Source organism: Variovorax sp. SG517, assembly GCF_013376045.1.
Taxonomy (GTDB): domain Bacteria; phylum Pseudomonadota; class Gammaproteobacteria; order Burkholderiales; family Burkholderiaceae_C; genus Variovorax.
The window spans coordinates 70,080-184,210 of record NZ_JABMJG010000005.1; the positions used below are offsets into that span (position 1 = coordinate 70,080).

Sequence of the window (114,131 nt, forward strand, 5' to 3'; positions counted from 1 at the left end):
GCGCAACTCGCCGAGGTCGGACGACAACCAGGAGTACCTGGCGGTGTCGGTGTCGTACGCGCTGCGAGAAGGCGGGTATGCCACGGGCGCGGAGCCTGGCACCTACGACTTCAACTTCGTGGTGCAGCCCACGGCGCTGGCGTTCAGGGCGCCGCGGCAGACGCCGGTGCCGCGCACGAGCGGTCCGCAGACGGCCACGGTCGTGGGGCCTGAAGGCGAGGAGATCTGGACCGACCAGTACGGTCGGGTGAAGGTGCAGTTCCACTGGGACCGGTATGGGCAGCGCAACGAGAACAGCTCGCGCTTCGTGCGGGTGTCGCACATCTGGGCGGGCGAGAGGTTCGGGGGCGTGTTCACGCCGCGCATCGGTCAGGAGGTGATCGTCGACTTCATCGGGGGACGGGTGGACCGTCCGGTGATCGTGGGGCGTGTGTACAACGCCGACCAGATGCCGCCGTTCAGCCTGCCGGGAGAGGCGACCAAGAGCGGGATCGTCACGCGCTCGAGCAAGGGCGGCTCGGAGGCCACGGCCAATGCCTTCGTGTTCGAGGACAGGATGGGCGCGGAGCAGATCCTGGTGCACGCGGAGCGCAACCTCGATGTAGAGGTGGAAGGGGACGAGACACACACGACCGAGAAGACGCGCACGACGCTGATCAAGGGGCACGAGTCGGCGACGTACGAGTCGGGCGAGGAGCGTCACATCACGCAGGGTGCGGTGGAGACGATCGACGGAGGGGAAGAGCGCACGGTGACGGGGGGTGCGACGGAGACGGTGACCGACGGGGAGCTGCGCACGATCACGGGCGGGGCGACGGAGACGATCAGCGGGGGCGAGACGCGTGTGGTCACCGGGGGCATCGTCGAGACGGACAACGGCGACGTGCTGCTCGTGGTCAACGGAAGCACGATGCGCCTCGTGACGGGGGCGGACATCCGCATCACCGCGGCGGGCCGACTGGAGATCATCAACGCCCTCGACGGCAAGCTCGTGATCGGTCCGCAGTCGACCACCGTGACGGGAACGAAGACCGTGTCGGCGCCGACCATGGTCTACAACAGCGACAACTACACGGTCAACACCACCAACTACACGCTCAACGCGGACGTGGCGATCCTCAACACGCCCGGCTACACCGGCAACGCGGCCGACCAGGGGTGGATCGACCAGCAGAAGGACATCGTGTCGAACAGGCACGTCCGGCTCTTCATCGGGTCCACCGATCTCTTCGGCATCAAGGCGCAGGTCTCAGTGATGAACACCATGCTCAACGGCGTTTTCGCGAACTGGTCGTACCTGTTCCTGCTCGACGCGCCACTCGCCATCAAGTACGGCATCAAGAACCGCAACTTCCTGGGGACGCGATGGACCATGGTGCCGCTGGTGTTCAGCGCCAATCTGAAGAGCAACGTGAAATGAATGTCATGGATGCAAGGGGGACCCCGGCATGACGAGAGTCGTTCGCGCGCATACGCCGCTCGGTGAAGATCAGTTGCTCTTCAGGGCCATGCACGGCAGCGAGACGCTGTCGGAACTGTTCGAGTTCGAGGTCGAGCTGCTCAGCCCCAACCCGTCCATCGATGCCAAGTCTCTTCTGGGCAAATCGATGGCGCTGGAGATGAAGACCGCGGCCGATGCGCGCTTCCTCCATGGCGAGGTCACGCGTTTTGCCCGCACGGGCCGCGAAGGCGGCACTGTGCGCCACACGGTCTACAGGGCCACCGTGCGTCCCTGGCTGTGGTACCTCACGCGCTCGAGCCACAGCCGCACCTTCCAGGGCTGCACCGCGGTCGAGATGATCGAGGAAGTGCTCGGCGCCTACGGCTATGCCTACGAGAAGAAGCTCAGCGGCAGCTACAGGGCCTGGGACTTCTGCGCCCAGTACGAGGAATCGGACTTCGCCTTCGTGAGCCGGCTGATGGAACTCGAAGGCATCTACTACTGGTTCAGGCACGACAGGAACCAGCACACGCTGGTGCTGGCCGACGATGCCTCGGCCCATGACGAGCTTCCCGGCTACGCGTGCATCGACTACTTCGCCAGCGATCGCGCCATCACGGACGACATCGAGGTGATCGACGACTGGCAGGTAACGGCAGAAGTGCGATCGGGCAGCTACACGGTCAACGACTTCAACTTCACCACGCCCAGGGCCGACCTGTCGAGCACGCGCGCGCAGCCCCTGGCCACCGACAACGCCGACTACGACATGTACGAGTGGATCGGCGACTACGGCGCGGCCGGAGATGGCGAGCACTATGCGCGCGTGCGGCTCGAGGAAGCGCAGTCGCTCGCGGATCGCAGCGTCGGCCACTCCACCGTGCGCGGCATCGCGCCGGGATACCGCTTCACCATGCGCGGCTCCCCGCGCGACGACGACAACCGCGAATACCTGCTGGTGTCGGTGCGCTACGAATGGCGCGAAGGCGGCTACGCCACCGCGGCGGATGCGCGGGGCGGCTCCTTGTTCGGCGCCGGGTTCGTCGTGCAGCCAGCCGACAGGCCGTTTCGCGCACCCCGGCGCACGCCGATGCCGCGCACCAGCGGCCCGCAGACCGCCACGGTCGTCGGCCCCGAGGGCGAGGAGATCTGGACCGACGAGTACGGCCGCGTGAAGGTGCAGTTCCACTGGGACCGCGTCGGACAGAACAACCAGGACAGCTCGTTCTGGGTGCGCGTCTCGCAGGCATGGGCGGGAGACTCCTTCGGCACGGTGCACGTGCCGCGCATAGGCCAGGAGGTGATCGTCGACTTCATCTCCGGGCGCATCGACCGTCCCATCGTGATCGGCCGCGTCTACAACGCCGACCAGATGCCTCCCTTCGACCTGCCGGCCGAAGATACCAAGAGCGGCATCGTCTCGCGCTCGACCAAGGGCGGTTCGGTGGCGAACGCCAATGCGATCGTCTTCGAGGACCGCACCGGCGCCGAGCAGATCCTGCTGCACGCCGAGCGCAACCTCGACACCGAGGTGGAGGGCGACGAGACCCACACCACCGAGAAGACGCGCACCACGCTCATCAAGGGCCACGAGTCCTCCACCTTCGAGTCGGGCGAGGAGCGCCACATCACCGCCGGCGCGGTGGAGACCATCGACGGCGGCGAGACCCGCACCGTGCACGACGGAGCGACAGAGACGGTGTCTGGCGGAGAAATCCGCACCATCACCGGCGGCGCGACCGAGATCATCAGCGGCGGCGAGAAACGCCTCGTCAACGGCGGCATCTTCGAGACCGTGAACGGCGACGTGGTCGTCACCGTCAACGGCTCGGTACTGCGGCTGGTTGCCGGTGCCGACATCCGGATCACCTGCAGCGGCCGCGTCGAGATCGTCAATGCCTTCGAGGGCAAGCTGGTGCTGGGGCCGGACAACACCGTGGTCACCGGCCCCAAGACCGTCACGGCGCCCGACATCACCTACACGAGCACTGATCACACGGTCAACACCACCAATTTCACAATCAACACGAAGGTGACGACCTACAACACGCCCAGGCAGGAAGTGAATGCAGACAGCCAGACCTGGTATCAGCGCAACGTGAAGGAAGGCACCGGCTACCAGGCCACGGCGACGGGCGCCGCCGCCGACGTCTACGGCGTGAAGATCCAGACCTCGGGCGTGAACTCGATCAATTCGACGGTGTTCGTCAACCTCTCCGCGGTGAACTGGGTCGAGTGGATCTGGCGCAAGGAAAACGCAATCATCAAGCTGAAGAAAGCCGCCGTGCAGGTCGAAGCGGCAGCGACCGAAACGGAGACCAACGGCTTGAGCAACACCCAATGAAGCATCGCGTCGCATCAGGAGGCATCCCGGCATGACGTGGTCTGACATCCTGCTCGGCACCATCGGTGCGATCGTGCTGATCGCGGCGCTGTTGTTCTCCGTCGCGCTGGTCTGGTCCGCGGTGCTCACCAATTCGGAGTACAAGCAGGAGGAGCGCCACTGGCTCGAGCTGCGCGGCAATGCCCGGCGGGGCGAAGCCGAAGTGCTCGGGCTCGCGCGCCCCCCGGGGCGTCTCACCAAGCGCGGCCGCCACGCCGCGGACATGGCCGCTGCCGAGCTTCGGCTGGCTTATCGGGACGACCAGGGTGCGCTGCAGGAAGCCACGCTGAAGACCTTCATCGACGAAGAACTGCTCTACGGATTCGTCAGGGGCAGCAAGGTACACGTCCTGTATTCGAACGCGACACCACCCGTGGTGGCGATCGATCGCGATCGCACCCAGGTCGAGATCCCGAGCACAACAACTGCATGAAGATCATCAAGCCGCTGCGCATGAGCATGCTCACCCGTCCCTTCATCAAGGACCGCCGCCATTGGCTCGGAATGACTGCGATCGTCATGACCGACGGGTTCGGACCGGATGCGCAGCTCGTGCCCGAACCCGATTGCTGGAAGACCTTCGCGGAAGAACTCGGCAGCGAGTTAGCCTTCGACCTGGGCATGCCCAAGGCGACCCCGGAGTTCCTGGTGACGGGCCATGCCTACACCTGCCACCAGCAGGACCGCACGCAGACCGCAGTCTCTGTACGGGTGGGTTCGCGCACCAAGGCGTTGCACGTATCCGGCGACCGTTTCTGGATCAATGGCCATCCGAGCGCGCCGCAGCCTTTCGAGAAACTGAAGCTCGACTGGCGGCATGCCTTCGGCGGCCCCGGCTTCGCCGAAAACCCGGCGGGTATCGGGCACGAGGACGAGAGCGTGAACGGCCTGCGCACGCGCCGCCTGCCCAACATCGAAATGCCGAATGCGATGCTGCACCGCCAGGATCAGCAGGCTGTCCCGGCGGGCTTCGGCCCCGTGGACATCGAGCGGCCTTCGCGCGCGCAGCGCCTCGGCCGGCAATACGACGAGCCCTGGAAGCAGAACCTCTTTCCGGGCTATGCGCTCGACATGGACTGGCACTATTTCAACGCCGCGCCGCCGGACCAGTGGCTCGCGCCGGAGGAGGGCGAATTGGCCGGCGCCGACTTCGAGATCGTCAACATGCATCCGGCGCATGCCCTGCTGCGAGGGCGTATTCCCGACTGGCGAGCGCGGGGCTTCGTGATGCGCGGCGTGCATCATCCGCGCAAGCTCGACGACGCGGTGCTGGAAGACCTGCCGCTTCGCCTGACCACGGCCTGGTTCTTTCCGCATCTGGAGCGCCTGGGCCTGGTCTATCACGGCGTGACCCCCGTCACGCAGGACGATGCCGCCGACATCAGCCACGCGATGATGGCGATGGAGGAGAGCGCGGCGGCGCCACTGCCGCTCTCCGGCTATCGCGAGGTGCTGGTGACCCGCTGCGAGGCGGAGGACCGCGCGCTCTACTTCATGCGCGACGAGCAGCTCATGCCCGAAAGTATCCTCGGGCCATGGCCCGAACTGGATGCCGCGGCGCCACCGCCTTCACCGCTGCGGAAGAACCTCCAGGCGCGCGCCGATCGCATGCGTTCCGAGGCCAGGGAAAAGGCCTTGAACGACGGCGTCGACCTGGGCCGCTACGACGCGGCCGATAGCGAGATGCCGCCGATACGCCCCCCCGCCTCGATGCGCGAATTGCCTGCCTACATCGACAAGACGCGCGCCCTGATCGCCAATCAGCGCGCCAGGCTCGAAGACGTGCGAAAGGAAATGGCTGCGGCCGCAGAAGCCAATGCGGTCGAGTCGCGCAAGGCGGGTTTCGATACCTCGAAGCTCATGGCGCTGAGCACCACGGCCAAGCAGAAGGGCCCCCCGAAGCTCGATGCCTGGGCCAACATCGAGCGATTGCAGCAGCGTTCCGCCGCGCAGGGCACGCGGCCGATGTCGCAGGATGCGGTCGAGCAGATGAAGAGACTGTCCGGTGCCGCAAGCGAGCGGCTCACGGCAAGCTACCGACGCATGGCCCAGCATCAGGATGCAGCGGATGCGATGCCGCCCGAGCAGGCCGAGCGCGTGCGCGCTGAGGCGCAGCGCATTCTGGAAGGCAGCCGCGACTTCTCCGATCTCGACCTCACCGGAGCGAACTTTTCGGGCATGGATCTGCGCGCCACGAGGTGGCAGCGCGCGCTCCTGGAAAGCGCCGACTTCAGCGGCTGCATCCTCGATGACACCGATTTCAGCGAGGCACTGCTGGTGCGGGCCCGCTTTGCCGGCTCTTCGCTGCGCAGTTCCAATTTCTCCAAGGCCAACATGACGATGGCCGTGTGCGTGAACACCGATTTCTCGAACGCCCGCTTCGACGCCACCCAGCTCGACCAGCTGCGGGCCGAAGGCTGCGACTTCTCCGATGCGAGCCTGGCCAACCTGACGCTGGACAAGGCGCATCTGAGCAACTGCAGCTTCGAGCGTGCGGGGCTTTTCTCCGTGGACTTCCTCGATGGAAGCGAGCTGCACGGCATCCGCTTCGATCACGCCCGGCTGCGCAAGGTCTCGTGGTACGAGTGCGTGGTGTCGGGACTGTCGTTCGCTGGCGCCGGGCTCGACACCTGCGACTGGACCGACAGCGAATCCCGTGGCGGCATCGATTTCTCGGACGCCCGTGTGGAGAGCACCTGTTTCGTCGGTGCGAGCAAGCTGGGCGGTGCGGGCTTCCGGCGGGCGGTGCTGATCGACTGCAACCTGCGTGATGCCGTTCTAGATGCGGCGGATTTCACCGGCGCGCGAATGGACAACACCGACTTCTCCAATGCCTCGATGCGCAATTCGGTGCTGGAGAACGCCGATGCGCGGAACTCGAGCTTCGTGCGCACCGATCTCACGGGGGCATCGCTGTCCGGTGCAAATCTGATCGGCGCCAATCTCCAGAAAGCCCTGCTCTCATCGGCCAACTTCCATCGGGCAAACCTGTTCCAGGCCGACCTGGGTCAATGCCTGATCGACCCCTACACGCGCTTCGACGAAGCCTATGTCGTGCAGGTCAAGACGCTGCCCAAGCGCACGCCGGAACCGGACGCGCCATGACGCCCACAAGAATCCAGTCGATGGTCAAGCGCGGTGACGAAGTGCGCGAGAAGCAGTTGCGCGGGATCGACTTTCGCGGCTTCGATCTCGCGGGCGGGATGTTCTCGGAGTGTGATTTCAGCGGTGCCGACTTCTCCGGTGCGAATCTCGGAGGCAGTGTCTTCGACCGATGCGTTCTTGCCGGCTCGAACCTGAGCTCCGCGGCCGTCGGCGAGTGCGTTTTCACCCGATGCGAAGCACCGGCGGTGCGCATGCCGGGCGCGAAGCTCGATGGCGTCATGTTCGAGACATGCAACCTCTCCGGCGCGGATTTCTCGGGCGCCGATCTGGGGCGCGCCATCTTCGACAGCTGCATGCTCGACGACGCATCGTTCGCCGGCATGAGCGTCGAGAAAATCAGCTTCAGCAGCTGCAAGCTGCGCCGGGCGGACTTCTCTCGCGTTCGGGTTAGCGCGACCTTCTATCAGACGGACCTGCGTTCGGCCGTCTTCAGCGGCTGCAGCTACGACAAGACGATCTTCGTGGAGTCCAACCTGTCAGGGCAGGTCTTTCGCGGACAGTCCTTCCAGAATTGCCAGTTCGCCGACGCCGACCTGCGCGACTGCGACTTCGAAGGCGCGACGCTGGCTGCCTGCAACTTCAAGGGCGCACAGCTCGAAGGCGGCAACCTGCGGCGCGTGCAGGCGCCGCAATGCCTGTTCCCGCAGGCGCACATGAAAGGCGTGCCCTGTGCCGGTGGCGTGTTCACGCAGAGCATCTGGATCGATGCCGAGCTGGAGGGCGCGGACTTCTCCGGCGCCAATCTTGAGCAGTGCGTGTTCCATCGCGCGCGCTGCGGCGCGGCCAGCTTCGCGGACACGGGCCTGACCTATGCCGACTTCTCGTATGCAGACCTGCACGATGCCGATTTCCGGCGTGCCGCGTTCATGCGCACGAAGATGCACCGCGCGCAGACCGAGGGCGTGCGTTTTTCGGACCGCGTCGGGCTGCTGCCGAACGATCCCGACCTGTTCGCTGCCGAGGAGTTCTCGGCGCATCGATCCAGCAGCTGAAAAGGACATCGAGGTACCCCATGAATGCCACGTCCCTGAGATCACCGCCAACCGGGCAGTCCGGCTCTTCAGCGCCCCGGACAGGAACAGGTGCGAGTGCGGAGGGCGTCGTCAATGCGCTGGGAACCGTCACCTCGGTGCTGCCCGGCGGCCTCTACAGCGTCGACAGCGACGGCCGCCTGCTGCGCTGCCAGCGCGCCGCGAGCTGCCTGCTGCGTCCCGAGATCGGCGACCTCGTGCTCGTGAGCGGTCCTGACGCGAACCGCCTCTACCTCACGGCAGTCGCCGAGCAGGCCGACGCAAACACCTCGCGCCTGGATGTGAACGGCGATCTCACGCTGGCCTCGGAGCGCGGCTCGGTGCGCGTCGAGAGCGCGGCGGAGCTGTCGCTCAAGGGCGGCACGAGCCTGCGCATGGCTTCCGAAAAACTCGAGATCGACGCCGCCGCGGCCGATTGCAGCGTGAGCCAGCTCGCGTACCGGGGCGAAGAAGTCCAGGTCACGGCACTCGGTATCCGCGTGATCGGAAGGGTGTACGAGGCGATCGTCGACCGCCTCGTGCACCTGAGCAAGACCGCATTCCGCATGACCGACGGCATCGACCAGGTGCGTGCCGGCCACATCGACTATCACGCCGAGGAAATGGCGCGCCTGCACGGAAAGAATACGGTCGTCACGGCGCAAGACCTGATCAAGACCGACGCCAGCCAGATTCACATGGGCTGAATCGGGCTGAATCGCCGATGTGAAATTCTCGATATACGAAGGAGACATCGAATGTTTGCCAATTGCCAGCTCATGGGCGTGGATCTCGCCTTTCCGGACGTCTGCAAATCGCCGGCCATCCCGATCCCCTACCCGAACTTCGCGCTCGGCCCCACCGCGATCCCCAAGGCCTGGAACATCCTCTATCTGTGCACGCCTGCGCACAACCTGGCGACGCGCACGCCCATCACCAACGGCGACAACGCGGGTATCGGCCTCGGGGTGGCGGTTCAGAGCGTGATGGGCGAATCGCAGCACACGCTGGGCGCGTTCACGATGCTCGTCAAGGGATCGCCGCAGACGCGCCTGACGAGCATGACACGGCAGAACCGCGGCAACACGATGGGCATGCGGATTGTGCCGAGCCAGCCCAAGATCCTCGTGCTGATGGCCTGAGAGCGAGAGAAGAAAAGAGAAGAAAAAGAGAAGAAGCACGAAGGGCGGGCGAAGCTCACGCCGCCCTGGGAGCACCCGCCAGCGTCACCTGCTGCGGAAACCCCACCCACACCGCCAGCGCCGAGTAGTTGTCCTGCGAATCATCGGCCTTGGCTTCAGCCGCGCGCCGGATCAGCGCCAGCCACTCCTCCGCGCTGTCGGCCAACTGCAGCGAACGTTCCATCACCTGCTGCGAGATCAGCTGCCACAACCCGTCGGTGCAAAGCAGGAAGGCATCGCCATCGGCCAGGCGCTGCGGCGCGGTGATCGTGGCCTCGGCCGTCGCACGCGCACCGAGTGCGCGGTACAGCAGGTTGGTCTTCACGAGCCGCTCGCCGCCGTTCTGATGGCTCGCAGCCGCATCGCCGGATCGCTCCGACAGGCTGTGATCCTCCGTGCGCTGCATCAGCGCACCGCGTCGGAACCAGTAGAGGCGGCTGTCGCCCACATGCGCCCAGCAGGCCTGGTTGGTGATGCGGTCGACGAAGAGCGACACGAAGGTCGCGCTCATGCGGCTTTGTTCGGTCAGCTCGCGCTGCTTCGCGAGGATGGCGTCGTTGGCCGCCTTCACGCAGCGCTGGATGTTGTCGGCGGCCAGCGAAGGAGCATCCACGAAGGCATCGAGGGCAGTGTCGACCGCGATGCGCGAAGCCAGTTCGCCGCCTGCGTTGCCGCCCACGCCGTCGCTCACCACGAAGCAGCCGTTGCGCTCGTCGAGGTGGTAGCCGATGGCGTCCTGGTTGCCGCTGCGCTCGCCGACGCAGGAGAACTGCGAGGTGGAGATCGGTACTGCGAATGAAGAGGAAGAGCGTGTGGCTTCAAGCACGGCGCGCCTCCTTCAGCCGTTCCATCTCCTTGTCGTAGGCCTGCTGGAACGCGCGGCCGAAGACGGCCTGGAAGTCGTCCTCGACCGCCGCCGTGGTCTCGGTGTGCAGCTGCTGCAGCTGGCGCCACAGGCGGGCTTCGCGGCCGCCGGGCAGCAGCTTCTCGCCCAGGCTTCCATCGTGCGGAGTCTCGCGGCTGAGCGCGGCGGGGTCGAAGCGCTTGAGCAGCGTGAGCAGCGCGGCGCGCATGCCGGCGACCATGCCGAGCTGGTGCGACTGCAGGTCGCCGAGCGCGTCGTGCACGGCGGCCTCGGGCGGCAGGAAGCCGGGCATGCGCGCGCCGAACATCTGCATCAGCACGGCGCGGCCATTGGGCAGGATCTTGAACGGGTTGTTCTCCTCGTCCACGATCATCGTGATCTCGGCGCGCACCTCGCGCTTGAGCATGGCGCGCGAGGACAGCAGCTCGATCGTGCCGTCGGTGAAGGCGCGCATGATGCGGCCGAGCCGCTGCATGGCCTCGATGTCCATCGGCTGCTGGCCGGCGACCTCGGGCACGCCGGCGCCTTCGAGGAAGGCCCTGAAGAGGGCTTCCGCTGACGACGATGAGGGTGCGATTGCCGCTGTGTCGGGCTGCGTCGCGGTCGGTGCTGCTGCTGCCGTCGTCGGTGCGGTCGATGCGACGGGCGCTGCTGCAACGGGGGGCGGCTCGGGCGCGGGCGGCGGCGCAGGAGGAGGGGGTGGCGGGGGAGGCGGCGGAGGAACCGGTGCGGGCGGAGGTGGTGCCTCCGCTCTCGGCGGCTCGACGACAGGCGCAGATGCGGGCGCAGGTGCAGGCACCGCGACCGGAGTCGGGGGACGGAACTGCGCCGCCACTTCGCGCGCATGGTTCGAGTGGCTGTACCCCTGCACCGCCGGCCTGTTGTTCTGCAGCAGTTCGACCGCCGGATGCGTGTCGCCAGGCAGCAGCGGATCGGTGTGCGCCAGCGCCGTGGGGCGCGGGTCGGAAAGAGGCGAATGCGCGCTCTCGTCGGAGGCGAAGAAGGACAGCGGGTCGACACCGCGCTTCAGCGCCATGTCCGACATGTCGTTGGCGGCGCCGGGGTTCAGTTCGGCGAGCGGGTCGACCGGGTTGCGGCGCGCCTGCGAGGGCAGCTCGAAGGGCTCGTGCGCCATCGGATCGGGCATCGGCTCGGGCGTGGTGTCGACGCGGCGCGGCGCGTTGGCGAGGATGGCGTCCCAGTCCGCGGCGGAAGGCATCTGCGACGAGGCCGTGCCCGGCCTCGGCTTCTGCGGCGGCTGCACCGCAGGAGGTGCTGGCGGCTGTTGGTACTGCTGCTGGAGGGGGAAGGGCGAGCCGAAGGCTTCGTTCGGTCCCGGCGTCGGTGTCGATGCCGGCGATGGTGCCGGCGCGAAAGCCGTCGGCGGCGGCATCGGCGGCGTTGCCTGCCGCGGCGATGGCATCGCGACCGTGGGTTGGGTGTCGCCGATGGGTAGCGCGCCTTCGCCGAACAGGTCGGAGAACACGTCGGACGAGCCGGAGGAAGGCAGCAGCGCATCGATGGGGCTGGCCGACATCGGCGCGGCCATTGGCGGCGGTGCGAACTGCGCGGGCGCTGGCGAAGGTACGGGTTCGGGTGCAAAGGCAGGAGGAGGCGCGTGCACGGGCATCGCGGCCATCGGCGGTGCGGCCGTCGGCGCGGCGCGCAATGCGCTCGAAGCTTCCAGCACATAGCTGCCGATCGCCACGCGGTCGCCATCGGCCACGCGCGCTTCCTGCTCGTGCGCGAGCGGGCGTCCGTTCACGCTGATCGGCAGCACGGCGCTCATGTTGCGCAGCACCGCCACGCCGTCGTCGTCATAGCGCACGGTGGCCTGCAGGCGCGAGATCTGGCGCTGCTCGTCGGGCAGCACGAGGTTGTTGTCGGGGCTGCGTCCGATCGTTCCTCCGGGGGCGGCAAGCAATGCCGAAGGGCCCGTGGCCACCGGCCTGCCCGCGTGTTCGATCACTGTCCAACGCATGGCTTCTCCGTGTTGGTCTTCCCGCGCCGCGGCGCCCGTGCGGCCGCGATGCTCTTCATCAACGCTTCATTCGCTTGGCGGCCTCGAACGCGGGGCCCCACACCGGATGCTTGCGCTCCGCCACGTTGAGCTCGAAGGTCGGGAACGCGTCGAGGATCTTGCGGAATTGCAGGCGGCACTCGGGGATCTGGTTGGCCACGCAGTAGCTGAAGGCCTCGAGCTTCATCGCGTCGAGGCGCGTGGAAGGCTCCGCGGCCTCGAACACCGACACGCCGCCGCTCTTGAGCGTGCTGAGTGCCTTGGCATAGTCGCCTTCGTCATACGCCTGTTGCGCCTTCTCGAGCGTGGTGCGCGCCACTTGCTGGCTCAGTCGTTCGGGTTGGGGCGCTGGCTCCGGCGGCGGGGTGGTCGTGCAACCGGCGACGACCAAAAGAGCGAACGCCAGAGCAGGCAGACATGACTTCAATCTTCTCTCCTACCTTGCAGAAGCAATGAAAAGGCAATGCTTGGAATGGTGTGCCGCTTGATCGCGACACGGCATGCACGCGATGCGCCATCGTAAGGGCGCATGACTTCGATAATATAAGCCGCGAACCCCGGGAGATTCCAATGCATCGACGAAGCTTGCTACAAGGCGCACTCGCAACCACACCGTTGTGGGCGGGCCTCATCAGCGGATGCGCATCGACGGCCAAGTCCATGCCCACGCCCTACGCCGTCACCATCAGGATCGACGAAGGCGTCAATCCCGACGGCCGGGGGCAGGCCGCTCCCATCCTCGTCAAGGTCTTCGAATTGAAATCTTCCGGCAACTTCGAGACGGCAGACTACTTTGCATTACAGGACCGTGACAGAGAGACGCTGAGCACCGAACTGGTCAATGCCGACCAGGCCATCATGCGCAGCGGCGAGGAGCGCGTGTTCAAGCGCGAGGCCGGTCTCGACTCGCGCGCCATCGGCATCATCGCGGGCTATCGCAAGCTGGAGGCCGCTCGCTGGCGCATCGTGCTGCCGCTGAAGGAGCCCAAGCAGACGAACCTGTACAAGGTGTGGCAGTTCTCGCCGAGCGAGCAGGCCGTGCAGGTCGTCGTGCGCAAGGCGGGCATAGAGCTGCTACCAAGTCGTTAACTTTGCACTGAAGGTACTCAATGACTAGTACCAAAGTGCGAAAAATTCATAAGCGAAATGCGGTGCAAAACGTAAGACGCGACGTGTAGCATCGAGAGCAAAACAAGTGGACCGGGAGGCCGCTAATCAGCGCATCTCCCGCTTCGGCGTGAGCACTCCCCAGGAGGTCTTTTTGGTGACAGTTCGCAATTCGGGCGCTGCAAAGAACGGCGCCCATCCGCAGGCATTGGCGAATCGCGTTGTGTGGTCCGAGGGCATGTACCTGCGCCCCCAGCACTTCCAGCAAATGGAACGCTATGTCGAGCAGTACGTGACCCGGCGCACCGCGGGTCTGCAAGGCGCCTACTGGGGCTGGCTGCACCTGGACATCGACCGCGACGCGTATGCCCTGGGCCGTGTGTCGCTGCTCGGCGGCGCGGGCGTGATGCCCGACGGCACGCCCTTCTCGTTCGGCGCGGAAGACGCACCGCTTCCTTATGAAGTACCGAGCGATCTCACCGACGAACTCATCGTTCTCGCGCTCCCGTTGCGCAGGCCCGGCAGCGAGGAAGTCATCTTCTCGGAAGACGAGGGCTCCGCTGCGCGCTTCGGCGTGATCGAGCGCGAAGTGAACGACGGCAATGCCGTCGCGCTCGGCCCGGCAGTGCTGCAGCTCGCCGCGCCGCGCCTGCGGCTCGCGCGCGCTTCTTCCCTTACCGCCGAATGGCAGGCGATTGGCGCGGTTCGCGTGATCGAGCGGCGCACCGACCACAAGCTGGTGGTGGACGCCAACTACATTCCGCCGGTGCTCGATGCTTCCGCGCACGCCATGCTGCGCAGCATGATCGCGGAGCTGCACGGCCTGCTCACGCAGCGCTCCGAAGCTCTGGCCTCGCGCCTCTCGCAACCGGGGCGCGGCGGCGTGAGCGAAGTCTCCGACTTCCTGCTGCTCGAACTGGTCAACCGCTATCTCGCGCTCACCTGGCATGCGCAGCAGGCGGTGCAGGTGCACCCGGAAGAGCTCTTCGTCGACTGGCTCAAGCTGGCCTGCCACCTGGCCACGCACACCTCGCCCACGCGCCGTCCGGTGCTGTGGCCGATCTACGACCACGACAACCTCAACGAGTGCATCCGCCCGCTGCTCGAAGAGCTTCGGCGATCGCTGTCGGCCGTGCTCGAGCAGAGCGCGATCGCCATCGAACTGGAGGAGCGCAGCCACGGCGTGCGCGTGGGCCGCATGCCCGACCCGGTGCTGGTGCGCAACGCCGGCTTCGTGCTCGCGGTGCATGCCGACCTGCCGGCCGACGCCATTCAGCAGCGCTTCCCCACGCAGGTGAAGATCGGCTCGGTCGAGCGCATCCGCGACCTCGTGCAGCTGCAGCTGCCGGGCGTGGTGGTGCGTCCGCTGCCGGTTGCGCCGCGGCAGATTCCGTACAACGCGGGCTATCACTACTTCGAACTCGACAAAAGCGGCGACATGTGGCGCCAGCTCGAGAAATCGGGCGGCGTGGCAATGCACCTGGCCGGTGACTTTCCCGGTCTGGCCATGGAGTTCTGGGCCATCCGTCCGTGAGGGACTCTATGAACGGTGTCAACGACATGGCCGTCGGCCCGGGAGGCTTCGTGCCGCCGAATCCGGGTGGCGGCAACGCCGATGCGGGCGGCATGCCCGCGGCACAGCGCGGACTCGGTGCGCAACCCGACTCCTTCACCGCCTGGCATGACGCGCGGCGTCCGCATGCGGGCGACACGGCGCTGGCCGGCAACAACCCGCTGGTGGCCGCGGCCAATCCGCTGCTCGACCTGATTCCGCAGATCCGCGCCACCGGCCACCATCCCGCGCCTTCTCAGTTGCGCGAGCACCTCGTCGACGAGGTCCGCCGTTTCGAGACGCGCGCGCAGCAGGCGGGCATTGCGCCCGAGGTGATCATCGGTGCGCGCTACTGCCTGTGCACCGCGGTCGACGAGGCCGCGGCGCTCACGCCCTGGGGCGGCAGCATCTGGTCGTCGCAGAGCCTGCTGGTGATGTTCCACAACGAGACCTGGGGCGGGGAGAAGTTCTTCCAGCTCCTGTCGCGCCTGGTGCAGAACCCGCAGCAGCACCTGCACCTGATCGAGCTCATCTACTTCTGCCTGGCGATGGGCTTCGAAGGGCGCTTCCGCGTCATCGACAACGGCCGTTCGCAGCTGGAGACGCTCAAGCAGCGGCTGCTGCAGATCATCCGGCAGGCACGCGGCGAGATCCCGGTGCCGCTGTCGCCGCACTGGCAGGACGGCAGCGCACCGGTGCGCCGCGCGCGCAACTGGCTGCCCGTGTGGGCGGTGGGTGCGGTGGCGGCGGTGCTGCTCGTGGCCGTGTTCGCGTTCCTCACCTTCAATCTCGCGGGCCATTCCGACGGCGCCTTCGCGGCCGTCAACGCGGTGCGCCTGCCGCAGGCCGAACGCGCGGTCGTCATGCCGGCGCCGGTGCCGCGCCTGCAGCGTTTCCTCGAGCCCGAGATCCGCGAAGGCCTGCTGACCGTGCGCGACGAGGCTGATCGCAGTGTCGTGGTGCTGCGCGGCGACGGCCTCTTCGCCTCGGGCTCCGACCGCGTGCTCGACCGCTATGCGCCGGTGCTGGTGCGCGTGGCCGACGCGCTCAATTCCGTCGAAGGCAACGTGCTGGTCAGCGGCTTCAGCGACGACCAGCCGATCCGCAGCGTGCGCTTTCCCTCCAATTGGCAACTCTCCCAGGCCCGCGCCGACGCGGTGAAGAAGATGATCGCAGCGCGCATTGCGCGGCCGGAGCGCCTGCGCGCCGAAGGCCGCGGTGACGCCGACCCGCTCGTGCCCAACGACTCCCCGGCCAATCGCGCGCGCAACCGGCGCGTCGAAGTGACGCTGCTGGTGGCGCCGGGCGCAACCGCGCCCGTGGCCGCCGCTGCGCCCGTCGCACCCGCTCCCGCACGTCAGCCCGGAGGCAACCGCTGATGCTGCGCGCCATCTTCCGTTTTCTCATCAGCCGCGACCTCTGGGTCTTCCTGGGCCTGGTCGCGCTCGCCTTCCTGATCTGGGTGATCGGTCCGGCCATCGCCGTGGGCCGCTATCGCCCGCTCGAGGACGAGATCGTGCGCATCGTGGTCATCGTGCTGATGTTCGCGATCTGGATCGTGCGCGTCATCTACCGCAAGTGGCGCGAGCGCCGGCTCAACGCGCAGCTGCTCAACCAGCTGCGCACGCCTTCCAAGAGCGAGAAGGAGGCCAAGCCCGAGGACGCGCCCGAGATCAAGGAGCTGCAAAGCGGCTTCACCGACGCCACGAACATCCTGAAGAACATGCGCTTCGGCGCTGATGCCGACGGCAAGCCCGCAAGCCGCTTCTCGCTGTTCGACCGCCAGTACCTCTACCAGCTGCCCTGGTACATCTTCATCGGCGCGCCGGGCTCGGGCAAGACCACCGCGCTGGTCAACTCCGATCTCGACTTCCCGCTGGCCGACCAGCTCGGCAAGGCCGCAGTGCGCGGCATTGGCGGCACGCGCAACTGCGACTGGTGGTTCACCAACGAGGCAGTGCTGATCGACACGGCCGGGCGCTACACCACGCACGAGAGCAACCGCGAAACCGACGAGAGCGAGTGGAAAGGCTTCATCGAGCTCCTGAAGAAGTTCCGCCCTCGCCAGCCGATCAACGGCGCGATCCTCACCATCAGCATTGCCGACCTGCCGCTGGCCGACGACGCCCAGCGCGCGCGCCACGCGATGGCGCTGCGCAAGCGGCTGCTGGAGCTGCGCAACGACCTGGGCATCGACTTCCCGGTGTACGTGCTCGTCACCAAGACCGACCTGCTGGCCGGCTTCAACGAGTACTTCGGCTCGCTGGGCCGCACCGAGCGGCAGCAGGTGTGGGGCTTCACCTTCCCGATCCAGGGCAACCCGGCGAACAAGAAGGCCGGCAAGGGCGCGGCTGCGCCCGTGGGCGGCGACCTGCGCGAGCGCTTCCACCAGGAATACAAGCTGCTGCACCAGCGCCTGGACGAGCGCCTGCCCGAGCTGCTGGCGGCCGAGTCTGACCCGATGCGCCGCGCGCAGGCCTACCTGCTGCCGCAGCAGTTCGCGAGCTTCGAGGACATCCTCGGCACCTTCCTGGCCGACGTGTTCAACCCGTCGAAGTTCGAGGCCGCATCGATGCTGCGCGGCGTGTACTTCACCAGCGGCACGCAGGAAGGCACGGCCTTCGACCGCGTGATGGGCGCCATCAAGCGCTACCTGCAGGTCAACGCGCCGCCGGCGCCGCCGCCGGGCCCGGGCAAGAGCTACTTCCTGAAGGAGCTGCTGCAGCAGGTGATCTTCCGCGACGCGGGCGTGGCCGGCACCAACCTGCGCTGGTACCGCCGCAAGCGGGCCATCGACATCGCGGGCTACAGCGTGATCGGCGTGTTGCTGGTGCTGTTCCTCGGCGCCTGCGTGAACAGCTGGCGCAACAACAAGGACTACGTGGCCGAGGTCGACGCCAACGCCAAGGCCTTCAACAAGGCCGCGGCGCGCGGCGAGCTGCCCACGGTGGTCGACACCAGCGGCGACATCGCCAGCTCGCTGCTCGTGCTCGACAAGCTGCGCGACCTGCCGAAGTCCAGCCACTTCGACATTGCCGATCCGCCCACCTCCTACCGCTTCGGCCTCTACCAGGGCGAGAAGCTGCAGGCGGCCACCGACGGCGTCTACCAGCGCGCGCTCGAAACCGTGCTGCTGCCGCAGGCCGCGCAGCGCGTGGAGCAGTCGCTGCGCGAAGCCGCGAAGAACGACGCCGAATACAGCTACGAGGCGCTCAAGGCCTACCTCATGCTGTACGACGCCGAGCGCTACGACGCCGACTTCCTGCAGGCGTGGCTCCTCACCGACGTCGATCGCAAGATCGGCGCCTCGCTCACCCGCGAGCAGCGTGCCAACCTCGAGTCGCACCTGAAGGCGCTGTTCGCCGGCCGCGTGGTGGCCTCGCCCTTCGCCAAGGACGACAGGCTCATCACGCAGACGCGCGAGCGCCTGGCCGGCGTGCCGCTGGCGCAGCGCTCGTACGCGCGGCTGCGCCGCATCCTGCTGCAGACCAGTCCGCCCAACGCCTTCACCATCGCAGAGGCGGGCGGCGCCGAGTCGGCGCTGGTCATCCGGCGCGCGAGCGGCAGGCCGCTGACCGACGGAATTCCCACGCTCTTCACCTACCGCGGCTACTGGGACATCTTCGACAAGCGCATGGCCGAGACCGCGCTCTCGCTCGAGCAGGAAGACCGCTGGGTGTTGCAGATCCGCGCGCCCGGCATCGCCGACATCACCTCGCGCGAGCTGCTGCTGCGCGAGGTGCGCCGGCTCTACCTCACCGACTACATCAAGGTGTGGGACGACTACCTCGTCGACATCCGCCTGGCCGACAGCCGCTCGCTGCTGCAGAGCATCCAGATGACGCGCGTGCTTTCCACCGCCGAGTCGCCGATGTCGCGCATCATCCGCGGCGCCGCGCGCGAGACCGACCTGCTGCGCAACCACGACGAGGCCGCGCGCAGCCTGCTCGACCAGGCGCAGAACCGCGTGCAGAGCACGCGAGAGCGCATCGAGCAGCTCATCGGACAGCCCGACGGCAGCCAGCGCCGCAACACGCGCCTGGACCGCCCCGAGTCGCTGGTGGACAACCACTTCGAGCCGCTGCGCCGCATGGTCACCGCGCCCAAGCAGGGCGGGCAGGCGCCCATCGACGCGACGGCCGCGCTCATCAACGAGCTCTACAACTTCCTCACCGCCACCGACACCGCGCTGCGCAGCGGCAACATCCCGCCGACCAGCGACGCCGTCACCAAGGTGCAGGCCGAGGCGGGGCGCCTGCCGGTGCCGTTCCAGGGCATGCTGAACGACCTGTCCGCCACCGCGTCGTCGAAGGCGGCGGCGGTGACGCGGCAGAACATCGGGCAGAGCGCGGCGGCGAGCATCGGCTCGTTCTGCAACCAGGCGATCGCGGGGCGCTACCCGTTCACGCGCGGCTCCAACCGCGACGTGGCCTCGGGCGACTTCGCGCAGCTGTTCGCGCCGGGCGGGATGATGGACGACTTCTTCCAGAAGAACCTCATCACGCAGGTCGACACTTCGGTCAACCCCTGGGCCTTCAAGCGCGGCGTGGACGGCAGCGCCGCCGGGCGCTCGGCGTATCTCGATTCGTTCCAGAAGGCGCAGGCCATCCGCGACGTGTTCTTCTCGGGCATGGCGGGCGGGCGCACGCCCTCGTTCACCATCGACATCCGGCCGGAGGACATGGACGCGCAGCTCACGCAGTTCACGCTCGACGTCGACGGCCAGACGGTGCGCTACGCGCATGGCCCGCAGGCGCCCAGCACCATCAAGTGGCCGGGCCCGCGCAACAGCAACCAGGTGCGCCTGCAGGTGACCACCGCCAATGGCACGCCGGCCGGCGGCATCGTGACCGAAGGTCCGTGGGCGCTGCACCGGCTGTTCGACAAGGCTTCCATCTCCGCCGGCAGCTCGCCCGAATCCTTCAACGCCAGCTTCGACCTGCAGGGCAAGAAGGTGGTGCTCGCGGTCACGGCCAACAGCGTCTACAACCCGCTGCGCCTGTCGCAGATGAACAGCTTCTCGTGCCCCGGGAAGTCCTGAAATGAACAGCAGCATTCCCTCGCAGGCCTGGGTGCCCGTCGACGAGCAGATCGGCTGGTACGGCAAGCTGCCGGCCGCCGGCGACTTCCTCTACCGCCGAATGCCGCGCGAGCTGCAGGCCTGGTGGGACCGCTGGATGCAGAACGGCCTGGGCAGCTTCAAGCGCTGGCCCGACGCCATGACGCGCCACTACGCGGTGGCACCGGTGTGGAACTTCGCGATTCCCGCCACGCAGGGCGTCGACGCCGTGCAGTTCGGCTGCATCGCGCCGAGCTGCGACCGCGTGGGCCGCTACTACCCGGTGTGCATCACGCTGCAGGTGGCCGCGCGCAACTACCGTCCGTCGGTGCTGGAGGGCTCGGCCGCGTGGTACTGGCAGTGCGGCACCGCGATGCTGCAGGCCATCCGCCACGGTGTGGCGCCCGACCAGTTCGACAGCCAGGTGCTGGCCGCGGGCCGTGCCGGCTTCCAGACCGCCAGCGGCGGCTCGGACGACATCCTTTCGATCCTCGGGCCTACGGCCGGAGGCGCCAGCGCCAGGCAGCAACTGGGCTGGCCGGAGCTTCCACTGTGCTTCGACCCCTTCGGCAGCACCAGCTACTGGTGGACCAACCAGGCCGACGGATCGCCGTTGCGCACGGCAGCCCATGGCGGCGGGCTCAACACGCCGCTGTTTTCCAAGTTGTTTTCGCAGGGACATGTGCCATGGGCATGAACAAGAAGAGCCAGGTCGGCCGATTGACCCGGGGGCGCCATGAGGGCCATGGGCGCGCTCGTCCCGCAGGAGGAAAAGAAGCATGACGACGACGCACGGCATCGGGAGCCCGCCGGCCGATACGCAGGAGGAGCGCCCGCATCCGCTGGGCGTGAACCACCGGCTCGACGAGTTCGAGCTTCTCGAGGTGATCGGCGAGGGCGGCTTCGGCATCGTCTACCGCGCCTACGACCACTCGCTTCAGCGCGAGGTGGCCATCAAGGAATACATGCCCTCGATGCTCGCGCGCCGCGTGGGCGACAACAGCGTGCACGTGCGTTCCGAGCGCCTCACGGCCACCTTCCAGGCGGGCCTGCGCAGCTTCATCAACGAGGCGCGCACGCTCGCGCAGTTCAGCCACCCGGCGCTGGTGCGGGTGCATCGCTTCTGGGAGGCGAATTCGACCGCCTACATGGCGATCCAGCTCTACAAGGGCCGCACGCTGCGCCGCCTCGCGGAAGACGAGCCCGGCAGGATCACCGAGCAATGGCTGCTGGGCATGCTGGGGCCGCTGCTCGGCGCACTGGAGACGCTGCACCGCAGCCAGTGCTTCCACCGCGACATCGCGCCCGACAACATCTTCATCCAGCAGGACGACCTGCCGGTGCTGCTCGACTTCGGCGCGGCGCGCAAGTCGATCGCCGACCTCGTCGACGAGGTGGCGGTGATGGTGAAGTCGGGCTACTCGCCCATCGAGCAGTACGCCGACGACAACACCCTGCTGCAGGGCGCGTGGACCGACCTGTACGCGCTGGGCGCGGTGCTGTACCGTGCCGTCACCGGCCACCCGCCGCCTTCGGCCGTGGTGCGCAGCGTGCAGGACGCCTACGTGCCGCTGTCGTCCATGGGTCGCGACGACCTGAGCCCTGCCTTCTGCGCCGCCATCGACCACACGCTGGCCGTGCACAGCAAGGACCGCACGCAGACCGTGGCGGCCTTCGCCGCCGAGTTGGGGCTGGTGAAGCTGGGCGACATCTACGTGAGCGGCATGGGCGTGCCGGCGGTGATCATTCCCGCCGCGCCCGTGTCGGCGACGCCGCCGCCTCCGCAGCTGACGCCGCAGCAGTTCTCGCCGGTTTCTGCGCCGGCGCCGCTGGAGCCGGTGCCTGTGGCCACGCCCGAACCCGTGCGTGCGCAGGCCCCCGCGCCCGCGCCGCGTGCCGCTCAGGAAGAGGAAGGGCAGGGCAGCCGTGCCAAGACCCAGGCGCAGCCCCAGGCTCGCAAGGCAGCGCCCGCGCAGAAGGCCAAGCCCAAGCGCCCGCCATGGGGCATGGTGGGCGTGCTGCTGATCGCGCTGGTCGCCGTCGGCGCCTGGATCGGCCTGCGCCTGACCTCGGGCATGCAGCCGCAGGAGCCCACCAAGATCGCGACGGTGCCGGTACCGCCCCCGGCCGAGCCGATGTCGAGCAACACCGCGCCGCCGGCGGCGATGCCCCCGACGCCTCCCGCTGCCGATGGCGTGCCGCCCGCCGTCGCGGGCGGTGCCGCACAGCCGCCTGCCGCGGCCGCCAGCGCACCCGCCGCCACCGGCACCACCGCCGGGCCCCTGACGCCGCTGGAAACCGTTCCGGTCAATCCGCCGGCCACCCCCACAACGCCCGCTACCCCAGCCACACCGCCCGAGTCCGCGCTGGCCACCGCCGAAGCGGAAGACTGGAACCTCGCGCAGAGCGAGAACACGCGCGAAGGCTACGAGGCCTACCTGCGCCGCTACCGTCGCGGGCTGCATGCCCGCGAGGCCCGGGCCGCCATCGCGGAGATCAATCGCGTCTCGCCGCCCTCGGTGCCCGTCGCCCCCGGAACGCAGCCGCCCGGCACCACGACCGTGGCGGGCGCGACGCCGGGCACCCCCGGCGCCACGGCACCCGCTTCCACGCCCACGGCGTCGCCGGGCATGGGCCGCATCGTGTTCAACGTCCGGCCCTGGGGCCAGGTGTTCGTCGACGGTGCCGATCGCGGCGTGAGCCCGCCGCTGAAATCGCTGTCGCTGCGCCCGGGCATCTACAACATCGAGGTGCGCAACGGCGACCTCGAGGTTTACCGGCAGCGTGTGACGGTGCAGGACAGCAAGTCGGCGCCTGTGGTGAGCCACGAGTTCAAGTAGCCGGAGTTCTCAAGTAGCCGGGTCAGGCAGCCCGGCAGGGCTTTGGCCATAGTCCGCATCCTGCTTTTGCGGGATGGCGCGGCGCATGTCCGCGCGCGAAGAATGCGTCTCTCCCGCGCGAAGCCGGCTTGATCTTTTCCTTCTCTCTCCAGCCAGTCCGCCTTCCGTGGGTGTCACCGCAGCCGGCCATCGGCGCGCAGGAGGACGACCATGAGCGCGACAGCAAGCAGCAAAGAGAAAGAGCGGCCCGAGCCCGGCGCCGCGCGCCGTTCGGAGCGGGTGGCCGTGATCGCCATCCATGGCGTCGCGGACCAGAAGTCCGGGGACACCGCGCGCGCCATCGCCTCGCTGATGGTGAATGCCGGCACGCCGCAGGCCCGCTACAGCCATGGCGACTGCGACAGCTTCATCGTGGCGGTGCCGCCGCTGAAGGCGATGGCGGGCAACCGCTCGTCGAAGCCGCTGCCTCCTGGCTCGACGCGGCGCGTCCAGCCATCGGCGCAGGCACCCGATTCGATAGGGAAGGCCTTCGAGCAATCGCTGCGCTCGGACTTCCTGCGCGATGAATGGATCGTCGGCAATGGCCGGCCGGATGCGCCCGCCGGCGCCGGGAAGCAGGGCCCCACGCCAAGGGCCATGGTCTCGGCCGACGCTGGCATCGCCTTCAGCGACTACCTGCTCTCGAAGTGGAAGGGCGCCGACAACGAGGCCTACGAAGCCACCCGCATCCGCATGACCCGCATCGCGTCCGCCGCGGGCGCATCGCCGCAGCAGGTGGACGTGCACGAGATGTACTGGGCCGACCTGTCGCGGCTGTCGGGCGTGCTGCCGCGCATCGTCACCGAGCTCTTCACCGTGGTGTTCCGCCTCTCGCTGCTGGGACGCGACGCCGTGGACCGCGCGAGCGCCGGGGCCGGCCTGCGGCAGCCGGACGGCAAGCCGCCGCGCCGCTGGCTATGGCTGGCGAACCTGCAGCGAGGGCTGGACTGGGCCTTCTCCAACCTGCTGGCCAACCTGTTCTCGCAGCTGCTGCTGATCGGACTGCTGATCGCCGCCTGGGGCGTGGCGCAGCCGCACGCCGCCGTGCTGCGCACGGTGCTGGCCGTGGCGGTGCCGGCGCTCGCGGTGTGGTGGTACTGCTACCGGCATGGCGCGCGGCCCGCGAACCGCTTCGCTGCGGCAGCCTGCGCGATAGCCGCGACGGCGCTGCTGCATTGGGTGCCGGCGCACTGGGTGGTTGGCGTGGGCTGCCTGGCGCTGCTCGGGCTGCTGTTCGACTACGTCTTGCGAGTGGCGGCTGCGCGCTTCCCGGCGGTGCGCGCGGTGGGGCTCGTCTTCCTCGCGGCCACCGCGCTGCTGTTGCTGGGTCACCTGATCGCGAAGTCGTTGGTGCCCGCAACGCAGCCGCTCGACCTGCACGACTGGGTGCGCGCCGGCATGCGCGCGTTCGAATTCATGCTGCTGGGCATCGTGGTCTGGTGGGCCGCGGCAGTCGTGCCCTTCCTGCTGTGGTTCGTCTTCGGCCAGATCGCGGCTCGCGACGGCGATGCCGCGCGCGGCAGCGTGGCGACCGGGCGGCTGGGGCTGATGGTGTCCATGGCCTCCTTCGTCGCGCTCTCGATGGCCATCTGGGCCCTGCTCACCACGCTGGTGGAGTTCGGGGCAGCAGGCACTTCGTATTGCCCGCTCATCTTCGACGCGGCCTCGGGCTGCTTCGACAAGGGCTCCACCTTCCTGCACCTGCGCTATCTCCGCAGCACCGAGACCTTCGTGCTCGCCGCGGGCCTGACGCTGGCGCTGCTGCTCTACATGATCGTGGTGCTCGTGCCCAGCGTGCTCGCCGAAATCAGGAACGGCGTAGGCACGGCGCAGAACCTGGGGCGCTGGCTCAGCGGCGGCTACCGCCGGCTCGAAGCCGTCGTCACCGGGCTCGCGGCAACCAGCGTGGTGGTCGCCGCCATCGTCGGCGTGCTGCTGCTGCTGGCGCGCTGCGGCATCCTGCCGAAGGACCTGATCGGCGGCGCGTACATCGAATGGTTCGGGCCGTTGTCGGAAAGCGTGCTCAAGCCGCTGGTGCTCAGTGCCGCCACCGCGGCCGCGGCGCTCTCGGCCTTCGGCGGCGTGCTATCCCGCTACGTGCCCTGGCTGCGGCTGCCGCTCGACGTGGCGCTGGACGTGGACAACCATTTCCGCGAGTTCCCGCGCCACGCCATTCCGCGCGCGCGGATCTTCTCGCGCTACGTGGCTCTGCTCGAACACGTCGTGGCGCAGCAGTACGACCGCATCGTGATCGTGGCGCACAGCCAGGGCACGGTGATTTCCACGGAACTGCTGCGCTACCTGCAGCACCGCGCGCAATGGCAGGCCGATGCCGGCATCGACGATCGCGTCACGCGGCTGTGGCCGCAACTGCAGGGCAAGGTCCACCTGCTGACGGCGGGCTGCCCGCTGCGGCAGCTGTACGCGGCGCGCTTTCCTCTTCTCTACGAATGGGTGGGCCGGACCACGACGCCTGGCAACAGCGGCCCGCTCGCCTCCGACGTCGGCGCCAGCCGCTGGATCAACCTGTACACCACCGGCGACTACGTCGGCCGCTGGCTGTGGTGCGATCCGCCCCCGGCGATCGACACGGTGGGCGGCCACGCGACGCTGTGGAACCCGGCGCCGGCCTTCACGGCGGCGCCGGGCGGAGCGGAGCACGACGTGTGCATGGGCATCGGCGCGCACACGCACTACTTCGAGCAGGGCGGGACCTATGCGGCGCGGTGGATCGATTCGCTGGTGAGCTGAAGGCCGGGCCGGTGAGCCTTTCCTTCTTCTTCCTTTTTCCTTCTTCTAGGCGTCTAGGCGGCCCCGCGCAACGCCCGCCGGTACTGCACCGCCTCAGCCAGATGCCCGATCTGCACCGCCTCCGACGCAGCCAGGTCCGCAATCGTCCGCGCCACCTTCAGCGCCCGGTGCGTGCTGCGCGCGGACCAGCCCAGCTTGGCCGCCGCGTTGAACATGAATGCGCGCGCCGCGTCGTCGAGTGCCGCGTGCCGGTCGATGGCCGCGCCGTGCAGCGACTGGTTGGCATGGCCCTGGCGCTGCACTGCTCGCTCGCGCGCGGCGACGACGCGCTCGCGGATGCTGTCAGTCGGCTCGCCCGCGGGCGCTTCGAGCAGCAGTTGGGCCGAGACCGGCGGCACTTCGATGTGCAGGTCGATGCGGTCGAGCAGCGGGCCGCTGAGCTTGCCCTGGTAGCGCGACACCTGCTGTGGGGAATCAAAATAAATGCGCCATCTTTCCCAAGAAGATCAACAACTTACACGAAAACCTTGGCTCAGGCATCGTGTTCGACGAAGCTCAATTGTTGAGCGAGAGGGTCGTTTGAATCAAAGTTGATGAACTCCTAGGCGGATCAGTCACGGAAGAGCGATCTGCTATACATGAGGCAACAGGAGGACGAGTGCGATGGAGAACGTAACGCCCAACGTTGATGCAGAGCTTGATGCTGCTGTCCAGGAGTTCATATGCATCAAGCGGTCGATGAACGATAGGCGCCCGAAGTCGCACGGCTTCTTGGCTTGGATGCACTCACTTCCTCGAGAAATATTCATTGATCGGCGTGGCGATGGCGACTATGCGTGCTGGCCGTCTTGTACATTGACCGCTGTCCTGCCTTTTTTTATCGATGAACCCGCACTGGACGCGTTACCTCGGCCGGCCCGCGTTGCGGTGAAGACCACGCTCGGCTCGAGCTTCAAACGCGCAGAAGACATGCGGCCACAATCCTCGCTGAGCGTCGAGGAGAACATCAAGTTCTTCACGGATGACGAACGCGCAACTACGTCTACCGAAAAAGCGCAGGTCCGCATGATCCGCCAACTGGGCCTTTGCTACGTTGCAGGTGAGGGAAAAAACAGAGTAGCGTTTCTGGCTCACCATGGCGAAGAGTGGATGCCTTGTGAACTTCAAGACGTGGACTACCCGTCGGCAGAGCGCCTCCAACTGATAGAAATTCGTGAGGGGCCTCAACGCAGTTGGGTGTGCGTGAAGGATGGCAAGGAGGTCGAGTTGATTGCATATCCTGAGCTCACGCTTGTGCTCCTCAATGCCTATGGCGTGCGTGTTTCTAAATGGTCTGCGGTTTGGCCGATGCAAACGACCGTCATGAATTCCTTTCGGATGCAGACGATCGATTACCAGCGCCTTGACGGGTTAAGGTCCGTGCCAAGTTACCCAGTGGATCTCCAAGAGTTGGTCCGGCGTGAGAACGAACTGCGAAAGTCGCAGCCAGAAACCTCATTTATGGCTTTTCTGCATCCTCGCTTGGAGATGCGCCGCGGGCCATTCCTCGGTGCCGCTGCGGGTTTGCTGGGACTCTCGATTCTCGCCAGCTATTTTCCTCTCTCCAACCCGATCGCTTTGGCCGTGGTCTGCGGATCTGCTTGTGCGTTCCTGGGGGTTGCCATCGGCCTGTGCGTTGCTGTTCGGATTAAGCCAGAGCCACTTGCATCATCGGCCCTAGCTGCATTGGCAGCAGATCCTTGCCTCAAGATGGATACAGGTACGCCATGCCGCCCGGTCGGGATTCGTCGGGGTTATACGACTCGTCGGCTAGGGTAGGTTCTCCTGCTCGGATATTTTGGTCGCATCCTAGCCGGAGGTGAGAACTGAGGCATCCCACTAACTAGGGAGGTGGTGTCCGCGCTCTAGCCACCGTCAAAAAGTACCGAGAGCGGGCGAAGAAGCGCCCCCTACGCCAAGCGGACGAGCTCGAGCAAGCTCGATCCCTACGCCGACAAGCTCGCGACCTGACTCGCGATCGAGGCAACCAAATCGCGGAAACAACGGCGCAATCTGCGACAGATTCACACAGGTGTGGACTATGCGCTGGCGTCGATGGGCCTGGAGGGGGCCAACTCAGCGAAGCCGATGAGCGGCACGCGCAGCGCTTTATCAATGGTGAAATCGATCTGGCCGACTTCGTGAGAGTACGTGATGCCTGAGGCCAGTGTCGGGAATTCACTCGCAGCAGAGAAGATGCGCCGCAAGAAGGCATACGACTCAGCGATCGCCTCGGTCGGCCTCGAAGGTTTCAAGGTGCCGAAGGAATACGCTGACCAGGCACAACGCTTCGTCAACGGTGAAATCGATTTCGATGTGCTTGGTGAATTCCTACACAAGCGTTTCGGCCTCGACGAATCGCAGAGGTAGGTGGCCTCGGGCGTACCTAGTACCGAGCGGAGTCAAGGGCGACACCGCAGGCCGCACGCGGAGCGCAGCCCGGAACGGGCGAGCACCGAACGGGCGAGGATGGCGGGCGCTAGCCTTTACCCTTGACGCCTCAGTCATTACATAGCCTATCGGCCAGGGGAAGGAGCAAGGCGAAGCCGCCGAGCCTATCCCCTGAGCCTGTCGGCGGCGAGACGCGGGATGCAACCGGAGGGGTTGCCCAAGCGAAGCGCGGAGGATTCCGATTGGTGGCCGGGCTCTGTGTCCCGCGCCGTCTTAGGTTCGTTTCGCACGCCCGCCCGTCACGACGAATGCGACACCACACATGACTAGCGCAATGCCGACCAGGGTCAGCCACGCAGGTACTTCCTTGAGGACGACCATGCCGATCAGGACGGCCAGCGCTGGCGCGAGTGCGCCGAAGATCGCCGCCCGAGGGGCACCTAAGCGGCGCACCGCTTCCGTGTAGAAGAACATGCCCAGGATCGCGACAGCGATACCTTGCGCCACAACCTGGAAAGCCACCTCCGCAGGCGGTGCGGTGAAGATGTTTGGCTTCAGCCAAAGGAAGTATATCGGCGCAAACACCAGAGCAGAGAGGCAATTCACCAGTGCCGTCGCGTGCCACGGGCTAACGCCCGAGCGCCGCTGTGCCACGGTGAAGCTCGCGAAGAACAGACCCGCAAGCAGAAACAGCAGATCGCCCCGCCACTCGCCGGCAGCGCGGTTCGCTATCAGCGCATAGCCACCAATGCAGAGCACGCCAGCGACGACGATTCCCATGCCGCCCAACTGCTGGCGAGTGAACCTCTCGCCGAACAGAAGCCCGGACAGCAAGGCCACCCAGATAGGCATCGTGCCGATCATCAGGGTCGCGACGTGGGAAGCCGGCGCGAACTGCATGCCAATCGAGCCCAGCAGCATGAAGGGCACGCCGGCACCCAGCACCATCACCAGCAGCCGAACGATGCCGATCTGTTGGATGCCCAGGCCCTTGCGCACGAGGATCGGCCACAGAAGCAATGCCGATACACCGAAGCGCAAGAACGTCACGTCGTGGGGGCCTAGGCTGGTCGTCACCGCAAAGCGGGTGGCGACGGACCAACTTGACCAGATCAATGCAACGGCGAGGCCGCACAGCACGCCCATGCCCAAGCTCTGCCGGCCGGCCGGTCCCGTGGTCGGAATGGGGATCGCAGTCATGACTGCCGTCCCTTCCGCAGTATCTTGACGATACCTACCGCGTCGTCCTGGGACTGTCCGCGCTGCATGGCCTCGGAGAACAGTGTTCGGTTGACCTCGGCGACGGGCACCCAAAGCCCACGCTGGGCGGCCTCGTCACACACCAGACCGATGTCCTTGGCGACATGGCGGATAGGAGCCTGCTGCGCGAAATTGTCGGCCAGCATCTTCGGCGCTTTCATGCGCAACACGTCATTGGCCAGCGGTCCCGCTTGCGCCATCTCCAGGAATTGCGCGACATCGAGGCCAATGCCCGCAGCGAAGTGCGTGGCTTCGGTGATCGCCTCGAAATAGGCGATCAGCAGGAGCTGGTTTGCCAGCTTCATGCGCATCGCTGTAGGGATGGGGCCGCACCGTACCGTCTTCTTGCCCACGGCGTCGAACAGGGGCTGCACATCGTCGATGTGTCCAGGCTCGGCCGCAGCCGCGAGGATCACGAGCTGGCCTGTCTCGGCCGGCTGCTTCGAGCCAGATACCGGCGCTTCGACGTAGCGAGCGCCGGCCGCCGCCAAGTTGGCGGCCAGTTCGGCCGAGTAGGCCGGCGCAATGGTCGACATCAGCACGATCGTCTTGCCCTTCACGGGGGCCGCAATCGTGCCGTTCGCCTCGCGCTGCAACGCCTGATCGACCTCGACGTGGCTCGGAACCATGAGGACGATGGCGTCCGAGGCCTCGATAACGTGCCGGGCCGTGTCGGCGACAGCGATCCCGAGAGAGCGCAGACCATCACAGCGACTGGCTGTGCGGTTGAAGACAGTGACGCTGTGCCCCGCCTTGTGGAGATTTCTCGCCATGGGCTCGCCCATGACGCCGATGCCAATGATCCCGATTTTCATAACCAGTCCAGCCCATTGAAATTGCGTGTGAGCGGGACTCTAGGGAGAATGGGAGATCGTGAAAAATGATTTATTGAGAATCAATGATTCGGAAAAGGAGATATGCCAATGGAGTTTTCCGACCTGACGATATTTTTGGCCGTGGTCCGCAACGGCGGGGTGGTGCGTGCCGCCGAGGTTTTGCATCGGGCGCAGTCGAGCGTCACATCGCGGATCCAGGTTTTGGAGGAGAAGCTGGGCGTGCAGCTTTTTTTGCGCGAGGGCAGGAGACTGCAGTTGTCGCCTGCCGGCCAGATCCTGGTCGGCTACGCAGAGCGCCTTGTCGAGTTGTCCAGGGCGGCCGCCAACGCGGTTCAGAGCGACCAACCTACGGGAGTCTTGCGGCTTGGCGCCATGGAAAGCACGGCTGCGGTTCGCTTGCCTGGCCCTCTTGGCATCTTTCATGAGCGATATCCAGACGTGGCGCTGGAGCTTTATTCCGGAGACCCCCGCGATTTGGTCAATAAAGTGCTCAATTCCGAACTCGACGCCGCGTTGATCGCGGACCCCGTATCGGACCACCGGCTGGAGACGATGGCCATCTACGACGAGGAGCTCGTGATCATCGCCGAGGCTAAGCACGGTGCTATCGCGTCGCCCAAGGATCTTCCGTCGAAATCCATCCTCGCATTTCATCCCGGATGCCCCCACCGCAAGCGTCTTGAAGACTGGTTTGCGCGCGGCCACGTCATGCCGGAGCGGATCGTGGAGGTGGGCTCGTACCACCTTATCCTCGGCTGCGTTGCCGTTGGAATGGGTGTCGCGCTGGTGCCTCACAGCGTGCTCGACACCTACACCGAACGTGCGCGGCTCAGTGTGCACAAGCTGCGTGCGAAATTCGGACGGGTGAAGACCCGGCTGGTATGGCGTAGGGAAGCGCCACAGGCGAAGATTCTGGCGCTGTCGACGGTGCTGCTTGAGAGTCATCACAAATCGTGAGATTCCTGCCCGTTCCGCGCTGAAATTGTCTTGCCTGTGACGGCGCAGTTGGCATCACGGTCGATTTCTTGAGGACTGGCCGGCTTTTCGCGTAGCTGATTGAGTTCCGTCCAAGCCGCAGCCTCAGCCTGCTGGCGCCTGGTGCGTCGCTTAATGCATAGATTCCCAGAACAAGCAAGCCCAGGAGGTCGAACGCGATGGATGGAAACTCATACATCGGAGAAAAGTCCACAGGCAGATCCACGCTGCTGCGGCGTGCCTCGGCCGATGCGCATTTGCGCCGGCGGACTTCATACGCCACTCGTGCCGGCCACGCCATGAACACCGATCCGAGGGCCGTCAAGATCACGACGTAAAGCGAATACGAGCCAGAAACCTTCTCATTCTAGGTAGAAGGCGAGACTTCTACCCAGATTCAGCTCTTCGGGGAACTGTCCTATTTCGTTGCTGTGAATGAGCAGCACAGTCTCCCATCGAGAGGGATCTCCATCGGACGAAGCTTCCGCCCAACTCGACCATATCCTTGAGTAGCAATCTGACGGAAGAATTTTCTTCCTGACGTTCTTGTTTCACGATTCCTCCCAAGATTGATGGCTTCAGTTCTGCTCTGGGTCGGAGTGGACCGACCCGCGCGGATCGCGTGCGAGGTGACTTGCAAACGACGGCTCATGCTCGAATCGTATGCGGGAATGTGACGGCGATCAGCAAGGCGCTGGCTGCAACGAGCATCATCGTGCCCGCCCACCCATGAGCCGCAATAGCAGCTGGGACTTAATGGCCTGCGCGCGACATCAGCGGCGGAAGTGAGGCCAGTGCCCTGAGCGCATTGAATTCATCAAGCACTGCGGCCTGGATCTGATGGTGATCGACAGGCTCGGTATCGAACATAAAGCCCAAAGCGGCATCGTGCCCATCGAAGGTCAGAATAGCGTATTCGAGCCAGCTATTGAATCCTTCTGGTGGTTTGGGGTTGTGGGTGGGTGCAGTCATGAAATCTCCTCTGCGCGGAATCGCGCCGAATTCAAATTGACGAACGTCGCAATCGGCGATGCATACGATTGAGCCAGAATGATCCATCGGTCTTGTCTTCGCAGACGAGGGCCCGCACACAAGCAGAATTCTCGCAATGCGTACTCTTCGCTTCAACGTTGCCGATGGAGAGGAGCATCTTTGCACTGCATCAGGTGATCCTCCGACCAACTCGACCGTGCATGGTGGTCGACCCGAAGTGTTTCCTCTGATGGAGCGGCTGTCAGCAGCCGCGAACCCAACTGCCATTCGGAAACTCCCGAGCGTCGCAGCAAATCTGCAAACCGCGAAGCCAAGCCGAACCCTTGGGTAGGGACTCCGAAGCGCGAGAGAAAAAGAGCGCGCTGCGGCAGGTCATACCGTTCGAAACGCGTTCGCGTGCCGCGCAGATAAAGTTCCATCCAGGCCAGATAGGTCCGAGCGAGTCTGCCGCGGGCGCCGTCGATACACGCGGCATCACGCCACTCCTGCAACAGAGCTAGGCCATCTTCCACGGCCAAGCCTGAAGCCGCCTTAAGCGATATCCGAAGCCAGGCCGCCGCGGCAATGCTGCACGCGTCGCGCAGAAGGCTGGCACGCTGCTCCCTGGCGGTCGAAGCACTCTCCAGATCCGCGCTTAGAACGCTGGTCACTGCAAGCATCTCGGTGTCCGACAAGCGACGCGTCATGACAGGCAGAAGCGCATCCAACGCTTTCCCTTCGGTCACTCCCAATAGTCGCTTGATCGCGATCTTCGACACTGGGCAATGAGCCTCACTCAGCAGCGCTGCAGCACTCGAGACTTCAGCCAGAGTCGTGCGGTAGCGCTTTCTCTCGAGATGTTCCTTGCAGACGGACCAGAGCCAGTAAGGCACGGGAATCTCTGCCGTGGCGTATTCTCCGCATGTAATGCGTGCAGCGCTCATGCTGCTGATAAAACGCACTGGCCAATCCCTAGTGAGCCAGTCCACCAGTTCCAACATCTGGTGCCGCATTGCTGTCGACTGCCGGTCGAACGGCAGCCGCGGTCCTCTTGCCATGCAGGCCAGAACAGGGATCAATTCTCGAGGCAGCCCAGCCCTTTGAAGCTTCACCGCGAGCCGGGGACGACCCAGGACATTCAGCAGCACGCGGACCCCGTCCCACCAGAGCTTGCTGTGAACCACGCGGACGGAAAAGATCGATCGGGGCGGCGCATCCTGAGGATCCACCAGGCGCCACTTTGCGATCCGTCGAACGCGCACCGGGCCCGGATCGTCATACAGCGCGCGACCACAGTGCTCACACAACTTCAGCGATGCTGTCCGTAGGCCCGAGAGGATCAGCTCGCGTCCGCAGCCGCGGCATGTATCGATGAGGAGACGCATATGCACTGCACATACGGTATTCACCGTCAGGCGCCAGGCGCTACGCCAGTACGGCCTCCCGTCCTCGGCCAAGCACGCTGCGCAGATTGAGTACCTGCACCCTTGGCCGCCACTGGGCATCAACCATCGCCCCGCTGTGCCGCCCGGCGTTCCGGTCATCGCCGTTAGCGCGCCATCCAATGCGTGTGAGCGCAACAGTTCAAGCGGAAGGCCGCTAAGTTGTTCCAGGCCGGAAAGCAGCATCCACCTCTCGGGATTCACATCGATAAGCGAACGTGAGGCAAGTGGAAGGCCCTCGTTCTGAAGCAGCTCGCCATAAGTGGTGAAGCCATTCGACAACGCCAGTCGGAACAGCCACGAAGTGAGCGATTCCGGCGAAGCCAGCCCTGGGATCGGCGCGGGTCGTACGATCAATTTCTGAAGCTGGCGAGGCACATCCAGAACTCAGGTCACGACGTTCTCGAAATACTGTTCGGAACCCCTGTGAACTGGCCCGCCCCCCACGCAGACGCTGTGGAACTTGACGAGCCAATCGCTGGCACTGGTCCCGTAGGCCTTCCCATGGACGAGGCGCTCAAAGTCCGATGGACGTCGCGTTGCGAAATCCTCCAACAGCCTGGCGGCGCGCGAGCGCACTTCAATCGTTTGGTAGACGAACTGTTCACTGAATTTGGCACGCGTGCATTTCTCTAGACCTGCCTCCGCTCGGAGACTCGCAAATGCCTCCATCGAGGTGACATCTGCGCTCGCCGCACAAGCCTGATTGAGAAGTCTGCGAAGTGGCAGGCAGGGCAACACATGAAGCGGTCTGTGTTCCTTCGCCTTGCGACGGTAGATTTTGTAGAGGGTTTGCTGCAGCAGGCCGGTGTGAAGGGGCGCCACGTCGGGCGAGCAGTTGCGCAGATCGAAACCACAATTGCCACAGTGGCTCAGTGGCAAAAGGATGGGCCTCGGAGCGGCGAACGTGCCCTTGCAACGAGGGCAGCGATCCACCAGATTGCGACGGTGAACGTCGCACATCACGGTCGTTGCAAGTCGCCAGCTTTGTCTCCAATAGGGCACGTGGTCTTGTGCAAGGCAATCAGGACATACGACGTGGCGCGCGCGAAAATATGTGGAAGTGCCGGTTTTCTCAGCCAGTGTCCAGGCGCGCATGACGGTCTGGCCGCTTCTTCCGGGCGTCGGTCTGTCCTCCAGGGACAGCCACATCGGGGAAATTTCCTCCTCGCTACGGCCGCTCACACGTGCCCAGGCATGTGCTGCGCGTTCCGGATCCGTCGGAACATCGATAAGGAGGTGGTTCCGCAGGCCGGCCGCTATGCGAATCACGCCTGGGCGTGTGATTGCGTTCGCCTTCTGTAGCCGGTAAACCCAGGAACCCAGCGATTCGCATGCGCGGCGATCAAACGGCATAGTGCCGATCGGCCGGGTCCGCACGATGACGATGGGCAGGTCGTCGGATGCTGGCGTTTCGCGCAGGGAATGCGCACTGGAATGCCTAGGCGTCTTCATAGAGCGCATCCTCTTCGTGATTGTCGCCGTCCAAGTAGGTTGGCTCGTGAAGTTCGCCGACCCGGTTGAGTCGGCGCATCGCGAAGGATTTGTGAAAAGGGTTCAGCTCGGCCGATACCTCGCTCCAATAGTGGCGCTCGAACAACTTCTCGAGCGCGACGAAGCTCAGCATCTGCCCCTTGTCGGCCAGGTGCCTCATCCGCTTGACCATGAACGCGGTCGTACGGTGAATGCCGTCGGTTGCATAAAACATGCGTGTGGCGACATCTGTGCTCGCGAGCCACTTGCGATTACCCTCGCTCATGCCCACCGCCAGCTCGTACAGGAAGCCACGAAACTGCGGGAACCGGTCCTCGAGATCGAATGGATAAAGCTTGAGCACCTCGGGAACGCGGGAGCGCAGTTGTCCGTTGTGCGCAAAAAGGATTCGCGCGCGCGGCGCGCCGCCAAACGCCACGGGAAGCTTTAGCAGGTCGAGCATTTCCTTCAGCGCGTCCGCGGCGGATGCAAAGGTGTGGGCCTGCCCCCGATCGATCAGATGTTGTACTTCGTCGACGCAGACGAACTCGACGCCGCATGTCTGGTAGAGGATCTGAGCCCGCTCGCGCAGTCTGTCGGCCGAACCGGAGCCCACGTGGATCTGAAGGGCCTTGAGGAACGCTGCGAAGATGCTTTTGCGGGTTGGTTGCGACGGAATTTGCACGCGCACCACCGGTACGCGGGTCACTTCGTCCTCGATCACCGGTGGATGGCGAAGACAATACTCCTTGAAGATGAATGATTTGCCCACGCCGGATACCCCGAGCAACTTCATGCTTTGGGGATCGTCGTCGAGGCCGCTGTCGGCATGGCAGTCGGCGAGGCGCGCCATGGCATCTTGAAACGCGAGTGTCTCGATGCAGATCATGATTGCCTCCCGGTCAAAGTCTTCGGTGCACGCACTACCGTGGTGAAGAATGGAATATCGTCGTCAACGCGCGGACTCGCCGGTCGCCGATTGATCGGCTTGCCCAGCGTGCCAGTGGTCGATTTCTTGCTGGTGCCGTTTCCGCGGTTTCCCCGTTTGCGTACGGACTTGCGCCGGGTTGAAGGCGCCTCAGGCACGGTCGTCGACTCCTCGAGAGACAGGCCTGTCACTCGCAGCATCCGGCGTCGGGCGCCCTGCGTGGTCGCCTGGCTGAGGTCACGTGCGGATTCGCGCGCTCTCTTGATCGCCTGCGAGAGCGAAATCTTTTGGCCATGGTCGCGTGCCTTACGTTGCAGGCGGCAGGCCACTTTGACCTGGAATGCGCTCAATCCTGCCTTGGTCCGATCGATGTTAGGCACCTGCAGGCGCTCTCCGGACCTAGGATCCGTCACCCAGATGAAGGCCATGAGCGACCGGTTTAAGCGCACCTGCACCGGCACGCTCACTGTCTTCTGATTGGGCTTCCTCGGCGCTTGGCGCAAGATGGCCTGCAGATGGTCGCTGTTGAAGATGCAGTTGTCCACCTCAATTCCCTTGGTTGTCAGCGTGCAGGTGACGGCGTCCGAACAGATCACGTCCAGTTCGTCCGGGTCCGAGGGAAGGCGGATGGACGTCGCCGCCGACGCGCTGCGCCACAGTTCGTACGGACTCATGCCAGCCCCCTGTGGTCTCGTGTCATATAGAAGTCGACGACCCACAGGTGCAGGCGCTTTCGCAGTTCGTGCAGATCGATCACCGCGTCCGCAGTCGGGTCGTAGTCCTTCGGACGCTGGTAGAAATGCGAGCCGGTGGCCCCCGGCAAGCCCGTCAGTGCAGACTCGTTAAATGTCCGAAAGAATCGCTCGATTCGGGCCTTGTACCTCGGCTCCTTGACCGGGCAGTACTGCAGATCGATTCCGAGCTCGAAACACGCCTGCTTCAGCGAGTGGGAATGGAATTCCGGGCCGTTGTCGCACTTCAAGACCAGCGGAATGCCGTGGCAGGGCCAGTCGCACTGTACCTCGGGGTATTCCTTGCGCAAATAGGTTTTCGGAAGGATGGCGTGCTTTAGGCAATCCAGCGCCGCCTGCGACGAGGTACCGCTGAACCCCACATCGAACCCCATGACCGCGCGGCTGAAGTGTTCGATGATTACGGTGAGTCGCGGGCGCCCCAGCACCAGGCCCGTTATCTCGTCAACGACGAAGAGGTCGAGCGTCGTGTGGTCGATCTCCCAGCATTCGTTGAGCCCATACATTTCGGTGTTCTTCGACGTCGGACGGAAAACTGAGAGTGCATGCTTAGCCCCTTCTCGCGCGGCCGTGACCTCGAAGCCCGGGCGCCGGCGCAGGCACCGCACAAAGGTCGAGTACGAAGGAATCCGCAGTTGCTGGCCGTTTGGGCGCCACTTGTTCTTCTCGAGCAGCTCTCCTTCGAAGACCTGATAGGCGACTTTGATCGAATAGCGCTCGGTCGTGAGGTAGAAGTTGTCCAGCACGGCGTTGAGGGCTTGCTTCACCTCGGGCGCCATGCGCTGTTTTCCTGGACCGCCACGGCGCTCGAAGTACGGCATCACTGCCGAGGAATCTCCGCCCTGCGCCGTGACCCGGGCGCGCCAGCGATTCAAGGTCGGGATAGAAGGCGCGCGGGCCTGGCCGAGCGTCTGGCGCACCGCTTCGAGCACCGCGCGTAGCCGCTTGCTATGCCTGCGCAGGCTGAGCCCCTCACGTTCGATGGCCCCCAGGTATTGTTGCCGGGCATAGCCCTGCAACTTGGCCGCTTCGCTGACATCGGCCGCCAGGCGGATCGCCACGGTGACCTTGCGCTCCTGCGTGTCCCGCTTGGCGCTCTTCAAACCTTTGAGGTTGCCCGAACGGTAATGAATGTGCAGGGTCGCAACTTCCCACGGTCGCTCGTTGCCCTCCTCGTCGGCCAGCATTACCCGATCGGCGCCGATGATGGAGCGGACCGTAACGACCTTCTCGAATAGCTTGAATTGCTTATTTGGTGTAAATGAAGTCAGCTGCATCGAAGCGCTCCTCGAGGGTATAGGTCAATGAGGTGGCCGCTTCGAGCGGCTGATGCATGTCGGCGTAGACAAAACCGAGCGCGAGCATGCGAAGGGACGCATCGGTCCCTAGCAGCGCCGCGAGATCGGTAAGGACCGCAGGCCTGTGTCTGGCGAGCTGCACGCAGTCCTCGGAATCTCGCTCGTCCGGGCGAGCGGTGCGCAGCGCCTGCGTGAGCATCCGGGCGTTGCGGCGCGTGATGGGCAGATTCAAGTCCGACTCGGTAACGACTAAGAACAGGACGCTCAGGTCCGCCAGATGCCGCCGGATGGCGGCCAGACGTTCTTGAACGCTCGCTTTCGCCAAGTGTTTCGAAGGGATACATTCGAGGCAGACGAGTTCTCCGTCCCGCCTCATCACGACAGCGTGTGGGGTATGGCCGAATGGGGTGCCGTCTGCCAGCGTCACATTCATCGTAGTGGGGCGAGTGCAGGCGTCGGCGACCAGCCATGAGGCCTCGAGCCGATAAACGAGGTCCCACTGGAGACCCGATTCCCAGTGCATGGAGCGCTTGAATCGGGCGGACGGGAAAATCCCGCGCACTCGGTGACCGCCTCGCGTGACTACGCGCCGCGGGCGAAAGGACGGATCCTGCCCCACCAATTGGGCAAAGCGACTTCTGAGAGATGTCGTCATGCGACCTCCATAAATCAAACAGCAAAAAAGACCTACGGGGAGCGCTCGAAAGCGCCCGCCGAATTGGATTCAGGCTTGACTTGATGGTTAGTCGAATGCGATACTGAAAGCGCCCTCCACAGGCTCCGTCAGTAATGGCGGACTAACGCCGTCTAGCCCTTCGCGGTTAGATGGCGTTTTTCTATTTCATCGTGGCTCCTTGATTGTCCTGCTCAAGCAAGGGTGTCTTCTGTCCTGCGCTTTTGCGAGACTGTGGTCAGCTTTCGCTCCCGTTCGATACGCTCCAGCACCTCCACAATTTCGTTGGTCATCGCGAAAACACCGCGTCTGTGCTCAATGGTGACCGGCGAGAATGGCAGACTTCCCCGGCTACGAGCCATCTTCAGTGCGGTCACGGTCGGATAATGCAATATCTTGCAGATAGCCTTGGAATCCATGATGGGGCCATAGTTGGCCCAAAGAAAGTCATTAATATTCAGCGCCATGGTGACTCTTGGTATTCATTTGATGCGGCTAGTGATTCAGGATTTCGACCGCATCCTATGCTCGGCTCGCCAAAAGTCAATCAATAAGTTTCATTAAAACTTTAGACTGCTGGCTCGTCAAAGACGCATCGAAGGGTTCGGTTGATTATTGAGTTGTTCATTGAAATGGAGATTGAATTGACAATTAAATTGTTGTTTGAATTGGCAATTGAGTTGTCGCCTCCTCAGAAATCGCACATCGCATTTCTTGCGAAAGCAATGTGTCCAAGGTGTGCCTATGACCGACGCGGATTCGTCGATGGCGATCCGCCATCGGGATCATGAACGCGGCAGTGGGAGGAGGCGAGCGCGTAGGCGTCCGCGGCGCGCTCACGATCTACGGCAGAGGCGAGTTTCTAGCGAGCCCGTATCCTGCCAGTGCCGACGAACGCGCACGACGTCAGAGAGCTCAAGGCCGGCTGCAGGATCGACATAGGCGCCATGTTCGGTCTCGAACAACCATGCCGATGTCTGCTGTGCCATAGGGGCGCGGCATCGCCACAAAGATGTACAGCGGGTAAAAGCCGGGCCGCTCTTTCCTGTCATATAGGTTGGAAGCACAGCGTGCAAACGCGACTCTTGCCATTTGCGCCCGCACAAGATCTCGACCAAGTCGTCGATTCGGGCCACGAGAAACCGGCTCCAGAATTGACCGCCGTCTACTGCCGGCGGTGGTAGGACCTCAGCGTACCAAAGGGGGCCGTTTAAGCAGTGTTCCACCCACGGGAATGTATGCACGTGCGGCGCTTCCGGGGCCCCCGCGATTTCGAAGCGCTCGTCTACTTGCAGCATGAAGACATCCAAATGTGGAAGATCGTCCGTGGTGTAATAGTACGCATGGCTGGACCATTTTGTCCATGCCGGCCCCCTCTCCAAAATTTGCGCGCGATCCTGCGCTGATGGCGCTCGGCGACGCGATCCGGCTGTTGCGCAAGGCCAGGGGGATTTCTCAGGAAGAGCTCGCCCACAGGAGTCATGTTGACCGCTCCTACATGAGCGCTGTCGAGCGCGGTGTGCAAAATCCCGGAATCATGATTGTTGTAGCGATTGCCAGGGCGATCGGGGTGTCCGTTGCTCAGCTCGCCGCTGAAGCGGGGCTGTAGTCGAGCGCGCCGAGGTCAGAGGGGCTAGGCTGCCACACCCAAGGTGGTTTTCACGCCCCGGGGCCCTTCTCTTGACGTTGGCCTGTACACCAAATGCTTCTCGGGATCACTGCGGCGCACGTCCTAAAGCAATTCTGGGAGGGCAAAGAGCAGCATCAGTGTCGAATGCATATTCTGGATGAAGAGACACCCAGCTTCTGGTTTTCTGAATGAAAAGGGACTTTCCCGTCCCAAGCTACCGCGGAGTGCTCGTTGAGTGTTGCGGCAAACGGCATCCAAATGCCATCACACGGAAGGGGAAGTCCTTCTACCACCGCGTTTGGAATTCAAAGCCTCGTCGTGATGTACGCTCCGTTTGATTCGAGTTCGCGGGATCTGGCCAAGGCATCATGCGTCTCGATTGCAGAAAGCATCGCCTTGCAGGCGTCGGCCATCTGCGGCATAGCAGACAACCAACTGTCTTGTGCCGAATCCCGAGCAGACTCCGCCTCCTGCAATCGTCGGCTGATCGCACCGGCAGGTGATGCCTTGCGTTGGCATGCATCCAGCCACTCCCTGATCTGCCCCGATGGATCCATGAGCCGCGTTGGTTTAAGACTTTTCATCGAAGCTGCGAAAGCAACGGTTGCATCACGAGCGTCCAACAGGTAGTCCAGATCACTCGGCTCATAGCTGCACATAACTTCAAGCAGGGACAGAAGTTGGAAGTTGCGCAGAGACAAGCTCCACGCTTGCTCGACTGTGCACTTCTTCATGGATTTTTCTGCATCCAAATGAGACAAGCAATTTCTAATGAATGAGAGGACAAATGCAGCCAAGTCACAAGAATCGTACCTTCGGAGCGCCGTACTTCCATTTTCTATGCAAGAGAACAAAAAAGCGCTTCGCGACCGAAGCCAAGCATAGAAGGATTAGCCTCAACCGGGGGCGTCGCGAAGAAAAGATTGCACACATCTATCGAAGAATGCGCCTTACTTCACGTTTCATCAACAAGGACATGCTTCCGGTTAAAGAAGAAATTTATCTATGTAATAGAAACATGCATTTGAATGACATTTGACTCGCTCGGCCGCAATTATTAGCGACGCCTCTCAATTGAGCTGCAAAGCCTTCTCCCCATCAGTTCCTCGTTGGTCATCACGCGGGAGGCCAAAGATGTTCCCGGTCTTGATGCCCGACGGTGCCGAACAATCGGCCGTTACCACAGCGCGCATCGCAGTCCTCCGCGCCCGCATACAGCCAGAAGCCGGCCGCCCATGTTCCTTGAAGTGCCGTTGCGCATTTGGCTCAGCAGTTGAGGATCGAGCATCTCACCAACGGGCAGTACGGTCAGTCGGGCACGGATCGCCTCGGCGTCCGAGGGCTACAGCCTTCGCGGCCACCGAGAAGATGTCGGCCAACATCTTGAAAGGACCGCATTCACCATCGTCGCACTACAGCGAGCAGCGCCGTCTCACATTGGCATGGAGAGCGTCCGCTTCACCGACGCGGCAGTTGCGCGCCGCATGCGAATTCCGCGTTCAGAGGTCGAGGGATTGGCTCCCCGTCAATGGAGCGTCCCGGCTTGGCAACAACTTCGGCGCGTGCACGGACGGGCCTTCGAGACGATAGCCCGCCCCCCATACTGCCCGCAGCTCCCAGCCGTTCAAGGCCAGCTCCAGGCTACTACGGAGCCCGGATATGCAGACATCCAGCTGCCGCGATTGGTGGTCCCACTCCTTTGCCCACACCGCAGCCCACAATAGGTCGCGCCCCACTGTGCTGCCTGCATTGGAGAAGAGCTCGATGGCAAGGTCAAATCCGTCGGGGCGCAGCTGCACTCGTTTTTGCCTATATTCCACCATGTTGCTCGTCAACAGAAAGCGGTAGTCTCCCCACTCCCTCTCAAGAGCGGGCAAAGGCCTCCGAAGCTTTCTCATGAAGAGCCGAAGGAGACTGAAGAGCTCGAAGAATGATAGAGGTCTCACCATGACCTCGTCCATGGTTCCCAGTCGTATTGCGTTTACGTCATGGAACTGATTCCTCGACACCAGACACAGCATCGGCATCTGTGGCCCGATCCAGGCCCTCGCGGCGTTGACCAGTGCGATGGACGACGCACTGTCGGTTGCGCCGATCATGAGCAGCATCTCGAAGTGCCCCGGAGCATAGAGTGGGGATGTGGCTTCCGGAACCTTCGAGAAAATCACCGGTGCATATCCCAGCCTGCGGACGATTCGCCTTACAGATTCCCGGGGTCGGACTTCCGAACCCAGGATTGCAATGCGCCCGGGGGAGATGCGCTCTTCATCACCTCCCGTGGGCGCCATCATTGCTCGCCACTGACTTCAATCTCCACACGGCGATTGGGTTGAAGGCAACCGATCAACGCCTCCGTTTTATGCATACCGGGGCACTCGACCACGGGTCGGTTCTTACCTACGCCCTGCGTGCGGATCGCGCTGCTGTCGATACCTTGTCGCACCAGCAGGTCGCGCACCGTGTTGGCGCGGGCAAGCGACAGCGCATTGTTATACGAATCGCTCCCCAGGCGGTCGGTATGGCCCGTCACGCTGATTGCGCTCGATGACTTGAAGTTGCCCTTGATGTCGCGAGCCAACACCTCGACCTTGCGACGGCCTTCCGGCATCAGATCGGCTGCGGCGGCGCCGTCGAAGCGAAACAGACCGCCGGCGCCAAGGGTTACCTTGCGCAGCATCGGAGGCGGCACCGGGGCGGGAGCCACCGCTGCCACTGGCTGCGCCAGCACATCGCCGCAACCAGTCGGCAGCCAGTAGAAGCTCTGCGCCTTGTAGTCCTTGTCGAAAATGGCCTTGTACTGGCAGGTGGTCACGCCGCCACCGGCCTTATGGAAGTGAAAGATATAGTCCCACTCGCGCGGGCCCGCCATGCCTTCCCTGAAATGTGGGCGGCCGAGCAGGTCGTATAGCTGGTCCTTCGTGACGCCGGGCGCCACCGCGCGCAGATTGGCCAGGTTGGGGAACGTACCCTCCTTGAGCCAGGCGTCGTTATCGATGTCGGGGAAGACCACTTCCGTGGCCTTGCCATCGTCGCTGATACCCTTGCTCACGGAAGATGTGCCGCAGGCCTGGAGCACCAGAAGAGCTGCGATCCCCACTGCGATGGCCGAGAAGCGATGAAATTGCATTTTCGTCATGATGATGTTGTTCCTCTGTTGATGCGGCCGGCTTACCAATGGAAGCCCGCGCCAGCCGACACGCCGACCTTGCCGCGCGAATTGGCTGAACCGCTGAACTTGACTATCCAGCGACCGTTGTCCGACAGCTTGGAGATGCCGATGGCCAACGCGGCCTGCCCGTCGTAGCCCGCCACGCCCGCGGCCAACATGCTCTTGCCCGGGATGTAGGCCTGCGGCATGCCCGCCATGGCCATGGCACCCGCCGTGCCGGCGCTGGCGTCCTTCGCTGTCGCCCGGATGTCGCCGCGCAACTGGTTGGCGCGCGAATCGGTGTAAGCTGCCGAAGCCGCCGAGGCCTCGTTGAGCTGTTTAACGTTGACGGCGTCATTGCCGGCCACGCCCGGCGCCACGTTGTGGATCGTGGTTGGGCCAGAGCTTTGGCCCAGCGTCACGTTTTGGTAATCCACCGAGCCGTCGGCATTGGTCTGGTACTGCACGCTGCTGTTCTTCACGGCCTGCAACTGGCGCACATTCACCGCGTCGGTGGCTTGCGTGCCGCCCGCCACATTGGTGATCTGGCGCTCGTTGCCCGCGCTGCCCACCGACACCGCCCCCTGCGTGGAACCCACCACCGCGTTGGAGAACAGCTCCTGGCCGCCCGCCATGCCCGCACGGTCGGCCGTGGCCCCCGCGCCCAGCGCCACACCGTTGGCGGCCGTAGCCAGCGAACTGTTGCCCACGGCAATCGAGCCAGCCCCCTGCGACACGGCCTGTGGGCCGATGGCCACGCTCTCGGCACCCAAGGCCTGCGAGTCCGCAGCCGCCGAATTGGCATGGAAATACTTGATGCCGCCGCCGGTCTGGATGTTGTTGATCGCCTGGTTGGTCGCGTAGAGCTGACTGCCGTTCACCGCGTCGGTGCTTGTGGCGCTGAGCTGGCCGGCAGCCACGTTCTGGATCTGGCGTTCGGCACCCGCGCCGCCCACGCTGACCACGCCCACAGGGTTGGCGCCCGCGAAGTTATAGGTCTGGCCCTGGATGGTGGCGCTTGCGGTGGGTGTCGCGGCCGTGGTATTGCTGTCGGCACCCAATGCCACGCTGTTGGCCGTGCTGGCCGACGCGTTCGTGCCCACAGCCACCGAGTTAGCGGCCGATGCAGAAGCGTTGATGCCCGAGGCGATCGCGCCGACGGCCGTCGCCCCGTTGTTGGCATAGTTGCCGTCCGTGCTCACCCCGCCATTGACGCTGTAGAAATGCGAGCTGGCGTTGTTCACGATAGTGGTGATGTTGCCGCCCAGCGCATTGACTGCGCTGGCCACCGAGTACAGCTGGCTGCCGTTGATGGCGTCCGTGCTGGTGGCATTGATGGCGCCCGGCGCCACGTTGACGATCTGGCGCTCCGCACCCACCGCTCCCACGCTGACCACGCCGCTGGCGGTGCCGGCAAAGCCGCTGTAAGTGATGGCCGGTCCGGCGCTATAGGTAACGGTGCCGTCGGGGTTGAGCGTGGCGACCACGCCCGCCACCGTGGCACTGCTGACCTGCGCGGCCGCCTTGTCGGCGCTGTTGTTGCCCAGCACCACGTTGTTGGCGTTGGTCACCGTGACGTTGTTGCCCAGCACGAAGCTGTTGTTGCCGGTGACGGTGTTGTTGTTGCCCACCGAGTAGCTGCCGTCGCCACTGATGTTGTTCGGATCACCGAAAGCGCCCGAGCCGGTCCCTGTGACCTGGTTGCCCACGCCGACAGCGGTGGACCTTGCTCCCGTCACGGAGTTTTGCCAGCCTATCGAGGTGGAACCCGCCCCGCCGGCGTAACTCTGACCTATCGCCACTGCATTATCGCCACCGACTGCAGCGCTGTAGCCTACCGCAGTGGAGTACAAACCTATAGCTTGGGAATACGTCCCAATCGCCGTGGACCAATGAGCTGTTGCTTTGGCCCCTAAGCCTCCCGCGAAAGCCCCGGCCCCGGCGGCTTCAGCATTAGTACCCAGAGCCACGGAATAGGCATTCGAAGAGATGGCTCCCCAGCCGATTGCAATGGAGCCGTAGCTGGGGTAGCCGATGGCTTGCGCACCAGCGCCAATGGCGATGCCATAAAACGTAGGGGATGCGGCCCCCGCGCCGATCGCCACGGATTGATGGCCCGTCGCCACGACGTCATAGCCAATGCCCACAGACGTCTGCCCCCCCGAGCCGCCGGAGGTATTCACACGGCAGCCAATGTTGACCGATATTGTGCTGGGGCCTGTCAGGTTGGAGGGGTTGACACACTCCGCCGAAGTGTCGCCCACCACGACGTCGGCCATAGCCACTCCGGTCGCGCCCATGAGGCCTGCCAACGCAACTGCGGCCAAGGCCTTCACCGCAGCGACGGCTTTGCGGCCCACACGACCGCCACTGGCCTTGCCCTTACTGGTTGCCAGCTCGGAGGCGACCACCATCTGCCCCAGGGCAGGATTCCAAACCGTCTTATGTATCTCGTTCATTTACGTGCTCCTCGGTAACTTAATTGACACTTGTCACAAGAATTAAAAATTCCTGCGAGTACTTTAGTAATGGATGAGCCGCATGCGATATGAAATACAGGAACAAAAATACCGAATATTGCGCAGGGGGTGGAACCAATTCACAAAGTTGCTAACAATTGATATGGGAAGGGCTGATCGGAGCTCCGCACCGCAGTGGTGTCGGTCTACACGGCCGCCCTCGACAAACGTGCTCTCGGCGGCCCTTGTATGGATTTCTTTTGAATAGAAGTGACCCAAGCACCAGTTCCCAACGCGTTGCGCGCTGTCATGAGTCGTCTGGATTGGAAATCCGCGGTCGAGCCGGTGTCCTGCCGTCCCCGCAGTGGCGCCGTTTTCTGCGTGGGCTTTGAGTTCCACCGAAACTTTGCGCTAAATCACTATCTTCTTCTTCCTGAGCAAATTCGTGAATAAATTCACATTATTTTGGCAAAAATGAGAAATATTTCACGACGAATTAATCTCCGCATCCGGCGTCGAGCTCGTAGTCGATGGGGGCTGCTCCAGGCTTTGGGTTTGGCTAAGCGGGCTGGTGTTTGAGCGCCTCCCGTTCGAGGCAAAGGCCCGCGGCGGGCAGCCGTATCTTTTACGGAAAACAAGCCCGAAATAGGCAGGGTCGGAAAACCCGCAGCGATATGCAATTTGAGACACTAACGTGTGCGACACCGAGGCGGTTCGGAGCATGCGCACGGCAGCCTCGAGACGCTCATGCTGCAGCACGTCCAGAAAAGTATTGCCGCCGCCGGCGCTGGCAAACACCTTGTGCACGTAGCGCACGGACACATGAAAGCGGGCGGCCAGCTTGGCGGCGCTGACATCCGGGTCCGCGTAGTTGTCGCGAATCCAGTTGTACATGCGCAGGTGAAGCGCCCGGTCGCGGGAAGACACCGCGTCCCATTCGCGCACGAAGCCGTTCTGCGAGAGCGCGAACGAAAGCATGGACAGGATGTGTTCGCCGATCAGTTCCTGTTCGAACGGGCTATTGATAGCTTGCGCACGGTCGATGCTCATGGAGTTGAGATAGGCCGCGAGCAGGCTCGACCAACCCTTGGTTCCGTCGAGGCGCTGGGCCGCAGCGGCTTCCGCGCCCGGCAGCCATCGCGTGACCAAGGGCTTTGGCAAACCTACCAGTAGGGAGTTGGCCGCGACATGCGCCTGCATGCGCATTTTTTGCTGCGAATCGATCAGCACGAGATCGCCGGTCTGGACGATAGCCTCGGTTCGCTGCGTGACAGTGGAAGGCCCGTCGCCGACTTTGAGCATGAGTTGAAACGGATGCAACTCCACGTCCTTGATCTGGCCAGGCTCGGCCAACGATGACACGGGGCTTCCATGCAAGCGGGCCAAGGCCAGCGAGGACATGTCCACGATGCTGAACCATTGATGGAAATCGTCTCGCTGAGGGCTCTCGAGTCCGACATAGCCAACGCTCTTGCCGAACTCATCGGCCCAGTAAGCGAAACGGTCTTGAGGGGGCAAATGCTCGGTGTCGTAACGTTGCACGAGCGGTGAGCGATCCGGCATACAGTAGGTTTGGTTCTGAACCGAGTAATTTCTTCGCTCTTGGCAACGCCTTCCTACGCAACGCGACGCGCAAAAGATAGTGCTCTTCTGCGAACGAGAAAACAAGGCGAGTAACTCTCGCCTGGCGCTGGACGCAGGTTCAAGCCAACGTGAGCAGGGGTAGGACGTTAAAGGAAGGGGCTTCAATTCAATAAGCAAAAAAAGCGAACAAAAAATATGGAAATTGCGCACTCGCGAAGAGAATTTCACGAATCCATCGACTGCTCCGCGCCGGCAGTCGGTTGAATGCAATACGGCGCCTGAATCGGTCCCTCAGATCGACCAGGACCTTCGTGCCGTAGGCATATGAAGGCGCGCCCTCCGGCAGGCGACTGCGTGAATTCGAGGCCGAGAACAACAAGCTCGAGAAGCTGTTGGCCGAGGCCCGCCTGGACATCCGCGCGCTGAACACCGCCTTCGGGGGCAAAGCGCTTGCCCCACAGGTCAAGCATGCGGCTGTTGCCACCATGTCGGGGGAATGCGGTCTGCGCGAGCGACGCGCACGCAGGCTTGTGAGGCTCTCCCGTGACAGCTATCGCAATCCGCCCGAGACCGATGCCATGACGCAAGAGTTCAACAGCAAGATCGTCGAAATCGCGCATGCACGTCGGCGCTTCGGCTATCGGCGCATCCACGACATGCTGCGCTCGCACTTCCCGAGCGTGAACCACAAGCGCGTCTTCCGCCTGTACAGCACCGCCAACCTGGCGGTGCGCAAGCGCAAAGAAGGGCAAAGGCCCTGCCAGCGAGCGCGTGCCGCTGCAACAGGCCACGATGGGCAATGAGGTGTGGAACATGGACTTCGTCAGCGACAGCCTGAGCACGGGACGGCGCATCAAGTGCTTGACCGTGGTCGATGCCTTCAGCCACGAGTGCGGGAGCATCGCGGTGGACCGGGCATCTCGGGCCAATACGTCACGCGTCTGCTCGACCGGGCGGTGGTCTTTCAGGGGGCTACCATTGGCCCTGCGAACGAACAGCAATCCGGAGTTCACCGGTCGTGCCTTCATGGGCTGGGCGCAGATCCATGGCATTCGCCGCATCCTGATCGAGCCCAGAAGAACGGCTACATCGAGTGCTTCAACGGCAAGTTCAGAGACGAGTGCCCGAACGAACAGTGATTCGAGACGCTGCTGTAGGCCCGATCGTCAAGCCGCACAGCAGTTGCCCGCGAATGCCATCGGCGAAGTTCGCCGAGCTGCATCGCCATCGCGCTGGCGATGCAGCTCGACCCAGCTTAACAACCATTGAGATCAATTGATCTTGCAACCCCGGACTTCCTCGTTATGAATTGCACGGCGGAAGGGAGCAGGTCAATGGAAGAGAACAGAAGCAAAGACTTGCCCCCGTAAGCGGTACCTCTGCAATGTCGAACGCCAATATCCGAAGATTACCGAGCAGTGGATTTTGAACTGCTCTCATCGGATGTCAGGTCACCACGCAGCAGAAGTCAGGTCCCGGAACGAGAGTCGAGAATTTTCTGAAGTCGAGTAGCCCGGCTCTAGATCTTGAAACGTGCAGGCGTACGCGAGTGCTCTATGACCTTCTGGTGACGGACCTGGAGCATGCAAAGCTTCGACGCGATGTCGTTAACGCAGGCGGGGCTGAAACATGCTCTTGAGCGCCGACTACGAGAATGATCACGGATGGCAGTTCCTGGATGGAGTAAATGTGCGCCAATTACAAGGCTATTGAGATAACTCTTCTTATCGCAGTAGCTATCTCGTCTGACTAAACTTCGAATATGAAAAGTACCCCGAGCGCGCTGATCCAAAAAGAGGCGTCGCAGGACTTCCCTGGTGCCGCAGCGCTCGCGGCCTTGCGTGCCTGGTACGCCGGAATGGGCACCGCCGAGGCCGTCGCGCAGTACCTGCCGCACAGCACCGGCACTGGAAGGTCGTCTCGCGCCGTGCTGGGCGAGATTCGGCGCCAGTTGGCGGACCATGCCCGTCGGTGCCGCCGCGACGATCTGGCGCAACGGCTCATGCACTCGGCGTCCGAACGGCCGAAGCATGCCCGCGCTGTCTTGGCGGCGATCGAGGTGTTGCGCGGGCTCGCCGTGCCGCGACCGCTGGTGACGGACGCTATCGAGCACTGGCTGCCCGCACGCATCGCCAAACCCCTGCGGACCCACGGCCTGCGCACGCTGGCCGATCTGACGGTGCGCGTGCCGCGCCGGCGGCGCTGGTGGGTGAGCATTCCCGGCTTGGGCGCCACCGGCGCCAGGCAGGTGGAAGTTTTTTTCGCGGCACATCCGTCTCTGACTGCCGCTGCCCGTGCGCTGGTGCCGGTCGGCATGCCGCAGGACGTGGTGCCCTGGGAGCGCCTGTACGTGCCCCATGAGGTCGACGGCTCGCGCGGTGCCTTCCGGGCACCGCTGGAAACCTGCATCCTGGGCGCGCGCAACGACTACGAGGCAGTGCAGGCCTGGCTGTCGCTGCACGAGTCGGTGGCCACCCAGCGGGCCTATCGCAAGGAGGCCGAGCGGTTGATTCTCTGGGCCATCGTGGAGCGCGGCAAGGCGCTGTCGTCGCTGACGACGGAAGATGCCGTGGCGTACCGGGCGTTTCTGCGTCACCCCGCACCGCGTGGGCGTTGGGTCGGACCCGCCGCACCGCGATCCTCGTCCGAGTGGCGGCCGTTCACGGGTGCGCTGTCGGCGCGATCCGTGGCCTACGCTTTGTCGGTTGCGGGGGCCTTGTTCCGCTGGCTGATCCAGCAGCGCTATGCGCTGGCCAACCCCTTCGCGGGCATCAAAGTCTGGGGCGCCTCGAGGTCTGAGCCGCTGGCGGTGACGCGGGTCTTTGGCGAAGGGGAATGGGCGATCCTGCAGGCCGTGGCCGAAGGCTTGGAATGGGTGCACGGCTGGGAGGCCCCTGCGGCGCATCGGCTGCGGTTCGTGCTGGATTTTGCGTACGCGACCGGCCTGCGCATCGGCGAACTGGTCGGCGCGACGCTCGGCCAGATTGACACGGATGTCCACGGCGATCACTGGCTGCGCCTGGTGGGCAAAGGCGGCAAGGCCGGCAAGGTGGCGCTACCGCCGCTGGCCCGGTCTGCGCTGGACTGGTACCTGATGCAGCGGCAGTTGCCGATCACGCCGGCCCGGTGGGACCCAAAGGTGCCACTCGTCGGCAGCCTGGAGTTGGATAGTTCGGCCGGCATCACGGCCACGCGGCTGTGGAGCGTCATGCGGCGCTTCTTCCTGCAGGTGGCCGAGGTCATCGAGGCGGACAGTCCGGCGCTCGCGGAGAAGCTACGCCATGCCAGCCCCCACTGGATGCGCCACACCCACGCCACGCACGCGCTGGCACGCGGCGCGGAACTCACGACGGTGCGCGACAACCTGCGCCACGCCTCGATCACGACTACCTCGATCTACCTGCACGGCGATGAGGTCAAGCGGGCCCGCCAGATGGATGCCGCGTTCGCGGCACGTGGCCCGGACTCATGAGCCGGCCGCGGCGGCTGCCTTGCGCAGGGCGCGCGTCCGGGGCCTGACGAGTGCCGAGAGACAAAAGGGCTCCGTTCGGAGCCCTTTTGAGAAATGGTCGCGAGGACCGGCTTGGCGCAGATCGGCAGCTTTGACGGACCACCTCGCTGGGCCGAATCTTTCACGTCGCTTCCGCGACGCTGTCAGTTCCGCGTTCCACGAACGTAATTGTTTTGGGCGAAACGACAGTGATATCTATCCTCGCCGATTACTACTCACACCGCAGCGGCGCCAGTCTGATCCGCTTCGGAAAAGCATTCTAGAAAACCGTTCGATCGAAGACGCCAAGCCACAGCATCTCGCTTCCCGGCAGGCACCGCTACATTCTCAATTGATCTGCATCTGCAGCGACATTTTCAATATATCGCTGCTCGGCTACAACGACATCGTGAGTTTTGTTCAGATCGAGATTGATCCTCCTCAAGAGTTCCATGTCATCGAAGAACATCAAGATTGGACGATGCGAAATCTCAAGGGACGTCAGAAGTTTTCTCAACTCAGCAGCCAGGTCTTCAAACGAAGAAGACCCCTTCATCGCGTTCTGTTCAAACCTGCCTCTGACGTCCAAATACCCGATGTCATCAAGTTCGAGTGAGCGAAGCGCCAGGGCTCGCGTGTTGGCGATGAAATCCAGTCGAGGTGCGATACGAACATCGACGATGAGATGAGGACGGGTCTGCTCCGCAAAGGCCCTAAATAAATGCCGGCGACCAAAATGATCGGCAAACACCAATACGACATTGTGAGGAGTGAGGAACGGCAAAGCGAGCTGCGTTCCTTTCGGAGGCAACGGTTGCTCGATTGGTTCGGCAGCAGATTTTCTCTGCAAATGCTCCGCCAGTGATATGACGTTAGGCATTGGGCCCGCTCTGAACTTCCAAGTGTTTCTCTACGTCCAAATAACTTTCGCGTAAAAGTCCGCGCTCCCACACCGGAACGTGGGAAATCATTGTGCCGGCATCATCTTTAAGTGCGCCATCTTTGAAGAACGCGCGCCTGTACAGCCTCGGGGCAACTCCGGTGAAAGCCCTAAAAAGAACTCGAGGCTTGGCTTGCCTAATGCTTTCTAGATTCCCGCTTTGCAGAATTATACGAAACTTCGAAGGGGATGTCCACTTTACCGAGGATTTTTGCAGCGCGTCATCATGTAATTCGAAAGCCCTGCTTTTTGGATATGGTTCAATGTATTGAACTTCATCCACGCCGCTTGCGACAATATGTCTTGCGCAGTAATGACAGGGAAAGGTTGTGACGAATAGCTTCGTCCCTGCAGTCGCAACGCCAAGCCGAGCCGCTGAAAGCAATGCATCCATTTCTGCATGAACCGCACGGCTGAACTCGATCAATCTCCCCAGAGGTGTTTTCTTTAGCTGCCCGGCGATCTTTTTTCTTTCTTCATCTTTAAAATCTTTTAACTGATCGATGCTGGCAATCACCTTGTCGATAATTTCGTCTTGTATTCGAGTGTTGCTGCAATAGCCGCGATGGGCAAAGCACCGGTCATCTTCGTGATGAACGTCGTTTGGATCCTCAAAATTGCTACCGTAAACACCGCCGCCCGCCATAGGTACTTCGTTTGTTCCGGTGGCAATAAGGTTACCCTTGCTATCTGTCAGAGCTGCGCCTACTTGACGCGATAAACATGCGCTTCGAAGTTGCGCCCCTTTTGCGTGAAACATTCCTGTTTCCGAAGCATCGGGTCGAACAATTTTCTTATTGGTTAGTATGTCGAAAAGTCTGCCGAGCTTGTCGGTAACGACCCACTCGGGATTAGGCACTTTTTGTGCGGCGTCGCTGTAGCGATTGGGAGTGTTATCTACAAAATAATCGGCCAAGTGAAAGGTGTCCGCAACCTTTTGGCCATATTTAATATCAGCGCTTTCGTCGCGCTTCATGAATTTCTCAATATCGTCCAAAGAGGAATCTCGGAATTTTGCCGCGTGAAGGCGCTGAGTTCGAATGGTCTCTTCACACACAACGCCAATCAGGCAAAATGCTTCTCGGTATATTCCTCGTAGTAATTCCGCCTCTGCCGGATTTTTGAGGGAGTCAATAATATAGACGCGCGTTGGTTTTTCGTGTTCCACGAGGGCGACGACAGGATTGTCTGGCGTCGCAATCTTCTTATCTTCTGCTTCTCGCGTCGCCTTTATGCGCGACATTAACTTCAAGGCCACTGCGGAAATGTCAGCTTTTCGCATCTCGTCGCCAAGATCTTGGAGCGATGTACCGATCTCTAGCTTCTTTTTTTGGGCGAGATTGACTCGCTCGTCATTTGTAAGCGAACTTTTAATAACATCGCTTGCCTTTATGACGAAAACGTCTTTGGTCTCGAATGCCGTTGCAGCGAGCGATTCCAAAGTGGCCGCGACATAGGACGTTCCCGAGCCTGCGGGGCCGACAACCGCGAAGACCCATTCTTTTGCCGCGAGCGTGTTAAAGGACTTTTTTGCCTCGACAGCGCTGGGTTCATTCGCTGCTTCCGCAGAAGGCAAGGGCAATGAAGACATGAGTTCCTATGTATGAAGTCCGCACCGTGGGGAGACATGCAGAGTATGCCGTCAGGTGTCACCGAATGTAGCGAGCAAACCCTGCGGGCGGGTCCGAGGAAGCGTGAAAATTCGCGCTGAAATGGGACTTCATGGCGTCAGACACTATGCTGTAGCTGAGCAGCGGTCGACGCTCCGAGCGGGCTGCTGAGCTTCAGCCGTTCGTGTCTGATCAAACGCCAGCGAAAATGGAAGCCTGGATTGCTGGCCCTGGCGCGGTCGCCGACTACCTTGTGCGTCCGGTCGCGCGTCCGAAGGAGCCGGCGCAAGTTGATTGGTCATCCCCACACGGCACGAACGACGAAATAGGCTTCGTCCGTGTCACCGAGATCGCGAAAGCCCGCCGTCCTGGGCGCATCGAAAGCCTTAATCCAGCGCTTGGCCAGCATCACCTCGTCTTTGGTGAGATCGCTTTCGCCCGACTCGCTCGCGTTCTGGAACGCGCGCAGCGTCGGCACCACGTTATGGCCCAACTGCCTGTCGAGCTCTCGACGGAAGCGCTGCTCCGCGACCTTCACCGCATCGGCCCCTAGATGCGGATAGTCCGCGAGCCGCACAAGGTAGGCGACGCGCGGTTCCGGCTCCATCTCTTCGAACCGGAATGGCGGGTCGTCATCACAGGCCTCCTGCGCTGCAATGCCGACCTGTGCCGTGAGTCTTGGCTGCGGAAAGAAGAGTTCAGCTTGGTCCATGGTCATCTCCTTGAACAAGTTCGGTAACGCGCGATGCATTTCCACCAGGATTGAAACTGCCGCGGCGCGATGGCCAGCGCTGCAGCGCCTTGGCGATCATTTCGCCGTGCCGCTGCGCCTCCAGGCGGGCGGCCTTCGCATCGGGCGGGACGGGCCGCGGCACCGGCCGGCAGAACCAGCGCTGCGGGTAGGTGTCCGCCTTCATGTTCTTGAGCGCCCGTCCGCGCGGATTGATTTCGGTGCCTTCAATGAAGAAACCGCCCCGCACCTCGAGCATGTACGCGCGGTTGAGCAGCGGGAGCACGTAGCTCTCCTGGTCGTCGGCCAGCAGCATCGCGATCATCAGGCTGCGCCCTGGACGCGGGTCATGGATGCGTGGCACGTAGAGCAGCTCTCCGATGCGGCGCGTGTGCTTCACCGCCTCCTTGGTGGAAAGCGCCTGGCCCTCGAACCGGTATCTAAACACTTCGCAGTACACCTGTATGAATATACAGTAGTATGGTGACATGGATGACGGCATTCCGACTGATCTATGGATCTACTATTGCGCGCAGCAACTCAAGCGCCATTGGCGAACGGTTGATCCTGAGCAGCTCGAGGAGTTGGCGACCGACTTGGCTCGCGAGACGCATTTGCGTGCGCTGTCGCCTAGGACGGCCGCGCTCAAATGGCTCGAGCCCGTGATGACTCCAGAGGACCTGCTTCGCCAAAGATAGTCGCTTACGGAGGCGTCATGTCGACACTTCCCTATGCAATTCTCGAAGCCCCTTCCACGTTGGGCTTGGCGACAGATGGAGTGGAGCGCTTGCCCGAGCGGCTCCTGGGTCTCGGTCTTGCTGAGCGCATCCATGCACGGCGCGCCGCGCGGCTGGCAGTGCCTTCGAAGGACCCTGCGCCCGACCCCGGACCGGCATCCTGAATGCCAGGGCCATTGCGGCGTGGTCACCTCGCCTTGCCGAACGCGGTGAAAGCGGCGGTGCTTGATGCGCGCGAATTCCCGGTCGTGCTGGGGCGGCGATTGCACGATCATCCTGGGCTCGATGCTCGCGTTTCGGCGGCGCGGCCGCTACGGCCTGTTCTTCATCGACGGCAACGCCAATCTCTTCCAGCCCGAGGCGGAACCCAATGGTGGGGGCGCCTCAATGGACCTTACCCTCGTCACCGCTGGAGTGCAGCGTCAGCGAGCGCACGAGCCCGAAAACAGGAAAAGCTCAGCGAAACGTCGATGTTCCTCCAACGCCGAAGAATACAAGCTCACTAACTGCGATCGGGGCGAGATCAATAACTTTGGTCCAAGCTCATTAACTTTGACTCCCTACACCTGCTCCGGCGTGCAGCGGCAGGGCCTCGATGACGAGCCCAGATAGCCGCAGGGACAGGGGTTCATGGCCGCGACGAGCTGGAAGCGCGCAGGGAACTCCGCGCGCCGCGCGGCGCGGGCGATGGTGATCGTGCCGGTCTCCAGCGGTTCGCGCAGTGATTCGAGGGCGGATCGGGCGAACTCGGGAAATTCGTCGAGGAAGAGGACGCCGTGGTGCGCGCGCGAGATTTCTCCGGGGCGCGGCGGGGAGCCTCCTCCGACCAGCGCCACCGCGCTCGCAGTGTGGTGCGGCGCACAAGTGGGCCTCACGCGCCAGCGCTCGGTCGCGAAGCGCCCGCCCAGGCTCGCCACCGCGGCGCTTTCCAGTGCCTCGTCGATGTTCATCGCAGGCAGCAGGCCGGCGAAGCGCTGGGCCAGCATCGACTTGCCCGAGCCCGGCTCGCCCACCATCAGCAGGCTGTGGCCGCCTGCCGCGGCGATCTCGAGCACGCGCTTGACGCCGGTGTGGCCCTTGACTTCGGCGAGGTCGGCGTAGCGGGGCGGGTTCGTGTCGGGCACGGCGACGATGCGCGCCCACCCGTCGTCCGCGGTGTCGGGCAACTGGGAGGCTTCCTCGTCGGTCGCCACGAACTGGCGCACCACGTCCAGCAGGTGCTTCGCGCCGTAAACCTCGCCGCCCGGTACCAGCGCGGCTTCCTGCGCACTTTCCAGGGGCAGCACCAGCCGCGTCGCGACGCCGCGCGTGTGCAGCGCCAGCGCCATGGCCAGCGCACCGCGGACGGGCCGCAGCTCGCCCGACAGCGAGAGCTCCCCGGCGAATTCGTGGCCGGCGAGCTTCGCGTTGTCGATCTGACCGCTGGCCGCGAGGATGCCCAGGGCGATGGGCAGGTCGAAGCGTCCGGAATCCTTCGGCAGATCGGCCGGGGCCAGGTTGACCGTGATGCGCTTGTTGTTGGGGAATTCCAGCCCCGCGTTCTGAAGCGCCGAGCGCACCCGCTCGCGCGCCTCCTTGACCTCCGTTTCGACCAGGCCGACCAGCGTGAAGCTCGGCAGGCCGTTCGCAAGATGCACCTCTACCGTGACACTGGCCGCTTCAAGACCCAGCAAGGCGCGGCTTTGCACCAAAGACAGTCCCATTTTTCTCCCTCTCCCCAAGATGGTGCGCACTTTTTGGGCATTCCCGCGGTGGTGCGGCGCACCGTGCATCTGCAACCACTCGCAACAGGGGTTGTAACGATTTGGCTCTCAACCGCGGCGGGGCGAGGGCTGCGAGGGCCGGGATTCGTGCACTTTGGCACGCTCCCTGCTTTGAGCCCCTCGGTCCCACAACACACCTTCGAGGAGTTCCCTGATGACGCACCGTACCGCCGCCCAGGCGCTGATCGTTCTGGCCACCGCATTGACCGCGTCCGGCGCGGCCCTGGCGCAGACTGCAACGACCGACGCCGCAGCAGCACCGGCTGCGGCTCCCGCTCCGAACCTCACGGGCAATGTGTCGATCACCACGAACTACAAGTTCCGTGGCCAGGACCAGGACATGATCGGCAAGAACGACTACGCCAAGACCAAGGGCTTCAAGCCCGCGATCCAGGGCGGCCTGGACTACGCCTTCGGCGACAGCGGCTTCTACGTGGGCAACTGGAACTCCAGCGTCAACTGGCTCAAGGGCAACAGCATCGAGATGGACGTGTACGGCGGCTACAAGTTCAAGGCCGGCCCGCTGGACATGGACGTGGGTGCGCTCACCTACATCTACCCGGGCAACTCCGCCGGCAACACCACCGAGCTGTACGTCGGCGCCACCTATGCGAACGACAGCTTCGGCTCCTTCACCGCCAAGTACTCGCACACCGTGTCGAAGGACTACTTCGGCTACGCCGGCAACAAGGCCGGCTCGGGCCTGAAGGGCACCAACACGGGCTACCTGAACCTGTCGTACAGCAAGGAGATCGTGCCCAAGGTCACGCTCAAGGCTGCCGTTGGCTTCACCAACATGTCCAGCGACATCCGCAGCCTGGGCTACAAGAGCTACGTCGACTACAACATCGGCGCGAGCTACGACTTCGGCAACGGCCTGTCGCTGACGGGCTCGGTGCAGGGCGCCAACAAGAAGAACTCGTACCTCGCGGTGAGCAACCCGGGCGTCGACTTTGGCTTCGGCACCTTCGGCACGACCTACTACTCGCCGAACAAGGCCCGCTTCATCGTCACGCTGACGAAGACGCTGTAATCCGCACTACAACGAGGCGCGGCCCAAGCTGCCGCGCCACTTCATTTCCATCCGAAGGAGAAAACTCATGAAGCTGGTCACAGCCATCATCAAACCGTTCAAGCTCGACGAAGTGCGCGAAGCGCTGTCGGCCATCGGCGTGCAGGGGATCACCGTCACCGAGGTGAAGGGTTTCGGCCGCCAGAAAGGCCACACGGAGCTCTACCGCGGCGCTGAATACGTGGTCGACTTCCTGCCCAAGGTCAAGATCGAAGCGGCCGTCTCCGACGACCTCGTCGATCGCGTGATCGAGGCGGTGGAAGGCGCTGCACGCACCGGCAAGATCGGCGACGGCAAGATCTTCGTCTACAACCTCGAACAGGTCGTTCGCATCCGCACCGGCGAAACGGGCCGCGAAGCCCTCTGATCGAGTCCTGGCCCGAAAGAACAACGACTATGAAAAAACTGCTTGTCTCTCTTGCGCTCGGTTTGAGCGTGCTGGCCGCCGGTACCACCGGCTTCGCGCAGACTCCCGCCGCGGCAACGGCCGAGGCTCCGGCCGCGTCGGCACCCGCTGCCGCCGCGCCCGCTCCGGCTGCGGCGCCCGCAGCGGCAGCCCCGGCCGCCGCCGATGCTGCTCCCGCCGCCGCGCCCGCGGCCCCCGCTCCGAAGATCGATTCCGGCGACACCGCCTGGATGCTGACTTCGACCCTTCTCGTGATCCTGATGACCATCCCCGGCCTCGCGCTGTTCTATGGCGGCCTGGGCCGCTCGAAGAACATGCTGTCGGTGCTGATGCAGGTCTTCGTGATCTTCTCGCTGATCAGCATCCTGTGGGCCGTCTACGGCTACAGCCTGGCCTTCTCGGGTGACGGCAACTTCTTCGGAGGATTCGACAAGATCTTCATGAAGGGCATCACGCAGGAGACCTTCGGCGCGCTGACCACGATTCCCGAATACGTGTTCGTCGCCTTCCAGGGCACCTTCGCGGCCATCACCGTGGCGCTGATCGTCGGCGCCTTCGCGGAACGCGCCAAGTTCTCGGCCGTGCTGCTGTTCTCGGTGCTGTGGTTCACCTTCAGCTACGTGCCGATCGCCCACATCGTGTGGGGCGGCGGCCTGCTGGGCAAGGATGGCGCGCTGGACTTCGCCGGCGGCACCGTGGTGCACATCAACGCCGGTGTGGCCGGCCTGGTCGGCGCCTACATGGTCGGCAAGCGCGTCGGCTACGGCAAGGAAGCCTTCACGCCTCACTCGCTCACGCTCACCATGGTCGGCGCATCGCTGCTGTGGGTCGGCTGGTTCGGCTTCAACGCCGGCTCGGCCGGTGCTGCCAACGCCGTTGCCGGCCTGGCCTTCGTGAACACGGTGCTCGCCACCGCCGCTGCGGCCCTGTCGTGGATCCTGGGCGAGAGCCTGCACAAGGGCAAGGCCTCGATGCTGGGTGCGGCATCCGGTGCCGTCGCCGGCCTGGTGGCCGTCACGCCCGCCGCCGGCTTCGTCGGCCCGATGGGTTCGATCGTGCTGGGCCTGCTGGCCGGCCTGATCTGCCTGTGGGGTGTGGGCGGCCTGAAGCGCATGCTCGGTGCCGACGACGCGTTCGACGTGTTCGGCGTGCACGGCGTGGGCGGCATCCTGGGTGCCATCCTGACCGGCGTGTTCGCTGCCAAGGGCCTGGGCGGCACCGGCGGCGCGACCCCCGACACCTTCGCGATGGGCGCACAGGTCTGGATCCAGATCAAGAGCGTGCTGCTCACGATCGTGTGGTCCGGCGTGGTTGCCTTCATCGCCTACAAGATCGCCGACCTGACCCTCGGCCTGCGTGTGTCGGAAGAAGAAGAGCGCGAAGGCCTCGACATCTCTTCCCACGGCGAAACGGCTTACAACCGCTGATCTGCCTTGGCGGGCCTGCCGTCGGGCAGCCCGCCATCGAATGAACGACCACCACCACTTACAAGAAGAATTCTCCGTAACGAGTTTTTCAAGCGAGGTCTCCTTTGGATGTTCAGCCCGCCAGCGCTCCGGCGCCAGCGGGCATTTTTTTGCCTGCGGCCACGGCGGCCGGGAGCACAATCGCGCCACCATGTGGACCTCCATCGAAGACAGCCTCTGCGAGCTCGGCGAATCGCCGTTCTGGCATCCCGAAGAACGATCGCTCTACTGGCTCGACATTCCCGGCCGTGCCGTGCTGCGCACGCGCGGCGAGATCGGATCGCCGGGCGCGAAGGTCGAGCGCTGGCCCCTGCCCACCGAGCCCGGCTGCATGGCGCCCGCGCGCAGCGGCGGCCTGGTGATCGCGCTGCGCGACGGCATCTACCGTGCGCGCGAATGGGGCGGCGAACTGGTCGCGATGGCGCGCGTGGAGCACGACGTGCGCACCATGCGCTTCAACGACGGCAAGTGCGACCCGCTGGGCCGCTTCTGGGGCGGCTCGCTCAACGAGGCGAAGGACCGCGCCAATGCCGCGCTCTACTGCTTCGACGCGCGCCCCGACACCGATGTCTCGCCCACGCTCACGCAGATGGCCAACGAGTCCACCACCGCCAACGGCCTCGCCTTCTCGCCCGACGCGCGCACCCTCTACTGGGCCGACACCGCCGCGCACGTGGTCTGCGCATGGGACTGGGACGCCGAGGCCAATTCGCTCTCGCACGCCCGCGTGTTCCACCAGTTCGACGCCAAGCCCGAGGGCTGGAGCGTCGATGCGCCGCTGGGCTACCAGGGCCGCCCCGACGGCGCCACCGTCGATGCGCAGGGCCACTACTGGGTTGCCATGTTCGAAGGCGCGCAGCTGCTGCGCTTCGCGCCCTCGGGCGAGATCGTGGCCTCGGTGCCCGTGCCCGTGCAGTGCCCGACCATGCCCTGCTTCGGCGGCGACGACCTGAAGACGCTGTTTGTCACCAGCGGCCGCAAGGGCCGCCCCGCCGCCGAGATCGCGCAACGGCCCGCCTCGGGCACGGTGATCTCGACGCGCGTCGACACGCCCGGCCTGCCGGTCAGCTTCTTCGCAGACTAAGCTGAGCCGCAAACGGAGCACCGGGCGCGACGCATGGCCCTGCAGCACATCCCGCCGATCCAGTGCCTGCTGACCTTCGAGGCAGTGGCCCGGCTGCGCCACGCGGGCCGCGCGGCCGACGAGCTGTGCGTCACGCCCAGCGCTGTGAGCCACCGCATCCGGCAGCTCGAATCGCACGTCGGCTTCAAGCTCTTCGGGCGCGGCGACTTCAGCCTCACGGCCGATGGCGCAGCCTATCTCGCGAACGTGCGCACGGGGCTCGCCGCTCTCCAGGCGACTCCTCTGGGCGGCAGTTCCGCGCAGCGCGCCACGCGGCTGCGCATCGCGGTCACGCCCACCTTCAGCCGGCAGTTCCTCATGCCGAGGCTGGAGCTGTTCCGCAACATCTATCCCGACATCGAGCTCGTGCTGCAGGTGTCGATCCCGCTGCTCGACGTGACGGCCGAACAGGCGGATCTCGAAGTGCGCTACGGCCCCGGCGGCTATGCCGACTGCGAGCACCGGCTGCTGATCGAGGAGCAGGTGGTGCCCGCCTGCAGCCCGAGCTACCTCAACGAGTTCGGCCCCTTCACGGGCTTTCGCAGCGCGGCCGAGATCGCCGCCGCGCGGCTGATCCGCAGCCCGCTCGAACCCTGGTGCACCTGGTTCGCGAGCTGCGGCATCGACCAGCCCGAGCCCGCCATCGGCTCGCAGTTCAACGACCTGGGGCTCATGTACGACGCGGCCGCCAGCGGCTTCGGCGTGGCGCTGGTGCGGCAGAAGCTGGGCGCGGAGTGGTTCGAATCGGGGCGGCTGGTGGCGCTGTCCGACCAGGCCGTGACCTCGCCGCACCGGCACTACATCTGCTGGCAGCCGGGCACGCTGGAGCGCTGGGAGTGCGCGGCTTTTGCCGACTGGCTGGGGCAGAGCCTGCGCTGAACCGGACGGCCCGGCGCGAAGTTCTTTCAAGCGCACGGCAAAAAACCCTCAACCCGGGACCCCCGGAATGTCCGTAGAGTGCGGTAAACACGAGACATCCCGCGAGCAAGAAAGAAAAGAGGCCGCCGCATGAACGCGCCGCTGACCCCCACGCAACACGATTCGCTACAGAAAACGCAGCGCCAGTCGCAGATCGTCCGCGCGCTGCAGGCGCACCTGCCGGCCCACGCGCTGATCTGGCACGACGAGGACACCACCCCCTACGAGTGCGACGGCCTCACCGCCTACCGCGCCCGACCGCTGGTGGTGGCCCTGCCCGAGACCGAGGCGCAGGTGGCCGCCGTGCTCAAGACCTGTCACCAGCTCGGCGTGCCGGTGGTGGCGCGCGGCGCGGGCACCGGACTCTCGGGCGGCGCCATGCCGCACACCATGGGCGTGACGCTGTCGCTCGCCAGGTTCAACCGCATCCTGAAGATCGATCCGGTCAGCCGCACGGCCGTGGTCCAGTGCGGGGTGCGCAACCTCGCCATCAGCGAGGCGGCCGCGCCCTTCAACCTCTACTACGCCCCCGATCCGTCGAGCCAGATCGCCTGCACCATCGGCGGCAACGTGGCCGAGAACTCGGGCGGCGTGCACTGCCTCAAGTACGGGCTCACGCTGCACAACGTGATGCGGGTGCGCGGCTTCACGGCCGAAGGCGAGCCGGTCGAGTTCGGCGGCGAGGCGCTCGACGCGCCGGGGCTCGACCTGCTCGCGCTGGTCATCGGCAGCGAAGGCATGCTGGCCGTGACCACCGAGGTCACCGTCAAGCTGGTGCCCAAGCCGCAGCTCGCGCGCTGCATCATGGCCAGCTTCGACGACGTGCGCAAAGCCGGCGACGCGGTGGCCGCGGTGATCGCGGCCGGCATCATTCCCGCCGGGCTGGAGATGATGGACAAGCCCATGACCGCCGCGGTCGAAGACTTCGTGCGCGCCGGCTACGACCTCGACGCCGCCGCCATCCTGCTGTGCGAATCTGACGGCACGCCCGAGGAGGTGGAGGAAGAGATCGGCCGCATGACCGCCGTGCTGCGTGCCTCGGGCGCCACCGCCATCGCCTGCAGCAGCAGCGAGGAAGAGCGCATGAGGTTCTGGAGCGGGCGCAAGAACGCTTTTCCCGCCTCGGGCCGCATCAGCCCCGACTACATGTGCCTCGACTCCACCATCCCGCGCAAGCGCCTGGCCGACATCCTGCTGGCCATCCAGGAGATGGAGAAGAAGTACGACCTGCGCTGCTGCAACGTCTTCCACGCGGGCGACGGCAACCTTCACCCGTTGGTGCTGTTCGACGCCAACGACCCCGACGAGCTGCACCGCTGCGAGCTCTTCGGCGCCGACATCCTGGAGACCAGCGTCGCGATGGGCGGCACCGTCTCGGGCGAGCACGGCGTGGGCGTGGAAAAGCTCAACAGCATGTGCGTGCAGTTCACCGCCGCAGAGAACGAGCAGATGTTCGGCGTGAAGCGCGCCTTCGACCCCGAGGGCATGCTGAACCCGGGCAAGGTGATTCCCACGCTGCAGCGCTGCGCCGAGTACGGCAAGCAGGTGGTGCGTGGCGGCAGGCTGCCGCATCCGGATCTGCCGAGGTTCTGATGAACGCCGGCTTTTCTCTTTCAGGACGCGCTCACGACGACGGGGTACCTTGCTCCGCGAATGTCCCCCGGCCTTCGGCCTCCTCCTTTATTTCGCTGCGCAAGGCACCCCATCGTCGTGATCGTTCGGCAGGGCGCCTGAACCGCCGGCATGCGCAGAGTGCTCGTTGTGCGCAGGGCACCGGGTGCTCCCCGCAGCGAAATAGAGGAGGAGCCGAAGGCGGGGGACATTCGCGGAGGGGAGCACCCGGTGGCCTGTGCACGCACCCCGAACAACGACTTCAAAGACAGAGCCCACGATGAGCATCGACACCCCACTGAACCACATAGTCGAGCGAATTCGTGCCGCAGCTGCAGAAGCCACGCCGCTGTGCATCCGCGGCGGCGGAACGAAGGATTTCTACGGCGAGGCGCCGCAAGGCGAGCTGCTCGATATGCGCCCGCTCGCCGGCATCACCAGCTACGAGCCGAGCGAGCTGGTCGTCACCGTGCGCGCGGGCACGCCGCTGGCCGAACTCGAAGCGGCGCTCGCGGAGAAGGGTCAATGCCTGCCCTTCGAGCCGCCGTGCTTCGGCAGCGGTGGCACCGTGGGCGGCATGGTCGCCGCGGGACTCAGCGGACCGGCGCGCGCCAGCGTGGGCTCGGTGCGCGACTACGTGCTCGGCGCCACGCTGGTCAACGGCCGTGGCGAGGTGCTGAGCTTCGGCGGCCAGGTGATGAAGAACGTCGCGGGCTACGACGTTTCGCGTGTGCTCGCCGGCTCGCTCGGCACGCTGGGCGTGATCGCCGAAGTCAGCCTCAAGGTGCTGCCGGTGCCGCCCGCCGAGGCCACGCTGGAGTTCGCCTGCAGCCAGGCCGATGCGCTGCGACTGCTCAACGAATGGGGAGGGCGGCCGCTGCCGCTGAACGCGAGCTGCTGGTTCGAATATGCCGGCGCTGGCACGCTCTACCTGCGGCTGCGCGGTGCGGTGGCCGCCGTCGAAGCCGCGTGCGAACACCTGGGCGGCGAGCGCAAGGAAAACGCGCGCGCCGCGGCCGACTGGCAATCGCTGCGTGACCAGCAACTGCCGTGGTTCTCCACCGGCGAGGGCACCGACGCGCTCTGGCGCGTGTCGGTGCCGCAGACCGCGCCCGTGCTCTCCATCGACAGCGCTGCGCCGCTGATTGAATGGCACGGCGGCCAGCGCTGGTACAAGGCGCCGCCCTCGCAGGCCTCGCGCATCCGCGAGATCGCTCGCGCGGCCGGCGGTCACGCCACGCTGTTCCGCCTGCCGGGCTCGGGCACGCATCCCGGAGTGCCACGCTTCGATGCGCTGAGCGCGCCTGTCGAGCGCATCCAGCGCGCGCTGATGCGCGAGTTCGATCCGCACGGCATCTTCAACCGCGGCCGCCTGCTGCCCGCCAACTGACAAGAACAAGAACTCACGACGCCATGCAAACCGAGCTCGCCCCCGAATTCCAAGGCACCGACGAAGGCCGCGAGGCCGAGGCCATCCTGCGCAAGTGCGTGCACTGCGGCTTCTGCACCGCCACCTGCCCGACCTACCAGCTGCTCGGCGACGAGCTCGACGGTCCGCGCGGGCGCATCTACCTCATCAAGCAGGTGCTCGAGGGCAAGGCGCCCACGCGCAGCACGCAAATGCACCTCGACCGCTGCCTCACCTGCCGCAACTGCGAGAGCACTTGCCCGAGCGGCGTGCAGTACGGCCACCTGGTCGACATCGGCCGAAAAATCGTCGACGAGAAGGTGCCGCGCCCCGCGATGGAGTCCGCGCAGCGCTGGGTGCTCAAGGAGGGCCTGCCGTCGCCGCTCTTCGGCCCTGCGATGAAGCTGGGCCAGTCGGTGCGCGGCCTGCTGCCCGAGGCGCTGAAGGCCAAGGTGCCGGCGAAGCAGGAGGCCGGCGCCTGGCCCACCGCCACGCATGCGCGCAAGGTGCTGATGCTCGCGGGCTGCGTGCAGCCGTCGATGATGCCCAACATCAACGCCGCCACCGCGCGCGTGCTCGACGCGGCCGGCATCCAGGCGGTGATCGCGCCCGAGGCCGGCTGCTGCGGCGCGGTGAAGTTCCACCTGAACGACCAGGAAGGCGGCAAGGCGCAGATGCGCGCCAACATCGACGCGTGGTGGCCGCTCGTGGAGCGCGACGAGGTCGAGGCCATCGTCATGAATGCCTCGGGCTGCGGCGTCACCGTGCGCGAGTACGGACACATGCTGCAGCACGACGCGGCCTATGCGCTGAAGGCCGCGCGCATCAGCGAGCTCACGCGTGACCTGAGCGAACTGCTGCCCGACATCGTGCCTGCGCTGAAGGCCCGCGTGAAGGCGCCCGAGGGCGTGGTGGCCTACCACCCGCCGTGCACGCTGCAGCACGGCCAGAAGCTGCGCGGCGGCGTCGAGACGCATCTGCGCGCGCTGGGCTTCGACATGCGCGTGGCGATGAACGAATCGCACCTGTGCTGCGGCTCGGCCGGCACGTATTCGGTGCTGCAGCCCGAGCTGGCCTACCCGCTGCGCGACCGCAAGCTGGGGCACCTGAAGCAGCTTCGCCCGTCGGTGATCGCCTCGGCCAACATCGGCTGCATCACGCACCTGCAAAGCGGCAGCGGCGACACGCCGGTGCGGCACTGGGTCGAGCTGCTGGACGCGGCGCTGGCGCCCGGCAAGGGCTGATCGCAGGCATCGTCGGACAAGGGGGAGGGGGCTGGTCCGACTCGCGCGGCGCCGGTCCGCGGCGCATCATGGCTGCACCGAATCTGCAAGGAGAAAGCGCCATGTCCCATCTTCTGCCCGCATCCTTCACTTCCGCCGCGCTGCGTCGCGTGCTGCTGGCCTGCCTCTGCGCGGGCGGCGCGATGGCCGCGCAGGCCCAGGGTGCCATGCCCCAGTGGCAGGGCGCCGGCGCGGCGCGCTACGTGTGCGGCGGCATCGGCTCCGACGAATCGACGGCGATGCGCGCGGCCATGAAGGAGCATCCGCTCGCGCTGCTGTTCGCGCGCTCCGACGGCGCCTACCTGGCCAACGTCGACGTGACCATCAAGGGCGGCGACGCCGGCAGCGCCTCCGCGCTGGCATTCCGTGCGAGCGGCCCGGTCTGCCTGGTCGACGTGCCGAACGGACGCTACGTGATCGACGTTGCGGCGCCCGGCGGCGCGGTGAAGAGCCAGACCGTGACGGTGGGCGGCGGGCCGAAGACGGCCGATTTCAGGTTCTGATGGGGCTGAGGATGGTCGCTCAGGCCGCGGCCAGCGCGGCCTCGACGTCGCGCTCCAGCGAGGCCGGCGTGTCCAGCGGCGCGTAGCGCTTGAGCACCGTGCCGTCGCGGCCGATGAGGAACTTCGTGAAGTTCCACTTGATGGCCGTGCTGCCCAGAAGGCCCGGCTTTTCCTTCGTGAGCCACTGGTAGAGCGGCGCGGCATTGCTGCCGTTCACGTCGATCTTCTCCATCATCGGGAAGCTCACGCCGTAGTTCTTCGTGCAGAAGGCGCCGATCTCCTCGTTGGTGCCCGGATCCTGGCCGCCGAACTGGTTGGAGGGGAAGCCCAGCACCGCGAGGCCCTTGTCGGCGTACTTCTCGTGCAGCGCCTCCAGGCCCGCGAACTGCGGCGTGAAGCCGCACTTGCTGGCGGTGTTGACGATCAGCAGCACCTTGCCCTTGAAGGTGGAGAGCTTCACCGGCTTGCCGTCGATCAGGTTGGCTTCGAAGTCGTAGACGCTGGCCATGCTGTTTTTCCTCAGGTGGGAGACGAAGAGGCGCGATCATCGCGCTGCACGGGCGTTCGCGCAAACGCCGCCCAGACGGCGCCGAGCACGATCAGCGAGCCGCCCACGAGGATGCGCGGCTCCATCGCGGCCGCGCCCAGTGCCACGGAGGAGACGCTGGCGAACAGCACCTCCGACAGCATGATCACCGAGGTCGTGGAGGCCGCGAGCCGCGCTGCGCCGTACTGCAGGCACACGTTGGCGAGGACGAAGGCCGTGCCCAGCAGCGCGGCCCAGCCGAGCCAGCCGGACGAGGCGCGCAGCGGCGAATCGAACGCGCCCAGCGCGGTGCCGCCCAGCGCCGCGACGCCGGCCACGAAGGCGCAGCCGCAGAACATCGCCAGCGCGCGCGACTCGCCCGGCGCCTGCCGCAGGTGGCGCAGCGCGATGTTGGTGACGGCGAAGCCGAAGCCCGCCGCCACGCCCAGCCAGTCGGGCAGGCTCGACGGCACCGGCCAGTCGGTGCCGGGCGCCTTCAGCACCACCGCCACGCCGGTGAGCGCGAGCGCCACCCGCGCCAGCGCACCGCCGGTGGGCCGCTCGCCGAGCAGCAGCCAGGCCAGCAGTACGCTCCACAGCGGCATCAGGTAGAAGAGAAGCACCACGCGCACCACGTCGCCCTGCGTCACGGCCCAGTTGAAGCCCACGTTGGTGAAGCCGGCCGCCAGGCCCAGCACCACCAGCATCGGAAAGGCCGCGAAGCCTTTCCAGGCATGCCGGCGCAGCACACCCATCGGGACGGCGATGGCCAGGTAGATCAGGCAGGTGGTCCACAGCGGATGCAGGCCGTGGCCCGCGATCTGGCGGAAGGGGAACCAGGAGACGCCCCAGACGAAGGCGTTCAGTAGCAGGGCAAGTGCTGGCATGGGGACACGAATTCTTCAAGAGACACCGAGGAACCGGCTTCGCCGGGCCTCCGGTGTCGCCCCCGGCGAGGGGGTTGGCGCAGCGACACGAAGTGCGCGCAGCCTGGGGGAGTCAGTGATGTTTATCGCTGCGGGCGATGGCGAGCAGGTGCTCGACTTCCTCGGGATACTTCTTGAGGTTGTTCTCGTGCCAGCGCTTGATGATCCACATGCAGCCGGCCACCACCAGGCCGAAGGCGGTGATCGCGCCGTAGGCCGACAGGCCCAGGCCGGTGCACACGCTGTAGAAGCCGCCGAGCAGGAGGATGCAGGCCTGCTCGTTGAAGTTCTGCACCGCGATGGAGCGGCCCGCGCCCATCAGGTTGTGGCCGCGGTGCTGCAGCAGCGCGTTCATCGGAACCACCAGGAAGCCGCCCAGGCCGCCCAGCAGGATCAGGAACGGCACCGCCAGCCACACGTTGCCGATGAGGTTCATGCAGATCACCATCAGGCCCATCGCGATGCCCATGGGAATCACGCCCGTGGCCATGTCCAGCCGCATGCGCATCGAGGCGACGATGGCTCCCACGGCCGTACCGATGGTCACCACGCCCGTCAGCGCCGAGGCCTGCGTGGTGTTGTAGCCCAGCGCCAGCGAGGCCCAGGCCAGCACGATGTACTTGAGGTTGCCGCCCGCGCCCCAGAAGAGGGTGGTGGTGGCCAGAGAGATCTGGCCGAGGCGGTCGCGCCACAGGCGGGCGTTGCAGTGCCAGAAGTCGGGCAGCAGCGCCGCGATGTTGCGCGCCAGGCCTTGCTCGGGGTTGGAGCGCAGCGGGCGCATCTCGACGCCGGTGTGCGGGATTCGCGTGTTGAACCAGGCCGCCAGCACGTAGACGAAGATCAGTACCGCGATGGCCGCCTCGGCCGGCGTATCGATGCCGGTGTCGATGAACGGGAGATCGAAGGCCAGCAGCTTGCTGGAAATGGCATGTCCCACCAGCGAGCCGCCCAGCACGATGCCCAGCAGGATCGACGCGATGGTCAGCCCCTCGATCCAGCCGTTGGCCTTCACCAGCTGCGACGCCGGCAGCAGCTCGGTCAGGATGCCGTACTTGGCCGGCGAGTAGGCCGCCGCGCCCAGGCCGACGATCGAATAGGAAAGCAGCGGGTGCGAGCCGAAGAGCATCATCACGCAGCCCACCACCTTGATGGCATTGCTGATGAACATCACCTTGCCCTTGGGCAGGGCGTCGGCGAAGGCGCCCACCAGCGGCGCCAGCACTACATAGAAGACCGCGAAGATCGGCACCAGCGCCGCGCGCTGCCATTCGGGCGCGCCCGAACTTCGCATGAGATCGACCGCAACAACGAAAAGCGCTTGGTCGGCCAGTGACGAAAAGAACTGGGCCGACATGATCGTGTAGAAACCGCGCTTCATCGATGGGCTGGCTGGCCAGAGACGTAGATGAGGTCTGCTGGCGGTAGTGAAAAAGTGTCGCCAAGAGGGCGAATGGGCGGTTATAGCACGGGGGTGCGAGATCGAATCCGGCATCCCCACCGTGTTCGACCCCATTCCCGAAGATGCTAAAACGTGGTCTGCATTCTCCCCGAGCCCCCCACCGAGCCTCCCCGGAAACCCCATGCCGCGCCCCATCCTCGCCACCGTCCATACCGAAGCCCTGCGCCACAACCTCGAGCGGGCGCGCCGTTCGGCCCTCGAAGCCCGCGTCTGGGCCGTCGTCAAGGCCAATGCCTATGGCCACGGGATCGAGCGGGTCTACGAGGGTTTTCGCGGCGCCGACGGCTTCGCGCTGCTCGACCTGGCCGAAGCCGAGCGCGTGCGCGCCCTCGGCTGGCGCGGGCCGGTGCTTCTGCTGGAGGGCGTTTTCGAGGCCCGCGACCTGGAGCTGTGCTCCCGCCTCGACCTCTGGCACACCGTGCACTGCGACGAGCAGATCGACATGCTCGCCGCCCATAAGACCCTCAAGCCGCAGCGCGTGTTCCTCAAGATGAATTCCGGCATGAACCGGCTGGGCTTCACCCCCGAGCGCTTCGGCTCCGCCTGGACCCGCCTCAACGCGCTCACCCAGGTCGACGAGATTTCCCTCATGACCCACTTCAGCGACGCCGACGGCGACCGCGGCATCGCCCACCAGCTGGAGGCCTTCGAGCGCGCCACCCGCGACCTGCCGGGCGAGCGTTCCATCGCCAACAGCGCCGCCACGCTGCGTCATGCCGATCTCACGCGCGGCGACTGGGTGCGCCCGGGCGTCATGCTGTACGGCGGCGCGCCCGACTTTCCGCAGCACGACGCGGCCCACTGGCAGCTGCAGCCCACCATGACGCTGTCGACCAGGCTGCTGTCGGTGCAGACGCTGCAGGCCGGCGACACCGTTGGCTACGGCTCCAACTTCACGGCCGAGGGCCCCATCACCATCGGCGTGGCAGCGGTCGGCTATGCCGACGGCTATCCGCGCCACTGCGGCACCGGCACGCCGGTGCTGGTGAACGGCGTGCGCACCCGCATGGTCGGGCGCGTGAGCATGGACATGATCACCGTCGACCTCACGGGCGTGCCCGACGCGAAGTTCGGCAGCGAGGTCACGCTGTGGGGCAAGTCGGCCAGGACCGGCGCCGTGCTGCCCATCGACGAGGTCGCGCGGGCCGGCGGCACCATCGGCTACGAACTCATGTGCGCGGTGGCGCCGCGCGTGCCTTTCGCAGAGCCGGAACCCGCCTGAAGCCGTGAAGGTCCTTTCCAACTGGCGCTCCGTGCGCCTGTGGGAAACACAGGTGGAGCGCGAACTCCACCGCAAGTACAGCCTGCGCACGCACGGCATCCTCATCGGCAGCTTCACGCTGCTGCTGATGTGGGGCGTCTCTGCGCTGCAGATGCACCTGCTGCACGTCGATTCGCTCGCTGTGCGCTACTTCCTTACGCTGGGCGTGGGGTACCTGGGCTATCTGCTGGTGCTGCGCTGGTGGGCGAAGCGCCTCGTCGAGGAGCGCGGCCTCGATCTGAACGTCGACGCGCCCGACTTCGAGTTCGGCGGCGGACGCGGCGGCGGTTCGCACGGGCACACGAGCGTCGGCGAGGCTCCGGGCGATGGTGGCGGCGGTGGCGGCGGCAGTGGCCTCTCCGACATCGCCAGCGGCGCGTTCGACGTGGCCGGCGGCGCGGACGAGGGCGCGGTGGTCGTCATCCCGGTGATCGCCGTCTTCCTGATCTGCGCCGCCGTCCTGTTCGGCGCGGGCTCGCTGGTGCTGCTGTACTTCAGCTGGGACGCGCTGCTGGCCGTGGCCATCGAGATCGCGTTCTCCTACGTCTCGGCCCGCGCCGCGGTGCGCGTGGCGCGCGAGGGCTGGCTCATGGCTGCGGTGCGGCTCACCTGGAAGCCGCTGCTGGGCGCGGTGATCTGCGCGGTGGCGCTGGGCGCGCTGCTCGACCACTTCATGCCGCAGGTCGACTCCCTGCCCGAGGCGGTGCGCGTCCTGATGAAGAAGCACTGAGCGCGCTCGTCAGGTGATCGACCAGCGCCCTGCACTTGGGCGCCATGAAGCGGTTGGGCGGGTACAGGATGTACGCGTGGCCCCGGTAGTTTCCGCGGTACTCCCAGCCGGTCAGCACGCGCACGAGGCTGCCCGCGTCCAGCGCCTCCTGGGCGACGAAGGCCGGCACCACGGCCACGCCCAGGTCCGCCAGCGCGCCTTCGAGCCGCATCTCGCTGTGGTTCGAGACATAGCGGCCGCGCACGATGACTTCCGCTTCGTCCCCGCCTTCACTCTTGCCGAACCGCCAGTGGTTGTCGCGCTCGTGCTCGCCCAGCGAAAGGCAGCTGTGGGCGGCAAGATCGCCCGGGTGCTCGATGGGACCGTGCGCCGCCAGGTAGCGCGGCGAGGCGCAGAGGACGTGCGCCACCGGCATCAGTTGCCGCGCCACCAGCCCCTCGGGCGGCTTCGTCGTCAGCCGGACCACCAGGTCGACGCCTTCGCGGATTGGATCGACGTCGCGGTCGGCCACGATGAGCTGCACGTCCACGTCGGGGTAGCGTCGCAGGAATTCGAGGATGTGCGCATGCAGCACGCGCCGCGCGAAGGCCTTGGGCGCGCTGATGCGCACCAGCCCGCTCGGACCCGCGGCGAACTGCTGCCCGATCTCCATCGCGCCCTGCGCCGCCAGCACCAGCTCGCGGCAGCGCGCGAAGGCCTCGGTGCCCGGCTCGGTCAGCCGCAGCTGGCGCGTGGTGCGCTGCAGCAGCTGGACGCCGATCTCCTTTTCGAGCCGCTTCACCTGCCGGCTCGCCGCCGACGGCGTCATGCCCAGCAGGTCGGCCGCGGCCGAGAAGCTGCCGAGCTCGGCGACCCGCACGAAGGTCACCATCTCCGGCAGCACCTTGAGAAATGAATTCGTTCCCACGACGCAATAGTCCTGTTCCGGCCGACGCCTGTGCGGCCCGGGTGATGCCCGGAACAATTTCCTGCCCGGCGGATGCGTCGGGTTATCGGAAATGTTCACGGACGGCGCAAGCGAAGTATGGATTCAAAGACGAAGAGGCCGGCGGGCATCGGCCTCGCCGAAGTCATGCTGCTGCTGGTGGCCGCCGTGTGGGGCGGCAGCTATGCGGTGGCCAAGCAGGCGACGCAGCAGCTGCCGGTGCTGGAGTTCATCGCGCTGCGTTTCGGGCTGACCTTCCTCGTGCTGCTGCCCGCGCTGAAGCCGCTGTTCGGCGCCGGTTGGCAGCGGGGCCTTGCGGTGGGCGGCCTGCTCGGCGCGAACCTGCTGGCGATCTTCGTCTGCGAGACCTTCGGCGTGTCGCTCACCACGGCCAGCAACGCAGCCCTCCTCATCAGCCTGTGCGTCGCGCTCACGCCCTTCGTCGAATGGTGGCTGCTGGGCCAGCGGCCGGCGCGGCGCATGTTCTGGGCCGCCGGACTGTCGGCGCTGGGCGCGGCGATGCTCTCGGCCACGTCGCCTGCCGAGCTTTCGGTGGGCTGGGGCGACGGCCTGATGGTGATCGCGGCCTTCCTGCGCGCCGTGATGGTCTGCATGACGCGGCGGCTCGCCGGACACCACGCGATGCCGGCGCTGACGCTGACGGCGGTGCAGTCCGGCGTGATGGCCCTCGGCGCGGCGGTGCTCGCCCTGATCGCCTCGCCGGCCGGCGGCGCATGGCACGTTTCGCCCGCCACCGCTTCTTTCTGGTGGGGCATGGCCTACCTCGTGCTGCTGTGCACCGTCTTCGCCTTCTTCGCGCAGAACCATGCGGCCTCGCGTTCGAGCCCGAGCCGCGTGTCGCTGCTGATGGGCAGCGAGCCGGTGTTCGGCGCGCTGATCGCGGCCTGCGGCTTCGGCGAGCGAATCGGGCCGTGGGGCTGGGCAGGGGGCTTGCTGATCGTCTGCGCGGCGTGGTGGGTGACGATGCCGGCGAGGGAGGCTTCGGGCCAGGCTGTCGCCGGCGACACGGCCTGAGGGAGCGCGGACCCGCCGTGTCTCTTGCTGCGGACGATGGCGCCCGGCGCTCGGAGACAATCCGCGCCGGGAGGAATTTCGTTCACATGATTTCGAAGAAACAGGGAGCGCGCGCCGCCTGGCGCGCATGCGGCATCGCGCTGGCGGTAGCCGCCATCTCGGCGCATGCCGAAACCGACGCGGCGGCGCCGGCGGACCCGCAGCGATCGCAGGCCACGGAGGCCGTCGCAGAGGCACCCGCCGTGCCGGCCGCACCTATAGAACCGGCCGCACCCGCCGCACTCGCTGCGGCAGCCGCGCCGGCGGCACCCCAGACCCGCGTGCGCTTCGCCCGCGGCAACTACAAGCCGGGCATCGAACAGCTTCGCGTGGTCCGCCGCGAGAACACGATGAACAACATCGCGGGGCAGGTGGCGCTGAACATCGCGCTGTCAGTCATCGCGGGCGGCGTGAGCGTCGGCGCGCAGGGCTTCTCGAAGGACGATCTCGGCGGCACCACGCTGGAGGCGCTCAAGGACGACCCGCTGGGCGCCAACCCGGCCATCGGCGAGCTCAGCGATGCGCTCGGCAAGGTCGCCACCGACATCTACCGCAGGCGCGCCGAGGCCGCCTACGCCACGGCCCTGACCGACGGCTCCACGCCCGAGGAGATCGAGGAGGCGCGCAAGGTGCAGGCGGTGGCGGACACGCCGCTGCTTCCGGGCTCCTGGCACCTGGTCTACGAGAACCTGACCGGCTCGGACGAGCTGTTCCGCCTGAAGTTCGGCGCCGCGCTCGGCCGCGCGGGCTTCATGCGTCCGCCTGCCGAGTGCTTCTATCAGTCGGAGCCGGTCGCATGGAACGAATGGCAGGCCGACAACTGGCAGCGGCTGCGCGAGGAGCGCGCCAAGGCCGTGGCGCGTTGCACCGAGACGCTTTCGGCCACGCCCGAAAAGTTCTGGTGAACGCGTCCTAGGCCGCGCGGAACGCCTGCACGGCCGCGGGCTGCCGGTTCAGCCCCAGTTCGTCGTCGGCACAGAGGATGGCGAAGGCCCGGTGCTTCTCGCCGAAGCTCATGACGGGGCCGGCGTGGTGCAGCGACCGGTGGTTGAAGGCCACCACGTCGCCCGGGTCCACCTCGTAGCCCACGATGTCGAAGGCGCTCCGGTTGGCCTCGATGTCGGGCAGCTCGGGGGCTTGCGCCTCGTCGTCCGCCGCCGCGATCCAGCCGCGCCGGCGGTAGGCCGTCTTCCAGAGGTGGGAGCCGCGCACCACTTCCGGCGCGGTCTCGCGCGGCATGTGGTCCACCGCCATCCAGAGGTGGACGATGCGGTGGCTGTCCGCGAGGCCGTAGGACATGTCCTGGTGCCAGGGCGTCGCGGTCGCGGCGCTCACGTCCTTGTCGAAGAGCAGCTGGTCGCAGATCCAGCGCAGCCGCCGCGTCACGGTGAGCTGCCCGGCGATCTCGCTGGCGCCCGATTCGGACACCACGCGCTGCAGCATGCCGTCGTGCCGCTGCTCGATGCCGTCGCGCGCCAGTTCTATCCACTGGGGCGAGACGATCCCGCGCAGGCACACGACGCCATCCCGCAGGAACCGGAGGCGCTCGTCGAAGCTCACGCCGCGAAGCAGTGGGTTGCTCATAAGGATCTCCTCCAGCGCCGGACCCGTTCGGGCTCAGGCGCGTTGCTCCCCGTTCGCCCGCATCAGGAAGAACAGCCAGGCGATCATCAGTGCGGCCATGCAGGCGAAGCCCCACGTCATGGCGTGGACGGTCTGGATGTAGGAGACGGGCGTCCCGGCCGCGAGCATCGCGGCGGCGAACACCACCGCGCCGACCACCGAGCACAGCAGCAGGGCGCCGGGCCGCGAGGCTGCCCGGAAGCCGGTGCGCAGGCACATCGTCAGGCCGAAGATCGCGGGTGCGTAGAAGAAGGGCGAGAAATCCATTCCCCGGTAGTTCTCGCCGAAGGCCAGCACGACGAGGCGGGGCCCCAGCAGGCCCAGCACCACGCCCACGGCCTCGGCGACCACGAAGCCCAGCAGCACGAAGCCGGTGAAGTCGCGCAGGGACTTCTTCCTTTGCGCTTCCTGTGCCGACTTCCAGTTGGCCGCCAGCTGCGGCAGCAGGTAGTAGCCCAGCGCCGACAGCACGTACTGCATCGGCAGCAGGAAGGTGATGTAGATCTTCAGCAGGCCGCCCTGCTCGGCGTCGGCCGAGGAGCCCAGCAGCAGGATGGCGCCGCCCGTCATGATCCAGCTCATGAACTGCGAGAGGCTGGCCTTCCAGCCGTAGGCCATCGATTCACGGACCGTCAGGCCCTGCACGTCCCTGGCCGCCGGCAGCGGAAGAACCGTGTGCTTCAGGTTGCCCAGCACGAGGAGGAGAAACGGAATCTGGAGAACGGAAACCAGCAGCAGGGCCTCCCTCCAGCTCGCCGGCCTTTCGGCGCCGAGCACGACGACGTAGCCCGCCGCGATGAGCGCGCCCGTGACGCACAGCACGACGTAGCGCCGGCCCGCGAGCAGCAGGCTGCGCGAGATCCAGAAGATCTCGTAGCCCACGATGAGCGCCGCGCCTACACATTGCAGCTGCCCCGGAAAGGCCGCGACCTGCCAGGCCAGGTAGCCGAGCAGCGAGAACAGGACCACCAGCGCCCACGCCAGCCACGCGGTGGACCGGTCGGCGTAGTAGCGCCTGATGAGCAGGGGCTCGTGCACCATCGCCATGTGCAGGATGTACTGGAAGCTGACCACCGCCAGGAAGGCGGAGGCCACGCCGAAATCGGCAGGGGAGAGCACGCGCGCGAGGGCGAAGCTCAGCAGCAGCTGGCTCGCGCTGTAGATGCACTGGTCGGCAACGGCGAAGACCGGACCTCCGAGGCGCCTTGCCAGACCGGACAGACGTTTCATTCCACCTAGTCCGATATGGAAAGCAGTACGGGACTGGACGTCGCCTTGACGGTGAACCCCTCGCCCGAGCGGCTGCCGCAGCTGCCTTCGCGCATCACGGGAAAGAAATCGACGCGCGTGCACTTGCTGCCGCTCGCGCCCGCGGGGACCGACACGGTCTTCTCGCCGCCCTGCGTCCACACCACGTTCAGCAGCGACTGGCCGCGGCGCAGCACCAGCCGGTTCGCGCCGCCGGCGTCCTGGTAGGACACCTTCTGCGAGTGCCGGACGATCTTGAGGAATTCGGTGAGCGCCGAATAGGCCTCCTTCTTCTCGCCGCCCTTCGACTTGAGGCCGAAGTTGTCCTCCTTCGAGAAGTAGGAGTCGCCGCGGTCGCGCCAGGAGTAGAGGTTCAGCAGCCGGATGCCCGCGGCGGCGTTGATCAGGTATTCCCTGAAGATCAGCGAGGCCTGCGCGCCCTGGTCGCGCACCGGCATGTACGAGGCATAGCCCCACTCCGAAGCGACGATGCCGGTCTTGTTCAGCTGGCGGCGGTCGAGCTGCACGCGCAGCTTCTCGTAGTCGGCCAGCGCCGTCTCGGGCACCGAGCGGTAGGGGTGGATGGAGATATCCGTCAGGCAGTCGCTCTTGGCGGCGGAGACGAAGGCGTCTTCGAGCTCGGTAGGGACCTTGCCGTTGCTGCCGCCGACGAAGGGCAGCTTCGCGAAGCCGAACCCGACGATGATGTCCGGGCGGATCTGCCGCTGCGCCAGCTTGCTGCAAAGCGCCGAAGAGGCCGCCCCGAACTCCGGCACCAGGGCGGGCTGCAGGAAGGTCTTGTTGTCGGGCTCGTTCCAGATTTCCCAGACGGCTACGTCGGCCGAATGCGCCTTGATGAAGTCGCTCGCGAAGTCGGCGAACAGGCTTTCCTTGCCGGCATTGCCGGGGCCGCCGCGCAGGTCGCCGGGCTCGTGGCCCCAGATCTCCTTGCCGCCGAACAGCGTCACGATGGCGCCGAGCCTGGCCTGGCGCACGCGCTGGATGAGCTTCGGATAGTCGATCAGCGTCGGGTTGACGCTCTTCAGCGGAGGCCGCACGCCGAAGCGCACGAGCTCGAAGCCCGACGCGCGGATTTCGCGCAGGTCGTCGTCGGTGATGGTCGCCGGGTCGATCTGCACGCTCAGCGCGACCGGGTACTCCGAGCTCAGGGTGCCGATGCCCCGCGCCTCGGCCGGCCCGGCCGCCACGGCTGCTGCAGCCGCTGCCGTCGCGAGGAGCAGGGCGCCGAGCCCGCCGGCGAGCTTGCGGGAAAGAAGGCTGGGCATCGTCATGGAAGTCGTGGAGGTCTTCATGGCAGCACCGATTCCTTGTACAGGTCGACGATGGCGGCGTTCATGCGCTGCGAGGTGAACTTCTCCTCGAAGATCCTCCGCCCCGTCTGCCCCATCTGCCGCAGGGTCTGCTCGGGCATGCGGTCGATCTCGCGCAGCATCTGGTCGATGTGGTCCAGCTCGAAGAGACGGCCGCTGCGGTCGTTCTCGACGATGTCGACCAGGCCGCCCACGGCGGATGCGAACACGGCCTTGCTCCGCGCCATCGCCTCGACGGCGACGAGGCCGAAGCCTTCCCAGCGCGACGGAACGATGATGGCGTCGCACGTCTGGTAGACCGCGTCGAGCGCGTCCTTCTCGAGCCAGCCCTTGAATTCCACGCGCTCGGGCTGCGCGAGCTGGAGGTCCTTGCGCACCGCGTCGCCGACCACGATCAGCCTGAAGTCGGGCCGGACCCTGGCGTAGGCATCGAGCAGGAGGTCGATGCCCTTTTGCCGGTCGAGGCGGCCAACGAAGAGGATCGTGCGCGGCCCGGCTTCGCCGTCGCGAAGCGGCAGGCGCGCCGGCGCGGGGCCCACGGAGTCGATCCCGTTGGGAATGCAGGTGCACCGCCTGATGCCCGACTTCGACGCGATCCGCACCTCGTGGCGGCTGATGCAGATGATGGCGTCGCTGCGCGAGGACAGCAGCCGCTCGATCCAGCGGTAGGCCGACTTCTTGTAGCGCGACGCCGCCTGGTCGAATGCCCAGCCGTGGGAGCAGTAGACGATCTTCACCTCGCTGGGTATCTGGCCGAGCAGCGCCATCGAGCGCACGATGCCGCCCGCGATCGAGCTGTGCAGGTGCAGCACCGAGGGCCGCTCCGTCTCGATGATCTTCTTCACCCGCTTGGCGTAGCCCACCAGCGACAGCGGGCTGCGCGCGGTGGGCACCACGTGGGCGCTCTCGGGGTTCAGCCAGTCGACGTTGCCGGGCAGGATGAACTTCACCTGGCTGATCTCCGGCGAGTTCCGCTGGAAGTTCGAGACGATCCGGAGATAGGTCTCCAGTCCGCCCTTGAGCGTTTCCGCGACGTGCAGGACTTTCATGGGATTCACTCCTCGGCTCAGATCAATGCGTGGGTTCCGGCGATGACGGCGGACTGCAGCTCGTGCAGCCGCTCGCGGTCGTTTCGCGCCTGGAGCAGCGCCAGCACGGAGGCCTTCAGCTCGTCGTGCCGGGGCGAGAGGCCGAACAGGTGCTGGGTGCGGTTCGTGAGCTGGAAGAAGGACTCGACCTTCTTGTCCCAGTTCATGCCCAGCGAGGGAATGCCCAGGCTGTAGGCGACGATGTTCGCGTGCAGCCTGTGGGCGGCGATGCACGAGCAGGCGCTGATCAGCGAGACGAGGTCGTCGGGGCGCTTCGGAACGGCGAACGAGAAGTTCGCCGCCGTCGCGCGCGAGGAAATCTCGGCCAGGACCTTGTTGTCCTCCGCCGCGCCGTTCGTGAAGTACAGCACCCGGGCGCCTTCGGCCTGCAGCGCTTCGGCCAGGCCCGAGAAGAACTCCGCCGAACCGACGGTGCGCGTGCTGCCGTACTCGGAATTCATCACCAGGGCGTCGAGGCTGCTCACACAGATGCCCACGTCCCACTTCTTCTCGGGCGAGAGCTCTTCGGAGAAGGCGCTCGCGCAGACCAGCGCCGGATCGGGCACCACGCTGATGCGGCTGCGCGGAATGCGGAAGAAGGCGTGCAGGTTGTTAGCCGAATCCACGTCGCGCGTGGCATAGAAGACCGGCGCGGCGTTCTGGAGGAACTTGCCCACGAGCAGCTTTCCCCAGAACGACCACCTGGCCGTGACCCCCACCGACACCACCGCCACCTTCTTCCCGCGCAGCAGCCTGCCCAGGAAGAAGAGCTTGGACGGGAAGTTCAGCGCCACGTCGCAGAAGAGCTGGCCGCCGCCGACGATGACCAGGTCGGCATCGGCCACCGCGGCCTGCCATTGCCTGCGCCAGCTCAGCAGGTAGTTCTTCAGGCAGTAGGCGAAAACGATTGCGGAACGCAGCAGCGAAGGCAGCTTCTGGAAGATGCCGAACGCGCCGCCGCCGCGCAGGTTCGATTCGTCGAACGCGACGCGCCCGGCGATGTCGAGGAATTCGACCTTTACGCCCGGGTACTTCATGTCCGCGATGTGGGCCAGCGATGCCGCGATGACGCCGTCACCCAGGTTGTCGCTGAACGGCACCGCGCAGATCAGTATTTTTTTCATCTTTGAATTGGCCTGTTTCCGGAAACCTTGATGGCAATCAGATAAAGCATCACGGAGGTCAGATGCCTGGTGAAACTGCCGAGGTCCGGTTCGAATATCAATTGGACGAGGATGTGCGCGACGAAAAGACTGCCGAAGAAGCGGGGCTCGAATTGCCCCGGGTCGCGCTTCGACCTTCGCCGCGCCTTGTAGAGGATCAGCAGCATCGCGAAGATCATCAATTGCATGAACGCGTCGCTCGGCGTCTGGAAATAGATGACGGGCGTGATCAGCACCGTCGCCGCGTAGACGTAATTGGCCAGGAACCCGGGGCCGATGGCGGGCGACGCAATGTTGGTGAAAGCCGTGCGGTTGTCGCTGCCGATCTGTTCCGCATAGGCATTGGAGGTGTCGCGCGGCGATTGCAGCGTCTGCAAAAGGCTGGAAGGCGCTGCCATGACCGCGCCGGCGGCCAGAATGGCGGCCGCCACGTGGTATTTGAGCGGCCGGCGCCAAAGGTAATGCACGACGAAGAAGGCGCCGACGATCAGCAAATAATAATTGCGCACGAAAATCCCGTAGACGGCGTAAAGAGCCAGAAAAGCCCCGATGGTCAGGAATTTCGAGGTCCGGAAATAGATCGTCGTCACGGTGATGCACATGGTCATGATCAGCACCACCGTCTCCTTCGACGGTGCGAACATGTTCAGCATGATGCAGGGCGCAATGAGCAGCAGCCGCGAGAAGAAGTCGCCCGCCCTGCGGATGTTGTGCGTCGCGAAGAAAAGGAATATCGCGCTGCTGATGCAGGTGAAGACGTCGAGATTGTCCGACCCGATGATGCTGAACAGCGCGGCCGTGACGGCGAACGAATTGTCCATTTCGTCCGTTCCGCCGTAATTCAGGATCTCGAGGATCTTTGCCGAATCGACGCTCCATTTCTCGGGAAGCATTTCCCGGAAATATGCATAGATGATCACGTACACGAACACGATCAGCACTCCGGCAATCGAGTACTGGTTGAAGCGGCGCGTGCCTCTTCTTGTTGTTGTTCGTGCTGTCGCGGCCGGACCTGGAATGGCGTGGCTCATCCGCATGTGGATTCCAATCCGATCATTTGCAAAGCGAAAGAAGGTCTGTCCGGGCTTGCGGCACGGACTCCGTGGAAGACTTGCTCCGGCCGGCGCGGGCCGGAGCCGATCACCCGGGACCGGCGAAATTCATCGCGACCCGTGACCGGCTGCAACCACCCAGATGGTCCTGAAGAAGATGTCGACGTCCTTCCCGACGGAAAGCGTTTCGACATACCGCACGTCGAGCGCGACGCGTGCGTTGTAGGTCAGCTGGTTGCGCCCGCTGACCTGCCACAGGCCGGTGATTCCGGGGCGCACCGCGCAGTAATGCGACCAGCTGTGGCCGTAGAGCTCCTTCTGCTCGAGCATGCAGGGGCGGGGGCCGATCAGGCTCATGTCGCCCGTCAGCACGTTCCAGAATTGCGGCAATTCGTCGAGGCTGGTCTTGCGGATGAATTTGCCGAAACGGGTGATGCGCGGATCGTCGTCCAGCTTCTGGTATTCGTCCCACTGGCGGCGCGCCTCGGGATTGCTTTTCAGATGCTCTTCCAGCACCTGGGCCGAATTGGCAATCATCGAGCGGAATTTATAGAAGCGGAATACCCGCCCGTTCTTTCCGTATCGCGGCTGGTAATAGAGCACCGGTGCGCCCGAACTCGCGAAGACGCAAAGGCCGAGCAGCACGAAAAGCCAGCCGAAGGCGATGAAAAAGAAAAGCGCGGCGCTGATATCCACCGATCTTTTCGCGATCTTCAGCAGCGGGGAATGGTTGATTCCGGATTGCGAGCCGCCGCGGGCCATTCCACCGCTTGCCTCTGAGATTTCCCAGCCTTGCGGTACGAGCGATTCCTCGGGACGGAGATTGCCCATCGGGTTTTTCCATCCGGATTTGAAGCGCGACAAGATTTCCCGTCGAAATGCTTTCATTTTTGACGCACCTTTCCTCATGCGGGCAATTGCCCGCATATCCTCGGTTATGGCCCTGTATTTTTGGCCGACACTACCCGCACAAATGCCTCTTAGTGTCTGCAATGCAGAAACTATTGCGCGGCCAAATGACTCGTTGAAGGCAATACGAATGGACTAATCGTCATTTGTAATGCCTTTTCATGCCGAATACTATTTGAGTATTCAATCGATGCGCCAGGCTGAAACCCACCGCATGATTTTGAATTTAACTCCAATTCAGACGGTCTAAGTGGAATCCCCGTTGGTATTGTATGTGTATTGCAACTGTTTGTAAGCGCCATATTTGTATCCCCCGCTTCCAGCGTGGCGGCGGCTTAGATCAATAGCATTCAGAATTACGCCATTTACCGTTCTGCCGGCATGGGCGAGCCTTCTGACGGTTTCGTTCAATTCGCCAAGCTGGGTCTTCTCGGCCCGCGCCACGAGCAGCAGCGTGCTCGCCAGCGGGGCCACCGAGGCGGTGTCGGCCGCCACCAGGACCGGGGCCGTGTCGATGACCACGAGGTCGTACTGCGGCGAGAGCTTCTCCAGCACGTGCACGAAGGACTCGCTGGTCAGCAGCTCCGCCGGATTCGGCGGCAGCACGCCGGTGGTGATGACGTCCAGGTTCGGCAGCACGGCAGGGCGGATGGCCTGCTTGAAGTCCAGCGTGCCGGCGATCAGTTCCGATAGGCCCGAGGAGCGCTGGATCGAGAAGAACTGGCTGACCCGGCCCTTGCGCAGGTCGGCGTCGATCAGCAGCACGCGCTTTCCGGTGGCCGCGGTGATCGCCGCGAAATTGACCGAGATGAAGGTCTTGCCCACGCCGGGCGTCGCGCCCGAGATGAGCAGGCGGTTGTTGGTCGCCTCCAGCATTGCGAACTGCAGCGCCGTGCGCAGGCTGCGCAGGCTTTCCACCGCCGGGTCTTCCGGCTGCAGGTGCGCGAGCACGTGCTTGCCGGCCAGCTTGTTCTCGATGTTCCTGTCGATGGCGCGCTGCGCCGCGCTCAGCGGCACGCTGCTGTAGACGTTGAGGCCGGTGTGGCTCTCGATCTCGGCCGGGTTGCGGATGCCGCCGAAGAAGGAGCTGCGCGCGATCGCGGCGCCGAAGCCGGCGGCCAGCCCGAGGATCGCCGCCAGCACGATGATCAGCGGTTTCTTGGGCCACACCGGCTCTTCGGGAACGATGGCCTCGTCGAGCAGGCGGACGTTGCCCACCTTGCCTTCCTTGGCCAGCCGCATCTGCAGCGAGCTGTTGAGCAGCGACACGTACAGGTCGGTGTTCACCTTGATGTCGCGCTGCATGCGCACCGTGTTCTGCTGCAGCTCGGGCATCTTGCGGATGCGCGCGTCGACCGTGGCCAGCGCGCTCTTCCACGCGGCGACCTGCGCGTCCAGCGTCTGCACGTTGGGATGCTCGCTGGTGAAGCGCGAGGTGAGCTCGCGCCGCTTCTGTTCGGCCTCGAGCAGCTTGGACTGCAGGTCGACCGTCTGGGTCAGCGCGTTCTTCGCCTCGTCGTCGAGGCTGACGGTGCCGTTCTGGTTGCGGTAGCGGTTGTAGATGTCTTCCGACTGCTCCAGCTGCTTCTTGAACTGCGGCAGCGCGCCGTCGAGGAAGCCCAGCGTCTTCTCGGCCTCGGCCGCCTTGCGCTCCATGTTCTGCCGCACGTAGAGCCGGCCGATCTCGTTGAGCAGCTGCGTCAGCTTCTCGGGGTCGGGGTTCTTCCAGCTCACGTCGAGCACGCCCGACTGCTTGCCCTTTTCCACGACCTTGAGCGCGTCCTGCAGCGCCAGCAGCGTGAGTTGCGTGGAAGACCGCACGAGCACGAACTGCGCGCCTGGCTTGGCCTCGATGCTGGTGACCATCAGGCTCAGGTTGCCGTTGGCAACGCCCGGCACCTTCGCCTCCATCAGGGTGCCGACACGGCCCTTCATCGGCGTGTCGATGTCGGGGTTGCTCAGCTCGTACTGGCCGTCGGTGCCGAGGGTCAGCGTGAACTGCTTGTCCTCGAAGTCGGCGGGCACGTCGAACCTGGGCACGAGGATCTTCTCGGTGCCCGTCACGTAGCCGGAAAGCCCCATGAAGCCGGGCTCCGAAAGCTCCGTGGCGCGGCGCGCGAGCCAGCTGCCCACGAAGGGCGCGTAGCGCGGCCGCGCGCTGATGTAGAGCTTGGTGTTCTCCACCGCCTTGCCGAGGATGGCGCGCGAGCGCAGGATCTCGATCTCGCCCGCGGCCGGCGTCTTCACGCTCAGCAGCGAGGAGGCCGCGTCGCCCAGGAAGCTCCCGGCCGAATTGCCGCTGTCCTCCACCTGCACCGCGACGTTGCCCTCGTAGACCGGCTTTCCGAGAAATGCGTACGCCGTGCCCAGCAGCACGGCCACCGCGGCGATGGCCGCGACGAGCCAGCGGTTGTCAATCAGGATGTCCAGGTACTCGGCCAGGTTGATGCCATCGCCATCCTCTTCCATGGCTTGCAGCGGCAGCGCGGCTTGCTGGGTTGCGTTCATGTAGTTTGCTGCTCGGGTTTTGTGATTTTCAGAATGCGATCGATCCACGCCCGGGCGCCGGCATCGATCAGCGCCAGGGCGTGCTCGAACGCGGCCTCGTCTTTTCCGTACGGGTCGGGCACGTCGTGGCCGTCGAACTCGGCGATGCGGAACACCTTGCCGCGCACGAAGGGGTAGGTCGACTCCAGGTAGCGGCGCTGCTCGCGGTCCATCACCAGGATCAGGTCGGCCTGCCGGCACAGCAGCTGGCTCACCTGCTGCGCGACGTGGCCCGAGATGTCGATGCCGCGGTCTTGCATGAGCCTGCGCGCGGTGGCGTCCGCCGGCTTGCCTATGAGCGCGCCGGTGCCCGCGGAGAACACGCGCAGCTGCGGCAGCCCCGCGGCCAGCAGGCCTTCCGCCATCGGGCTTCGGCAGATGTTGCCGATGCAGACTGTCAGCACGGATCTCATCGGTGGTTCATGTAGACGCGATCGCCGATGTCGAGCACCTGCGCCGCGGGAAGGATCAGGCTGGCCACGCGGTTCCAGCTGGCCAGCGGCACCGAGTCGATGTAGACGACGTCGCGCGGCTGCAGCGGAAAGCGGTCGGCCAGTGCGAGCGCGGCGGGGTTCTTCGCGTTGAGGTGGAAGACGGCGGGCGTGTTCTTCGCGCCGGCGTCGCTCCCGCCGTTGTTGTTGCTGCTGTTGCGCACGACGTAGATCTGCCCCGTGTTCGCCGTGCCCAGGTTCGCGCTGCCGGACTCGCCCAGCGCCTCGTTGAGGCTGAGCCTGCCGTTGTGCATGGTCAGCGCCGAGGGCTTGAGCACCTCGCCCATCACGAACACCTTGCTCTCGTCGCGGTTGCGCACCTGCACCACGTCGCCGTTGTGCAGCGGGATGCGGCTGGCGCCGACGCCGATGTCCTGCAGCTTCGGCAGGTCGATGAGCGTGGTCCTGTCGCCGCGCGTGAGCGTGATGAACGAGCGGTCGCCTGCGGCCGTGATGCCGCCGGCGCGGTTGAGCGCCTCGGCCAGCGTCATCGGCACGTCGGTGAAGATCTGCAGCCCCGGCGAGTTCACCTCGCCTTCGACGAAGGCGCGGCGGCTTCTGAAGGACTGGATGCGCACCGTCACCTGCGGGTCCTTGATGTACTTCGCGATGCGCTTTGCGATCAGGTCGGAGGCCTCGATCTCGGTCAGGCCCTGCATCTGCACGCGCCCGATGTACGGAAAGCTGATCTGTCCCGAGGCGTCGACGATGAAGCCGGGCGCCACGCTGATGCCGGTGGGGTCGACCTGCTGGGAGATCACCGCGCCGGCGTGCGGCAGCAGCTCCGGGTGGTCGTAGACGACCACGCCCACCACGTCTCCCGGCCCGATGGTGTAGACCGGCGCCTCGCCGAACAGCGCCTTCACGTCCGGCGGAACGGCAGTGGGCCGGGCGTCGGCCATCGCGCGGATGAGGCTCGGCGAGATCGGCACCAGTCCGCCTTCGGCCGGCGCGCCGTCGGCCGAGAGCGCTGGCGCGGGACTCTGGTCGGGCTCGTAGGCCACCACCGAGCCGAAGCCCGGAGCGCAGCCCTGAAGCGCCAACGCACCGGCCAGGGCGGCAATCCACCCCGTCAGGTACAGGTAGCGGGTCAAATGGAACTCCATTGCGAACTTGGTTATTTCAAAAAAACTGCGATTGCCCATGCAAAGCCCGAGCCTGATTTGGCGTCGATTGCGCCGGTTAATTCTTTTTATTGATGGAGGCTTATTCCGGGCGGTCGACGATTTATCGGAAGGTCGGCGAGAGCGCGAATTGTCGCTGCCTTCGCAAGGCGACTTTTTGGTGGAGTAGACGCAAGTGACGTGTCTATTCGTGCCTCGACCACGCCGGCCGCAGGGTCATGTCCCGGCATGACCGGAACCGGTCTGTTTTCACTCGGGAAATGGGGCGTGGCTTGCCCGTTTTGCAGGCACTTTCGGCGGCCGGAAATTGCGACCTATTTATTACCCTGCGCAGCCGGGAGATTGTGGTTTTCGATCCACAAAGTCAGGTTGTATAGGGTTTTTGATATTGCGTTCGATTTTGTAAAGAAATGTGTCCCGGTAGGAGGCGGCTGACAAGCCGTGGGTCGGGAGCATCAATGTGCCTGCCGGAGGCAACAAATGGCTTCGGTTGGCAAAGACCGGCCGGAATGCCACCGGGGCAGGCGGACAGTACGTTTTTCTAATTAATCCGGCAATTGAGCGCCCCTTGGCGGGGCTGAAAGCACCAACTGCGTGCAATGGTGTTCCATGAGGCCGAGGAATGATTTCGGTCTAATTTGGCGGATATTTGGTGCGAATTTCGATTTGCCCGGCCCCAGGCAAAACTTTTGTATTGCCTGGCAATGCCATCAATTTTCGCCGTCGGAATATGTTTCATTTTTCGATCGTTGAAACCGGCGCCAAAGAGGGGAGGCGCCGGAAAAAATCAGAAAAAAGAATTCATGAACGGCAGTGCATTGCCGTTCCGGGCGAGAAATACAGGAGGAATATTGTGCCGAATCGCGGCGAATTGAATGCGAATGTTTCTGTGCCGCGACGCGAAACAGGGCCCGTTGTAGGCCCCGCGGTTTATTGCTCGCGGTCGTCGCCGGGGTGGCCGAGCTGGCTCTTGGCCGAGCGCACGCCCCGCACCACCAGATAGAGAGCGCCGCCGGCAACCACCACGAAGCCAGCCACCGCGAGGCCGCCCATGCCGAAGGCCCACCACCAGAACAGGCCGCTGATGGGCAGCAACACCAGCGCCACCAACAGCTCGATGAAGATCAAACGCATCCGTCTCCCCTTGTTCTCGGACATGCAGGCAGCCTTGTGGGTGTGTAATAAATCGCTACGTGCATTTTGAGTGGCGAGAGGATAGCCCAAGACGAAAAGCGGGGGTACAGGGTTTGCGGCCCCCCCGCAACCCCACCTCCCGGCTGTTCAGTCTGCGGGCCGAACCTGTGCGCGGCCTGACTGGTGCCGGCCGACTTCCCGGCGCCCGACGCCCGGCGGCTGGGTTAGTACAGCCCGAGCTGCCGCGTGCGCAGCCGCGCCAGGCCCAGCAGCGCGTCGGTGAACGGGGTGGCCACGGCGGTCAGCTCGCCCAGTTCGCGCACCACCGTCACCAGCGCGTCGAGTTCCACCGAGCGTCCGGCTTCCACGTCCTGCAGCATGGAAGTCTTGAAGGCGCCGAGCTTCTTCGTGATCTCGTGCCGGTCTTCCGGGCTCTGGGTGATCTCGATGCCGATGCGCCGGCCGATCTCCTTGGCCTCCAGCATCACCGCCGAGATGAAGCCGCGCACGTAGTCGTCGCCCATGATCAGGTCGGTGGTGCAGCCGGTGAGCGCACTGATCGGATTCACCGTCATGTTGCCCCACAGCTTGAACCACACGTCCTTCTGGATCTGCGGCGACAGCGTGGTGTCGATGCCGGTGCTCCTGAGCAGCGCCAGCAGCTTCTGCACGCGCGGCGTGGCCTCGCCCGAAGGCTCGCCGATGATCAGCCCGTTGCCGAAGTGGTGCCGCACCACGCCCGGCGCGTCCAGGGAGCAGCTCGCATGCACCACGCAGCCGACCACGTTGCGCGACGGAATGGCGCGCGCGATGGCGCCGTCGGGGTCCACCGCCGCGAGCCGGTGGCCGGTGATCGGGCCGCCGAAGCCGCCCTCCAGGAACCACCACGGCACGCCGTTCATCGCCACCAGCACGATGGTGTCGGCGCCGATGAGCGGTGCGATGCGCTCGGCCACGCCGGCCAGCGCGGGCGCCTTCACGGCAATGACCACCAGGTCCTGCACGCCGAGCGCCTCGGGGTCGGCCACCGCGTTGACGGGCACGCGCGTGCGCACATCTCCACCCGTGCTGCCGCGCATCAGCGACAGGCCGTCGCGCTGCAGTGCCTCGAGCGTGGCGCCGCGCGCCACCACATTCAGCCGTTCGCCCGCCTGGGCGAGACCGACGCCTATCCATCCGCCGATCGCGCCGGCGCCGTAGATGCAGATCTTCATGAGCTGGGCCGTTCCGTTTCAGTTGCGGTAGGAGGCATCGATGCGGTCCACCTGCCGCACCAGCGCGTTAAACACGTCCTGGCCCGCGCCGTGCTCGGGGCTGAACTGCAGCGCGTCGCGCGTGCAGCGCCGCGCGATCTCCTCGCTCACCGGAATCGCCTGGCCCATGGAGAAGGTCGCCATCTGGATTTCGCAGGCGCGCTGCAGCGTCCACAAAATCGCGAAGGTCTGCGGCAGCGTCTGCCCCCAGGCCAGCAGGCCGTGGTTGCGCAGGATCACCGCGTTGCGGTCGCCGATGCTCTTCAGGAGGCGCGGACCCTCGTCGGCATGGATCGTGATGCCCTCGAAGTCGTGGTACGCCACCATGCCGTGCAGCTGCGCCGTATAGAAATTGGTCTGCTGCAGGCCGCCCTGCAGGCAGGCCACGGCCACGCCGGCCGTGGTGTGCGTGTGCATCACGCAGTGCGCGCCCTCCAGCCCGTCGTGGATGGCCGCATGCACCGTGAAGCCGGCCGGGTTCACCGGGTACGACGAACCGTCGAGCACCTTGCCCTGCAGGTCGATCTTCACCAGGTTGCTGGCCGTGACCTCGCTGTAGTGCAGGCCGAAGGGGTTGATCAGGAACTGCTTCTCGCCGCCCGTCACGCTGTCGGGCAGCCGCACCGTGATGTGGTTGTAGATCATTTCCGTCCAGCCCAGCATCGCGAACACGCGATAGCAGGCCGCGAGCTGTTCGCGCGCGGCGCGCTCGTCCGGATGGATCGAGGGATGGACCAGCGCTGTCGTGGAAGACGACGCGGTGGTGGCGAGTGCGTTCATGGCAATTCCTTCTATCTGGATGGCTTGCCCACCGCGTCGGCCGGCGCCCTTCGCGGGGATCCGGCTACACGAAGCGGGCAAGAAACGGGGGGTCCTATCCTTCCGCTGTGAAGCCGACTTCCTTGACGATCGGCGCCCACTTGGCGGTGTCCTTCTTCAGCAGTTCCGTCAGCTCGGCCGGGGTGGAAGACATCGCCTCCAGTCCGAAGGTGCCGAGGCCGTCGATCACGTCCTTCTGCGCGAGCGCGTTCTTCATCGAGGCGTTCAGCTTCGCCACCAGCTCGGGCGAGGCCTTGGCCGGCAGGAAGAAGGCGAACCACTCGCTGTGCGCCATGTCCTTCAGGCCCTGTTCGCCGAAGGTGGGCACGTCCGGCGCGAAGCGGCTGCGCTTGGCGCCCGATACGCCCAGGATGCGCACCTTGCCCGTCGGCAGATGCTGCGTGATGTCGCCGATGGGGCCCGACACCGCCGAGATGTTGCCCCCCAGCAGGTCGAGCATGGCCGGCTGCGTGCCGCGGTAGGCCGCGTGCTTGAGTTCGACCTCGCCCTTCTTGCCCAGCAGCGCACCGATGAAGTGCGGCGTGGAGCCGGCGGCCGGCGAGCCGTAGTTGGCGCCGGCCGGGTTGGCCTTGGCCCAGGCCAGGAACTCGGGCACGGTCTTCACGCTGGCGGGCACGGCCGGGCCCACGGCAAAGCCGAAGTCGAAGATGCACGCCAGGCTGACCGGCGTGATGTCGACCATCGGGTCGTACGGCAGCTTCTTGTAGATGTGCGGGTAGATGGTGAGGATCGAGGTCGGCGTCTGCAGGATGGTGCTGCCGTCGGCCGGCTTGCTCTTCACGTAGCCCACGGCGATCTGGCCGCCCGCGCCGGTGCGGTTCTCCACCACCACGGTCTTCGCGTAGTCCCCGCCGAGCTTGGTCGCCAGGCGGCGGCAGGTGGTGTCGGAGGTGCCGCCGGCCGCGAAGCCGGTGACGATGGTGGCGGTCTCGATGTTCGTCGTCGCCTGCGCGAAGACGTTCTGGCCCAGGCTGGCCATCAAGGCGGATGCGCTGGTGGTCTGCAGGATCTGGCGGCGCGTGAAGCTCATGGTGTCTCTCTCCGGATGGTGGTTGTGGAGGGTCGATCAGGACTCGTCGCGCAGCCAGGTGACCGCGCCCGAGTGGGTCACGGCGCCCTGGTGGGCAGGGCGCACGGTGAGCGCGTATTTTTCCAGCAGGCCGCCGCGCGCGACCCCCGCGTTTACCTCACGTCCGGCAAGGCGCGACGCGATTTCCCCGGCCGTCAGGTCCACCGTGATCGAACGCGCTTCCGCCCGCGCGTCGATCGACACCATGTCGCCGTCGCGCAGCGCCGCGATCGGTCCGCCGTCCGCCGCCTCGGGGCCGGCGTAGCCGATGCACAGGCCGCGCGTCGCGCCCGAGAAGCGGCCGTCGGTCAAGAGCGCCACCTTGTCGCCCATGCCCTGGCCGTAGAGCAGGGCGGTGATGCCCAGCATCTCGCGCATGCCCGGGCTGCCCTTGGGGCCCTCGTTGCGGATCACGATCACGTCGCCCGCCTCGTAGCGGCGGTTCTGCACGGCGGCCTGGGCTTCTTCCTCGGACTCGAAGACGCGGGCCGGGCCGCGAAACACCAGGCCCTTGAGACCCGCCGTCTTCAGCAGCGCACCGTCGGGGCACAGGTTGCCCTTGAGCACCGCCAGCCCGCCGTCGCGCGTGATCGGGTTGCCCGCCTCGCGCACCACGCGGCCGTCGGGCGCCAGCGCGCCGGCCAGCTCCTCGGCCATGGTGCGGCCGGTGAAGGTGAGCGCGTCGCCGTGCAGGAAGCCCTGCTCCAGCAGCGTGCGCAGGATCACGCCCGCGCCGCCGATGTAGAACACGTCGCGCGCCAGGTACTTGCCGCCCGGGCGCAGGTCGGCAATGAGCGGGGTGCGGGCGAAGATTTCGGCCACGTCGTCGAGGTGGAACCTGATGCCCGCCTCGTGCGCGATGGCCGGCAGGTGCAGCGCCGCGTTGGTCGAGCCGCCGGTGGCCGAGACGATGGCGCAGGCGTTCTCCAGCGCCCTGCGCGTGACGATGTCGCGCGGCAGCGGCCCGTCGCCCATGACTGCCTTCATCAGCTGCTTCGCGGCTCGGCGCATCAGCGGCGCGCGTTCGCTGAACACGGCCGGCACCATGCTGGAGCCGATGGGCGCCAGGCCCAGCGCTTCCGACACCATGCCCATGGTGTTGGCCGTGAACTGCCCTGCGCAGGCGCCGGCCGTGGGCAGGCAGGCGCGGCTCATCGCGTCGAGCTCGTCGTGCGTGGCGGTGCCGGCCAGCACCTTGCCGATGGTCTCGTAGGTGTCGACCACGTTGAGGTCCTGCCCGTCCGGTCCCGGCATCTGGCCCGGCAGCGCCGAGCCGCCGTGCACGAACACGCTGGGCACGTTGCAGCGGAGCATGCCCATCATCAGCCCCGGCAGGTTCTTGTCGCAGGCGCCGATGGCGAAGATGCCGTCCCACTGGTGGCCGCGCGTGGAGGCTTCCACGCTGTCGGCGATGAGTTCGCGCGAGATCAGCGAGAAGCGCATGCCCGAGTGCGCCATCGTCAGCCCGTCGCTGATCGACACCACCGGGCACTCGTGCGGCGTGCCGCCGCCGGCGTAGATGCCGGTCTTGGCGTGCTGCGCCTGCTCGCGCAGGTTGAGGTTGCACGGGCTCATCTCGCCGCCCGTGTGGAACACGCCGACGTGCGGGCGCGCGATGTCCTCGTCGTCCTGGCCCAGCGCGTGCAGGAAGCTGCGCGTGGTCGCGCGGATCGTGCCCTCGCGGATGGTGGCGGAGCGGAAGCGCTTGGGCGTAGGGTCGGTTGGCGTGGTCATCGGACTGGCTGGGGTTGGCTGGCTTGATCTCGGGAAGTCAGAACATGCCGTTCTTGTTCGCGGCGGTCTCGGGCACGGGCTGCACCACGTCCCAGTGCTCGACGATCTTTCCGTTCTCCAGCTTGAAGATGTCGACGATGGCGCTGCCGCGCGTGCCCGGCTCGCGGATCGCGTTGACGTGCAGGATCACGTAGTCGCCGTCGACGAAGCTGCGCTTGATCTCGCTCCTGGAGTTCGGGAATTTCTCGCGCAGGAAGGCGATGAACTTGCGGAAGCCCTCGGGGCCGTCGGCCGCCGTGGGGTTGTGCTGCACGTAGCGGTTGCCCACGTACTGCAGCGCCGCGTCGGCGTCCTTCTGGTTCAGGCCCTTCTCGTAGAAGGCCAGCACCGCTCGGCGGTTGGCCTCCTGCTGGGCGCTGGCGTCCTGCCTGCCGGAGCCCATCGGCGCGCAGGCGGCAAGGAACAGGGTGGCTGCTGCGGCCAGGGCCGCCAGGGTCATGCGTTGCATCGAAGGTGCTCCGTTGGTGTGAAGTGAATCAATAGCCGTTGTGAATCAATAGCCGTTGGCCGAGGGCGTGCCCGGCGCCGCCTTGTACCTGGCCAGCAGCTGCTTCGCCGCCGCCGCCAGCACGATGGTGTCCACGCCCACCGCCACGAACAGCGCGCCGGCCGCGAGCCACTTGCGCGCCTGCTCTTCGGTGGTCGAGAGGATGCCCGGCGCCTTGCCGGCCTTGAGGATGCGCGCGATCGCATCGGCGATCACCGCCTGCACCTCCGGGTGGTTGGGCTGGCCCACGAAGCCCATCGAGGCCGACAGGTCGGCCGGGCCGATGAACACCCCGTCCACGCCCGGCGTGGCTGCGATGGCGTCGAGGTTCTTCATCGCCTCCACCGTCTCGGCCTGCACCAGAAGGCAGGTCTGCGCGTTGGCCTCGTGCAGGTAATTGGGGTAGGCCTGCCAGCGCGAGGCGCGGGCCAGCGCGCTGCCCATGCCGCGGATGCCCTCGGGCGGGTAGCGCATGCCCTGCACCAGGCGCGCGGCCTGCTCCGCGGTGTCGACCATGGGCACCAGCAGCGTCTGCGCGCCGATGTCGAGGTACTGCTTGATCAGCGTGGTGTCGCCCACCGGAATGCGCACGATCGGGTGCGAGCGGTCGGCCTCGGCCTGCGCCGACCATGCGCTGGAAATGCCCTGCAGCTGCGCGAGCACCGAGCGCACGTCGTTGGGCGCGTGCTCGCCGTCGACCAGCAGCCAGTCGTAGCCGGTGCCGGCCAGGATCTCGGCCGCGTAGCCGTCGGCCAGCCCGACCCACAGGCCGATCTGGGGCTTGCCGGCCGCGAGAGCCTGCTTGAAGGTGTTGATGGGTGTGTGCATGGTGTTGTTCGTTCAGACTAGACGAAAAGAGATGGAGCCCAGAGGTCCGTAGTCGGCGTGGAAAGTGTCGCCGGGCACGGCCGTGGTCGGCCGCGTGAACGAGCCGCCCAGCACCACCTCGCCGGCCTCCAGGCATTCGTCCCACGGCGCGAGCTTGTTCGCGAGCCAGGCCACGCCGTTTGCCGGATGGTTGAGCACGGCGGCGGCCACGCCCGACTCCTCGATCACGCCGTTCTTGAACAGCAGCGCGCTCACCCAGCGCAGATCGACCGCATCGGGCTTCACGGGACGCCCGCCCATCACGATGCCGGCGTTGGCCGCGTTGTCGGAGATGGTGTCGAACACCTTGCGCGGCGCCTTGGTGTGGCGGTCGAACTGCTCGATGCGCGCGTCGATGATCTCGATGGCGGGCACCACGTAGTCGGTGGCGGCCAGCACGTCGAACATCGTCACGTCCGGGCCCTGCAGCTTCCTGCCGAGGACGAATGCCAGCTCGACCTCGATGCGCGGCGCGATGAAGCGCTTGAACGGGATGTCGCCGCCCTGCTCGAAGAACATGTCGTCCAGCAGCGTGCCGTAGTCGGGCTCGTCGATCTGGCTGGACTGCTGCATCGCGCGCGAGGTCAGGCCGATCTTGTGGCCCTTGACGGTGCGGCCCTCGGCGATCTTGGTCTTCACCCACTCGCGCGAGATGGCGTAGCCGTCGTCGATGGTCATCTCGGGAAAGCGCTTGGAGAAGTGCTCGACCTGCACGCGCGACTTCTCGCTTTCGTGCAGCTCGGCGGCCAGTTGGGCGATGGTGGCTTGGGACAGCATTGGGGGCGCTCTCTTCTTGTCGTTCAGGTCTTGTTGAACAGTGGATGCAGGTTGCTGTGCTTGCGGTCGTACACCTGCCCCGGGCTCTCGTCGATCTGCAGCGTGATGCCGATGTGGCGCTTGTCGAAGATCGGTGCGAAGTGCGCACGCACGGCCGCCAGCAGGTCGTCGCCGGCATTCTTCTTCACCGCCTCGGAGCGGCCCGCAGCCATGCGCAGGTTGAGGTACACGAAGGCGTAGTCGGCCTTGCCGTCGGCCACTGCAAAGTGCGCTGCCGGGTAGGCCAGCACGCGCGTGCCGCCGGCGGGGTACACCGGCTTGCCGGCCTCGTCGCGCTGCTCCAGCATGGTGTCGGCCAGCGTGCGGCACAGGGCCTGCATGTCGGTCTCGGCCTCGATGTTCGGCGTGTAGAGGATCACCAGGTGGGGCATCGTCGCTTCCTTGCGTTCATTCGACCGACATCGTCGCGGCCGTGCAGGTCACCGCGAAGATCGGGATGGCCTTCATGTGGAAGATCTCGCCCTTGCCGCGCGCGGCGGCCGCCACGCTGATGAAGGTGCGGATCTCGAAGCCGCCCTGGCCCGCCTCGCGGTAGGTGGCCTCGTCGCTGTAGTCGTGCTGCGAAAGCAGCGCCTCGTGGTCGTTGGCGCACCAGCGGCGCATGAATTCGGCGTCCCATACGGCGTTGACCTTGCCCGAGTCGGGCGTGGCCGGCCAGTGCGAGATGCCGCCCGTGCCTACCAGCGCAATGCGCTCGGGCACCTTGTCGCAGGCGCGGCGCAATGCCTCGCCGAAGGCCCATGCGCGGTGCAGCGGCGTGAGCGGCGGACCCTGGCAGTTGATGTTCACGGGAATGATCTTGGTGTCGAACTTCGGCGTGAGGAAGTTCAGCGGCACCATGATGCCGTGATCGAACTTCCACTCTTCCGCGTAGGCCACGTCCACCGTCTGCATCACCTCGCGGATCAGCCGCTGCGAGAGCGCGGCGTCGCCGGGGATGCGGTGCTTCTCGATGCCCAGCCACTTCGGGTCTTCGATCGGGCCCTCGTAGCTGTCAGCCATGCCGATCGCGTAGGCCGGCATGTTGTTCATGAAGAAGTTCGCGAAGTGCTCGGCGGCGATCACGATCACCGCGTCGGGCTTCGTCGCGCGCATCGCCTCGCCGAAGCGATGGAACTGCGCGTGGAATTCGTCCTTCACCGCCGGGTCGGCAAGATGCGCGCGGCCGGTGATACCAGGGGCGTGACTGCACACGCCTGCAAAAACCAGACTCATACGCCCGCCACTTTCTCGTCGGTTCCCGTTGTCATGGCATAGATCCCCGCGCGCACCGGGCCGTACTTTCGCACCCCTTCGCGCATGGCCTCGAGGTAGTCGGCCCACGGAATGCCCAGCAGCGGCGCGAAGTGCATCAGCAGCTGGCCGTTGCAGCCGAGCACGTAGAGCTTGCCGATGTCGCCGGTGTCGATGGCCTCGCGCTCCTCTTCGGTGAAGTCGTAGGCGCCCAGCAGCGCCGCGCGCGCCTCGCCGCCTTCGGCATAGCGGCGCTGCACCTCCGGCTCGCGGTTGAGCGCGAAGAGGAATTTCTGCATCGCATAGAGGCTCATGGTTCAGCCCTCGATCTGGATGTTGGCCTTGCGGATCACCTCGGCGTACTTCGCGATCTCGCTCTGGATGAAGGCCGCGAAGCGCTCGGGCGTGCCCGACAGCGACGCGATGCCGCCCTTCTGGAAGGCATCGGTCACGGCAGGGCCCGCGAGCGCGCGGTTCACCTCGGCGTTCATGCGCTGCACGACGGCGTCGGGCGTGCCGGCGGGCGCCAGCAGGCCGTTCCAGGAATTGGACTCGATGGCCACGCCCTGTTCGGCCAGTGTGGGTATGGCCGGCGCGTACTGCGAGCGCTGCGCGGTCGCCATGCCCAGCGCCACCAGCTTGCCGCTCTGGATGTGGCCGCGGAACTCGGGCCAGTTGCCGAACATCATCGTCACCTGGCCGCCGAGCAGGTCGGTGAGCGCCGGCCCCTGGCCCTTGTAGGGCACGTGCACGATGTCCAGGCCCATCTGCAGCCTGAGCATCTCGCCCGAGAGATGGGCCGAGGTGCCGTTGCCGAAGGAAGCGAAGCTCAGCGTGCCGGGCTTCGCCTTGGCGGCGTTGCGCAGGTCGGCCAGCGTCTTCAGGCCGCTGCCCGGATGCGTGGCCAGCACGTGCTCCGACATGCCCATGAGCGCCACCGGGCGCAGGTCTTTCTGCGTGTCGTAGGGCAGCTTGCGGATCAGCGTCTGGTTGGCCGTGAAGCTGTTGGCCACGCAGACGAAGGTGTAGCCGTCGGGCGCGGCCTTGGCGGCGGCGTCGACGCCGATCACCGTGCCCGCGCCGGGCTTGTTGTCGACGATCACCGACTGGCCCAGCGTCTTCGACAGCTCCGTGCCGACGAGGCGCGCGACGAAGTCGGTGGTGCCGCCGGGGGTGAAGGGCACGATCACGCGGATCGGCCTGGCGGGCCATGTGCCCTGCGCGCGTGCGAGCGAGGGCAGGGCCGCCAATGCGGCCGCGCCCTGCAGCAGCGTGCGGCGTCGGGTGTTCACGCCACGCCCCAGTGCGGAATGTGATGCGAGCCCAGCGACACCGCCACGTTCTTCGGCTCGCAGAACACCTCGTAGCTCCAGGTGCCGCCTTCGCGGCCGGTGCCCGAGGCCTTGGTGCCGCCGAAGGGCTGGCGCAGATCGCGCACGTTCTGGCTGTTGACGAAGCACATGCCGGCTTCCACGGCGGCGGCCACGCGATGAGCCTTGCCGATGTTCTCGGTCCACACGTAGCTGGAGAGGCCGTATTGGATGTCGTTGGCTAGCTCGATGGCGTGCGCCTCGTCCTTGAACGGAATGAGGCAGGCGACCGGTCCGAAGATCTCGTCCTGCGCGATCTTCATGCGGTTGTCCACGTCGGCGAACACCGTGGGCGCCACGTAGTTGCCCTTCTTCACGCGGTCGGGCAGGTTCGATGGCGCTTCCAGCCCGCCGCAAAGCAGCGTCGCACCTTCCTTCGGCCCCAGCTCGATGTAGCTGCGCACCTTGGCCAGGTGGGCCTGCGAGATCATCGGGCCGACGATGGTCTTCTCGTCCAGCGGGTCGCCCACCGTGATGCGCTTCGCACGCTCGGCGAACCTGGCTGCGAAGTCGGCGTAGATCGACTGCTGCACGAGGATGCGCGAGCCGGCTGTGCAGCGCTCGCCGTTGTTGCTGAAGATCATGAATACGGCCGCATCGAGCGCGCGGTCGAGGTCGGCGTCCTCGAAGATCACGAAGGGGCTCTTGCCGCCGAGTTCCATGCTGAACTTCTTCAGGCCCGCGCTCTTCACGATGCGGTTGCCGGTGGCCGTGGAGCCGGTGAACGAGATGGCGCGCACGTCGGGGTGGCTCACCAGCGGCTCTCCGGCTTCCTTGCCGTAGCCGTGCACCAGGTTCAGTACGCCCGGCGGAATGCCGGCTTCCAGCGCCAGTTCACCGAGTCGCGCGGCCGTCAGCGGCGAGAGCTCGCTCATCTTCAGCACCGCGGTGTTGCCGAAGGCCAGGCAGGGTGCGACCTTCCAGGTGGCCGTCATGAAGGGCACGTTCCACGGGCTGATGAGCGCGCACACGCCCACCGGATGGAACAGCGTGTAGTTCAGGTGCGTGGGCGTGGGGTAGGTGTGGCCGTCCACGCGCGTGCACATCTCTGCGAAGTAGTAGAAGTTGTCGGCCGCGCGCGGCACCAGCTGCTTGCCGGTCTGCGCGATGACCTGGCCGCAGTCGTTGGTCTCGGTCTGCGCGATCTCGGGCACGTTCTTCGCGATCAGATCGCCGAGCTTGCGGATCAGCTTCGCGCGCTCGGGCGCGGGCATGCCGGCCCACTTGGGAAATGCTTCCTTGGCGGCGGCCACAGCGGCGTTGACTTCGGCTTCGCCGCCCGAGGCGACTTCGGCCAGAACTTCCTGCGTTGCGGGGTTGACGGTCTCGAAGTAGTCCGAGCCCTTGACGGACTTGCCGCCGATGAGATGGTCGATCTGTTGCATGGAAAAGGTCCAAAAGGGTCCGGATCTGTCAGTCCAGTTTGATGTCGCGCGCCTTGATGAGGGCGTGCCACTTCCTGCGCTCCGAATCGGCGTAGCGCGTCATTTCGGTGGCGTCGGCGGGGCGTGCCTCCCAGCCGGCGTCGTAGAGCTTCTGCTTCACGCCGGCGTCGGCCATGGCTTTCTGCAGTTCGCTGCCCAGCTTCGCCTGCACTTCCCTGGGCGTGGCCGCGGGCGTCACGAGGCCCTGCCATGTGTAGGCCTCGACATTGGCGAAGCCGAGCTCCTTGGCCGTGGGCACGTTGGGCAGCTGCGGCACGCGCTCGCCCGACATGGCCAGCAGCGGGATCACCTTGCCGGCCTTGATGGCGCTCACGCCGCTGGGCAGGTCGAGCATCATTAGCGCGACCTGGCCGCCCATCAGGTCCTGCAGCGCCGGGGCGCCGCCCTTGTAGGGCACGTGCAGCATCGACACGCCGGCCTCCCGCTGGAACAGTTCGTAGGCGAGATGGTGCGGGCTGCCGGTGCCCGGCGTCGCGATGCTGTACTTGCCGGGCGAGGCCTTGAGTGCGGCCAGCAGCGCCTTCGCATCGGCGATGCCCGCGTTGGGCGCGGCGGTGATGATGAGCGGCGAGCGGCCCATCAAGCCGACGAGCGCGAAGTCTTTCTCCGCGTCGTAGGGCAGCTTCTTGTAAAGCGCGGGGTTGTAGACCAGCACGCCGTTGTCGGCGGAGAACACGGTGTAGCCGTCGCCGGGCGAGCGCGCCACGTTCTCCGACGCGATGATCGCGCCCGCGCCGGGACGGTTGTCCACCAGCACCGGCTGGCCCATCTGCTGCGAGACCTGCGCGCCCACGGTGCGCGCGAGGAAGTCGGTGCCGCCGCCGGCCGGGTAGCCGACCACCCAGCGCACGGGCTTGGCGGGGTAGGCGGTCTGTGCAATGGCCGTGGCCGAGACGGCCAGCGCCAGAGCGGCCGCGGTGAACTGGAGGAGCTTTCTGCCGGTGATCATGTCGTGTTGTCTCCGCTGATCGGGTTATGGATGTGGCAATGAAAGAAGCGTCGCCGTAGCAGGTCTGCGACGCGCGCAGGGTCAGGCAGCGGCGATGGTGTTGACCAGCGCGCCTACGCCCTCGATCTCGGTGACGATCACGTCGCCCGGCTTGCAGTCGACCACGCCGTCGGGCGTGCCGGTGAGGATCAGGTCGCCCGGCGAGAGCGTCATGAAGCGGCTGAAGTACTCGATGAGGAAGGGCGCGTCGAAGATCATGTCGCGCGTGTTGCCTTGCTGCGTGACGGTGCCGTTGACGGTGGTGCGCAGTGCGAGCGCCATCGGGTCGGGCACATCGGCCGCATCGACGAACCACGGGCCCAGCGGCGTACAGGTGTCGCGGTTCTTCACGCGCAGGTTGGGGCGGTACCAGTTCTCCAGGTAGTCGCGGATGGCGTAGTCGTTGGCCACCGTGTAGCCGCCGATGAAATCGTAGGCGTCCTCGCGCTTCACGTTCCTCGCTGTCCTGCCGACCACGATGGCGAGCTCGCATTCGTAGTGCATGAACTGCACGCCGGCCGGGCGGTGCGTTTGCTGGCGATGGCCGATGAGCGTGCTCTGGCCCTTGACGAACACGAGCGGCTCCTCGGGCGCCTTGAACTCGAGCTCCTTGGCGTGGTCGGCGTAGTTCAGGCCCAGCGCGAGGATGGTGCGCGGGCGCGCGGTGGGCGCGAGCGGCGGCAGCCACACCAGCTGCTCCTGCGGCACGACGCGGCCGTCGTCCAGCCGCACCGCTGCGTCGGGGCGGCCGTCGAGTTCATGGCTGGTGCCGGTGTGCTCGCGGCCTTCGAAGATGACGCGAGCGTGCTTCATGCCGTTGCTTCCTTCACCAGCGTGTTGCTCAGGGTCTCGAACCCCGGCGCGGAGATGTCGATGCGGTCGCCCGCACGTGCCAGCGGGCTGTCGGGGCCGCAGCCGAGCATCAGCACATCGCCGTGCGCGAGCGTCATGAATTCGCCGACGTCGGCGAGCAGCTGCTGCGCCGGGCGCACGAGCTGCGAGAAGTCGAGCGACTGCTTCGGCTCGCCGTTGATGCGAACCTCCACGCGGAAACCGGCGGGGTCGGCCACCTCTTGCGCGTCGCGCAGCACGGCGCCGATGCCGAGGAAGCCATCGACGCACTTGAACTTGACCGGCGGCCGGAAGAAGCTCGCATGCGGGATCGACAGGTCGTTCATCAGCACGAAGCCTTCGACGTCGCCCTCGGCGCCGATCACCATGCCGATGCTTGCGCCGACTTCGACCTCCGGCACGCCGGCCGGCACCGTGATGGCGCTGCCGTGCGGGCTCCATGTGTTGGCCGTCTTCACGTAGAGAACGGGCGCCTTCGGCGGTGCCTTGTAGGGCGGCTGCGTCATCTGCGGCGCGAGCGCCTCCACCTCCGCGCGGAAGTTGAGCAGGGTGCCGTACACCGTGCCCGTGGGCAGGAAATGGGGAGTGCTGCTCATGGCGAGGGTTGCTCCAGTGCGATGAGTTCGTCGAGCAGCCCGTAGAGCTGCGCGAGCTTGGCCTTGCCGAGGGACTCTTCCATCCACTCGTAGTGCGCCTCGATGCTGGTTCCCAGCCGCTTCACCAGCTTCATGCCGTGCGGCGTGGCCTCGACCACGGTGCGGCGCTGGTCGGCCGGATCGCGCGCGCGGGTGATGAGGTTGTCGCGCTCCATGCGCGCGAGCACGCCGGTGAGGCTGGGCCCGAGGATGAAGGCCTCGCGCGCCACGCGGCCGGTGTCGACCGCGCCGTGCTCGCCCAGCACGCGCAGCACGCGCCACTGCTGGTCGGACAGCGCGTGCTCCCGCAGGCTGGGCCGCGTGTGGGCCATCACGGCCTCGCGTGCCTGCAGCAGCAGGCGCGGCAGGTTGCGATGAGTGAATGTGGTGCTCAAGGCTTGTCTCTTCCGAAATTATTTAAGATGTTAAATAATTGGCCGTTTCTTTTCAAGAAGCCGCGGGTCAGGGTTTGTACGGACACCTAAACTCGCCGCATGGCCAAGGACAAAACAACTTTCGTCTGCAGCGAATGCGGCGGCACCAGCCCGAAGTGGCTGGGCAAATGCCCCAACTGCGGCGCATGGAACACGCTCGTCGAGCAGGTCGCGGGCGCGGGCAGCGGGCCCGCCAACAACCGCTTCGGCACCCAGTTCGCATCGCTCGCGGGCGCATCGGAGCTCGCGACCCTGTCGGAGATCGAGGCGACCGACGTCGCGCGCACGCCCACCGGCATCGACGAGCTCGACCGCGTGCTGGGCGGCGGCATCGTCTCGGGCGGCGTCACGCTGATCGGCGGCGACCCGGGCATCGGCAAGTCGACGCTGCTGCTGCAGGCGGTCGACGCGCTGCAGCACGCCGGGCAGAACGCGCTCTACGTCACCGGCGAGGAAAGCGGCTCGCAGGTGGCGCTGCGCTCCAGGCGGCTGGGCCTCGATCACTCGCAGGTGCAGGTGCTGGCGGAGATCCAGTTGGAGAAGATCATCGCCACGCTCGACGCCACGCGCCCGGCCATCGCGGTGATCGACTCGATCCAGACCGTGTATTCCGACCAGCTCACCTCGGCGCCCGGCTCCGTCGCGCAGGTGCGCGAGTGCGCGGCGCACCTCACGCGCTTCGCCAAGACCAGCGGCACGGCCGTGGTGCTGGTGGGCCACGTCACGAAGGAGGGCGCGCTCGCCGGCCCGCGCGTGCTGGAGCACATGGTCGACACGGTGCTGTACTTCGAGGGCGACACGCATTCGAGCTTCCGCCTCGTGCGCGCCATCAAGAACCGCTTCGGCGCGGTCAACGAGATCGGCGTGTTCGCGATGACCGAGCGCGGCCTGAAGGGCGTGACCAACCCGAGCGCGATCTTTCTCAGCCAGCATGCCGAGCCGGTGCCGGGCAGCGTGGTGCTCGTCACGCTGGAAGGCACGCGGCCGATGCTGGTGGAGATCCAGGCGCTGGTCGACAACGGCGGGCCCAGCCCGCGCCGCCTCTCGGTGGGCCTGGACCGCGACCGCCTCGCGATGCTGCTGGCGGTGCTGCACCGCCATGCCGGCGTGGCGTGCATGGACCAGGACGTGTTCGTCAACGCGGTGGGCGGCGTGCGCATCAGCGAGCCCGCGGCCGACCTGGCCGTGATGCTGGCCATCACCTCCAGCCTGCGCGGCAAGCCCATGCCCAAGGGCTTCATCGCATTCGGCGAAGTGGGCCTGGCCGGCGAGGTGCGCCCCGCGCCGCGCGGGCAGGAGCGCCTGCGCGAGGCCGCCAAGCTGGGCTTCAGCGTGGCGGTGGTGCCGAAGGCGAACGCGCCCAAGAAGGGCGCGAAGGAAATCGAAGGGCTGACGATCCACGCGGTGGACCGCATCGAGGAGGCGATGGACGTCGTCCGCCGCCTCGACTGAAACCGGGAAAAAAATGACCCGGCGCGCGCGATGACGCGCCGGGCCTACCCTCCCTATCCCCCTATGTGCATCGTGAACGCCGGTCCGCTGTTGAGCACGCACTGGCCGCTGCCCAGCGTGGCCGAGTTCATCGAATACTGGCAACTCAGGTTGCCGCCGCGGCTGCCGGTGGCGTTCGCCACACCGTTGGCACGCGAGCCGGCGACCCGGGTTGCCTCTCCCTGAAACTGCTCGCCGCCGATCTGCGCGTTGAAGTGGCCGCGGCCGTTCATGTCGTTGGTCACCGTGCCGGCGACGACGCCGTAGCGCGAGGCTTCGGCATTCGACGGGTACAACCGCGCGTTGAAGGTCTGTGCGACGGGGCCCGGTGCGACGGCGTAGGCCTGCGAAGGCGGCGCTGCCGGAGCGGGTTGCCCGAGCGGCACGACGTAGCAGCCGCTGAGCGCGGCGGCCGTGAGCGTCGCGGCGAGGGTGAGACGAACGAATGTGACGGAGCGCGGAATGGTCATACGCTTTTCGGTGGCCCGGGCAGATGCCCGTGCGGCGAAATGTGCCAGCCGATGCGCCCGCGCCAGGTGCTTTTGAAGCCGAGTACCGTTTTTCGCCCCTTGCGGTAGTCGGGCTGGCTACTTCGGGGCGGCGTGCACGGGCGGCGACAATGCGCGCCATGAATTTCAAGAACTTTCTGCTGCCTCTGGGTGCCATCGTCGTCATGGCGCTGGCCTGGCGCGCCGGCGGTTGGGGCGGCGTCGCCCTGGCCGGCGGCGCGATCGTGATGTTCCTGCTGCTGCACTTCAACCGCGCCATGCAGGTGCTCAAGCGCGCGGCCGAGCGGCCGGTGGGCTACGTGGGCAGCGCCGTGATGCTCAACGCCAAGCTCAAGCCGGGCGTGACGCTGATGCACGTGATCGCGATGACGCGCGCCCTCGGCGAACTGCGCTCGCCCAAGGACGAGCAGCCCGAGCACTACCGCTGGACCGACGGCGGCGGCTCGTACGTCGACACCGTCTTCAAAGGCGGCAAGCTGCAGAGCTGGACGCTGACGCGCCCCGAGACACCGGCTGACGACGAGGGCAGCAACGCGGCAGCCTAGGCCGCACTCCCCTTTCGCCCGGGCTGCCGCCAGGGCGGATTGGCCTTCGCCTGGTGGCGCGCCTCCTTCGCGAACTCGGCGCATGCATGCGTCATCAGGTCGGCCGAGCGGTAGACCAGGAACACGTCGAAGTCCGGCAGTTCGTCGGTGATCGGCAGCTTCTCCAGCAGGTGCGGCTGCAGCCGCAGCGGCCCCGCCCCGTGGAACACGAAGTCCGACCACATGCTGATCAGGTCGGTCTGCGTGGCCAGCTGCAGCCCCAGCAGGTTCGAGGCGCTGTGCACCATGCGCCTGGGCATCTCCAGCCCGTGCATGTTCATCATGCTCACCAGCGGGCTGCCCGCGTCGTCGATGGGGTCGAGCACCAGCCAGTCGGCGTCCACCAGCGGCTGCAGCCTGCGCACGCGCCTAAGCGGGTGCCCGGCGCGCACCGACAGGTGCATGGCCACAGAGAACAGCAGTTCCCACTGGAAGGCGTTGGTGCCCGGCCCGTTGCAGGTGGAGACCATCCCCAGGTCGAGCCGGCCCTCGCGCAGGCCCTCGAAGATCTGCTGCGGCCGCAGCTCGAAGCCGCGCAGCGCCACGTTGGGAAAGCGCCTGCGGAACGACGCCATCGCATCGGGTAGCGGTCCGCTCGAGGCCACGGCGGTGAAACCGATGTTGAGCTGTGCCTCGTCGTGCCCGCGGATCGCCTCGATGTCTTCCAGCGCGTGCCGCAGTTCCTGCTCGACCACGCTCGCGCGCTTGACCAGCGCCGTGCCGTAGGCCGTGAGGCTCACGCCGCGGGTGGAGCGCGACATCAGCGTCACGCCGAGCTCGCGCTCCAGCTCCGAGATGGTCTTCGACAGCGCAGGCTGCGTGGTGTGCAGGCTGCGCGAAGCCTCGTGGATGCTGCCGTGCTGCGCCACGGCCAGCAGTACGCGCAACTGTTGCAGCTTCATCGTGGTGCCGATCTGCCGTAAAGAGGCGTCTTGGGGCTTGTCCCGATGGCTTCCGGTGCCTGTTTATGACGGGGATGCCGTTTGGTTATCAGCATGAAAATTTGTGATTCTTCGCCGCAGCGCTTTGCCTGAATACTCCGCCGCGAACGGGCCGACGGTCGATGCGGAGGCCCACCGCAACCTGTACGTTGGAGTGACATTAGATGAGCGAAGCCGCATTGCCCGCAAGCCCGATCCTGGGTTCTTCTTCAACTGGCGCCACGGCGCACGGCAAGGGAAAGCAGAGCCAGTTCCGCCTGATCGCCGCCTGCTCGCTGGGCAATGCGCTGGAGATGTACGACTTCACCGTCTACAGCTTCTTCTCGCTGCTGATCGGCAAGCTGTTCTTCCCCTCCGACAGCCCCTACGGCTCGCTGCTGCTGGCGGTGGCCACCTTCGGCATCGGCTTCGTGATGCGGCCGCTGGGCGGCGTGATCATCGGCAACTACGCCGACCGCAAGGGCCGCAAGGCCGCGATGACGCTGACCATCGGCCTCATGGTGCTCGGCACGCTGTGCATCGCGTTCGCGCCGCCGTATGCGTCGGCCGGCGTGTTCGGCTCGCTCATGATCCTCGCCGGCCGGCTGCTGCAGGGCTTCTCGCTCGGCGGCGAGGTGGGCGCGGCCACGTCGATGCTGATGGAGGCGGGCGGCGTGAAGGGCCGCGGCTTCCGCGTGAGCTGGCAGCTCGCGAGCCAGGGCGTGTCGGCGCTGCTGGGCGCGCTCACCGGCGCCGCGCTGTATGCCGCGCTGCCGCAGGCCTCGCTGGAGAGCTGGGGCTGGCGCCTGCCGTTCCTGCTCGGGCTGTTGATCGCGCCGGTGGGGCTCTACATCCGCTCGCACCTCGAAGAGACGCACGTTGCCGAGAGCCACGAGGCCAGCCCCATCGGCCGGCTGCTGCGCAACCACGGCGGCCTGGTGCTCAGGGGCATCCTCGCCACCACCGCGGGCACGGCCACGATGTACCTAGTGGTGTTCTTCATGCCCACCTACATGATCCGCGTGCTGCACATGCCGCCGTCGCTCTCGCTGCTGTCGGGCTGCGTCACGGGCATCACGCTGTTCGCGGTGTCGCTGGTGGCGGGGCGTCTGGCCGACCGGCTGCCGAATCGCAAGCCGCTGGTGGTCGGCTCGCTGCTCTTCAGCGTGATCGCGGTGTACCCGGTGTTCTGGCTCATCGGCCAGTACCCGAGCGTGCCGCTGGTGCTGTGCCTGTCGGCGCTGCTCACCGCGAGCGTGAACATCGGCACCACGCCCATGTTCCTGATGCTGCTGGAGATGCTGCCGGCCGGCGTGCGCGCCAGCGGCATCTCGGTGATCTACAGCGTGGGCGTGACGGTGTTCGGCGGCTCCTCGCAGTTCATCGTGACCTGGCTGCTCGCCAAGACCGGCAACCCGCTCTCGCCGGCCTTCTACATGATGGCCTGCGGGGTGATCAGCCTCTGCGCGCTGCTGAGCCTGCGCGAACGCAAGGCGGCATGAACCCCACGACGACCACAAGCAGGAAGCTCCACGAATGACCCGCCAACTCAGCCCCCAGACCACCAAGCTCCTGTCGCGCCTGCTGCCGCAGGCCGACGTCGACACCCAGGCCTTCGTCGACATCCGCCGGCAGATCCACGCCAACCCCGAGCTCGGCTTCGAGGTGAACGCCACCAGCGAGCTGGTCGCGAACCTGCTGCGCAGCTGGGGCTACGAGGTGCACACCGGCGTCGGCCGCACCGGCATCGTGGCGCAGCTCAGGCTCGGCAGCGGCACTCGCCGGCTGGGCATCCGCGCCGACATGGACGCGCTGCCCATCACCGAGGCCACCGGCCTGCCGTACGCCAGCCGCAATGCCGGTCGCATGCACGCCTGCGGGCACGACGGCCACACGGCCATCCTGCTGGCGGCGGCCAAGGCGCTGGCGAAGGCGCGCAACTTCGACGGCACGCTGAACCTGATCTTCCAGCCCGACGAAGAAAACCTCTGCGGCGCGCGCGCCATGATTGAGGACGGCCTGTTCGAGCGCTTCCCCTGCGACGCGGTGTACGCGCTGCACAACGCGCCGGGCGTGCCGGTGGGCACGATGATGGCAATCGAAGGCCCGGTCACGCTGTCGTCCGACGTGGCCGACGTCACCCTCAAGGGCGTGGGCGGGCACGGTGCCATGCCGCACCGCGCGCGCGATCCGGTCGCGGCCGCCGCGGCGGTGGTGACGGCCCTGCAGACGGTGGTGGCGCGCAACGTGGCGCCCGACGACACGGCGGTGGTGTCGGTCGGCTTCATCCGCGGCGGTGCGACGCACAACGTGATCCCGCAGTCGGTTTCGCTGGGCCTGAACGTGCGCGCGGCGCGGCCCGAGACGCGCGCGCTGGTCGAGCAGCGCATCCGCGAGATCGTGAGCCTCACCGCGCAGGCGCACGGCGTGGAAGCCGAGATCGACTACCGCCAGCTCGTGCCCCCGGTGGTCAACACCGCCGCCGAGACCGAACTCGCGGCGCAGGTGTGCGCCGAGCTGGTGGGCGAGGAGAACGTCGTCAGGCAGGCGCCCAAGGGCTTCTCGGGCAGCGAGGACTTCGCCTGGATGCTCTCCGAGCTGCCGGGCTGCTACCTGCTGCTGGGCAACGGCGAGGGCGAATTCGGCGGCTGCATGGTCCACAACCCCGGCTACGACTTCAACGACGAAGTGCTGCCGCTGGGAGCCGCCTGCTGGGTGCGATTGGCCCAGACTTACCTGGTCGCCTGAGCTGCCGATGAAGGCGCGTCAGAACGGCGCGTCTTCTTCCTCGGGCGCATCGGCCGGCACGGTCGTCGTGGGCGCGGCTGCAGCAGCGGGCCTGGGTGCTTCGTCCGGCGCTGCTGCAGAGAAAGCCGCCTCGCCGCCCAGCGCATCGAGCAGCGCCGGCACCAGCTGGCCCAGCTCGCCGGTGGCGATGGCCACGTCGGCGTCGAAGTTGTCTTCCTTCTTGCCGCCGGCCGCGCCGTCGCCCGTGCCTTCGAGGAAGGCGATCTTGCGGATCAGCAGGCCGTGCGTGAGCTCGAAGGACACGCGGTCGTCCCAGGTCAGCGCGAGGCGGGTGGGGCGCTTGCCGTCTGTGATGTGCTGCTTGACCTCGTCGATGTCCAGCGGGTGCTTGGCATAACGCACCACGGCCTTGGAGTCGTCCGAGGCCTTGAGCTCGCACTCGCGGTCGATGGTGAAGCCGGCCGGCGGCTCCTGCGTGAGCAGCCAGTTGGCCATGGCGGCGGCGGGTTCGACCTGGGTGTTGATGAGGGCCACCGCGAAGCCGTCGAGCGACTTCACGAGGCTGGTGACCACTTCGTCGGCGCGCGAGGCGTTGCCGGTGTTGATCACCAGGCGGTTCTCGGCCTTGTCGATCCACACCGTGACGCGGGCGCTGCGGGTGAAGGCCATGGGCAGCAGCTCCAGGGTGATGTCTTCCTTGAGCTCCTTCTTTTCCTTCTTGCCGGGCTTGCGGCCGGTGGTGGCCTCGATGTGGGCGCAGCGCTCGTCGACCTTGCGGCGCACGACCGAGCCGGGCACCTGCTTGCTCTCGATCATGTATTCGACCAGCCACTGGCCGTCGATGGACTCCACCAGCGGGCCGTTGGCCTCGCCGCGGGGCTCGATCCAGCCGGCGGACTTTTCCTGCGAGGGGCCGCAGGGTTCGAAGCGCTGCTTGCCCAGGCCTTCTTCGGCCTCGGCCAGTGTCTGGGACCAGGCAGGTTCGATGCGATAGACGATGACGTTCTTGAATACGGACACGGAAACCCTTTTCCCACTGGTTTGCACAACCGGCCATTGTCGGGCACCCCGTTGCGGCCCCGGCCGTAAAATCGCAAGCTTTTGCGACTTCCCTCCTCGTCGCACCAACCCCACACCGCTTCCCAAACAAAGGAATCAGGAAATGAGCTCGATCCCCCCCTCGCTGGACGACCGTGACGGCAAGATCTGGATGGACGGCGAACTCGTGGACTGGCGCGACGCCAAGATCCACGTGCTGAGCCACACGCTGCACTACGGCTGCGGCGCCTTCGAGGGCGTGCGCGCCTACAAGACGGCCGACGGCAGCACCGCGATCTTCCGCCTGGCGGAGCACACCGAGCGCCTGTTCAACAGCGCCAAGATCCTGCGCATGAAGATCCCCTTCACGCAGGAGCAGCTCAACGAGGCCCAGAAGCAGGTGGTGCGCGAGAACAAGCTCGAGAGCTGCTACCTGCGCCCGCTGATCTGGATCGGCTCCGAGAAGCTGGGCGTGAGCCCCAAGGGCAACAAGGTGCACGCCATGGTCGCGGCCTGGTCCTGGGGCGCCTACCTGGGCGAAGAGGGCATGAAGCGCGGCATCCGCGTGAAGACCTCGAGCTACACCCGCCACCACGTCAACATCACGATGACGCAGGCCAAGACGGTGAGCAACTACACCAACTCGATCCTGGCCAACATGGAAGCGCTGGACGACGGCTACGACGAGGCGCTGCTGCTCGACGCGAGCGGCTTCGTGTCCGAAGGCGCGGGCGAGAACATCTTCGTGGTCAAGGGCGGCGTGGTCTACACGCCCGACCTCTCGGCCGGCGCGCTCAACGGCATCACCCGCAACACCATCCTGCACGTGTGCAAGGACCTGGGCCTGGAACTGGTGCAGAAGCGCATCACGCGCGACGAGGTCTACGTCGCCGACGAAGCCTTCTTCACCGGCACGGCGGCTGAAGTCACGCCGATCCGCGAACTCGACCGCGTCGAGATCGGCAACCGCGGCGACGGCGGCGCGCGCGGCCCGATCACCGAGAAGATCCAGGCGGCCTTCTTCGACATCGTGAACGGCAAGAATCCCAGGTACGCACACTGGCTCACGAAAGTCTGAGCAGAAGAAGAGAACGAGAGAACGATCCCATGTCCACCAATGCAGTAGTCGAACTCCTGGCCAAGGAACTCAATCATCAGGGCGGCGTGTTCTGCCCCAGCCCCAAGGCCGACATGAAGCTCTGGAACAGCCACCCGAAGGTCTACCTCGACGTGGCGCGCACCGGCGAAGCCAAGTGCCCGTATTGCGGCACGGTGTACCGGCTGAAGGCCGGCGAGGCGGTGTCGGCGCGGCACTGAGCCCGGGCGAACCGCTGGTTCGCTGAACCGACCGGCCCCGGTCGTCCGATGCCTCTTCAGGCAGCCGGGCGGCCGGGGTCTTTTTCCAGGCTCTCCAGGCTTTTCAGGCGCGAGGACAGCAGTCCGCGCCACGGATTCGGGTCGTTCTTCTCCTGCGCGAGCCGCAGGTAGACCATCGAGATGAACAGCAGCGCCAGGCCGATCTGCGCATCGCGCATGGCCGAGTTCACGCTCGAGGCGATCAGCGCGATCAGCGTGGCCGCCAGCGCGTAGCGGCCGGCGATGTCGGGCCGCTTCCATGCCTGCCAGACGGCGGCGACCATGATGAAGAGCAGGCTCAGCAGCGCGGGCAGGCCGCCCTGGGCGCCGACCCAGAGGAAGTCGTTGTGCGGCATGTTCGAGTCGGCCAGCAGCGCGGGGCCGCGCTTGTGCCACTGGTCGGTCCAGCCGCCGATGCCCCAGCCGGTGAACGGACGGTCGGCGATCATGAGGCCGGTGTCGCGGTACATGTAGTAGCGGATGGCCCAGCTGCCCTTGAAGACCGCGCCGGCCTGGGCCTCCTCGAGTTCCTGCACGCCGACCTCGACCTTGTGCTGCAGCTGCGGAAGCTGGTAGAGCCCGGCGCCCATCACCACGGCACCCAGCACCAGCGCGCCCACCAGCATCTTCAGGTGGCTGCGCCACTGGTGGATGCACACCACCGGAATCACCAGCAGCAGCGCGAGCACCGAGGTGCGGGAGGTCAGCGGCAGCGCCACCACCAGGCCCAGCCCGAGCATCAGCACGAAGGCCGGAATGGCGCGCAGTGGCCTGTGGGCGGCGATCTGCGCGATGCCCCACACCGCGGCGGTGGAGGCCACCACGCTGAACAGCAGCGCGTTGCTGATCGACTTGTTGCCCACCTCCATCACCACCGCGCGCAGCGGCGACCAGATGTTGAAGCCGCCGACCGCGTAGAAGACGATGACCAGCACGATGTTGAGCGCCGCGACCAGCAGGAAGCCGCGCAGCGCCCAGACGGCCTCTTCGCGCGTGAGCGCCATCGCCATCAGCATCGTGAGGCCGATGCGGATGCCGTGGAACAGGTTGGAGCCGGTCTCGGGATAGTGCTGCCCAATGGCCAGCACGATGAGGGTCCAGGCGAAGTAGGCCATCACCGGCCACCACAGCGGATTGGCGCGCAGCCGCGCGTAGCGCTCGCCGAGGCCGCCGGCCACCAGCATGGCGAGCAGCAGCACGATGGCCGAAAGATAGGTGACGCCGACCGGCATGAACACCACCAGCCCCCAGAACATGGCCGCGGGCCGAACGATGTGCGATCTCTGCATAGGGCCGGGATTTTAAGTTGGCGTCCCCGGGGCCAACCTGACCACGACCCCGCGCGGGCGGGGGCGTGGACAGTGCGCGCTCAGTGGCTGCGCGCGGCCGCCGGCAGGCGGATCACGAAGCTCGCGCCGCCGCCCGGACGGTCTTCGCAGCGCACGGTGCCGCCGTGCCGCTCGGCGATCGACTTCACCAGCGCCAGCCCCAGGCCCACGCCGCCGTTGCGCTCGCTGGCGCCGGGCAGGCGGTAGAACGGTTCGAAGATGCGTTCGCGCAGGGCGGCCGGCACGCCGGGGCCGCGGTCGTTCACGCGCACGGTGGCATAGCCGTTGGCACTGCCGAGTTCCACCGCGATCTCGCCGGCGCCGTAGCGGCGCGCGTTCTCCAGCAGGTTGCGGATGGCGCGGCGCAGCAGGCGCGACACGCCCGGCACGGTGAGGGTGGCGTTGTCGGTGCCGTCGGCCAGGTCGAGCTCGGCGTTGACTTGCGAGCATTCTTCTGCCGCGAGGCCGGTCAGGTCGACCGGCTCGATGGTGCCCATGTCCGCCTCGCTGGCGTCGAGCCGGCTGGCCAGCAGGATCTCGTCGATGAGCTGGTCGAGTTCGCCGATGTTGCGCGAAATCTCCTCGCGCGCCGACTGGCTCGGGCGCTCGCCCATCAGCTCCAGGCCCATGCGGATGCGGGTGAGCGGCGAGCGCAGCTCGTGCGAGGCGTTGGCCAGCAGCGACTTGTGCGAACGCACCAGCTGCTCGATGCGCTCGGCCGACGCGTTGAATCGTTTGGATAGATCAGCCACTTCGTCCTGCCCTTCTTCTGTCACGCGCACAGAGAGATCGCCCTCGCCCCACCGCTGCACGCCGCGCTGCAGCGATTCCAGCCGCTGCGTGATGCGCCGCACGATCGGGTACACGCCCAGCGCCACCGCCACGCCCACCAGCGCGATCATCCAGCCCAGCCCGAAGGGCGTGCGCCACGGCGCGAAGCCGGTCGAGCCCGTGGGCCGCTCGCGAGGCGCCACGCGCAGTGTGATGGCCTTGCCGTCGCTGAGCGTCACGTCGAACTCCAGGCCCTGGCCCGGAACCCGCAGCGCGGTGCCCGCGCCGATGGGCTTGTCCTGCGCGTCCAGCACCACCACGTTGCGCGGCACCGGCGCGAGCCGCTCGCGCTCGGCCTCGGCGGCCTCGCGCACGATCCAGTTGGCCATCAGCGTGAGGATGACGACGCCGCCCACCACCGCAAGCCAGATGCGGACGTAGAGGTGGCGCGAATAGAGACTGCGCAGCATCGGCGGTCAGCCTAGTCTTGCTGCTTGGCGAAGACGTAGCCCACGCCGCGCACCGTGAGGATGCGCTTCGGGTTCTTCGCGTCGACCTCGATGGCCGCGCGGATGCGGCCCATGTGCACGTCGATGGAGCGGTCGAAGGCTTCGAGCTCGCGGCCACGCACGGCTTCCATGATCTGGTCGCGCGTGAGCACGCGGCCCGCGCGCTCGGCCATGGCCGTCAGCAGGTCGAACTGGTAGGAGGTGAGGTCGGCCACCGCGCCGCCCACCGACACGGTGCGCGCGTTGCGGTCGATCTCCAGCGTGCCGAAGCGCATCACCGACGAAGCCTCGGCCTCGGTGGCGCTCTCGGCGCGGCGGCGCAGCACGGCGCGGATGCGCGCCAGCAGCTCGCGCGGCTCGAAGGGCTTGGGCAGGTAGTCGTCGGCACCGATCTCCAGGCCGATGATGCGGTCCATGGGGTCGCCCTTGGCGGTGAGCATCAGCACCGACACCTTCGACAGCGGACCGGGCAGCGCGCGGATGCGGCGGCAGACTTCAAGGCCGTCGGTGTCCGGCAGCATCAGGTCGAGGATCACCAGGTCGGGCGCGTGCTGCTGCAGCTGCTCGAGCCCGGCGGCGCCGTCGCCGGCATGGTTGAACGCGAAGCCCGACTGCGTCAGGTACTCGCCCACCATCTGCGCCAGGCGGGCGTCGTCTTCGATCATCAGGAGTTGGGGGGTGCTCATGCGCTTCATGGTCGTCCACCGGGAGCAAGAGGGCTTGAACGCTCCGTAAAGTTGGGTAAACCTCGGCAACCCCTGTCAACCAGCCATGCTGCGAAAAGCATAGCGCCGGTTGCAGTGGCCGTGGGCTCAGCCCCGCGCGAGCGGCCGCAACTGCAGCCGCAGCGACAGGGACGCGGAAAGCGGCAGGTCGACCGGCGTGCCCGTGCCGCCGACATTGCCGTCATCGAGATGTGCCAGCGATTCGAAGAGGCCCAGCGACTGGGCCATGGGATTGATCTCGGCCAGCGACTTCGCGGCATCGGAGCGCGGCGGCGTGGCTGCGGGAGCCTTGCCGTCTTCGCTGACGAGTGACCAGTCGAGCGCCGCCACGGTGCGCTCGCCGGGTTCGCTCGCGATCACCAGCGCCACCGCGAGCAGGCCGCGGCTGTCGGTGACGGAAGCCAGCGCGCCCAGGGTGGGGGTGTCGTAGCCCACCAGCAGCACCGGCTCCTGGTCGCAGGCGGATTGCACCGCAGCCTCCAGCAGGCCCGAGGCGAAGCTGTGCTCATAGGCCGAAACCGCATTGCTGGCCGCCATGCAGCCGGTGCCGATGGTCCAGTAGCCCACGGCCGCGTTGTGCACCGAGTTGTGGAACTTGGTGGGCGACAGCCCCTTCGGATCGCTCGCGAGCGTGCTGCACATGTAGTCGTTGATCGACAGGTCGCCGTGCGCAGAAGTGAACACGCAGGGCACGTCGGCGGCGTTGCGGCCGGAGCCGGCGAGGGCGGCGGCGGCCACTTCGAGCGCCAGCGCCACGGTGTCGGGCGCGCGGCGGCGCTCGGCCGGGGCCAGCACCTGCGGCGAGGGCCGCTTGGCGGGCGGATCGGCCAGCGCGCCTTCGCCGCGGAAGGCGGCACGGGCGGCGTCCCAGCCGGGCAGCGTGGGCGTCCAGAAGGCGGGGCCTTCGATGTAGAGGGTGGGGGGCTTGGGTGCGGCCTGGTTCATGTCGTTCATGCCGCCTTGCCGAAGACCAGCGAGCAGTTGTTGCCGCCGAAGCCGAAGGAATTGCTCAGCGCATAGCGCACTTCGCCGCGCGCCGGCTCCAGCCGGATCTGCGGGCCGAAGCCTTCGTCCAGCGTGTGGGTGTTGACGGTGCCCGGCATC

103 protein-coding genes and 3 pseudogenes (1 of these 106 only partly in view) are annotated in these 114,131 nt (G+C 65.8%); 42 read left to right on the forward strand and 64 right to left on the reverse strand.

Features of this window, described 5'->3' with window-relative positions:
* From FHT32_RS16265 to FHT32_RS16295, 7 genes are all read left to right on the forward strand, one after another.
* Positions 1-1,420: type VI secretion system Vgr family protein (locus tag FHT32_RS16265; protein WP_256099021.1), on the forward strand; the 1,420-nt coding region annotated here is incomplete at its 5' end.
* A 28-nt stretch (positions 1,421-1,448) separates the two neighbouring features.
* Positions 1,449-3,785: a type VI secretion system Vgr family protein gene (locus FHT32_RS16270; RefSeq protein WP_176665651.1), complete on the forward strand. Its 2,337-nt coding sequence runs from the start codon at positions 1,449-1,451 to the stop codon at positions 3,783-3,785.
* Between the two features lie 31 nt (positions 3,786-3,816).
* Entirely contained in the window at positions 3,817-4,257 is a 441-nt protein-coding gene (locus tag FHT32_RS16275; RefSeq protein ID WP_176665652.1) for a hypothetical protein, read from the forward strand.
* Positions 4,254-6,929 carry a DUF2169 domain-containing protein gene (locus FHT32_RS16280; RefSeq protein WP_176665653.1) on the forward strand — a complete coding sequence of 892 codons (2,676 nt, stop codon included), beginning with the start codon at positions 4,254-4,256 and terminating at the stop codon, positions 6,927-6,929. Before FHT32_RS16275 ends, FHT32_RS16280 begins: the two co-directional genes overlap by 4 nt.
* Positions 6,926-7,981 carry a pentapeptide repeat-containing protein gene (locus tag FHT32_RS16285; RefSeq protein WP_256099022.1) on the forward strand — a complete coding sequence of 352 codons (1,056 nt, stop codon included), beginning with the start codon at positions 6,926-6,928 and terminating at the stop codon, positions 7,979-7,981. Before FHT32_RS16280 ends, FHT32_RS16285 begins: the two co-directional genes overlap by 4 nt.
* Before the next feature lie 20 nt (positions 7,982-8,001).
* Positions 8,002-8,706, forward strand: a complete 705-nt coding sequence (locus tag FHT32_RS16290; RefSeq protein ID WP_176665654.1) for a DUF3540 domain-containing protein — start codon at positions 8,002-8,004, stop codon at positions 8,704-8,706.
* A 51-nt stretch (positions 8,707-8,757) separates the two neighbouring features.
* On the forward strand, positions 8,758-9,141 hold the full coding sequence (locus FHT32_RS16295) for a DUF4150 domain-containing protein (RefSeq protein ID WP_176665655.1): 384 nt from the start codon (positions 8,758-8,760) through the stop codon (positions 9,139-9,141).
* A gap of 55 nt (positions 9,142-9,196) precedes the next feature.
* On the opposite strand, the gene FHT32_RS16300 is transcribed toward FHT32_RS16295, so the two are convergent.
* From FHT32_RS16300 to FHT32_RS16310, 3 genes are read right to left on the reverse strand one after another with little or no spacing between them, the layout of a single operon-like run.
* On the reverse strand, positions 9,197-10,006 hold the full coding sequence (locus FHT32_RS16300) for a protein phosphatase 2C domain-containing protein (protein ID WP_176665656.1): 810 nt from the start codon (positions 10,004-10,006) through the stop codon (positions 9,197-9,199).
* The gene (gene tagH / locus FHT32_RS16305; RefSeq protein WP_176665657.1) at positions 9,999-12,026 is read right to left on the reverse strand and encodes a type VI secretion system-associated FHA domain protein TagH; all 2,028 of its coding nucleotides are present in this window, start codon (positions 12,024-12,026) and stop codon (positions 9,999-10,001) included. The genes FHT32_RS16300 and tagH overlap by 8 nt, the downstream gene beginning before the upstream one ends.
* A 58-nt stretch (positions 12,027-12,084) precedes the next feature.
* Entirely contained in the window at positions 12,085-12,384 is a 300-nt protein-coding gene (locus tag FHT32_RS16310) for a TssQ family T6SS-associated lipoprotein (protein ID WP_371132186.1), read from the reverse strand.
* Positions 12,385-12,635: 251 nt separating this feature from the next.
* Here FHT32_RS16310 and tssJ point away from each other — a divergent pair, with 251 nt between their 5' ends.
* From tssJ to FHT32_RS16345, 7 genes are all read left to right on the forward strand, one after another.
* Positions 12,636-13,154, forward strand: coding sequence for a type VI secretion system lipoprotein TssJ (gene tssJ, locus FHT32_RS16315; protein ID WP_176665659.1), 519 nt, complete (start codon positions 12,636-12,638; stop codon positions 13,152-13,154).
* A 256-nt stretch (positions 13,155-13,410) separates the two neighbouring features.
* On the forward strand, positions 13,411-14,706 hold the full coding sequence (tssK, locus tag FHT32_RS16320; RefSeq protein ID WP_256099049.1) for a type VI secretion system baseplate subunit TssK: 1,296 nt from the start codon (positions 13,411-13,413) through the stop codon (positions 14,704-14,706).
* A gap of 8 nt (positions 14,707-14,714) precedes the next feature.
* Positions 14,715-16,103 carry a DotU family type VI secretion system protein gene (locus FHT32_RS16325; RefSeq protein ID WP_176665660.1) on the forward strand — a complete coding sequence of 463 codons (1,389 nt, stop codon included), beginning with the start codon at positions 14,715-14,717 and terminating at the stop codon, positions 16,101-16,103.
* Positions 16,103-19,765 (forward strand): type VI secretion system membrane subunit TssM, encoded by a 3,663-nt coding sequence (gene tssM, locus FHT32_RS16330; protein WP_176665661.1) that lies wholly within the window; start codon positions 16,103-16,105, stop codon positions 19,763-19,765. The genes FHT32_RS16325 and tssM overlap by 1 nt, the downstream gene beginning before the upstream one ends.
* Before the next feature lies 1 nt (position 19,766).
* Entirely contained in the window at positions 19,767-20,480 is a 714-nt protein-coding gene (tagF, locus tag FHT32_RS16335; RefSeq protein ID WP_176665662.1) for a type VI secretion system-associated protein TagF, read from the forward strand.
* 82 nt (positions 20,481-20,562) lie between these two features.
* A complete protein-coding gene (locus tag FHT32_RS16340) occupies positions 20,563-22,623 on the forward strand; it encodes a serine/threonine-protein kinase (RefSeq protein ID WP_176665663.1) in 2,061 nt (686 codons plus the stop codon).
* Positions 22,624-22,833: 210 nt separating this feature from the next.
* Complete coding sequence (locus tag FHT32_RS16345; RefSeq protein WP_176665664.1) at positions 22,834-25,413, forward strand: hypothetical protein; 2,580 nt, start codon at positions 22,834-22,836, stop codon at positions 25,411-25,413.
* A gap of 53 nt (positions 25,414-25,466) precedes the next feature.
* On the opposite strand, the pseudogene FHT32_RS16350 reads toward FHT32_RS16345, so the two are convergent.
* A pseudogene (locus FHT32_RS16350) lies at positions 25,467-25,886 on the reverse strand (ATP-binding protein); the annotation flags it as partial.
* A 190-nt stretch (positions 25,887-26,076) separates the two neighbouring features.
* Here FHT32_RS16350 and FHT32_RS16355 point away from each other — a divergent pair.
* Positions 26,077-27,231 (forward strand): hypothetical protein, encoded by a 1,155-nt coding sequence (locus FHT32_RS16355; protein ID WP_176665666.1) that lies wholly within the window; start codon positions 26,077-26,079, stop codon positions 27,229-27,231.
* Between the two features lie 375 nt (positions 27,232-27,606).
* Positions 27,607-27,822, forward strand: coding sequence for an antitoxin VbhA family protein (locus FHT32_RS16360; protein ID WP_176665667.1), 216 nt, complete (start codon positions 27,607-27,609; stop codon positions 27,820-27,822).
* 294 nt (positions 27,823-28,116) lie between these two features.
* Here the strand turns inward: FHT32_RS16360 and FHT32_RS16365 are convergent, their stop codons facing one another.
* Both FHT32_RS16365 and FHT32_RS16370 read right to left on the reverse strand, forming a co-directional pair.
* Complete coding sequence (locus FHT32_RS16365) at positions 28,117-29,043, reverse strand: DMT family transporter (RefSeq protein ID WP_176665668.1); 927 nt, start codon at positions 29,041-29,043, stop codon at positions 28,117-28,119.
* Positions 29,040-29,918, reverse strand: coding sequence for an NAD(P)-dependent oxidoreductase (locus FHT32_RS16370; RefSeq protein WP_176665669.1), 879 nt, complete (start codon positions 29,916-29,918; stop codon positions 29,040-29,042). Before FHT32_RS16370 ends, FHT32_RS16365 begins: the two co-directional genes overlap by 4 nt.
* A 108-nt stretch (positions 29,919-30,026) precedes the next feature.
* On the opposite strand from FHT32_RS16370, the gene FHT32_RS16375 reads away from it, so the two are divergent.
* Complete coding sequence (locus FHT32_RS16375) at positions 30,027-30,896, forward strand: LysR family transcriptional regulator (protein WP_176665670.1); 870 nt, start codon at positions 30,027-30,029, stop codon at positions 30,894-30,896.
* Positions 30,897-31,667: 771 nt separating this feature from the next.
* On the opposite strand, the gene FHT32_RS16380 is transcribed toward FHT32_RS16375, so the two are convergent.
* From FHT32_RS16380 to FHT32_RS16415, 9 genes and pseudogenes are all read right to left on the reverse strand, one after another.
* Positions 31,668-31,886, reverse strand: a complete 219-nt coding sequence (locus FHT32_RS16380) for a hypothetical protein (RefSeq protein ID WP_176665671.1) — start codon at positions 31,884-31,886, stop codon at positions 31,668-31,670.
* Between the two features lie 152 nt (positions 31,887-32,038).
* Positions 32,039-33,271 (reverse strand): hypothetical protein, encoded by a 1,233-nt coding sequence (locus tag FHT32_RS16385; protein ID WP_256099023.1) that lies wholly within the window; start codon positions 33,269-33,271, stop codon positions 32,039-32,041.
* A pseudogene (locus tag FHT32_RS35410) lies at positions 33,272-33,706 on the reverse strand (TniQ family protein); the annotation flags it as partial.
* A 9-nt stretch (positions 33,707-33,715) separates the two neighbouring features.
* On the reverse strand, positions 33,716-34,783 hold the full coding sequence (locus FHT32_RS16390) for a TniQ family protein (protein WP_176665673.1): 1,068 nt from the start codon (positions 34,781-34,783) through the stop codon (positions 33,716-33,718).
* Positions 34,770-35,690 (reverse strand): TniB family NTP-binding protein, encoded by a 921-nt coding sequence (locus tag FHT32_RS16395; protein ID WP_176665674.1) that lies wholly within the window; start codon positions 35,688-35,690, stop codon positions 34,770-34,772. The genes FHT32_RS16390 and FHT32_RS16395 overlap by 14 nt, the downstream gene beginning before the upstream one ends.
* On the reverse strand, positions 35,687-36,403 hold the full coding sequence (locus tag FHT32_RS16400; RefSeq protein WP_176665675.1) for a hypothetical protein: 717 nt from the start codon (positions 36,401-36,403) through the stop codon (positions 35,687-35,689). The genes FHT32_RS16395 and FHT32_RS16400 overlap by 4 nt, the downstream gene beginning before the upstream one ends.
* Positions 36,400-37,758, reverse strand: a complete 1,359-nt coding sequence (locus FHT32_RS16405; RefSeq protein ID WP_176665676.1) for a DDE-type integrase/transposase/recombinase — start codon at positions 37,756-37,758, stop codon at positions 36,400-36,402. Before FHT32_RS16405 ends, FHT32_RS16400 begins: the two co-directional genes overlap by 4 nt.
* Positions 37,730-38,434, reverse strand: a complete 705-nt coding sequence (locus tag FHT32_RS16410; RefSeq protein WP_176665677.1) for a hypothetical protein — start codon at positions 38,432-38,434, stop codon at positions 37,730-37,732. Before FHT32_RS16410 ends, FHT32_RS16405 begins: the two co-directional genes overlap by 29 nt.
* Before the next feature lie 212 nt (positions 38,435-38,646).
* Positions 38,647-38,919 (reverse strand): hypothetical protein, encoded by a 273-nt coding sequence (locus FHT32_RS16415; RefSeq protein ID WP_176665678.1) that lies wholly within the window; start codon positions 38,917-38,919, stop codon positions 38,647-38,649.
* Positions 38,920-39,815: 896 nt separating this feature from the next.
* Between FHT32_RS16415 and FHT32_RS16420 the strand changes: the two genes are divergently transcribed.
* Positions 39,816-40,061, forward strand: coding sequence for a helix-turn-helix domain-containing protein (locus FHT32_RS16420; protein ID WP_176665679.1), 246 nt, complete (start codon positions 39,816-39,818; stop codon positions 40,059-40,061).
* A gap of 326 nt (positions 40,062-40,387) precedes the next feature.
* Here FHT32_RS16420 and FHT32_RS16425 read toward each other — a convergent pair whose 3' ends face one another.
* The 5 genes from FHT32_RS16425 to FHT32_RS16445 form a co-directional block, all read right to left on the reverse strand.
* Entirely contained in the window at positions 40,388-40,816 is a 429-nt protein-coding gene (locus tag FHT32_RS16425; RefSeq protein WP_176665680.1) for a hypothetical protein, read from the reverse strand.
* Positions 40,817-41,581: 765 nt separating this feature from the next.
* Positions 41,582-42,250, reverse strand: coding sequence for a winged helix-turn-helix domain-containing protein (locus FHT32_RS35415; RefSeq protein ID WP_176665681.1), 669 nt, complete (start codon positions 42,248-42,250; stop codon positions 41,582-41,584).
* A gap of 119 nt (positions 42,251-42,369) precedes the next feature.
* Positions 42,370-43,218, reverse strand: a complete 849-nt coding sequence (locus tag FHT32_RS16435) for an OmpA family protein (protein ID WP_256099024.1) — start codon at positions 43,216-43,218, stop codon at positions 42,370-42,372.
* A gap of 32 nt (positions 43,219-43,250) precedes the next feature.
* On the reverse strand, positions 43,251-45,689 hold the full coding sequence (locus tag FHT32_RS16440) for a YadA-like family protein (RefSeq protein WP_176665682.1): 2,439 nt from the start codon (positions 45,687-45,689) through the stop codon (positions 43,251-43,253).
* Between the two features lie 486 nt (positions 45,690-46,175).
* Positions 46,176-47,231 (reverse strand): AraC family transcriptional regulator, encoded by a 1,056-nt coding sequence (locus FHT32_RS16445; protein ID WP_176665683.1) that lies wholly within the window; start codon positions 47,229-47,231, stop codon positions 46,176-46,178.
* A 434-nt stretch (positions 47,232-47,665) separates the two neighbouring features.
* Between FHT32_RS16445 and FHT32_RS16450 the strand changes: the two genes are divergently transcribed.
* From FHT32_RS16450 to FHT32_RS16460, 3 genes are all read left to right on the forward strand, one after another.
* Positions 47,666-48,076 (forward strand): IS3 family transposase, encoded by a 411-nt coding sequence (locus FHT32_RS16450; RefSeq protein WP_176665684.1) that lies wholly within the window; start codon positions 47,666-47,668, stop codon positions 48,074-48,076.
* Positions 48,077-48,086: 10 nt separating this feature from the next.
* A complete protein-coding gene (locus FHT32_RS35420) occupies positions 48,087-48,542 on the forward strand; it encodes a DDE-type integrase/transposase/recombinase (RefSeq protein WP_176665685.1) in 456 nt (151 codons plus the stop codon).
* Between the two features lie 493 nt (positions 48,543-49,035).
* Positions 49,036-50,745, forward strand: coding sequence for a phage integrase family protein (locus FHT32_RS16460; RefSeq protein WP_176665686.1), 1,710 nt, complete (start codon positions 49,036-49,038; stop codon positions 50,743-50,745).
* Positions 50,746-51,103: 358 nt separating this feature from the next.
* Here the strand turns inward: FHT32_RS16460 and FHT32_RS16465 are convergent, their stop codons facing one another.
* The 4 genes from FHT32_RS16465 to FHT32_RS16480 form a co-directional block, all read right to left on the reverse strand.
* The gene (locus tag FHT32_RS16465; protein WP_176665687.1) at positions 51,104-51,643 is read right to left on the reverse strand and encodes a hypothetical protein; all 540 of its coding nucleotides are present in this window, start codon (positions 51,641-51,643) and stop codon (positions 51,104-51,106) included.
* On the reverse strand, positions 51,636-53,294 hold the full coding sequence (locus FHT32_RS16470; RefSeq protein ID WP_176665688.1) for an anti-phage dCTP deaminase: 1,659 nt from the start codon (positions 53,292-53,294) through the stop codon (positions 51,636-51,638). Before FHT32_RS16470 ends, FHT32_RS16465 begins: the two co-directional genes overlap by 8 nt.
* Positions 53,295-53,611: 317 nt before the next feature.
* Positions 53,612-54,025, reverse strand: a complete 414-nt coding sequence (locus tag FHT32_RS16475) for a hypothetical protein (protein WP_176666079.1) — start codon at positions 54,023-54,025, stop codon at positions 53,612-53,614.
* Positions 54,012-54,533, reverse strand: a complete 522-nt coding sequence (locus tag FHT32_RS16480; protein ID WP_256099026.1) for a hypothetical protein — start codon at positions 54,531-54,533, stop codon at positions 54,012-54,014. Before FHT32_RS16480 ends, FHT32_RS16475 begins: the two co-directional genes overlap by 14 nt.
* Between FHT32_RS16480 and FHT32_RS16485 the strand changes: the two genes are divergently transcribed.
* The gene (locus tag FHT32_RS16485; protein WP_176665689.1) at positions 54,532-54,741 is read left to right on the forward strand and encodes a hypothetical protein; all 210 of its coding nucleotides are present in this window, start codon (positions 54,532-54,534) and stop codon (positions 54,739-54,741) included. The two genes, FHT32_RS16480 and FHT32_RS16485, sit on opposite strands and share 2 nt — an antisense overlap.
* Positions 54,742-55,005: 264 nt before the next feature.
* Positions 55,006-55,392 carry a hypothetical protein gene (locus FHT32_RS35020; RefSeq protein WP_176665690.1) on the forward strand — a complete coding sequence of 129 codons (387 nt, stop codon included), beginning with the start codon at positions 55,006-55,008 and terminating at the stop codon, positions 55,390-55,392.
* Here FHT32_RS35020 and FHT32_RS16500 read toward each other — a convergent pair.
* A pseudogene (locus tag FHT32_RS16500) lies at positions 55,344-56,483 on the reverse strand (YifB family Mg chelatase-like AAA ATPase); the annotation flags it as partial. The gene FHT32_RS35020 and the pseudogene FHT32_RS16500 sit on opposite strands and share 49 nt — an antisense overlap.
* A gap of 214 nt (positions 56,484-56,697) precedes the next feature.
* Between FHT32_RS16500 and FHT32_RS16505 the strand changes: the two are divergent.
* The 9 genes from FHT32_RS16505 (at position 56,698) to FHT32_RS16545 (ending at position 66,333) form a co-directional block, all read left to right on the forward strand.
* Positions 56,698-57,576 carry a TorF family putative porin gene (locus FHT32_RS16505; protein WP_176665691.1) on the forward strand — a complete coding sequence of 293 codons (879 nt, stop codon included), beginning with the start codon at positions 56,698-56,700 and terminating at the stop codon, positions 57,574-57,576.
* A 67-nt stretch (positions 57,577-57,643) separates the two neighbouring features.
* Positions 57,644-57,982: a P-II family nitrogen regulator gene (glnK, locus tag FHT32_RS16510; RefSeq protein ID WP_007833403.1), complete on the forward strand. Its 339-nt coding sequence runs from the start codon at positions 57,644-57,646 to the stop codon at positions 57,980-57,982.
* 29 nt (positions 57,983-58,011) lie between these two features.
* Positions 58,012-59,448 (forward strand): ammonium transporter, encoded by a 1,437-nt coding sequence (locus FHT32_RS16515; protein ID WP_176665692.1) that lies wholly within the window; start codon positions 58,012-58,014, stop codon positions 59,446-59,448.
* Between the two features lie 190 nt (positions 59,449-59,638).
* The gene (locus FHT32_RS16520) at positions 59,639-60,571 is read left to right on the forward strand and encodes an SMP-30/gluconolactonase/LRE family protein (RefSeq protein ID WP_176665693.1); all 933 of its coding nucleotides are present in this window, start codon (positions 59,639-59,641) and stop codon (positions 60,569-60,571) included.
* 33 nt (positions 60,572-60,604) lie between these two features.
* On the forward strand, positions 60,605-61,489 hold the full coding sequence (locus FHT32_RS16525) for a LysR substrate-binding domain-containing protein (RefSeq protein ID WP_176665694.1): 885 nt from the start codon (positions 60,605-60,607) through the stop codon (positions 61,487-61,489).
* Positions 61,490-61,618: 129 nt separating this feature from the next.
* On the forward strand, positions 61,619-63,121 hold the full coding sequence (locus tag FHT32_RS16530; protein ID WP_176665695.1) for an FAD-linked oxidase C-terminal domain-containing protein: 1,503 nt from the start codon (positions 61,619-61,621) through the stop codon (positions 63,119-63,121).
* Positions 63,122-63,419: 298 nt separating this feature from the next.
* Positions 63,420-64,529 carry a glycolate oxidase subunit GlcE gene (glcE, locus tag FHT32_RS16535; RefSeq protein ID WP_176665696.1) on the forward strand — a complete coding sequence of 370 codons (1,110 nt, stop codon included), beginning with the start codon at positions 63,420-63,422 and terminating at the stop codon, positions 64,527-64,529.
* Positions 64,530-64,552: 23 nt separating this feature from the next.
* Positions 64,553-65,791, forward strand: coding sequence for a glycolate oxidase subunit GlcF (gene glcF / locus FHT32_RS16540; RefSeq protein WP_176665697.1), 1,239 nt, complete (start codon positions 64,553-64,555; stop codon positions 65,789-65,791).
* Positions 65,792-65,892: 101 nt separating this feature from the next.
* Positions 65,893-66,333, forward strand: a complete 441-nt coding sequence (locus FHT32_RS16545) for a carboxypeptidase-like regulatory domain-containing protein (protein ID WP_176665698.1) — start codon at positions 65,893-65,895, stop codon at positions 66,331-66,333.
* A gap of 19 nt (positions 66,334-66,352) precedes the next feature.
* Here FHT32_RS16545 and FHT32_RS16550 read toward each other — a convergent pair whose 3' ends face one another.
* From FHT32_RS16550 to lplT, 3 genes are all read right to left on the reverse strand, one after another.
* A complete protein-coding gene (locus FHT32_RS16550) occupies positions 66,353-66,841 on the reverse strand; it encodes a glutathione peroxidase (protein ID WP_176665699.1) in 489 nt (162 codons plus the stop codon).
* Between the two features lie 11 nt (positions 66,842-66,852).
* On the reverse strand, positions 66,853-67,746 hold the full coding sequence (locus tag FHT32_RS16555) for a DMT family transporter (RefSeq protein ID WP_176665700.1): 894 nt from the start codon (positions 67,744-67,746) through the stop codon (positions 66,853-66,855).
* Between the two features lie 112 nt (positions 67,747-67,858).
* Positions 67,859-69,163, reverse strand: coding sequence for a lysophospholipid transporter LplT (gene lplT, locus FHT32_RS16560; RefSeq protein ID WP_176665701.1), 1,305 nt, complete (start codon positions 69,161-69,163; stop codon positions 67,859-67,861).
* A 202-nt stretch (positions 69,164-69,365) separates the two neighbouring features.
* On the opposite strand from lplT, the gene alr reads away from it, so the two are divergent.
* Together alr and FHT32_RS16570 are read left to right on the forward strand one after the other, a co-directional pair.
* Entirely contained in the window at positions 69,366-70,466 is a 1,101-nt protein-coding gene (alr, locus tag FHT32_RS16565; RefSeq protein ID WP_176665702.1) for an alanine racemase, read from the forward strand.
* Between the two features lie 4 nt (positions 70,467-70,470).
* Complete coding sequence (locus FHT32_RS16570) at positions 70,471-71,235, forward strand: hypothetical protein (RefSeq protein ID WP_176665703.1); 765 nt, start codon at positions 70,471-70,473, stop codon at positions 71,233-71,235.
* Here the strand turns inward: FHT32_RS16570 and FHT32_RS16575 are convergent.
* A complete protein-coding gene (locus FHT32_RS16575) occupies positions 71,177-72,142 on the reverse strand; it encodes a LysR family transcriptional regulator (protein ID WP_176665704.1) in 966 nt (321 codons plus the stop codon). The genes FHT32_RS16570 and FHT32_RS16575 overlap by 59 nt on opposite strands.
* Before the next feature lie 117 nt (positions 72,143-72,259).
* Here FHT32_RS16575 and FHT32_RS16580 point away from each other — a divergent pair, with 117 nt between their 5' ends.
* Positions 72,260-73,195 (forward strand): DMT family transporter, encoded by a 936-nt coding sequence (locus FHT32_RS16580; protein WP_176665705.1) that lies wholly within the window; start codon positions 72,260-72,262, stop codon positions 73,193-73,195.
* Positions 73,196-73,281: 86 nt separating this feature from the next.
* Complete coding sequence (locus FHT32_RS16585; protein WP_176665706.1) at positions 73,282-74,139, forward strand: hypothetical protein; 858 nt, start codon at positions 73,282-73,284, stop codon at positions 74,137-74,139.
* 7 nt (positions 74,140-74,146) lie between these two features.
* Here the strand turns inward: FHT32_RS16585 and FHT32_RS16590 are convergent, their stop codons facing one another.
* From FHT32_RS16590 to hpaR, 27 genes are all read right to left on the reverse strand, one after another.
* A complete protein-coding gene (locus tag FHT32_RS16590) occupies positions 74,147-74,818 on the reverse strand; it encodes a phytanoyl-CoA dioxygenase family protein (RefSeq protein ID WP_176665707.1) in 672 nt (223 codons plus the stop codon).
* A 33-nt stretch (positions 74,819-74,851) separates the two neighbouring features.
* Positions 74,852-76,087 (reverse strand): lipopolysaccharide biosynthesis protein, encoded by a 1,236-nt coding sequence (locus tag FHT32_RS16595; RefSeq protein ID WP_176665708.1) that lies wholly within the window; start codon positions 76,085-76,087, stop codon positions 74,852-74,854.
* Positions 76,088-76,092: 5 nt separating this feature from the next.
* Positions 76,093-77,418: a hypothetical protein gene (locus FHT32_RS16600; protein WP_256099027.1), complete on the reverse strand. Its 1,326-nt coding sequence runs from the start codon at positions 77,416-77,418 to the stop codon at positions 76,093-76,095.
* Complete coding sequence (locus FHT32_RS16605; RefSeq protein ID WP_176665709.1) at positions 77,415-78,485, reverse strand: glycosyltransferase; 1,071 nt, start codon at positions 78,483-78,485, stop codon at positions 77,415-77,417. The genes FHT32_RS16600 and FHT32_RS16605 overlap by 4 nt, the downstream gene beginning before the upstream one ends.
* Before the next feature lie 17 nt (positions 78,486-78,502).
* On the reverse strand, positions 78,503-79,648 hold the full coding sequence (locus FHT32_RS16610; RefSeq protein ID WP_176665710.1) for a polysaccharide pyruvyl transferase family protein: 1,146 nt from the start codon (positions 79,646-79,648) through the stop codon (positions 78,503-78,505).
* Positions 79,645-80,718 carry a hypothetical protein gene (locus tag FHT32_RS16615; protein WP_218088256.1) on the reverse strand — a complete coding sequence of 358 codons (1,074 nt, stop codon included), beginning with the start codon at positions 80,716-80,718 and terminating at the stop codon, positions 79,645-79,647. Before FHT32_RS16615 ends, FHT32_RS16610 begins: the two co-directional genes overlap by 4 nt.
* A gap of 129 nt (positions 80,719-80,847) precedes the next feature.
* Positions 80,848-81,627 carry a sugar transferase gene (locus FHT32_RS16620; RefSeq protein ID WP_256099028.1) on the reverse strand — a complete coding sequence of 260 codons (780 nt, stop codon included), beginning with the start codon at positions 81,625-81,627 and terminating at the stop codon, positions 80,848-80,850.
* 267 nt (positions 81,628-81,894) lie between these two features.
* A complete protein-coding gene (locus FHT32_RS16625; RefSeq protein ID WP_176665711.1) occupies positions 81,895-84,156 on the reverse strand; it encodes a polysaccharide biosynthesis tyrosine autokinase in 2,262 nt (753 codons plus the stop codon).
* Positions 84,153-84,608, reverse strand: coding sequence for a low molecular weight protein-tyrosine-phosphatase (locus tag FHT32_RS16630; RefSeq protein ID WP_176665712.1), 456 nt, complete (start codon positions 84,606-84,608; stop codon positions 84,153-84,155). The genes FHT32_RS16625 and FHT32_RS16630 overlap by 4 nt, the downstream gene beginning before the upstream one ends.
* Positions 84,605-85,792: a polysaccharide biosynthesis/export family protein gene (locus tag FHT32_RS16635; protein ID WP_176665713.1), complete on the reverse strand. Its 1,188-nt coding sequence runs from the start codon at positions 85,790-85,792 to the stop codon at positions 84,605-84,607. The genes FHT32_RS16630 and FHT32_RS16635 overlap by 4 nt, the downstream gene beginning before the upstream one ends.
* A gap of 948 nt (positions 85,793-86,740) precedes the next feature.
* Positions 86,741-86,944, reverse strand: coding sequence for a hypothetical protein (locus FHT32_RS16640; protein ID WP_176665714.1), 204 nt, complete (start codon positions 86,942-86,944; stop codon positions 86,741-86,743).
* 224 nt (positions 86,945-87,168) lie between these two features.
* A complete protein-coding gene (locus tag FHT32_RS16645; protein ID WP_176665715.1) occupies positions 87,169-88,158 on the reverse strand; it encodes a 2-dehydropantoate 2-reductase in 990 nt (329 codons plus the stop codon).
* A gap of 18 nt (positions 88,159-88,176) precedes the next feature.
* On the reverse strand, positions 88,177-88,977 hold the full coding sequence (locus FHT32_RS16650) for a class II aldolase/adducin family protein (protein WP_176665716.1): 801 nt from the start codon (positions 88,975-88,977) through the stop codon (positions 88,177-88,179).
* A gap of 94 nt (positions 88,978-89,071) precedes the next feature.
* Positions 89,072-90,067 carry a Bug family tripartite tricarboxylate transporter substrate binding protein gene (locus FHT32_RS16655; RefSeq protein ID WP_176665717.1) on the reverse strand — a complete coding sequence of 332 codons (996 nt, stop codon included), beginning with the start codon at positions 90,065-90,067 and terminating at the stop codon, positions 89,072-89,074.
* 36 nt (positions 90,068-90,103) lie between these two features.
* Positions 90,104-91,840: a dihydroxy-acid dehydratase gene (gene ilvD, locus FHT32_RS16660; protein ID WP_176665718.1), complete on the reverse strand. Its 1,737-nt coding sequence runs from the start codon at positions 91,838-91,840 to the stop codon at positions 90,104-90,106.
* 37 nt (positions 91,841-91,877) lie between these two features.
* Positions 91,878-92,348 (reverse strand): ester cyclase, encoded by a 471-nt coding sequence (locus FHT32_RS16665; protein ID WP_176665719.1) that lies wholly within the window; start codon positions 92,346-92,348, stop codon positions 91,878-91,880.
* Positions 92,349-92,393: 45 nt separating this feature from the next.
* Positions 92,394-93,215: a 4-hydroxy-2-oxoheptanedioate aldolase gene (gene hpaI / locus FHT32_RS16670; RefSeq protein WP_176665720.1), complete on the reverse strand. Its 822-nt coding sequence runs from the start codon at positions 93,213-93,215 to the stop codon at positions 92,394-92,396.
* Between the two features lie 12 nt (positions 93,216-93,227).
* Positions 93,228-94,031, reverse strand: coding sequence for a 2-oxo-hept-4-ene-1,7-dioate hydratase (hpaH, locus tag FHT32_RS16675; protein ID WP_176665721.1), 804 nt, complete (start codon positions 94,029-94,031; stop codon positions 93,228-93,230).
* Between the two features lie 23 nt (positions 94,032-94,054).
* Positions 94,055-94,462 (reverse strand): 5-carboxymethyl-2-hydroxymuconate Delta-isomerase, encoded by a 408-nt coding sequence (locus FHT32_RS16680; protein ID WP_176665722.1) that lies wholly within the window; start codon positions 94,460-94,462, stop codon positions 94,055-94,057.
* Between the two features lie 16 nt (positions 94,463-94,478).
* Entirely contained in the window at positions 94,479-95,306 is an 828-nt protein-coding gene (locus tag FHT32_RS16685; RefSeq protein WP_176665723.1) for an extradiol ring-cleavage dioxygenase, read from the reverse strand.
* Entirely contained in the window at positions 95,303-95,638 is a 336-nt protein-coding gene (locus FHT32_RS16690) for an aromatic ring-opening dioxygenase subunit LigA (protein ID WP_126022439.1), read from the reverse strand. The genes FHT32_RS16685 and FHT32_RS16690 overlap by 4 nt, the downstream gene beginning before the upstream one ends.
* A 3-nt stretch (positions 95,639-95,641) precedes the next feature.
* Positions 95,642-96,616, reverse strand: a complete 975-nt coding sequence (locus FHT32_RS16695) for a tripartite tricarboxylate transporter substrate binding protein (protein WP_176665724.1) — start codon at positions 96,614-96,616, stop codon at positions 95,642-95,644.
* Positions 96,613-98,079, reverse strand: a complete 1,467-nt coding sequence (gene hpaE / locus FHT32_RS16700) for a 5-carboxymethyl-2-hydroxymuconate semialdehyde dehydrogenase (protein ID WP_176665725.1) — start codon at positions 98,077-98,079, stop codon at positions 96,613-96,615. The genes FHT32_RS16695 and hpaE overlap by 4 nt, the downstream gene beginning before the upstream one ends.
* Before the next feature lie 28 nt (positions 98,080-98,107).
* A complete protein-coding gene (locus tag FHT32_RS16705; RefSeq protein ID WP_176665726.1) occupies positions 98,108-99,088 on the reverse strand; it encodes a tripartite tricarboxylate transporter substrate binding protein in 981 nt (326 codons plus the stop codon).
* An 81-nt stretch (positions 99,089-99,169) separates the two neighbouring features.
* Positions 99,170-99,940 (reverse strand): fumarylacetoacetate hydrolase family protein, encoded by a 771-nt coding sequence (locus FHT32_RS16710; RefSeq protein ID WP_176665727.1) that lies wholly within the window; start codon positions 99,938-99,940, stop codon positions 99,170-99,172.
* Positions 99,937-100,575: a fumarylacetoacetate hydrolase family protein gene (locus tag FHT32_RS16715; RefSeq protein ID WP_176665728.1), complete on the reverse strand. Its 639-nt coding sequence runs from the start codon at positions 100,573-100,575 to the stop codon at positions 99,937-99,939. The genes FHT32_RS16710 and FHT32_RS16715 overlap by 4 nt, the downstream gene beginning before the upstream one ends.
* Complete coding sequence (gene hpaR, locus FHT32_RS16720) at positions 100,572-101,009, reverse strand: homoprotocatechuate degradation operon regulator HpaR (RefSeq protein WP_176665729.1); 438 nt, start codon at positions 101,007-101,009, stop codon at positions 100,572-100,574. Before hpaR ends, FHT32_RS16715 begins: the two co-directional genes overlap by 4 nt.
* Positions 101,010-101,108: 99 nt before the next feature.
* Here hpaR and radA point away from each other — a divergent pair, with 99 nt between their 5' ends.
* Positions 101,109-102,500 (forward strand): DNA repair protein RadA, encoded by a 1,392-nt coding sequence (gene radA / locus FHT32_RS16725; RefSeq protein WP_176665730.1) that lies wholly within the window; start codon positions 101,109-101,111, stop codon positions 102,498-102,500.
* 53 nt (positions 102,501-102,553) lie between these two features.
* Here radA and FHT32_RS16730 read toward each other — a convergent pair whose 3' ends face one another.
* Positions 102,554-103,009 (reverse strand): hypothetical protein, encoded by a 456-nt coding sequence (locus tag FHT32_RS16730; protein ID WP_176665731.1) that lies wholly within the window; start codon positions 103,007-103,009, stop codon positions 102,554-102,556.
* Positions 103,010-103,158: 149 nt separating this feature from the next.
* Here FHT32_RS16730 and FHT32_RS16735 point away from each other — a divergent pair, with 149 nt between their 5' ends.
* On the forward strand, positions 103,159-103,593 hold the full coding sequence (locus tag FHT32_RS16735) for a glycerate kinase (RefSeq protein ID WP_176665732.1): 435 nt from the start codon (positions 103,159-103,161) through the stop codon (positions 103,591-103,593).
* Here FHT32_RS16735 and FHT32_RS16740 read toward each other — a convergent pair.
* Positions 103,590-104,534 (reverse strand): LysR family transcriptional regulator, encoded by a 945-nt coding sequence (locus FHT32_RS16740; protein WP_176665733.1) that lies wholly within the window; start codon positions 104,532-104,534, stop codon positions 103,590-103,592. The genes FHT32_RS16735 and FHT32_RS16740 overlap by 4 nt on opposite strands.
* A gap of 203 nt (positions 104,535-104,737) precedes the next feature.
* Here FHT32_RS16740 and FHT32_RS16745 point away from each other — a divergent pair, with 203 nt between their 5' ends.
* Positions 104,738-106,054, forward strand: coding sequence for an MFS transporter (locus FHT32_RS16745; RefSeq protein ID WP_176665734.1), 1,317 nt, complete (start codon positions 104,738-104,740; stop codon positions 106,052-106,054).
* Positions 106,055-106,088: 34 nt separating this feature from the next.
* Positions 106,089-107,300: a M20 aminoacylase family protein gene (locus tag FHT32_RS16750; RefSeq protein WP_176665735.1), complete on the forward strand. Its 1,212-nt coding sequence runs from the start codon at positions 106,089-106,091 to the stop codon at positions 107,298-107,300.
* Between the two features lie 18 nt (positions 107,301-107,318).
* Here FHT32_RS16750 and FHT32_RS16755 read toward each other — a convergent pair whose 3' ends face one another.
* Positions 107,319-108,320 carry a recombination-associated protein RdgC gene (locus tag FHT32_RS16755; protein WP_176665736.1) on the reverse strand — a complete coding sequence of 334 codons (1,002 nt, stop codon included), beginning with the start codon at positions 108,318-108,320 and terminating at the stop codon, positions 107,319-107,321.
* 142 nt (positions 108,321-108,462) lie between these two features.
* Here FHT32_RS16755 and FHT32_RS16760 point away from each other — a divergent pair, with 142 nt between their 5' ends.
* Together FHT32_RS16760 and FHT32_RS16765 are read left to right on the forward strand one after the other, a co-directional pair.
* Positions 108,463-109,416, forward strand: coding sequence for a branched-chain amino acid transaminase (locus tag FHT32_RS16760; protein WP_176665737.1), 954 nt, complete (start codon positions 108,463-108,465; stop codon positions 109,414-109,416).
* A gap of 29 nt (positions 109,417-109,445) precedes the next feature.
* Positions 109,446-109,655: a zinc-finger domain-containing protein gene (locus FHT32_RS16765; protein WP_013538728.1), complete on the forward strand. Its 210-nt coding sequence runs from the start codon at positions 109,446-109,448 to the stop codon at positions 109,653-109,655.
* 56 nt (positions 109,656-109,711) lie between these two features.
* On the opposite strand, the gene FHT32_RS16770 is transcribed toward FHT32_RS16765, so the two are convergent.
* The 5 genes from FHT32_RS16770 to FHT32_RS16790 form a co-directional block, all read right to left on the reverse strand.
* Positions 109,712-110,983 (reverse strand): O-antigen ligase, encoded by a 1,272-nt coding sequence (locus FHT32_RS16770; RefSeq protein WP_256099029.1) that lies wholly within the window; start codon positions 110,981-110,983, stop codon positions 109,712-109,714.
* Between the two features lie 80 nt (positions 110,984-111,063).
* Entirely contained in the window at positions 111,064-112,263 is a 1,200-nt protein-coding gene (locus FHT32_RS16775; protein ID WP_176665738.1) for an ATP-binding protein, read from the reverse strand.
* A gap of 11 nt (positions 112,264-112,274) precedes the next feature.
* Positions 112,275-112,997, reverse strand: coding sequence for a response regulator (locus FHT32_RS16780; RefSeq protein ID WP_126022422.1), 723 nt, complete (start codon positions 112,995-112,997; stop codon positions 112,275-112,277).
* Between the two features lie 117 nt (positions 112,998-113,114).
* Positions 113,115-113,981 carry a beta-ketoacyl synthase chain length factor gene (locus FHT32_RS16785; protein WP_256099030.1) on the reverse strand — a complete coding sequence of 289 codons (867 nt, stop codon included), beginning with the start codon at positions 113,979-113,981 and terminating at the stop codon, positions 113,115-113,117.
* Positions 113,978-114,131, reverse strand: partial view of a beta-ketoacyl-[acyl-carrier-protein] synthase family protein gene (locus FHT32_RS16790; protein ID WP_176665739.1) — the 3' portion only. The gene runs 1,049 nt beyond the window's last position; 154 of the gene's 1,203 nt are visible here — the last part of the coding sequence; its start codon lies beyond the right edge, outside the window — the gene reads right to left on this strand; the stop codon is at positions 113,978-113,980. Before FHT32_RS16790 ends, FHT32_RS16785 begins: the two co-directional genes overlap by 4 nt.

Bases quoted from the DNA above. Each gene is read 5' to 3' on its own strand.
- FHT32_RS16270 (WP_176665651.1), top strand. From the start codon at position 1,449: ATGACGAGAGTCGTTCGCGCGCATACGCCGCTCGGTGAAGATCAGTTG.
- FHT32_RS16275 (WP_176665652.1), top strand. From the start codon at position 3,817: ATGACGTGGTCTGACATCCTGCTCGGCACCATCGGTGCGATCGTGCTG.
- FHT32_RS16280 (WP_176665653.1), top strand. From the start codon at position 4,254: ATGAAGATCATCAAGCCGCTGCGCATGAGCATGCTCACCCGTCCCTTC.
- FHT32_RS16285 (WP_256099022.1), top strand. From the start codon at position 6,926: ATGACGCCCACAAGAATCCAGTCGATGGTCAAGCGCGGTGACGAAGTG.
- FHT32_RS16290 (WP_176665654.1), top strand. From the start codon at position 8,002: ATGAATGCCACGTCCCTGAGATCACCGCCAACCGGGCAGTCCGGCTCT.
- FHT32_RS16295 (WP_176665655.1), top strand. From the start codon at position 8,758: ATGTTTGCCAATTGCCAGCTCATGGGCGTGGATCTCGCCTTTCCGGAC.
- tagH (WP_176665657.1), bottom strand. From the start codon at position 12,026: ATGCGTTGGACAGTGATCGAACACGCGGGCAGGCCGGTGGCCACGGGC.
- tssJ (WP_176665659.1), top strand. From the start codon at position 12,636: ATGCATCGACGAAGCTTGCTACAAGGCGCACTCGCAACCACACCGTTG.
- tssK (WP_256099049.1), top strand. From the start codon at position 13,411: ATGTACCTGCGCCCCCAGCACTTCCAGCAAATGGAACGCTATGTCGAG.
- FHT32_RS16325 (WP_176665660.1), top strand. From the start codon at position 14,715: ATGAACGGTGTCAACGACATGGCCGTCGGCCCGGGAGGCTTCGTGCCG.
- tssM (WP_176665661.1), top strand. From the start codon at position 16,103: ATGCTGCGCGCCATCTTCCGTTTTCTCATCAGCCGCGACCTCTGGGTC.
- tagF (WP_176665662.1), top strand. From the start codon at position 19,767: ATGAACAGCAGCATTCCCTCGCAGGCCTGGGTGCCCGTCGACGAGCAG.
- FHT32_RS16340 (WP_176665663.1), top strand. From the start codon at position 20,563: ATGACGACGACGCACGGCATCGGGAGCCCGCCGGCCGATACGCAGGAG.
- FHT32_RS16345 (WP_176665664.1), top strand. From the start codon at position 22,834: ATGAGCGCGACAGCAAGCAGCAAAGAGAAAGAGCGGCCCGAGCCCGGC.
- FHT32_RS16355 (WP_176665666.1), top strand. From the start codon at position 26,077: ATGGAGAACGTAACGCCCAACGTTGATGCAGAGCTTGATGCTGCTGTC.
- FHT32_RS16360 (WP_176665667.1), top strand. From the start codon at position 27,607: ATGCCTGAGGCCAGTGTCGGGAATTCACTCGCAGCAGAGAAGATGCGC.
- FHT32_RS16365 (WP_176665668.1), bottom strand. From the start codon at position 29,043: ATGACTGCGATCCCCATTCCGACCACGGGACCGGCCGGCCGGCAGAGC.
- FHT32_RS16370 (WP_176665669.1), bottom strand. From the start codon at position 29,918: ATGAAAATCGGGATCATTGGCATCGGCGTCATGGGCGAGCCCATGGCG.
- FHT32_RS16375 (WP_176665670.1), top strand. From the start codon at position 30,027: ATGGAGTTTTCCGACCTGACGATATTTTTGGCCGTGGTCCGCAACGGC.
- FHT32_RS16380 (WP_176665671.1), bottom strand. From the start codon at position 31,886: ATGACTGCACCCACCCACAACCCCAAACCACCAGAAGGATTCAATAGC.
- FHT32_RS16385 (WP_256099023.1), bottom strand. From the start codon at position 33,271: ATGCGTCTCCTCATCGATACATGCCGCGGCTGCGGACGCGAGCTGATC.
- FHT32_RS16390 (WP_176665673.1), bottom strand. From the start codon at position 34,783: ATGAAGACGCCTAGGCATTCCAGTGCGCATTCCCTGCGCGAAACGCCA.
- FHT32_RS16395 (WP_176665674.1), bottom strand. From the start codon at position 35,690: ATGATCTGCATCGAGACACTCGCGTTTCAAGATGCCATGGCGCGCCTC.
- FHT32_RS16400 (WP_176665675.1), bottom strand. From the start codon at position 36,403: ATGAGTCCGTACGAACTGTGGCGCAGCGCGTCGGCGGCGACGTCCATC.
- FHT32_RS16405 (WP_176665676.1), bottom strand. From the start codon at position 37,758: ATGCAGCTGACTTCATTTACACCAAATAAGCAATTCAAGCTATTCGAG.
- FHT32_RS16410 (WP_176665677.1), bottom strand. From the start codon at position 38,434: ATGACGACATCTCTCAGAAGTCGCTTTGCCCAATTGGTGGGGCAGGAT.
- FHT32_RS16415 (WP_176665678.1), bottom strand. From the start codon at position 38,919: ATGGCGCTGAATATTAATGACTTTCTTTGGGCCAACTATGGCCCCATC.
- FHT32_RS16420 (WP_176665679.1), top strand. From the start codon at position 39,816: ATGCCGGCCCCCTCTCCAAAATTTGCGCGCGATCCTGCGCTGATGGCG.
- FHT32_RS16425 (WP_176665680.1), bottom strand. From the start codon at position 40,816: ATGAAGAAGTGCACAGTCGAGCAAGCGTGGAGCTTGTCTCTGCGCAAC.
- FHT32_RS16435 (WP_256099024.1), bottom strand. From the start codon at position 43,218: ATGACGAAAATGCAATTTCATCGCTTCTCGGCCATCGCAGTGGGGATC.
- FHT32_RS16440 (WP_176665682.1), bottom strand. From the start codon at position 45,689: ATGAACGAGATACATAAGACGGTTTGGAATCCTGCCCTGGGGCAGATG.
- FHT32_RS35420 (WP_176665685.1), top strand. From the start codon at position 48,087: ATGGACTTCGTCAGCGACAGCCTGAGCACGGGACGGCGCATCAAGTGC.
- FHT32_RS16460 (WP_176665686.1), top strand. From the start codon at position 49,036: ATGAAAAGTACCCCGAGCGCGCTGATCCAAAAAGAGGCGTCGCAGGAC.
- FHT32_RS16465 (WP_176665687.1), bottom strand. From the start codon at position 51,643: ATGCCTAACGTCATATCACTGGCGGAGCATTTGCAGAGAAAATCTGCT.
- FHT32_RS16470 (WP_176665688.1), bottom strand. From the start codon at position 53,294: ATGTCTTCATTGCCCTTGCCTTCTGCGGAAGCAGCGAATGAACCCAGC.
- FHT32_RS16475 (WP_176666079.1), bottom strand. From the start codon at position 54,025: ATGGACCAAGCTGAACTCTTCTTTCCGCAGCCAAGACTCACGGCACAG.
- FHT32_RS16485 (WP_176665689.1), top strand. From the start codon at position 54,532: ATGGATGACGGCATTCCGACTGATCTATGGATCTACTATTGCGCGCAG.
- FHT32_RS16480 (WP_256099026.1), bottom strand. From the start codon at position 54,533: ATGTCACCATACTACTGTATATTCATACAGGTGTACTGCGAAGTGTTT.
- FHT32_RS16505 (WP_176665691.1), top strand. From the start codon at position 56,698: ATGACGCACCGTACCGCCGCCCAGGCGCTGATCGTTCTGGCCACCGCA.
- glnK (WP_007833403.1), top strand. From the start codon at position 57,644: ATGAAGCTGGTCACAGCCATCATCAAACCGTTCAAGCTCGACGAAGTG.
- FHT32_RS16515 (WP_176665692.1), top strand. From the start codon at position 58,012: ATGAAAAAACTGCTTGTCTCTCTTGCGCTCGGTTTGAGCGTGCTGGCC.
- FHT32_RS16520 (WP_176665693.1), top strand. From the start codon at position 59,639: ATGTGGACCTCCATCGAAGACAGCCTCTGCGAGCTCGGCGAATCGCCG.
- FHT32_RS16525 (WP_176665694.1), top strand. From the start codon at position 60,605: ATGGCCCTGCAGCACATCCCGCCGATCCAGTGCCTGCTGACCTTCGAG.
- FHT32_RS16530 (WP_176665695.1), top strand. From the start codon at position 61,619: ATGAACGCGCCGCTGACCCCCACGCAACACGATTCGCTACAGAAAACG.
- glcE (WP_176665696.1), top strand. From the start codon at position 63,420: ATGAGCATCGACACCCCACTGAACCACATAGTCGAGCGAATTCGTGCC.
- glcF (WP_176665697.1), top strand. From the start codon at position 64,553: ATGCAAACCGAGCTCGCCCCCGAATTCCAAGGCACCGACGAAGGCCGC.
- FHT32_RS16545 (WP_176665698.1), top strand. From the start codon at position 65,893: ATGTCCCATCTTCTGCCCGCATCCTTCACTTCCGCCGCGCTGCGTCGC.
- FHT32_RS16550 (WP_176665699.1), bottom strand. From the start codon at position 66,841: ATGGCCAGCGTCTACGACTTCGAAGCCAACCTGATCGACGGCAAGCCG.
- FHT32_RS16555 (WP_176665700.1), bottom strand. From the start codon at position 67,746: ATGCCAGCACTTGCCCTGCTACTGAACGCCTTCGTCTGGGGCGTCTCC.
- lplT (WP_176665701.1), bottom strand. From the start codon at position 69,163: ATGAAGCGCGGTTTCTACACGATCATGTCGGCCCAGTTCTTTTCGTCA.
- alr (WP_176665702.1), top strand. From the start codon at position 69,366: ATGCCGCGCCCCATCCTCGCCACCGTCCATACCGAAGCCCTGCGCCAC.
- FHT32_RS16580 (WP_176665705.1), top strand. From the start codon at position 72,260: ATGGATTCAAAGACGAAGAGGCCGGCGGGCATCGGCCTCGCCGAAGTC.
- FHT32_RS16585 (WP_176665706.1), top strand. From the start codon at position 73,282: ATGATTTCGAAGAAACAGGGAGCGCGCGCCGCCTGGCGCGCATGCGGC.
- FHT32_RS16590 (WP_176665707.1), bottom strand. From the start codon at position 74,818: ATGAGCAACCCACTGCTTCGCGGCGTGAGCTTCGACGAGCGCCTCCGG.
- FHT32_RS16595 (WP_176665708.1), bottom strand. From the start codon at position 76,087: ATGAAACGTCTGTCCGGTCTGGCAAGGCGCCTCGGAGGTCCGGTCTTC.
- FHT32_RS16600 (WP_256099027.1), bottom strand. From the start codon at position 77,418: ATGAAGACCTCCACGACTTCCATGACGATGCCCAGCCTTCTTTCCCGC.
- FHT32_RS16605 (WP_176665709.1), bottom strand. From the start codon at position 78,485: ATGAAAGTCCTGCACGTCGCGGAAACGCTCAAGGGCGGACTGGAGACC.
- FHT32_RS16610 (WP_176665710.1), bottom strand. From the start codon at position 79,648: ATGAAAAAAATACTGATCTGCGCGGTGCCGTTCAGCGACAACCTGGGT.
- FHT32_RS16615 (WP_218088256.1), bottom strand. From the start codon at position 80,718: ATGAGCCACGCCATTCCAGGTCCGGCCGCGACAGCACGAACAACAACA.
- FHT32_RS16620 (WP_256099028.1), bottom strand. From the start codon at position 81,627: ATGAAAGCATTTCGACGGGAAATCTTGTCGCGCTTCAAATCCGGATGG.
- FHT32_RS16625 (WP_176665711.1), bottom strand. From the start codon at position 84,156: ATGAACGCAACCCAGCAAGCCGCGCTGCCGCTGCAAGCCATGGAAGAG.
- FHT32_RS16630 (WP_176665712.1), bottom strand. From the start codon at position 84,608: ATGAGATCCGTGCTGACAGTCTGCATCGGCAACATCTGCCGAAGCCCG.
- FHT32_RS16635 (WP_176665713.1), bottom strand. From the start codon at position 85,792: ATGGAGTTCCATTTGACCCGCTACCTGTACCTGACGGGGTGGATTGCC.
- FHT32_RS16640 (WP_176665714.1), bottom strand. From the start codon at position 86,944: ATGCGTTTGATCTTCATCGAGCTGTTGGTGGCGCTGGTGTTGCTGCCC.
- FHT32_RS16645 (WP_176665715.1), bottom strand. From the start codon at position 88,158: ATGAAGATCTGCATCTACGGCGCCGGCGCGATCGGCGGATGGATAGGC.
- FHT32_RS16650 (WP_176665716.1), bottom strand. From the start codon at position 88,977: ATGAACGCACTCGCCACCACCGCGTCGTCTTCCACGACAGCGCTGGTC.
- FHT32_RS16655 (WP_176665717.1), bottom strand. From the start codon at position 90,067: ATGAGCTTCACGCGCCGCCAGATCCTGCAGACCACCAGCGCATCCGCC.
- ilvD (WP_176665718.1), bottom strand. From the start codon at position 91,840: ATGACCACGCCAACCGACCCTACGCCCAAGCGCTTCCGCTCCGCCACC.
- FHT32_RS16665 (WP_176665719.1), bottom strand. From the start codon at position 92,348: ATGCAACGCATGACCCTGGCGGCCCTGGCCGCAGCAGCCACCCTGTTC.
- hpaI (WP_176665720.1), bottom strand. From the start codon at position 93,215: ATGCACACACCCATCAACACCTTCAAGCAGGCTCTCGCGGCCGGCAAG.
- hpaH (WP_176665721.1), bottom strand. From the start codon at position 94,031: ATGCTGTCCCAAGCCACCATCGCCCAACTGGCCGCCGAGCTGCACGAA.
- FHT32_RS16680 (WP_176665722.1), bottom strand. From the start codon at position 94,462: ATGCCCCACCTGGTGATCCTCTACACGCCGAACATCGAGGCCGAGACC.
- FHT32_RS16685 (WP_176665723.1), bottom strand. From the start codon at position 95,306: ATGAGTCTGGTTTTTGCAGGCGTGTGCAGTCACGCCCCTGGTATCACC.
- FHT32_RS16690 (WP_126022439.1), bottom strand. From the start codon at position 95,638: ATGAGCCTCTATGCGATGCAGAAATTCCTCTTCGCGCTCAACCGCGAG.
- hpaE (WP_176665725.1), bottom strand. From the start codon at position 98,079: ATGCAACAGATCGACCATCTCATCGGCGGCAAGTCCGTCAAGGGCTCG.
- FHT32_RS16705 (WP_176665726.1), bottom strand. From the start codon at position 99,088: ATGATCACCGGCAGAAAGCTCCTCCAGTTCACCGCGGCCGCTCTGGCG.
- FHT32_RS16710 (WP_176665727.1), bottom strand. From the start codon at position 99,940: ATGAAGCACGCTCGCGTCATCTTCGAAGGCCGCGAGCACACCGGCACC.
- FHT32_RS16715 (WP_176665728.1), bottom strand. From the start codon at position 100,575: ATGAGCAGCACTCCCCATTTCCTGCCCACGGGCACGGTGTACGGCACC.
- radA (WP_176665730.1), top strand. From the start codon at position 101,109: ATGGCCAAGGACAAAACAACTTTCGTCTGCAGCGAATGCGGCGGCACC.
- FHT32_RS16730 (WP_176665731.1), bottom strand. From the start codon at position 103,009: ATGACCATTCCGCGCTCCGTCACATTCGTTCGTCTCACCCTCGCCGCG.
- FHT32_RS16735 (WP_176665732.1), top strand. From the start codon at position 103,159: ATGCGCGCCATGAATTTCAAGAACTTTCTGCTGCCTCTGGGTGCCATC.
- FHT32_RS16740 (WP_176665733.1), bottom strand. From the start codon at position 104,534: ATGAAGCTGCAACAGTTGCGCGTACTGCTGGCCGTGGCGCAGCACGGC.
- FHT32_RS16745 (WP_176665734.1), top strand. From the start codon at position 104,738: ATGAGCGAAGCCGCATTGCCCGCAAGCCCGATCCTGGGTTCTTCTTCA.
- FHT32_RS16750 (WP_176665735.1), top strand. From the start codon at position 106,089: ATGACCCGCCAACTCAGCCCCCAGACCACCAAGCTCCTGTCGCGCCTG.
- FHT32_RS16760 (WP_176665737.1), top strand. From the start codon at position 108,463: ATGAGCTCGATCCCCCCCTCGCTGGACGACCGTGACGGCAAGATCTGG.
- FHT32_RS16765 (WP_013538728.1), top strand. From the start codon at position 109,446: ATGTCCACCAATGCAGTAGTCGAACTCCTGGCCAAGGAACTCAATCAT.
- FHT32_RS16770 (WP_256099029.1), bottom strand. From the start codon at position 110,983: ATGCAGAGATCGCACATCGTTCGGCCCGCGGCCATGTTCTGGGGGCTG.
- FHT32_RS16775 (WP_176665738.1), bottom strand. From the start codon at position 112,263: ATGCTGCGCAGTCTCTATTCGCGCCACCTCTACGTCCGCATCTGGCTT.
- FHT32_RS16780 (WP_126022422.1), bottom strand. From the start codon at position 112,997: ATGAAGCGCATGAGCACCCCCCAACTCCTGATGATCGAAGACGACGCC.
- FHT32_RS16785 (WP_256099030.1), bottom strand. From the start codon at position 113,981: ATGAACGACATGAACCAGGCCGCACCCAAGCCCCCCACCCTCTACATC.